We start from the raw sequence: 110,370 nt of genomic DNA on the forward strand, positions 1-110,370 counted from the left end.
TGATAATCCCAGAATGTGTAGAGTTTCGTCTGGTCGCTGGTGGCGCGCACGGCGTCCGTCAGGCCGAGATTTTCGAGCCGGCGGAAGGCTGCCCGCGTCTGCGGCAGGAAGAGCGCATCGGTTGCCCACACCTTTGGATCGAAGCAGTCGTGCGGTTCGGGAATGACATTATAGTCGCCGGCCAGGATCAGCGGCTCCTCCAGCGTCAGGCGCTGTTCGGCGTGGCGGCGCAAGCGCTCCATCCAGGCAAGCTTGTAGGGGTATTTGACCGGATCGTCCGAAGGGTTGCCGTTCGGCAGGTAGATCGAGGCAACCCGCACCACGCCTGACTTCCAAGAAAACACCGCTTCGATATAACGCGACTGTTCGTCGGTCTCGTCGCCCGGCAGGCCGCGCATCACGTCTTCCGGCTTCAGCTTGGAGAGGATCGCCACGCCATTAAAGCCCTTCTGGCCGTGCGTCTCGACATGATAACCGAGCGCTTCGATCTCCAGGCGGGGGAAACCCTCGTCCACCGACTTGATTTCCTGCAGGCAGACGATGTCTGGCGAAAAATCGGTCAGCCATTGGCACAGGTTCTCGATGCGCGCCTTGATGCCGTTGATGTTCCAGGTGGCGATTTTCATGCGTCGGTCCCTCTCGTCGGTTCCTTTTAACGCATGGACGGGCGAGGGGAAGCGGCAAAAGCCGTTCTCCTCAACCGTTGAAAGCTTCAGATGGAGAAACTGGTGCCGCAGCCGCAGCTTGCCACGGCATTCGGGTTCTTGATCTGGAACGACTGGCCGAGCAGGTTGTCGACGAAATCGATCTCGGATCCGGCCATGTAGACAAGCGATATGCTGTCGATCAGAACCTTGGCCTCGCCGCGTGCGACAATGACGTCGTCGTCTGTCTCGGCGTCGGTGAGATCGAACTTGTAGGAAAAGCCGGAACAGCCGCCGCCTTCGACGGAGACGCGCAGCGCCTTGTTGCTGGAATCGGCGCTGACGATCTGGGCGATGCGCTTTGCTGCGGCTTCGGAGAGGGTGACGGTGGTTTCGGTCATGATTTTTGCCTTCCTGCCGGGTTCAAGGCCCGGAGATTGCTGTCATCGGCTTTGCGCCGTTGTTGCTCTATAGGTATGAAGGGTTAAATCAGGCGTCAATGGGTGCTTCGCACCTCTGGCACGAAGTTGGGTGCAAAACAGGTTTAAGCATGACGATCGACACACGCAGTCTGGGATTTGGCTCCGGCGAACGCGCCATCTATGCATCCGATCCCTGGTCGTCACGCGGCCGCCTTTTTCCCGAAAGCTCCAGCCTGACCCGGTCCGAATTCCAGCGTGACCGCGACCGCATCGTGCATACGACCGCATTTCGCCGGCTGAAGCACAAGACGCAGGTGTTCATCGGCGTCGACGGCGATCATTACCGCACGCGTCTCACCCATACGATCGAGGTGGCGCAGATTGCCCGTGCCCTGGCGCGCGCGCTGAAGATCGATGAGGATCTCGCTGAAGGCGTGGCGCTCGTTCACGATTTCGGCCACACGCCGTTTGGCCATACCGGCGAAGACGCGCTGGACGAGATGCTGAAACCCTATGGCGGTTTCGATCACAATGCCCAGTCGCTGCGCATCGTTACCAAGCTGGAGCGCCGTTATGCCGAGTTCGACGGCATCAACCTCACCTGGGAAAGCCTCGAAGGCCTCGTCAAGCACAACGGGCCGCTGATGGATGCAGAGGGAACCGGGCTCAAAGGCCCCGTGCCGCAGCCGATCCTCGATTATTGCGAGCTGAACGACCTGGAGCTTGCAAGCTTTGCAAGCCTCGAGGCGCAGGTGGCCGCCATTGCCGATGATATCGCCTACAATACCCACGATATCGATGACGGCCTGCGCTCCGGTTATCTCACTTTCGAGATGCTGGAGGACGTGCCTTTCCTTGCCGACATGATGGCCGAGGTCCGGGCAAAATATCCGGTTCTGGAGCCGGCGCGTTTTGCCAACGAGATCATGCGTCGACAGATCACCCATATGGTCGAGGATGTGATTTCGGTGGCGCAGGCGCGCCTCGATGCGCTTGCCCCGGAAAATGTCGGGGATATCCGTGCGGCAGATCAGGTGGTCGCGACCTTCTCCGACGAGATGGCAAGGACGGACAAGGCGATCAAGAAGCTGTTGTTCTCGCGCATCTATCGCCATCCCGAAATCATGCGGATCCGCGCCGGTGCAGCCCAGATCGTCACCGACCTTTTCGGTGCCTACATGGCAGACCCCTCGCAGATGCAGAGCCATTATTGGGTGAGCCACATGGCAGGGCTTGGCGAGGCGGCAAAGGCGCGCCATGTGGGCGATTATCTGGCGGGGATGACCGATACCTATGCGGTGAAAGCCCACCGCCGGATGTTTGACCATACCCCCGAATTGGGCTAGGCACCCCACCAACAGAACCTCTGGACGGCTTGCGCCGTCGTTTGCGCGGATAAACACCCATGAACCTTTTCGCTGATTTCGAAGTCCGGATCAAAAACGCCCTCGAGACCCTCGACATCATCAGGGAAAAGCGCGACCTCGTCGATTTCAGCCGCCTCACCATCGAGCCGCCGCGCGACGCAAGCCATGGCGACGTGGCAACCAATGCCGCAATGGTGCTGGCAAAGCCGCTCGGCACAAATCCGCGCGCGCTGGCCGATGTCATCGCTGAAAAGCTGAAGGAAGATGCCGACGTCGTTGATGTGACGGTGGCTGGTCCCGGCTTTATCAATATCCGCCTGTCGCAGAACTACTGGCAGCGCCTGCTTGCCTCCGTCATCCGCGCCGGCACCGATTACGGCCGCTCGAGCGTGGGGGCGGGCAAGAAGGTGAACGTCGAGTTCGTTTCCGCCAACCCGACCGGCCCCATGCATGTCGGCCATTGCCGTGGTGCGGTCGTTGGCGATGCGTTGGCAAACCTCATGGAATTTGCCGGCTACGAAGTGGCCAAGGAATATTACATCAACGATGCCGGCTCGCAGATCGATGTGCTCGCCCGCTCCGTTTTCCTGCGTTACCGGGAAGCGCTGGGTGAAACCATTGGCGACATCCCGCCGGGCCTTTATCCCGGCGATTATCTGGTGCCGGTCGGCGAGGCGCTCGCCAAGGAGTTTGGCACGCGGCTGCACAATATGCCGCCGGAAGAGTGGATGCCGCTGGTCAAGGACCGCGCCATCGACGCCATGATGGTGATGATCCGTTCCGATCTCGAGGCGCTGAACGTAAAGCACGACGTGTTCTATTCGGAACGCACGCTGCATGCCGATGGCGCTGCCCGCATTCGCCAGGCGATCAACGACCTCACCTTCAAGGGCCATGTCTATCGCGGCACGCTGCCGCCGCCGAAGGGCCAGCTGCCGGAAGATTGGGAAGACCGCGAACAGACGCTGTTCCGCTCCACCGAGGTGGGCGACGATATTGACCGCCCGCTGATCAAGTCGGATGGAAGCTACACCTATTTTGCCGCCGACGTTGCCTATTTCAAGGACAAGTTCGATCGCGGTTATGACGAGATGATCTATGTGCTCGGTGCCGATCACGGCGGTTACGTCAAGCGGCTGGAAGCCGTGGCGCGTGCCGTCTCCGGCGGTTCGGCCAAGCTCACCGTCCTGCTCTGCCAGCTGGTGAAACTCTATCGCGACGGCGAGCCGGTGAAGATGTCGAAGCGTTCAGGCGATTTCGTCACGCTGCGTGAAGTGGTGGACGAGGTCGGCCGCGATCCCGTGCGCTTCATGATGCTCTACCGGAAGAACTCCGAGCCGCTGGATTTCGATTTTGCCAAGGTGACCGAACACTCCAAGGAAAATCCGGTCTTTTACGTGCAGTATGCCCATGCCCGCTGCATGTCGATTTTCCGCCAGGCGAACGAAGCATTTCCGGATCTTGACATCGAATCAGTTGATCTGTCCGCTGCCGTTTCCGGCGTGACTGATTCGGCGGAAATGCAGTTGATTGCCAAAATTGCCGAATATCCGCGCCTGATCGAGGCTGCAGCCCTGTCCCAGGAGCCGCATCGGCTTGCTTTTTACCTTTATGATCTGGCAAGTTCCTTCCATGCGCATTGGAATAAGGGCAAAGACAACCCTGACTTACGGTTTGTTAAGGATAACGACCGAAACTCCACCATCGCCAGGCTCGGGCTTGTGCGTGCCGTCGCTTCTGTCTTGAAGTCCGGGCTGTCCATTACAGGCACAGCCGCTCCGGACGAGATGCGATAGTCACGCCACCATTTCCCCATAATGCGCTGGCAGATGGTTGTGTTAGCGTAGGTGAGTGGACGAAGGTATGGCAGACAACAGCGTTGCACTTGGCCGTGGTAGCGGACCGGATCTCTTTGCCGATGACGATCCGTTGGCGGAGCTTGCGCGGATTGCCGGTTACGACGAGCGGCCCTCGCAAAGGTTCCAGCCCAATGCGAGGCAGGCGGAAATGCCTGGCTCCCAGAGCCGCCGTGAACCGGCCTTCAATCTTGAAGACGAATTGCTGCGCGAATTCGAAAGTTACGAGGCGCCCCGTCTCGACCCTTCGGATGACCTGCCGCTCGACGCGCCTGTTGCCGATGCTGCAAATCCGAATGTGCGCAGGCCGGACGCCGATCACTCTCGTCGGTCGTATTCTTTGGATGACTATCCGGAGCCGGCGCGCGTAACAGAGCCACGCGGTCGCGATCCGTTTGCCGATCTGGACGATCTTGATGCCGGGCAAGTGCCGCAGGCTTCACCCGCACCGTCGGCCGACGCGACGTTTTCGCAAGGCAGGCATAGTGAAGGTTCAAGCGACTGGAACCGCCACGTTGTTCAGCCGGACCGTGTCGTAGAGCCCGCCTTTGATCGCGCGGATCCGTCCGATCTTGACCCTGTCTTGCGCAATGCCGATCCCGTCCGCGCTGTACCGGAACCGTCCGTCGCGCAGCCGGTGATGGATGAAAATTTCGAACTGGATCTGATTTCGGAACTGGAGACATCTCTGGTGGCAGCGCCGGTGCCGGTTGCGCGCAAAACCTCGTCGCGCCCGCCGGCGAAGGCTTACGAGCCGGGTTTCCGCATGCCGCTTGCCAATTTCCACCGCGCGCCGGAACGCACGGGCGAACCGCCGATGACGGCCGCGCCCTCGGCGCCGGCCGAACCGCGTTTCGAACAGACGCCTTTGGACATGGCCGGGGAAGAACCGGGTTGGGACATGCGTGCCGCCCCGCCATCTTCCTTCGAGCAGCCTGCCTTCGAACAGCTCGCTCCGGCAGGTGCTGAGCCGCGATCCGATTTGTTCGATCCGGAATTGCTGCCATCCGATTTCGCCCGTGATGTGCCTGACGTTCAGACGTTCGAGCCGGTATCGGCGCCTTCGAACGCAGCGCCGAAGGAGCGGTTCTCGCCCCAGGAAGAGCCTGTTTACGACGTCGGTCACTACGCCGCGCGGTCTTCGCAGCCACGAGCGCCTGACGTGGCGGAACCGGCGTTTGCGCCGCATGGCCTGGATATGGCGCCGGCCGCGAAAAAGGAACCGGCACCGCTCGACCTGTTGAACGAGGACGATTTCGAGCTGTCTCTTGAGGAGCTGGAACTCGATTTTTCTGACCTTCTGGCCGATGAGCCGCGCGCACCGGCACCGTCTTCGACGGCGGCAGCTGCACCCGCGCGGCCGCCGGCTCCGGTCGAACTCCCGGCCGCCACGCGCGAGGCAATGCCGTCCGCTGCCGTTGCGCCCGCCCCGTTTGCGGCCCGTCCTCAGGCGGTCGCACCGTCGGTCAGCCCCGTCGTGCCGGCGTTCCTGGCGTCTTCCCGCTCTGCGGCGGGGATGGCGGAGCAGCCGTCGCCCGTTTCAACGCGTGCCGCAGCGGTGTCTGCGCCGGTTCCGGATGTCGCGCCGGATGCCTTCGACCCCGCACTTTTTGCCGATACCGAGGAAATGCTGGAAAGCGTTCCTGATCTCAATGTGCCGGATTTGCCGGTGCATGAGCCGGAGCAGCGCCCCGTCGTCCATTCGGATTTCGACCTGCATCTTGATCAGGAACTGGCTTCGCTGTTTGAAACGCACACCGCTCAACCGGCAGGCACGCGCGAAACGCCCAGAAGCCGGGCGACGCCGAGCGCTGCCCAGTCGATAGCCGCCGTCGCGCCAGCCCCGCAGCAGCCGCTGACGGCGAATGAATTCGATGATTTTGAACGGGCGCTGGAAGAGGATTTCCGCCGCACACTCTCGCAGCCCATCCAGCCCGGCCGTTCCGATGGCCCGGATGAGGGGGAGGAGGATCTGGAGGCCTATTACGAGGCGCCGCGCCGCACAGTTGCGCGCTGGATCGTGCCGGCTTCCGTTGCCGGTCTCGTGCTGGTGGCGGGCGTCTCCGCCTATGCCTGGTATGCCGGTGGCACATCGGGCATCAGCGGCAATGGTGCCCCGGTGGTGATTGCCGCTGATACGGATGCGGTGAAGGTTGCGCCGGAAAATCCGGGCGGCAAGACAGTGCCGAACCAGGACAAGGCGGTTTATGACCGTGTTGCCGGTGGCGCACTGAACGACCCCAAGCAGTCCTCGCTGATTTCCTCCGACGAGCAGCCGATGGACGTGGTGCAGAAGACGCTGATGCCCGACAACCTGCCGATGGAAGGCGAGGAAGACGGCGCTGAAACGGCATCGACGGAGGTGGGTGACACTCAGGATCCACGCCTGCTGCCGCAGCAGGCCGCGGCACAATCCGGCCAGCAGGCCGGTGACCAGCTTGCCGTGATGCCACGTCGGGTGAAGACCATGATCGTGCGTCCGGATGGAACGCTAGTCGAGCAGGTGTCGGACGTTCCGGCGCAGGCGTCGACGCCGGCACGTCCGGTCCGGGCCGAAACCGTTGCTGCATCACCGGCACTCGCCGAGCCCAAATCGGTGGCAGGCATCACGCCGATCTCCCAGCCGCAGGGTACGGCACCCACCGAGCTGGCAAGCGTCGATGTGGAACAGACGACCGCGCTCACCGGCACGCAGGACGCAGCAGCGTCTGAAACGACACCTGCGCCGCAGTTTGCAGCGCCTGTTCCGACGGCTCGGCCCTCGCGCCAGCCGACGAATGTCGTGGCGACCGCTGCCGATGCTGTCGCACGCCCGATCCAGGCTTCCGCGCCGGCTTCAGCACCGGCTGCCTCCTCGGGGGCCGGCGGCTACTATATCCAGGTGGCATCGCTGCCGAGTGAGGCGGAAGCGCAGAAATCCTACGCCAATATCTCCAGCAAGTTTGCAAGCGTTGTGTCCGGGCGGGCTCATGACATTGCCCGCGCAGACATTGCCGGCAAGGGCACCTATTACCGGGTGCGCATCGCTGCCGGTTCCACCAAGGATGAGGCCGCAGCGCTCTGCGAACGCTACCGCGCTGCCGGCGGCACCTGCCTGATCGCCCGATAAACATGCGCGCCAGACCTTGGCAGACGAGACACGAACGGGGCGGAAACGCCCCGTTTGACGTTGTCGCAGCCTGAAACCATTCCCCCATGCTTGCACATTATCCAGCCGAGGACCCTTCCGCATGAGCCAATCGAAAGCAATGATCCTTGGATGTTCAGGTCTTGCGCTGACGGCAGATGAGATCGCGCTCTACCGGAACGAACGCCCCTGGGGCTTCATTCTCTTTGCCCGCAACCTTGCCGAACCGCAGCAGATCATCGATCTTGTCGCTTCCATGCGCGACACGATCGGGCGGCCCGATGCGCCTGTGCTGATCGATCAGGAGGGCGGGCGCGTGCAGCGCATCCGCCCGCCGATGGTGCAAAAATATCCGGCAGCGGCCGATCTCGGCGCGCTGTTTGCCGCAGACAAGGCGGCGGGCCTTCGTGCCGCTTGGCTGATGTCGCGCCTGCACGCCTTCGATCTCATGAAGCTCGGCATCAACGTCAACTGCCTGCCGGTGCTCGACGTGCTGGTGGAGGGGGCAACGCCTGCCATTGGCAACCGTTCTTATGGCGGCGATCCCGCTGTGGTGACTGCCCTTGGCACCGCAGCCTCCGAAGGGCTGAAGGCCGGCGGCATGTTGCCCGTGATGAAGCACGTGCCGGGCCATGGCCGGGCGACGTCCGATTCGCATCATGACCTGCCTGTCGTCACTGCCTCGCGCGCTGAACTGGAGGCGCAGGATTTTGCGCCCTTCCGCGCCATGAAGGACGAGATGATGGCGATGAGCGCCCATATCGTCTTTACCGCCATCGATGCCGAACGCCCGGCGACGACCTCGCGCACGGTCATAGAGGAGGTCATTCGTGGATCGATCGGTTTTGACGGACTGCTTCTCTCCGACGACAGCTCGATGAATGCGCTGAAGGGCACGCTTGGCGAGCGGGCGGCCGATATTGTCGCTGGTGGCTGCGATATTGTCTTGCATTGCAACGGCCTGATGGACGAAATGAAACAGGTGGTGCGCGAAGTGCCGGAGCTATCCGGCAAGGCGCTGGAGCGCGCTAAGGCCGTGCAGGCGGCGTTCCAGCCGGCCGATGGTGCAAGCGAAGAGGCAATCCGCGCGGAATTTGCAGCCCTCACGGCCGTTGCCTGAGGCAGGCTGCCACAGCGAAGGGCAGGAAGGGGCAGGGCATGGGCGGAGAGACATCGCAATCTGCCACTCCCATGGACAGGCTCTGGAAGGATGACGAGACGCGCGCGCTGAGCGATCCGGCACTGGTCATTGACGTCGGTGGGTTCGAAGGTCCCCTCGATCTTCTCCTGCATCTCGCCCGCACCCAGAAGGTGGATCTGGCACGCATTTCGGTGCTGGCGCTTGCCGAACAGTATCTTTCCTTTGTCGAAAGCGCGCGCCGGGTGCGCATCGAACTTGCCGCCGATTATCTGGTGATGGCGGCCTGGCTTGCCTATCTCAAGTCCAAGCTTCTCATTCCCCAGCAGGTGCGCCAGGAAGATGGCCCGACCGGCGAGGAAATGGCGGCAACGCTTGCCTTTCGCCTGAAGCGGCTGGAGGCCATGCGCGAGGCAGCCTCGCGCCTCGTCAACCGCAATCGCCTCGGCCGTGACGTGTTTGCGCGCGGCGCGCCAGAACATATTCCAGAGCGCAACGGCGCCGCTTTCGAGGCCAATCTCTACGATCTCCTCAATGCCTATGCCAATCTGCGCCAGCGCCAGGCGGTGATGCAGGTCACCATCGAGCGGCGCAAGGTGTGGTCGCTGGTGGAAGCGCGTGAGATGCTGACCTCCATGCTCGGCGAGATCGGCGACTGGACGGTGCTGCAACGTTACCTCATGGATTACCTGCCGGCGGCTGACCGGGTGACGGCAACGGCAAGCGCCTTTGCCGCCTCGCTGGAACTGGTGCGCGAGGGCAAGCTGGAGATCCGCCAGGATGGCGCCTTTGCGCCGATCTACATGCGCCGGGGCACAGGTCGCACAACCGGCGGCCCGCCCGATGACCAGCCTGATGACCAGACCGGCGAATAGGGGATTGCGGCGTGCAGCGACCGGATGATGATGAGGTTTTGCAAGGAACGGACGGGCAATCGGCCGGGCCGCAGACAGACCTTGCCGAATCGGATGACGAAGCGATTTCTGCGGAGCCGGCCTTGTCGGCTCTGGAGCTGGAGGCAGAACGCACGGCAGAGGCGCTGATCTTTGCCTCGTCCGAACCGGTCTCGGAAGCATACCTTCTGGAGCGCCTGCCGCGCGGTATCGATCTGCGAAAACTGATGGCGAAGCTGGTGCGGCTTTATGCACCGCGCGGCGTCAACCTCATCCGCGTCGATGACCGCTGGGCCTTTCGCACGGCAGCCGATCTGTCCTTCGTCATCCGCCGTGACGATACCGAGCAGCGCAAGCTGTCGCGCGCAGCACTCGAAGTGCTCGCCATCATTGCCTATCACCAGCCGGTGACGCGGGCCGAAATCGAGGAAATCCGTGGCGTGCAGACCTCGCGGGGAACGCTGGATGTGCTGATGGAGGCGGGCTGGGTGCGCTTTCGCGGGAGACGGCGCACGCCCGGCCGTCCGGTAACGCTCGGCACGACGCCGCGTTTTCTCGACCATTTTGGCCTTGAAGAGATCCGCGACCTGCCGGGGCTTGAGGAGTTGAAGGGGGCGGGCCTTCTATCCGGTCGCATTCCCCCGGATTTCCGCATTCCGATCCCCCTCTCGGCCGATGATCTCTCCGATGAAGAAGATCCGATCACCCAGCTCGATCTGGAGGAGCTTGGCCTTTTGACGCCTTCTGGCGGGGATGAGGAATAGCTGCTATGGGCGCCGGCCGGACTATTGCATGACAGGGGCTGCAGCCGATGCGTGATGTTTCGCCCGAGGATGGCGCGAGAGGCCTCATGGCACAGTCGGCCTTGCGCCGAACCGCAGGCGTGACCTTTGCCTCCAGCCTTGCGTTTGAGAATATCCACCACAGCTACCACGGCAAGGAAACGGTTCGCGATATCTCGCTTGAAGCTCAGCCGGGTGAGGTTCTCTGCCTTCTCGGCCCCTCCGGTTCGGGCAAGACGACGCTGCTGCGGATTGCCGCCGGCATTGAGGCGCAGGCCTCCGGCCGGGTTCTGATCGATGGGCGCACGGTTGCCGGACCCGATCTGTTCGTGCCGCCGGAAAAGCGCGGCATCGGTCTGATGTTTCAGGACTATGCGCTGTTTCCGCATCTGAGCGTCCTCGACAATGTGCGATTCGGGCTGACGGCACTGCCGGCGTCGCAGGCGCGGGCCGAAGCCATGGTGGCACTGGAGCGGGTGGGCCTTGCCCATTATGCACAAAAATATCCGCATGCGCTTTCCGGCGGCGAACAGCAGCGGGTGGCCCTGGCGCGAGCACTTGCACCACGCCCCGGCGTTCTCCTGATGGACGAACCGTTCAGCGGCCTTGATTCGCGCCTGAAGGATACGATCCGCGCCGATACGCTGGATGTGCTGCGCCAGAGCCGCGCCACGGCCATCGTCGTCACCCATGATGCGGAAGAAGCCATGCGCATGGGCGACCGTATTGCACTTCTGAACCAGGGGCAGCTGGTGCAGGTCGGGCGCGCGCAGGATCTTTACCGGCGCCCGCAATCGCTGTTTGCTGCAGCGTTCTTTTCGGAAATCAACCAGATGGCGGGCAGGGTGCGCCATGGCGCAGTCGCCACGCCCCTTGGGACGCGGGAAGCAGAGGGCCTTGCCGAGGGCGCTGCGGTCGATATCGCGGTGCGGATTTCGCAGATTTCTGTTGCGGGGGAAGGCCACGGGCTTTCTGCCCGCATTCTCACCCGGCGGTTTCTCGGCGTCGTCGAGCTTCTGACACTTGCCGTCGATGGGCTCGATGTGCCGCTTCGCGCCCGCATCCGCGCCGACCAGTTGCCGGATGGTCTCGTAGACGTGAGTGTAAAGGTCGCGCCGGACGATATTTTGTTGTTTGAAAAACAAGCGTAAACGTCTTACATCGACGGCGACGCGAAATGATGGAGTGGTAGCATGGGTTCTTTTAGTGTTTGGCACTGGCTGATCGTTCTGATCATCGTGCTTATCTTCTTTGGTCGCGGCAAGATTCCTGACCTGATGGGCGATGTTGCCAAGGGCATCAAGAGCTTCAAGAAGGGCATGGCCGACGACGATACCAATGATGCGCCGCCCCCGCCGCCGGTCAGTGGCAAGACTGTCGATCACCAGCGCGAAGAAACGAAATAATCGTTCGGAGCCGCGCCACCGGCGCGGCACCGCCAGGAGCGTAGTGAATGCTGGATATCGGCTGGACAGAACTGCTTGTCATCGCGGTCGTGCTGATCGTTGTCGTCGGGCCAAAGGACTTGCCGCCCATGCTCAGGGCATTTGGCAAGATGACGTCCAACCTGCGCAAGATGGCGGGCGACTTCCGGACCCAATTCGACCAGGCGCTGCGGGAAGCGGACATGGACGATGTGCGCCAGACCATTTCTGACGCGCAGCGTTTTAATCCGGCCAATGCGCTGCGCGAGGCCATGAACCCTCTGCGGGAAATGGGCAACGAAATCCGCAGTGACCTGCAAAAGGCGACGGAAGTGCCGAAAGCCTCCGACGCTGAGGGCACGGACGTGACGTCCGTCGAGGATCTCATTCCTGCCCCCTCGATGTCCTTGCCGGAGACGCCGCCGATCGTGCCTGTCACGCCGGCGCAACCGGTAGCCAGCGCTGCGCCGGCCCCTTCCGCTGCTGCAGTCACACCGGGCCAGACCACGACGCCTTTGGCAAACGCGCCTGCAACGAGTGCGCCGGCCGCCGGCCCCGCTGCCGTTCCTGCGGCAGTGGTGAAAAAGCCGCGCGCACCCAGAAAGACGGCTGCACAGGTGGTTGAGGCGCCGATCCTCGATGCAACGAAGCCTTTGCCCGCAAAGCCACGGCGCACGGCAAAGCCGGCCGCGCAAGCCGTCGCCGCAGAGCCGGCCGCCGATCAGCCACCGGCTTCAAAGCCGGTTGCGCGGGCTCGCAAAAAACCGACAACATCCAAGGATGAAGCATGACCGGCGACATTGAAGACAAGCCCCAGCCGCTCATCGAGCATCTGGTGGAGCTGCGCACGCGGCTGATCTGGTCGCTGGCGGCGTTTTTCCTGGCATTTCTGGTCTGCTTCTTCTTTGCCAAGCAGTTGTTCAACCTGCTGGTCATTCCCTACAAATGGGCGGTGCTCTGGGCAGGCCTCGACCTTGCCAAATCCGAGTTGATCTACACGGCTCCACAGGAATTCTTCTTCACCCAGGTGAAGGTGGCCATGTTCGGCGCGCTGGTGATTGCATTCCCGATCATCGCCTCGCAGCTCTACAAGTTCGTGGCTCCGGGTCTCTACAAGAATGAGCGTGCAGCCTTCCTGCCGTTCCTGATTGCTTCGCCGGTGCTCTTCCTGATGGGGGCAGCGCTCGTCTATTTCTTCTTCACGCCGATGGTGATGTGGTTTTTCCTCGCCATGCAGCAGGCGCCGGGCGAAGGAGAAGTGGCGATCTCGCTGATGCCGAAGGTGTCGGAATACCTGTCGCTGATCATGACGCTGGTCATGTCCTTCGGGCTGGTCTTCCAGCTGCCTGTGGTCACCACGCTTCTGGCGCGGGTGGGCATTCTCTCCAGCGACTGGCTGCGCGAAAAGCGCAAGTTCGCCATCGTCATCGCCTTTGTGGTGGCCGCCGTCCTGACGCCGCCCGATCCGATGTCCCAGATCGGTCTTGCACTGCCGACAATCCTTCTCTACGAGATTTCGATCTATGCTGCACGTCTGGTCGAGCGCAAGCGCGCCGAAGAGACTGTGGCCGAGACGGGTGCGGTGTCCGGTGTCGCCAAGACAGAACCGTCCCGGTCCGACGAGGCCTGAAGATCCGTTCCGGCAGAACAGGATATCTCGGCCGGACTTTCCTTTCGGCCGGGCGCATCGCATCGGCCATAACTCTTACTTCATGACCTGGAACGACGATGCTCGATATCAAGTGGATCCGTGAAAACCCCGAAAGCTTCGACGAGGCCCTGAAGAAGCGCGGTGCCGAGCCGCAGGCTGAGGCCATCATTGCGCTGGACGAAACCCGTCGCGCGGTGATCCAGCAGCTGCAGGACATGCAGTCGCGCCGCAACGCCGCCTCCAAGGATATCGGCGCCGCCATGGCGCAGAAGAATTCCGAACTGGCCGAAAAATTGAAGGCCGAAGTCGCAAGCCTCAAGGACACGATGCCGGCGCTCGAACAGCAGGAGCGCGAGGCGATCGCAGCGCTTGATGACGTGCTGTCGCGTCTGCCCAACATTCCCTTCGATGACGTGCCCGTCGGCAAGGACGAGCATGAAAACGTGGTGGCGCGTGTGACCGGCGAAAAGCCGCTGTGGAACCATCCGGCCAAGGAGCATTTTGAGATCGGTGAAGGTCTCGGCATGATGGATTTCGACCGGGCGGCAAAACTGTCCGGCTCGCGGTTTACGGTGCTGACCGGCCAGCTTGCAAAGCTGGAGCGGGCACTCGGCCAGTTCATGATCGATCTCCACACCAGCGAACATGGTTATACGGAAGTGTCTTCGCCGCTGATGGTGCGCGACGAGGCGATGTATGGCACCGGCCAGCTGCCGAAATTCGCTGAAGACCTGTTTCGCACCACCGATGGCCGCTGGCTGATCCCGACGGCGGAGGTGACGCTGACCAACCTCGTGTCCGGGGAAATCCTCGAGCAGGAAAAGCTGCCGCTGCGCTTTACGGCGCTGACGCCGTCGTTCCGCTCGGAGGCCGGTTCTGCCGGTCGCGATACGCGCGGTATGTTGCGCCAGCACCAGTTCTGGAAATGCGAACTCGTGTCGATCACCGATGCCGAAAGTGCGGTTGCCGAACACGAGCGCATGACGGCCTGCGCCGAAGAGGTGCTGAAACGTCTTGGCCTCCATTTCCGCACCATGGCGCTTTGCACCGGCGATATGGGGTTCAGCGCCCGCAAGACCTACGATCTGGAAGTCTGGCTTCCGGGACAGAACACCTACCGCGAGATTTCGTCCTGCTCGGTCTGCGGCGATTTCCAGGGCCGGCGCATGAATGCCCGTTACCGGGTGAAGGACGACAAGGTGCCGAAATTCGTTCACACGCTGAACGGTTCGGGCACGGCTGTCGGCCGCTGCCTTATTGCCGTCATGGAAAACTATCTGAATGACGATGGGTCGGTGACGGTGCCGGACGTTCTGGTTCCCTACATGGGCGGCCTGACCCGGATCGAACGGAGCGCGTGACGCAAAAACCATGCGGATACTGCTGACCAATGACGACGGCATTCATGCCGAAGGGCTGGCGGTGCTGGAGCGCATCGCCCGCACTCTTTCCGACGATGTCTGGATCGTGGCGCCGGAAACCGACCAGAGCGGTCTTGCCCATTCGCTGACGCTGTCGGAACCGCTGCGGCTGCGAAAGATCGCCGACCGGCATTATGCCGTGCGTGGTACGCCGACCGATTGCGTCATCATGGGGATCCGCCATGTGCTGGACGTCAAGCCGGATCTCATCCTGTCGGGTGTGAATGCCGGCTCCAATATCGCCGACGACGTGACCTATTCCGGCACGATTGCGGGCGCCATCGAAGGCACGATCCAGGGCATCCGCTCGCTGTCGCTGAGCCAGGCGGTGCGCCGTGACGGCGAGATCCGCACCATTCCGTGGGAAATCGCCGAAACCCATGCGCCGGCGCTGATCGGTAAGCTTCTGCAGGCAGACCTTCCGGGCGGCACCTTTCTCAACCTCAATTTTCCAGCCTGTACACCGGATGCGGTGGAGGGCGTGGAGGTGACAAGCCAGGGCAGGACGGATTTCGCACTGGTGGTGGAAGAGCGTGAGGACGGTCGCGGCAATCCTTACTTCTGGCTGCGTTACCCGGTCCGCTCGGGACAGTTCGCACCAGGCACCGATATTCATGCGGTGAGCGCGAACAGGATTTCGGTGACCGCTCTGAAGCTCGATCTCACCGATCATGGCGCGCGCGATGCGGTTCTGCAGGCTCTGGGAGTGGATGCTTGAAATCCGCGATGATCGAGAAAGAAGGGTTTGCGGCGCTGGTTCTGCGGCTGAGGGCGCAGGGCATCACCGATCTTGATCTGTTGACGGCCATCGAGCAGACGCCGCGCAGCCAGTTCGTGCCACCGCAGTTTTCCAGTGATGCCTATTCCAGCCGCAGCATTCCCATCGACTGCGGCTCCTTCATGGAAGGGGCGGATCTTGCCGCACGGCTTCTGGCGCAGCTGCATGTGAAACCCGGCCACCGGGTGCTGGAAATCGGCACCGGCAGCGGTTTCATGGCCGCCGTTATCGGGCGCATTGCGGAGCGCGTCTTGACCGTTGAGCGTTATCGCACGCTGGTGAAGGCCGCCCAGTTGCGCATGGAAGCGCTCGGGCTTCGCAACGTCATCATCCGTCAGGCAGACGGCACGCACGGGCTGCAGGGGGAGGGCACGTTCGACCGGATCCTGGTCACCGCCGCGTTTGAAAGCATACCGCGCTTTTATGCCGAACAGCTGGTGCATGGCGGCTCGATGGTTGCGCCGCTGATGACCGATGGCGAAAATTGCATGATGGTGCGCCTCACCAAGACCGGCAGCCGGTTCGAGCGCGAAGACCTGTTTCCAGCGCCTTACCTGCCGCTCGCCTCACATATCGCGCTGCATCTCTAAGCCGCGCTGCTCCACAGCCTGCTGTGTCCGGATCGGTCAAAGCCGATTCATGGTTATCAATTTATCAAAAAAATGCAGGACGGACCCGCGCCTTAACCCGACGGTAAGACTAACGGGCTTTAATGATCGTCAAGTTAGTTGCGTCGTTTGGGTCGGGTCATGCGTTTGAACAATTCATCGAATATGAGAAAGTCAGCCGTCCGCGTCGCCGTGGCAGCGTTCCTTGCCAGCGCGGCAACGGGGTGCAGTTCCGATGCCACGCGTTTCTCAGGCTTGATGCCCGGAAGCGACGACATCACGACGGCATCCATTCCGCAGCGCCAGGGGGGCGGGGCTTACGGTCCGGCACCGACACCGCAGGATGATGTCGGTGGTTATACGGCGTCTGCTGCACCGCAGAACGGTGGTTATGCCCAGCAGCCTTCCTATCCGCAGCAGCAGCAGGCCTATCCGCAGCAGGGCGGTTATGGTTCTGCCAGCGCATCGCCGGCCCGCCGTGCGGCCGCCCCGGTTGCCATCCAGCGTGCAGAACTTGCACCGCCAAGCGACAGCGGTTCCAACCTGCCGCCGGCGCGCGAAGATCTTTCACGCCAGCAGGCCATGGTGCAGCCGGCACCTGCTGCTGCATCGCGCCGTGCCGCCAGCGAAACTGTCCAGAGTGGTTCCCAGTCCGGCTGGTCGACCGTCAATGCTCCGCGCATCGCCATGCGTCCCGGCGAGACGGCAGCCGTCCTGTCGCAGCGTTACGGCGTGCCGGAAAAGGAAATCCTGAAAGCCAATGGCGGGCAGCTGACGGCCGGCCAGATGGTCGTCATCCCCACCTATGCAGCGCGTTCGAACACGGCACGGGCTGCCTCCGGCTCCATCGATCTGCCGAACGACGGCAATGTACCGACCCCGTCCCGCGAGCCGGCTGACAAGGTTGCCGTGTTGCCGGGCGCGCAAAGCTCCCGCGACAAGATGCAGGCCGAAGCCGGCAAGCTGACCCCGCCGTCCGGTGGTGGCCAGCCGGTGCCGCCGAAGGGCTCTTATGTGGTGAAGCCCGGCGATACGCTGTCCAAGATCGCCCGCGCCACCAATACGCCGATCGATCGCCTGAAGGCGGAGAACGGCTTGACCGATGGCGGCATCCGCATCGGCCAGACTCTGAAGGTCGCCAATGGCGGTGACGCCGTGAAGACGGCATCGGCCCCGCAGGCTGCCCCGGCCAAGGTTGAACCGGTGTCCGTACCGGCTCGCGAGGCTGCCGTCGCCAAGGCCCCGGAAAAGCCGGCACAGACCCAGACCGCGAGCCTTTCCGACGTGGAAAGCAAGGCCGATGTCAGCACGCCGGCACCGTCTGCGACGGGCATCGAAAAATACCGCTGGCCGGTGAACGGCGCCGTGATTGCCGCCTACGGTTCGAACGTCGATGGCAACCGCAATGACGGGATCGACATTTCCGTCCCCGAGGGCACGCCGATCAAGGCTGCCGAAAACGGCGTCGTCATCTATGCCGGCAACGGCCTGAAGCAGCTCGGCAACACCGTTCTGGTGCGCCACGACGATGGCAAGGTGACGGTCTACGGCCACGCCGGCAACATCAACGTGACGCGCGGTCAAAAAATCCAGCGCGGCCAGACGCTTGCCACATCAGGCATGAGCGGTGATGCAAAGCGCCCGCAGGTGCATTTCGAAGTGCGCAAGGATGCAACGCCCGTCAATCCGATGACCTTCCTGGAATAGGAAGAGCCAAGGCCGAAACGCGCCAAAAGATAAAGAATTGCCCTCGCAGTTGTTTTGCGTATCGAGGGGATCGGAGAAAGCCCGGCATGTCCGGGCTTTTTTCATGCGCGTTTTTGGGGGAGCTTAAGCCCGGTGAAGCGGCTTGCGCAGGCGCCCGGCGAGATCCTGGATATATTGCCAGGCGACGCGGCCCGACCGACCGCCGCGGGTCGTCGCCCATTCCAGCGCCTCGTGATGCAGTGTTTCGCGTGGCAGACCCAGATCGAAATGGCTGGCGTAGCCATCGATCATGCCGAGATAATCCTCCTGGCTGCACTTGTGGAAGCCGAGCCACAGGCCGAAACGATCCGACAGCGACACCTTTTCCTCAACCGCTTCGGACGGGTTGATCGCCGTCGACTGCTCGTTTTCCAGCATGTGGCGGGGCAGGAGATGGCGGCGGTTGGACGTGGCGTAGAAGAGAACATTGTCCGGACGCCCCTCGATGCCGCCGTCGAGTGCCGCCTTCAGCGACTTGTAGGCGGTGTCGTCGTGATCGAAGGAGAGGTCATCGCAGAACACGATGATACGCTGGTCCGAAACCTTCAGAATGTCGAGGAGGGCGGGCAGCGAGGAAATGTCTTCGCGGTGAACTTCCACCAGTTTGAGGGCGGCGGCCGTCGAAGCCTTCACATCCGCATGCACGGCCTTGACCAGCGAGGACTTGCCCATGCCGCGCGCGCCCCACAGCAGCACGTTGTTGGCCTCATAACCTTCGGCAAAACGCAGCGTGTTTTCATGAAGGATGTCGCGCACGTGATTGACGCCGCGAATGAGGGAAAGCGCCACCCGGTTCGGGCGCGCCACAGGCTGCAGATATCGGTTGGCCGGCACCCAGACGAAACAGTCGGCGGCCGCCCAGTCGTTGACGGCGGGCGCGGGGCCGGCCAGACGGTCCAGCGCATCGGCCAGCCGGCGCACCTCGGCAATCAGTTCGGCAGTTGCGTCCACGGTCATCTTCATCTCCTTGGTGCGGCGGCACGGGCCGGAAGCGTCAGGGCAGGCGTCGTTTGCGCTTTTCCTCGGCGGTAGCATGGCGTTTTCCCCATCGAAAGGGTAAGAGGCCTGAATTCGGTACGCCCTGAGCCTTCGTTTCTGTTGCATTCGCCTTGATCGCAACTATATTCCGGCGGCTTGAGACGGGGGTACCTCCGTCATCCAATTCCGGGAGTTATCGATGTTCATTACTGAAGCATTTGCCCAGGCCGAAGGCGCAGCCCCGTCTGCATCTGCATTTGGCTCCGGCCTCGAAATGCTTTTCCTCTTCGCGCCGTTGATGGTGGTCTGGTATTTCTTCCTCATCCGTCCGCAGCGCGCACAGTTGAAGAAGCGCCAGGAAACCCTGTCGAACATCCGCCGCGGGGACCAGGTCGTTCTGGGCGGCGGCATTTCCGGCAAGGTGACCAAGGTCATCGACGATACGGAACTGGAAGTGGAAATCGCCGAGAACGTCAAGGTTCGCGTGCTGCGCACCTACGTGGCTGAAGTCCGCGTCAAGGGCGAGCCGGTCAAGACCGAGAAGGCCTGACCGTCTACCCGGGCTCGGCGTCCGCTTCAGGCGGACGCCTCTCTGACCCTGCCAGAACATCGAGATCGCAATGCTATACTTCTCCCGCTGGAAGACCCTATTCATCTGGTTCGTGATTGCCGTCAGCCTGCTGATCGCAGCCCCGAACATGTTCAGCAGCGAGCAGTTGGCAAAGCTCCCCGGCTGGTTCCCCACCAAGAAGGTGACGCTCGGTCTCGACCTTCAGGGCGGATCGCACATCATGCTCAAGATCGAGCGGAGCGATATCGTCAAGGAACGGCTGGAAACCATCGTTGGCGACGTGCGCAACGTGCTGCGCGAAGCCAATGTGCGCTATACCGGCCTCAACGGCACCGGCCAGCAGATCCAGGTCCGCGTGACGGATGTGGCGCAGCTTCAGGCGGCGCGCGATGCCTTGCAGCCGCTGCTTCAGCCCGTTTCGGCCGGCACCTTTGGCGGCAGCATCACGGAACTGTCGCTCGATGACAGCGGCGATGGCCAGCTGCGCCTGACGCTCACCGATGCCGGCATCGACTACCGTATGTCGTCTGCGGTCACGCAGTCGATTGAGGTGGTGCGCCGCCGCGTCGACGAGCTTGGCACCACCGAGCCGCTGATCCAGCGCCAGGGCAATGATCGCATCATCGTGCAGGTGCCGGGTCTTCAGGATCCGCAGCGCCTGAAGGCGCTTCTGAACCAGACCGCCAAGCTGTCCTTCCATATGGTCGATACCACGATGCCGGTGCAGGAGGCTTTGAACGGCCGCCCGCCCGTCACATCGCAGATCATGTATTCGACCGATGATCCGGCCGTGCCCTATCTGGTGGAGCGTCGTGCGCTGGTTTCGGGTGAAAACCTTGTCGATGCGCAGGCAAGCTTCAACCAGCAGACAAACGAGCCGGTCGTCACCTTCCGCTTCGATTCGCGTGGTTCGCAACGGTTTGCCCAGGCGACCCAGCAGAATGTCGGCCGTCCCTTTGCCATCGTCCTCGACGACCAGGTGATTTCGGCGCCTGTCATCCGCGAACCGATCATCGGCGGTTCCGGCCAGATTTCCGGCAATTTCTCGGTTCAGGGCGCCAATGACCTTGCCGTCCTGCTGCGCGCCGGTGCGCTTCCGGCAACACTGACCGTTGTCGAAGAACGCACGGTCGGTCCGGGCCTCGGTGCCGATTCCATCCGCGCCGGCGTCGTCGCCTCGGTGATCGGCGCGGTTGCCGTTGCCGGGTTCATGTTTGCCTTCTACGGCTTCTTCGGCCTCCTCGCCAATCTGGCACTTGCCATCAACATCGTGATGATCCTTGCGGTCCTGTCGCTGATTGGTTCGACGCTGACGCTACCGGGTATTGCCGGTATCGTGCTCACCATGGGCATGGCGGTCGATTCGAACGTGCTGATCTACGAGCGTATTCGTGAAGAGGTGAAAAGCGGCAGGTCCCTGTTGCCGGCCATCGATAGCGGCTTCAAGCGTGCCTTTTCCACCATTATCGACGCCAACCTGACGACGCTGATTGCAGCCGTGGTGCTGTTTTATCTCGGCTCCGGTCCGGTGCGCGGTTTTGCCGTCACGCTTGCCGTTGGTATCGTCACGACCGTCTTTACCGCCTTCACCTTCACCAGCTGGCTGTTTGCCGTCTGGGTGCGCCGCGCAAAGCCGAAGCAGCTGCCAAAGGGCATCCGCACCGGTGTATTCGATGGTCGCGGCCTGCCTTTCATGTCGATCCGCCGTTACACGTTCCTTGCCGCAGCGGCTCTGTCCATTGCTGCCTTGGTCAGCTTCGTCGGCGTTGGCATGAACCTCGGCATCGACTTCCGTGGTGGTTCCATCATCGAGATGAAGGCCCGCCAGGGCGATGCCAACATCGCCGATATTCGTGCCCGCCTTGATCAGTTGAACCTCGGTGAAGTGCAGGCCCAGGGCTTTGGCACGCCGCAGGATGTGCTGGTGCGTGTGCAGGCGCAGGACGGTGGCGAAAATGCCGAGCAGTCCGCGCTCGCCCGTATCCGCGGCGATCTGGAAGCCGATTACGAGTTCCGCCGCGTGGAAGTGGTCGGTCCCTCTGTGTCGAGCGACCTCACCTATACGGCGACGCTCGGCGTCGGCATCGCGCTGCTGTTCATCCTCGTCTACATCTGGTTCCGCTTTGAATGGCAGTTTGCCGTCGGCGCCATCATCGCCACGATGCACGACGTGATCCTGACGCTTGGCCTCTTCGTGCTGACGGGGATCGAGTTCAACCTCACAAGTATTGCGGCGATCCTGACCATTGTCGGTTATTCGTTGAACGATACGGTGGTGGTCTACGACCGCATGCGCGAAAACCTGCGGCGTTATAAAAAGATGCCACTGTCGGACCTCATCGACATCTCGATCAACCAGACGCTGTCGCGCACGGTTCTGACCGGCCTCACCACGATGATCGCGCTCTCTGCGCTCTATATCTTCGGCGGCGAAGTCATCCGCTCCTTCACCTTTGCGATGCTGTTTGGTGTGGCTGTCGGTACGTTCTCGTCCATCTATATCGCAGCACCGGTGCTGATTGCCTTCAAGCTTCGCACCGATACCTTCGATACGGACGAGAACCGCAAGACCAAGACGGACAAGAGCTTGCCGTCCGGCAAGCCGAGCGCCTGATCCTTGGCCCGGCCTCCTGAAATCCGCGATGCCCATTTTCCCGGGCGCGCGCCAATCGATGCCTATGGCAATGGCGGTTTCCGCTTTGCCGACATGTCGCATCGCGGATCTCTTCTCTGCCTCCCCTCGGGCGTTTATGGCTGGGATATGGAGGAAGGGGCAGCACTGACGGCAGACGCGTTTTCACGTGTGCTGCAGGAGGCTGGGGTGGAGTTTCTCCTCGTCGGCACAGGAAAAGATCTGCGCCCGCTGCCGGCACCGCTGAAGGCGGCTTTCCGGGCGCGGGGCATTTCCTCCGATTCCATGGGAACCGGAGCGGCGGTTAGAACGTACAACATCATGCTCGGTGAAATGCGGCCCGTCGCTGCGGCCCTCATCGCCGTCTGAGCGGTCTGCCTGCAAAGGCAGGCGCAATTCTAAGGCCCGGAGACCGGATGTGACGTCTGCGCCAAGCGACCATTTCGATATATGCCTGTCGACACTGCGCGAGACGGATCGGGACCGTTATCTCGCCTGCCTTCTGTCGCCTGAGGAAAAACGCGGGCCGCTTGCCGCCCTCTACGCCTTCCACGCCGAAATCGCCCGTGTGCGCGATGTCATCCAGCAGCCGCTTGCCGGCGAAATTCGCCTGCAATGGTGGCGTGATCTCCTGGCCGGTGAGGCGAAAGGCGAGGCGAGCGCCAATCCGATTGCCGCAGCCCTCATGGAAACCGTCGAGCGTTATCACCTGCCGCGGCCTGTGCTGCTGGCGATGATCGAGGCGCGTGTCTTCGACCTCTACGACGATCCGATGCCGGATAAAAATGCGCTGGAAGGGTATGCTGGCGAAACGGCCTCGGCACTGATCCAGCTTGCCGGTCTGGTCCTTGATGCGCCCTCTGCCATGGCAAGCTCTGAAATCGCCGGTCATGCCGGCGTGGCGCAGGCCATCGCCGGTCTTCTCCTGCTGATGCCGCTCCATATCAGGCGGGGCCAGGTCTATCTGCCGCAGGATATTTTATCCGCCACCGGGCTCAACCGGGATCGGTTTCTGGCGGGCGAGCCGGCTGAGAATATCGGCCATGCCATCGAGGCGTTCGCCGGCCTTGGTCTCGATCACCTTCAAAAAGCCCGCAGAGCCGGACGGATTCCGGCACCGGTGCTTGCCGCCTTCCTGCCGGTTGCGATGGCCGAGCCGGTGTTGCGGCGCGCCGTGAAGCTGAAGGCGGGCGTGCTGACAGCCGATCTGCAGCCGGCCCAGTGGCGCCGGCAACTTCGCATGGTGCGCACCCTTGTCTTGAAGAGAATCTGATCCATTCTCCTTCCTGTCACGTCCGCACAAGCCTCGCGGGCTAAGCGGGGCTGGTGACGCCTCATCGGGAGAGTAACGTGGCATTGGCAACCTGGTCGATCATCGGCCTTCTGGTCATTCTCATCGCCTATTACGCAACGCGCATGGCAAATGAGCGCGAGGAGGCGGACCGGCATGATCCGAGCATGGCGATCCTCGAATTCGGCCGCGCCTATCCGACGGAAGCCATTCGCAACCTGCATGAGACGGAAGACGGATCAGCGATCTTCGTGCGCTTGCACGATAACAAGGCGGGCATCATGCGCAACCGCCATTCCCATTACGCCTGCCATCTGATCGAGCCCGGACGCGTGCGGGTGACGCCGATGGATAATGATCGCGGTCTCACCATTCAGTTTCTCGATGCGCCGGCGCATGACGACAGTTTTGTCTTTTCGACCGCAGCAGAAGCGGCCGAGGTCTCGCTCTGGCTTCTCGGCAATTACGTGGCGCCGGAATTGCAGCAGCTGGAAAGCAGCGTCTGAGGCGGGTTGTTTAACCCGCCATCCGTAGCCGCGCCAAGGCTCAGACCGAAGCGTCTTCCTCTTCGATAGCTATAGCTTCCACGACAGGCACCGGCTTGCCGAGCCAGGCAGCGCAATCTGCAAGCGCCCGGCGCGCCATCAGCTGGCGTTTCATGATCGTCTTGTCCTTGCCGCGAAAGCGCTTCAGGCCTTCCGGTCGTACGATGGAGCCGGGGGCAAGATCGGGAAACAGGCCGAAATTGATGTTCATCGGCTGGAAGGAGCGTTTTCCGGGCTCGTCCTCGGAGACGATATGGCCACCGGTGATGTGATTGAGCAGGGCCCCCAGTGCCGTGGTGGCAGGCGGTGCGGAAATCGTTTCGCCCTTGCGCTCGGCGCTGGCAAAGCGGCCTGCCAGAAGCCCGATGGCAGCACTTTCTACATAACCCTCGCAGCCGGTAATCTGGCCGGCAAAACGCAAGCCTGGTCGACTCTTTAACGTCAGGCTCTGGTCGAGCAGTGTCGGGGAATGGATGTAGGTGTTGCGATGCAGGCCGCCGAGGCGGGCGAATTCGGCATTCTGCAGGCCGGGGATCATGCGAAAAATCTCCGCCTGCGCGCCGTATTTCAGCTTCGTCTGGAAGCCGACCATGTTGTAGAGCGTGCCGAGCGCATTGTCCTGGCGCAGCTGCACCACGGCATAGGCCTTCACCGTCGGGTTATGCGCGTTGGTGAGGCCCATCGGCTTCATGGGGCCGTGACGCAGCGTTTCGCGGCCACGCTCGGCCATGACTTCAATCGGCAGGCAGCCATCGAAATACGGCGTGCCTTCCCATTCCTTGAAACCAACCGTGTCGCCGGCAATGAGGGCGTCAACGAAGGCATCGTACTGCTCGCGGTCTAGCGGGCAGTTGATGTAGTCCTTGCCGTTGCCAACGGGGCCGACCTTGTCATAGCGCGACTGGTACCAGCAGATATCCATGTCGATCGAATCGCGGTGAACGATCGGTGCGATGGCATCGAAGAAGGCGAGCGCATCCTTGCCGGTCTGGTTCTGGATGCCTGCCGCCAGTGCCGGCGAGGTGAGCGGGCCGGTGGCAATGACCGTCAGATCCCAGTCGGCGGGCGGCAGGCCCTGCACTTCCTCGCGCACCACCGTGATCAGCGGATGGCCGGAAATCGCAGCCGTCACCGCATCGGAAAAACCGTCGCGGTCGACGGCCAGCGCGCCACCGGCCGGAACCTGGTGGCGGTCGGCGCAGGCCATGATCAGCGAGCCGGCAAGCCGCATTTCCGCATGGATGACGCCAACGGCATTGGCCGTCGCATCGTCCGAGCGGAACGAGTTGGAGCAGACGAGTTCGGCAAGGCCGTCACCCTTATGGGCATCGGTGCCGCGCACGCCGCGCATTTCGTGCAGGATGACGGGCACACCGGCTTCAGCGATCTGCCAGGCGGCTTCCGAGCCTGCAAGGCCGCCGCCGATGACGTGAATGGGGGAAAAGGAGGTCGTGTTCATGGCCGGCTCATTATCACGAGCCGGCCCGCCGTCCAACTGCAAAGGCAATGCATCGATTGCCTGAACACCACGATCAGGCAACGGGCGTGCAAAGCTCGATCAGCAACCCGTCCGGGCAGCGCAGATAGGAGACCACCTGTCCCCAGGGCTTTTCCGCGGGCGGTGAAAGTTCCTGCGCGCCGCAGGCCAGCGCCCGTGCATGAGCGGCCTCGACATCGTCAGTCACCAGCGCGATTTCCATGCCAAGCGGCTTTGGCGAGGCATGCGCCGAGACATGGCCGCCGGGAAAATTGCTGTCGCCGAGTGCATCGGCGGCAAAGGCGATGGTGGTTTCACCGCTGTGCAACTCGCCATAGGTGCCGCTGCCATGCAGGAAGCGCGTGGCAAACCCGAAGGCTTCGCTGAAAAAGGCCAGCGATTTTGCAACATCCGGGACATAGATGATCGTGTAGCCAAATCTCATGTCAGGGTCTCTTGATCGAGGGTTCTTGCAGCATCAGGTCCCGGCCGGGGGCGCCATGTCGCGTGCCAGCGCATTGTCCAGATCGTTGGCGCGGCTCCAGGCCGGGCGCGTAACGACACGGGCGGCATAGTCTGCGAAAGCCGGGCGACGGTCGATCGTGCCGAATTGCAGGCCCCAGCTGATCTGCGAGCCGAGATAGACATCGGCAGCGGTGAAGCGGTCGCCGGTTATATAGGGCGTGCGCGACAGAAGCGCTTCCAGAGTGTCCATCACCGTCTCATAGGTGTCGTAGCCCACCATGCGCCGCTTGTCGGCGGGAACTTCGATGCCGAGATTGCGATTGGTCACGGCGGCCTCGACCGGGCCGGCGGCAAAGAACATCCAGCGGTAATAGGCGCCGCGCTCTTCTGCGGTTTGAGGCACAAGCCCGGCCTGCGGAAAGGCGTCGGCGAGATAGGCGATGATCCCCGCGCATTCGGTCACTACAGTCTTGCCATGCGTCAGCGCCGGCACCTTGCCCATCGGATTGATGGCGCGGAACTGGTCCCCCTTCATCTCGGCGCCGTAGCCGACCACCTCGACGCGATAGGGCTCGCCGGTTTCCTCCAGCATCCAGCGCGCAATGCGTCCGCGTGACATCGGGTTGGTATACAGCACGAGTTCCATGGATGTTTTCCTCCGAAATGTTCTCTTTATGTTCCAGTGTAGCGCGATGATATCTGCGTGACAAGAACAGGGCTGGCAAAAAGAAACCCGGCACAAGGCCGGGTTTCAGAGTGTCTTGAAATCGAGATGGCTCAGGCGGCCATGGCGGCGCGCAGGTTTTCGTCCACCTTGTCGAGGAAGGCGGTGGTCGACAGCCAGGGCTGGTCGGGGCCGATGAGAAGGGCAAGGTCCTTCGTCATGTAGCCGGATTCAACCGTGTCGATGCAGACCTTTTCGAGCGTCGCGGCAAAGGTTGCCAGTTCCGCGTTGTCGTCCAGCTTGGCGCGATGGGCAAGGCCACGCGTCCAGGCAAAGATGGAGGCGATCGAGTTGGTCGAGGTTTCCTGGCCCTTCTGGTGCTGGCGGTAGTGGCGCGTCACAGTGCCATGCGCTGCTTCGGCTTCCACCGTGCGGCCATCGGGAGACAGGAGAACCGAGGTCATCAGGCCGAGCGAACCAAAGCCTTGAGCAACCGTATCCGACTGCACGTCGCCGTCGTAGTTCTTGCAGGCCCAGACGTAACCGCCGGACCACTTGAGCGCCGAGGCGACCATGTCGTCGATCAGGCGATGTTCGTAGACGATGCCGATTTCCTCGAACTTCGCCTTGAATTCGGCCTGGTAGACTTCTTCGAAGATATCCTTGAAGCGGCCGTCATAGGCCTTCAGGATGGTGTTCTTCGTCGACAGGTAAACCGGCCACTTGCGCATCAGGCCGTACATCATCGATGCCCGGGCAAATTCGCGGATCGATTCGTCAAGGTTGTACATGGCCATGGCAACGCCAGCGCCCGGTGCGTTGTAGACTTCCTTTTCGATGACTTCGCCATCTTCACCAACGAACTTGATCGTCAGCTTGCCCTTGCCGGGGAACTTGAAATCGGTTGCCTTGTACTGGTCGCCAAACGCGTGACGGCCGACAACGATTGGCTTCGTCCAGCCGGGAACGAGGCGCGGCACGTTCTTGCAGATGATCGGCTCGCGGAAGATGACGCCGCCCAGAATGTTGCGGATGGTGCCGTTCGGGCTCTTCCACATTTCCTTGAGGTTGAATTCCTTGACGCGCTGTTCGTCAGGGGTAATCGTGGCGCACTTGATGCCGACGCCGTGCTTCTTGATGGCGTGGGCTGCATCGACCGTCACCTGGTCGTTGGTGGCATCGCGGTTTTCCACCGAGAGGTCATAATATTCGATATCGAGATCAAGGTAGGGCAGGATCAGCTTTTCTTTGATGAACTGCCAGATGATGCGGGTCATTTCATCGCCGTCGAGATCGACGACCGGGTTGGCAACCTTGATCTTGTTCATGTATCAGCCTCTTCGATGTACGGGACTAAAGCCCCTGATAGGATGGAATGAAGTCCCGTGCGCTATAGCATTGCCGCAGCCGAACGCAAAGCCGTGGTGGAACAAATGCCATTGCCAAATCAACCCGTCCGGATAATCTCCGGGCACCTCCAGCCAGGGACATGACGCACATGCGGACCGCACCGCTCGCCCTTCTTATTCTCGCTCTTTCAAGCCCAGTCCGGGCTGCCGATGTCACCGATCCGGTGCGCAAGGTGATGGATATCACCGAGACCAACTGGAAGAGCGTTGATACCGGGTGGAAGTTCATCTTCGATGCGGATCCGCTGTCGAAACTGTTCAGCAAGCGGTTCCAGGCAGCCTACAAGGAGGCCTCAAAGCATCCGGCCTACGACACGGAAAACAATGAGCCGGGTGACCCCTTCGGCTATGACGTGGTGACCAATTCGCAGGACGGTTGTCCGCTCGAAGAGGTATCCATCGTCCCGGCTCCGGCCAAGGACGGCATGACGGAAGTCAAGGTGCGCTTCAAGCAGTGGACCTGCATCGACGAGGCGGATATCAAGAACTCGGTGAGCGAGGTCGATTTCGATGTCGTAACGGAAGGCGGAAAGCCCGTCATCGATGATATCCACCGGGTCGCCGAGAACGAGCGTGATTCGGTGCTTGCCGAAATGCAGAGCCTGGCCAAGGGGCAGCAATAGGCTTTTCCCGGCCCCTTTTGCCGCGCTGGCAAGATCATAAAAAACGCAAGGTCGCGGGGTTCGGTCACATCCCCTTCCGCAAGACATGGCACAACAGACGATATGGCATCGAGAATTTCCCTGATCGACTGGCTCTATTCGATCGATCCGGCCCTGTCGCGCGCCCGGATGGGCGGCCGAGTGACGCTCGGCATCGGGCTTTCGGTGGCAGCCCTCGTCGCCATCCATCGTTTTGCGCTTCCCTTGCCGCCGATTGCCTTCGGCCTTGCCATCATCCTCTCCATCGAAGGTGGCGTTGCGGTGCGCGACCGCACGCCCCGCGGCCAGCTGGTAACGCGGCTTCTCGGCGGGCTTGCAAGCCTTGGCAGCATTGCGCTGGCCAGTTCGCTGGAGGATCACCGCTACCTCTCGGATTTCGCCTTCCTGGCGATCGTGTTTGTGGCAAGCCTTGCCCGGGTTTATGGCCCGCGCGGTTTTGCCATCGGCATGTTCGCCTTCACCTCCTATTTCCTCAGTGCCTATCTGCGGCCGGGGCTGGACGAGCTGCCGCTGGCAGCGCTTGCGCTGCTGGTGGCTGTGCTGGTCGGCCACGGCGTGCGCACCCTGCTTTTGCCGGACAATCGCGGCCGCGACCTTTTGCAGGCGATGATTGCCATGCAGGGGCGCGTTAACGATATCCTGGTGCGGCTGGCGCTTCTGGCGCGGGCGCAGGTGACGCTCGACGAGGACCGCACCGAGCTGATGGAACTGCAGGAGCGGCTGAAGGAAGTATCCCTGATGGCCGAGGCGCTGTTGCCGCGCACCGGCGAAGGCACGCTGGACGAGGCGGACCAGAACGTCATGGACATTGCCATGGCGATTTTCGACCTGCATCTGGCAACCGAAAGTGCGGTGGTTCTGAGCGTCTATAATTCGGCCCCCTTCGGTCTTGTCCATGCGGTGCTGGAAGGCAAGGAAGAGGCGGTGGCGGAATGGGCGGGGATCGTGGATGACACGCCCGACCGGCACCTGAGCGAAACCATTTCCATCTTCGAACTGTTGCACCGGGTGCGGGTGCGTTTTGCGGCCCTCATTGCCGAAGGTTCCCGCGACCAGTTCCGGTCGCTGTCGCCGACGCGCGAAGGCCGGGTGCGCCAGCCCCGCGATTTTTCGCTGAAGAACCCGCTGGTGCGTGCCGCGCTCCAGATCACGATTGCCTCCGGCATTGCCATGGTGTTCGGCCTGATGCTGTCGCGCGAGCGCTGGTTCTGGGCGGTTCTGACGGCCTTCCTTGTTTTTACCAACACCAAATCGCGCGGCGATACGGCAGTCCGGGCGCTACAGAGATCGACGGGAACATTGGCTGGCATCGGCGTCGGGCTCGCTCTCGCCTCGCTGCTGCAGGGCGATCTCACGGGCAGCATTATCGCCGCCGGCATCGGCATCTTCCTGGCCTTTTATGCCTTGCAGGCCTCCTATGCCGTGATGACCTTTTTCCTGTCGATCGTCATCTGCGTGATCTATGGCCTGATCGGCACGCTCACCCATCAGCTTCTGCTGTTGCGCGTCGAGGAAACGCTGATCGGGGCGGTGGCCGGCACAGCCGTTGCCTTCGTGGTGTTTCCCTCGCGCACCCGCGAAACGCTGGAGCTTGCACTGGCCCGCTGGTACGACATTCTGGGCGATCTCCTGACGGCGGCTCGCAATGACGCGCCGGGCCCGGAACTGATCGAGCGCTCGCGCCGGCTGGACATCGCTTATGCCGATCTGGCCCAAGCTGCCCGCCCGCTCGGAGCCGCCTGGTCCATCGTCACAAAGCCCGGGCATGTGCGCCAGACGCTGGCGGTGTTTCTGGCCTGCACCTACTGGGCGCGCATGTTTGCCCGTGGCCAGACGCTGCCGGAATTTGCCATGCCCGAACGCGACCGCGCCGTGATCGACGAGTTGATCGCCAATCTGCCGGCGGCGCGCGAGGTGAGGGCAAAGCCGTTCTACGAGGGCTTCAAGGCGCGCCGGCAGGTTCTCGATCATTTGCCGAGCCTCAGTCGGGGCGCAAAGCAGGGGCTCGACATGATCGGCATCACGCTGTCGCGCCTGTCCAGTTGAAGGCGGGTCCGAAGGCTTAAGGCTTGCAGTTGTCGGCCCCGGGCGATATTGCGCCCGCAAGACTAGATGATCGGACAGGACGACCATGGCAGGCACCAATAGCGAACGCATTCTTCTTGCCGAAGGCCCGGCGGTCATTCTCGTCGAGCCGCAACTGGGCGAGAATATCGGCATGGTGGCGCGCGCCATGGCCAATTTCGGGCTGGCGGAACTGCGGCTCGTCAACCCGCGCGATGGCTGGCCGAGCGAAAAGGCGCAAGCCGCCGCCGCCAAGGCCGACCATGTGATCGCCGGCACCACGGTTTTTGCAACGCTGGAAGAGGCCGTCGCCGACCTTAATTTCGTGTATGCCACGACGGCGCGCAACCGTGATGGTTTCAAGCCCGTGCGCGCGCCCGTCACGGCTGCCGCAACATTGCGCGCCCGGTTTGGCGCCGGCGAAAAGACCGGCATCCTGTTCGGGCGCGAACGCTGGGGCCTGACGAACGAGGAAGTGGCACTGTCCGACGAGATCGTGACCTTCCCGGTCAATCCCGCCTTTGCCTCGCTCAACATCGCCCAGGCCGTGCTGTTGATGTCCTATGAATGGATGAAGAGCGGCATGGAGGATGTGGAAGCGACACCTTTCCAACAGGTAGACCAGAAGCCCGCCACCAAATCGCAGCTGCTCGGCATGATCGAGCAGGTGGAAGAGGCGCTCGACGCGCGCAATTATTTCCATCCGCTCACGAAAAAACCAAAAATGATCGACAATCTCCGGGCTGTGCTGTCGCGGCCGGGATTTACCGAGCCGGAGATCAGTCTTCTGCGCGGCGCGTTTACCTCGCTCGACCGGTTCACGCGGCGCTGGGCCAAGGGCAAGGGGCCGCAATCGGCTGAGGGGCCAGATGACGGGAATGACAGTGCATCCGAGTGAGGTGACGGCGCTTGAAAAGCCCGCGCGGGCAAAACCCGTGCTGGTGTTTGATTCCGGCATTGGTGGCCTGACGGTGCTGCGCGAAGCGCGCGTGCTGATGCCGGAGCGCGGTTTCATCTATGTCGCTGACGATGCGGGTTTTCCCTATGGCGGCTGGGAGGAGGGCGCGCTTCAGGCGCGAATTCTTTCCCTGTTTGCCGATCTTCTTAAAACCTATGAGCCGGAAATCTGCGTGATTGCCTGCAATACGGCCTTCACGCTTGCCGGTGCAGCGCTCAGAAATGCCTTTCCGCAGATGACATTCGTCGGCACGGTCCCGGCCATCAAGCCCGCTGCCGAGCGCACCCGCTCCGGCCTCGTTTCGGTGCTGGCGACCCCCGGCACGGTCAAGCGCGCCTATACCCGCGATCTCATCCAGTCCTTTGCCAGCCAGTGCCATGTGCGGCTGGTGGGGTCTGAAAACCTCGCACGCATGGCGGAAGCCTATATTCGCGGCGAAAACCTTGAGGATGCGGCCGTCAGGGCGGAGATCGCGCCGTGTTTCGTGGAGAAGGACGGCGCCCGCACCGATATCGTCGTGCTCGCCTGCACACATTACCCATTCATGGCTAATCTGTTTCGCCGTCTGGCGCCCTGGCCGGTGGACTGGCTGGACCCGGCCGAGGCGATTGCCCGCCAGGCCCGGCGCCTCGTGCCGGCCGTTGACGGGGCCGAGCATTCGGAGGAGGGTGATTTTGCCGTCTTCACCTCAGGCAAGCCGGATTTTTCCACCCGCCGCCTGATGCAGGGTTTTGGATTGAGGGTTTCCTGAAGCGCAAGGGGTGTTTGTTGCGTTTGCGCAACAAATGTGAGCAAATCTCTGCAATTCTCAATTGCGCTCTTGCCTGGCTTTTTGAGCCGTGGCATTTTGCCGCCATCCGCAATTTCAAACTCAGGGAGGCGACCAATGGATACCATTTCAACGTTTATGCGCCTCTCTCGCGGTGTGTCCGTAACGTTGTGCCCGCGTCTCGCGGGACTGCACCTACATTACGGCATTCAGGCCTAATAAGGCCTTTAATCCTAGCCGCTTGGCGTTTTCTCCAACCTGCGTGACGTGACCTGCCGACTTCAGGAATCCGTGTGATTCCCCGTCTGCAGCGCCCGCGTCTTTTCAAACCTCGAAAGGACCTGGCGGCCGCATGGCGCCGGGGCGGAACCTCTATGTCTACTAAACAATCACTGGTTGAACAAAGCCTGTCATCGAAAGTCGATGATCTCCTGTCGCATGTCGGCGTGTGGCGTCTCCTCGGCGCCGTTGTGCTCGTGGTCTGGAAGAGACGCGAACGGGTCAACAGCACGCGCCATCTCTCCAACCGCATGCGCCGCGATATGGGCCTTCCCGAAGAGCGGGAACGGTTGCCGCTGCCGCGCCATCCCCTGTGGATGGTCAAGTGGTAAAGGGAAAGGACACTCCGGCAGTCACCTGCCGGGGTGTCCTGCCCATCCATCCGGAGGCAGTATCGTGATCGCCCTTCGACCACTGACCCTTGCCGACATGGCCGACGCAGCCCGTGTGCATCGAACATCCTTCGATGCACAACTGCCAAAACTTTCCGGCCTTCACACGCCGGCGGAAGACCGCGCCTATTGGCGCGATCATCTGTTTGCCACCTGTCATGTCTGGGGTGCAGAGGAGGCGGGTCGCCTTGTCGGCGTCATTGCCTATCGGGCCGGCTCCGTCGAGCAGCTTTATGTGCTGCCCGAGGCGCAGGGGCGGGGCATTGGTCAGACGCTTCTCGAAAAGGCAAAGGCCGAGCATGACCTGCTCGACCTCTGGACCTTTCAGCAAAACACCCGCGCCCGCCGGTTTTATGAAAAACACGGCTTTATCGCCATCGAGCAGACCGATGGGCGCGACAACGAGGAGCGGGCGCCGGATATGCGCTACCGCTTTCAGCGCTTTTAGGATGGCGGTCTTCAGGCCGGGTTGGCGGCCACGTGATAGACCCGCAACCGGTGACCATCGGGATCTTCGGCGGTGAACGTGTGGCCGAAATCCACCGTCTCCGGCGGCTGCAGGATCGTGACACCCTTGGCGCGCCAGTCGGCATGAACCGCTTCGACTTCGGCATCGCCTTCGCAGGTAAAGACGATTTCCGAGGCTCCCGTCTGTCCGGATGTTTTCGGGGAAACGCAGTCGGCCTTCCAGAGGCCAAGCCGGAAGCCGCCCGGCAGCACGAACATGGCAAAGATCGGCGAATGCTCGACGGCCGCAAGCCCGAACAGGCGTTGATAGAATGCAGCACTTGCCGACAGATCTGCAGCATAAAGCAGGACGAAATTGGCGGGTTTCATGAGTGTCTCCTTCGTTTGACGAGGGAGGATCTATCGCGAGCTGCTGACAGAAACTGGCAGGAGTGTTTGACCTTCGTGGCAAGACCTGACTGATTTCAGGGGATGGCCTGCGACGCCCGCCACTCCTTCAGCAGCACCGGCTTGCGGCGCGGATACCTTTGTCCTGTTTCTCCAAGGCTGATGATGCGATCCGCGCGAAAATGGCGAAAGTCTCGGCGCGTTTCGCACCAGGCAATCATCACCCGCACATGATCGAAAAAGCCGAGCGCGAATGGCCAGACGATTCTTTGCGTGAGAGCGCCGGCCTGGTCCTCGTAGGTGATGGCAAGCGTGTGTTCCCGGCGGATCGCCAGCCGGATCTGGGTCAGGGCCTCCATGCCCGTGCCGGGTTGTTGCGCCGGCCCGACCAGAAGGTGGTGATCGTCCAGCCGGTCGCTGAGATCGTGCGGCAGAACGGTAGCGATCTTGGCAAGTGCGTTGTCGGCCGCCTTTCCAAGCGCGCCGCCGGTTCGTTTCGAGACCCAGCGGACCCCCAGCACCAGCGCCTCCAGTTCATCCTGCGAAAACATCAGCGGCGGCAACAGGAAGCCGGGCTTCAGCACATAGCCCATGCCCGGTTCGCCCAAAATATCGGCGCCCTGTCCGCGAAGCGTGGCGATGTCGCGGTAGAGCGTGCGGATGGAAATGCCCAGCTCTTCGGAAAGCACGTCACCGCTCACCGGATGCCGGTGCCGGCGCAGGATCTGTAAGAGATCGAGCAGCCTGTCTGTTCGCGCCATCGATCTGCCTGCCCCCTGAGTGTCTTGAAGAATGAGTGTATTGAAAAACGGTTGTCATGAAAAATCTGCTGCCATTTTACGGCAGGAGTGTGCGAGCGCCAAGGGGCGCGCACTGTGGCCGATGTCAGTGAAGGGCAGGGGCTTGCACTTTTGTTGCCGCGATGGCTTGCTGCTGTTTCATCGAGAGGGAAAAGACGATGTCGATTGAAACCTGGCTTGCCTTCGTGGCCGCATCCGCGGTGCTTCTGGCCATTCCCGGCCCGACAATCCTGCTGGTGATTTCCTACGCGCTGTCGCATGGCCGCAAGGTGGCCATGGCAACGGTTGCCGGCGTGGCGCTTGGGGATTTCACCGCCATGACCGCATCGATGCTGGGCCTGGGCGCACTTCTCGCCACCTCGTCGTTTCTTTTTACCGGGCTCAAATGGATCGGTGCGGCCTATTTGATCTATCTCGGCATCAAGCTGTGGCGGGCGCCGGTTTCGGAACGGCTGGCGGCTGCCGAGACGGAGGAGGCGGACGAAAAGCCGCTGAAGATTTTCCTGCACACCTATGTGGTGACGGCGCTCAACCCGAAAAGCATTGTGTTTTTCGTCGCCTTCCTGCCGCAGTTCCTGAAACTCGACCAGCCGCTCTTTTTCCAGATGCTGGTGTTCGAGACGACCTTTCTGGTTCTCGCCAGCCTCAATGCTGCCCTCTACGGTCTCCTCGCGTCGATGGCGCGCGACACGATCCGCAAGCCGAAAGTGCAGCGCATCGTCAACCGCACCGGCGGTTCGCTGATGATCGGGGCAGGGCTGCTGACGTTCGGCTTCAGGCGCGCGGCCTGATTGCGCACCCTTCAATTGCCTGTTGATGGGGACGTCTTTCAGCGCGCCGACTCGGTGAATATTTGCTAAAGCCCTTTTTGATGAGCGGGACGCCCCGCAGATAAGATGAGGTCGGCAGTGCAGGTAGGCATCGATATGGGAACTCTGTCCGGCGGGCAGCCGGCCAAGCTCGATATCGAGGAGCTTCTGGCGACCCGTCTTCTGGTGCAGGGCAATTCCGGTTCCGGCAAGTCACATCTGCTGCGCCGGCTGCTGGAACAGTCCGCCCCCTGGGTGCAGCAGGTGATCATCGATCCCGAAGGCGATTTCGTCACGCTCGCCGACAAGTATGGCCATGTGGTTGTCGATGGCGAGCGCACGGAGGCCGAACTGCTCGGCATCGCCACCCGCATTCGCCAGCACCGCGTGTCCTGCGTGCTGACGCTTGAAGGCCTTGATATCGAAGACCAGATGCGCGCCGCTGCCGCCTTCCTCAACGGCCTTTTCGATGCCGACCGTGAGCATTGGTATCCGGTACTGGTGGTGGTGGACGAAGCGCAGATGTTTGCGCCCTCCGTTGGCGGCGATGTCTCCGAAGACGCCCGAAAAATGTCGCTTGCGGCAATGACCAACCTGATGTGTCGCGGGCGAAAGCGCGGGCTTGCCGGTGTGATTGCCACGCAGCGTCTGGCAAAGCTTGCCAAGAACGTCGCCGCCGAAGCCTCCAACTTCCTGATGGGCCGCACCTTTCTCGATATCGACATGGCGCGCGCGGCTGACCTTTTGGGCATGGATCGCCGGCAGGCGGAAATGTTTCGCGACCTGAAGCGCGGCAATTTTGTAGCACTCGGGCCTGCTCTGTCGCGCCGGCCGCTGCCGATCGTCATCGGCGACGTGGAAACCTCGGCGCGTTCCTCTTCGCCAAAACTGATGCCGCTGCCGGATAGTGTCGCTGATGTCGAAGACCTGATCTTCACGCCCGACCCGGAAGAATTTACCCGTCCCATCGTGCGTCGTGCCGCACCCGCACCCCGCCCGACGACCGATATTCTGGCCGAACTCTCCCGCTCGACGCCGGCGGCAAGCCCGGTAGCGCCCGATCCCGGCCGTCCCGCGCAGCCGGAACTGTCTGCCGACGAGCGTGAAGAGCGGATGGCCGCGGTTTTGTCCGAGATCATCGAGGATCCGCAGGCTGCCTATCGCACGGACGCGGTGCTCTATCAGGAGTTTCTGGTGCGTGCCCGCATGCGCCGCCTGCCGGGACCGCCGATGCCGATGGGCGAGTTTCGCCGCCGCGTGGCGATTTCGCGCGCAGGCGTGGATGAAGATACCGCCCAAAGCCCAGGTTGGCAGACGGCACTTGATCTCTCGGCCCGCGTGTCTGACGATCTGCAGGGCGTGTTCCTGATGATGGCGAAGGCGGCACTGCTGGGCGAGCCTTGCCCGTCTGACATGCGCATCGCCAAAGCCTATGGCACCCACTCTGCACGGCGCGCGCGCCGGCTGCTCGGTTATTTCGAGGAGCAGGGCCTAGTCGTCGTGCATTCGGATTTTTCCGGCAAACGCATCGTCGCCTTCCCGGATCTCGACGTGCAGACGGCGCCCGGCATGGCCGATGCGACGGATGATGAGCCGGTTAAGCGGGACCGATTCGCCGCCGAATAATTTTTGGTGGAAACGGGCAGCCCGTTGGCTGCCCAGCGGTCCTCAGGCCGCCTGCTCTTCCCAGACATTGACCAGTTCCACAATCGTCTTCACCGACGTCTCCATATCCTGAACGCTCACCCATTCGAGCGGGGAATGATAGGCGTGGCCGCCGGTAAAGATGTTGGGGCAGGGCAGGCCCATGAAGGAAAGGCGCGAACCATCGGTTCCGCCACGGATGCTGTGGATTTTTGGCTCCAGCCCGACGCGGCGCGTGGCTGCGATGAGGTTGTCCATGATCTCAGGATGCTGGTCGAGCACGCGCTTCATGTTGCGATACTGCTCCTTGACCGAAAACGTGTAGGTGGAGCCGGGATAGGCGGCCATCACCTCTTCAGTAATGGCCTTTAGAAGCTCTTCCTTTTCGACGAGGCCTTCATCCTCGAAATCGCGGATGATGAAGGAAAGTTTGGCGCCTTCCATCGAGCCCGAGATGCCGACGGGGTGAATAAAGCCCTGCTTGCCCTCGGTGGTTTCCGGCGCCTGATCCTGAGGCAAGCGGGCGACGATGGCGCTCGCAATCTTGATGGCGTTTTCCATCTTTCCCTTCGCGGTGCCCGGATGCATGGCGACGCCTGAAATTGTGATGGTCGCGCCGTCGGCGGAAAATGTCTCGTTCTCGATCTCGCCGATGGTCGAGCCATCGAGCGTGTAGGCAAAGCGCGCACCGAGTTTTTCGAGGTCCACCTTGTCGGCACCGCGGCCGATCTCCTCATCTGTGGTGAAGAGGAGTTTGACCGCGCCATGTTTTATCTGCGGGTTGGCGAGAAGAAACTGCGCGGCCGTCATGATCTCGGCAATGCCGGCCTTGTCGTCGGCGCCGAGCAGCGTCGTGCCATCGGTGGTGACGATGTCATGGCCGATCTGTGCCTGAAGTTCCGGATGCTCGGAAACGCGGATCACCTGCGTGGTATCACCGACAAGGCGGATATCGCCGCCCTGGTAGTTTTTCACGATCTGCGGCTTCACGCCGGTGCCGGAAAAATCCGGTGCCGTATCCATGTGCGAGCAGAAGCAGATGACGGGTACTTGCCTGTCAGTATTGGCGGGGACGGTCGCATAGACATTGCCGTGCTCGTCCAGATGCGCGTCCTCAAGGCCAAGCAGCTTCAGTTCCTGCTCAAGGATGCGGCCGAGGTTCTTCTGCTTTTCCGTCGAAGGCTGCGTGGTTGATGTCGCGTCCGACTGGGTGTCGATGACGACATACCGCAGGAAACGATCAAGAACGGTATCGGTGGGAAGAGACATGGGCGGCATCCTGTTTTGGCATGGGAGCGAGCCCAATCTATAGACCGCATCCGCCTTGGCGTGAACGTCTTGCCGTGAACGCCGGGCAACAAAAAACCGCGCCGGGGTAACCGGCGCGGCTTGAAGAGGTCTGGGCAGTGTTAGTTGTCGGCCTTGACCTTGCCGTCCTCGATCGTGGCAGGCGTGTTGCGGGTCGCCCAGAGCGAGCCGAAGATGCCGGCGGCAAGGATGGCGATCGTGACACTCAGCGACACCAGCGGCGGGATCTTGGCAAGGCCCAGCATGTCCGCGAGGAAGATCTTCGAGCCGATGAAGATCAGGACGACCGACAGCGCATATTTCAGGTAGGCGAAGCGGTGGATAAGGGCAGCCAGCGCAAAGTAGAGGGCACGCAGGCCAAGGATCGCGAAAATGTTGGACGTGTAGACGATGAACGGGTCCGTGGTGATGGCAAAGATTGCCGGGATCGAATCAACCGCGAAGACAAGGTCGGCGAATTCGATGAGAATCAGCGCCAGCATCAGCGGAGTAAGGTAGGTCTTCAGCTTGCCGGTCTTGTCGTCCGTCTGACGCACGAAGAACTTTTCACCATGCAGGCGGTCGGTGATCGGCAGGCGCTTGCGCAGCACTTTCAGGATCGGGTTTGCCTCGACATCATAAGGCTCGCTGCTGGAAAACAGCATCTTGATGCCGGTGATGATGAGGAAGGCCGCGAAGAGATAAAGCACCCAACCATAGTTTTCGACGACGGCCGCACCGGCCGCAATCATGATGCCGCGCAGAACGATGACGCCGAGGATACCCCAGAGCAGGACACGGTGCTGGTATTCACGCGGGATAGAGAAATAACCAAAGATCATCGCGATGACGAAGATATTGTCCATCGCAAGGCTTTTCTCGATGACGAAGCCGGTCAAATATTCAAGGCCGGTCTGCTGGCCGAACTGAACCCAGACGAAGCCGCCGAAGAGGACGCCGAGCGTCATGTAGAAGCCGGAGAGCAGAAGGCTCTCCTTGATGCCGATCTCCTTGCTCTTCTTGTGAAGAACGCCAAGATCCAGTGCAAGCAGAGCAATCACGATGAAAAGGAAGGTGAGCCACATCCAGACGGCGGCCCCCTGGAAATCAACCCAGAGAAAATCCATGACATTTATCCATGCCGGATCAAGTTGATTGATGAAGCACCGACATCACGGGTCGATCCGGCAGTACACGTCAGAGGGGCCCGGTGCTGGGCAAGATCTGGGGATGGCAAAATTGTGGTTCAAGAGGACTGGAACAAATTTTTTCCGTCATTCGTTGCCATCATGCCGTCATGTGCATGGTGCCAAGCCGCAGGCATCGCCTGTCCCCACCCGCATCGGCCGCGGATGTTGACAATCTCATGACTTGCCCCTAAAGACCGCGCCAGCACTGGATAGCAATGTCCGGTGTTTCAACGACATGTCCCGTGGTTGTCTCCGGACGCTCCGTGAGAAACCTGTCAGAGGTGGCCTTGAAAGAGGCGCTTCTTAGGAGGGCGTGTTTCCTGAAGGCTGGCCCCTCAAGGTCCGGCCTGTCAAACTGTGAAAGGAAATGCGATGAGCAAGCGCGCTGCATCCAAGTACAAAATCGATCGCCGCATGGGCGAAAATATCTGGGGTCGTCCGAAGTCCCCGGTTAACCGTCGCGAATACGGCCCCGGCCAGCACGGCCAGCGCCGCAAGGGCAAGCTTTCCGACTTTGGCGTGCAGCTGCGCGCCAAGCAGAAGCTGAAGGGCTACTACGGCGATATCCGCGAGAAGCAGTTCCGCGCCACCTATGACGAAGCCAACCGCCGCAAGGGCGATACCGGCGAAAACCTGATCGGCCTGCTCGAGTCGCGTCTGGACGCCATCGTCTATCGCGCCAAGTTCGTGCCGACGGTGTTTGCTGCCCGCCAGTTCGTCAACCACGGCCACGTCACGGTCAACGGCGTTCGCGTCAACATCGGTTCGTACCGCTGCAAGGCTGGCGACGTGATCGAAGTGCGTCAGAAGTCCAAGCAGCTCGTTACGGTTCTCGAAGCCGTTTCGCTCGCTGAACGCGACGTTCCCGATTACATCGATGCCGACCACAACAAGATGGTCGCCACCTTCGTTCGTGTCCCCACGCTGTCGGACGTTCCTTACGCCGTCATCATGGAACCGAACCTGGTCGTCGAATTCTATTCGCGCTAATCATTTCGGAAAGCCGGCGCCTGTCGCCGGCTTTTCTCTTCAAAAGAGCCGTCTCGTTCTGCGAGGCGGTTTTTTTATGCCGATCCGGCGGGCAAGACATGAAAAAAGCCCCGCTGCCTCGTGGAGGCGGCGGGGCCTGATCGGGTCAGGTAGATTTCGTCAGGCGCTCTTGGCCGGTGCCGGGACGTCGGCTGGGGTTGCCGGATCGAGCGACTGGGACGTGGCAACCGGGGCCTCTTTCGGCCCTTCGCCCATGCGGTTCCAGGCGTCGAGGCCAGCGATCTTGTAGGCTTCGGCAAGCGTTGGATAGTTGAAGGTGTTTTCGACGAAATATTCGACCGTGCCTTTGAGGTTCAGCACGGCCTGGCCGATATGCACCAGTTCGGTCGCGCCTTCGCCAACGATGTGGACACCGAGAAGCCGGCGCGTCTTCAGCGAGAAGATCATTTTCAGGAGGCCTGAATCGAGGCCCATGATGTGGCCGCGCGACGTCTCGCGGAAATGGGCGATGCCGGCCTCATAGGGAATGCCGCGCTGGATCACTTCTTCTTCGGTGAGGCCGCAGGTGGAGATTTCCGGCACGGCATAGATGCCGTAGGGGAAATATTGCGGCGGCTCGTTGGCCTCCGCGCCCACCGCGTGACGGGCAGCTATGCGGCCCTGTTCCATCGAGGTGGAGGCAAGGCTTGGGAAACCCACCACGTCGCCGGCGGCATAGATATGCGGCACGGCGGTCTGGAACGTATCCGGGTCTACTTTCAGGCGACCGCGGCTGTCGGCCTCAAGCCCGCAGGCGGAAAGGTTGAGCGTGCTGGTGGCGCCGACGCGGCCGGCGGCAAACAACACCATTTCGGCCTGAAGCACGCGGCCGCTTTTCAAAGTCACGCGGCATTTGCCTTTCGGGTCCTCGCGCTCGACCTTTTCCACCGTCTGGCCAAAAATCAGCTTCATGTTGCGGTCGCGCAGCTGGTAGGCAAAGTCCTCGACGATTTCCTTGTCGATGAAATCGAGCATCGAATCGCGCGGCTCGACCACGGTGACCTGCGTATCGAGCGTGCTGAAGATGGTGGCGTATTCTATGCCGATGACGCCGGCGCCGACCACGACCAGAGAACGCGGTACGGACTTGATCTCAAGCAGTTCATCGCTGTCGATCACCGCATCGCCATCAAACGGAATGTGCGAGGGGCGATAGGGTTTTGTGCCAACGGCAAGCAGCACGGAGGCCGATGTCAGACGCAGTACTTCGCCATCGACCTTTTCCACCTCGATCGTGTGCGGATCGACAAACTGAGCGCGGCCGCGCATCTGCTGCACGCGGTTACGGGCAAACTGGTGTTCCAGCACCTCCACCTCATGGTCGAGCGTGATGAGCAGGCGGCGGCGCAGGTCTTCAGCGCTGATTTCCTGCTTGACCCGGTAAGAGCGGCCGTAAAAGCCGCGTTCGCGCCAGCCGGTGAGATTGAGCGCCGTTTCGCGCAGCGTCTTGGACGGGATCGTGCCGGTGTGGACGGAGACGCCACCCACCCGTCGGCCTTGTTCAATGACGAGAACCTTTTTTTCGAGCTTGGCGGCCTGGATCGCCGCGCGGCGTCCGGCAGGACCGCTGCCGATAACGATGAGATCGTATTGATACATGGGGTGCCTCGTCTTCAGGTGAGATGCTTATTGCAGCGCAACAAATGATTTCGGTCAAATGATAACGTCGATATCTGACCAATTTCTCTTCAGGCCGCGACGTTCCCAAAAAATATTGTGAGCAGATGCACAACATTTAAGCAAATAAAAACATGCTCAGATTTTGGCTTGACTTGTCGGTGTTTTTTGCCTGAAGATGAACCAATAGCAAATTGGTTCACACAATGGTACCGACCCAGCCCCCCCTCGACAATGCCAATTATGCGCTGGAAAAACTGCGCGCCCTGCTCGGCGACGGCGATTTCGGCGCGGATGGCAAGCTGCCAACTGAGCGCGCTTTGTCCGAGCTTCTCGGCATTGGCCGCCGTGCGGTGCGCCAGGCCCTGGAAGTGCTGGAGGCGGAAGGGGCTGTCTGGCGGCGGCAGGGTTCCGGGACCTTTGTCGGCCAGCGGCCGGAGGCTCTCGCCAGCGATGTCGGGGCAATCGTTGCCGGCACCGATTTCATGGAGATCATGGAGGTGCGCCTGCGCATCGAGCCGCAGCTGGCACAGCTTGCCGCTCTCCGCGCCAAGCCATCCGAATTGGTTCGCATGCGCGAACTGGCGCGAAAAATCACCGAGAGCGACGATGCGGATGCGCGCGAGCTGTGGGATGGCGCGCTGCACCGGCAGATCGCCCAGAGCGCCCGCAACCAGCTGTTCCTGACGATTTTCGACGTGATCAATCACGTGCGCCAGAACGAGGCCTGGCAGAACATTCGCGAACGCGCCCGCACCGATGGCGGCAACACCATCGCCTATGCCCAGCACGCCGGCATTATCGATGCGATTGCAGCCCGTGATCCGGCAGGTGCCGGCGAAGCCATGCGCCAGCATCTTTTGATGCTGCAGGAGCGGCTGATCCGCGCCACCTCGCTTGATGTCATCGAACCCGCGGCCGCCCTCGGCGAGGTGGAGGTTGCGTCCTGAAAAAGGCCCGGGCGGTTTGCCCGGTATTGGGAAAGCCGGCGGAGGCAAGCCGGCACCCATGAATGCATGAATCCAGACCCAAAAAATCAGAGGAGAATGACCATGTCCCGTTTTCTGCGCCTTACCACGGCGCTTGCCTTCACCGCGCTGACAGCGCTGCCGGCGGCCGCCGTCGAGTTGAAGATCGGCCTGCAGGATGATGCCGACGTGCTGGATCCCGCGCAGTCGCGCACCTTTGTCGGCCGCATCGTCTATACCGCAATGTGCGACAAGCTGGTGGACGTGTCGCCGGACCTGAAGATCGTGCCGCAGCTCGCAACCGAATGGGCCTGGTCGGAAGGCGGCAAGGTTCTGACCATGAAGCTGCGCGACGGCGTGAAATTCCACGACGAGACCCCGATGGATGCCGCAGCCGTCGTTGCCACCATCGAGCGCAACCTGACGCTGCCGGAATCGCGCCGCAAGAGCGAGCTTTCGTCGGTCGAAAAGGTCGAGGCATCAGGCCCGCTCGAGGTCAAGTTCACGCTGAAGAAGCCTGACGTGACGCTTCTCGCCCAGCTCTCCGACCGAGCCGGCATGATCGTCTCGCCGACGGCTGCCAAGGAACTCGGCGCCAATTTCGGCTCCAAGCCGGTCTGCGCCGGCCCGTTCAAGTTTGTCGAGCGCGTGCAGCAGGACCGCATCGTCTTGGAAAAGTTCGCCGACTACTGGAACAAGGACAATGTCTTTATCGACAAGGTCACCTACCTGCCGATCCCGGATTCGACCGTGCGCCTTGCCAACCTGCAATCGGGTGACCTCGATTTCATGGAACGCGTAGCACCCACAGATGCGGCCGCCATCAAGTCCGACAGCAAGCTGACCTATACCGACGTCGTCAACATCGGCTACATGGCGCTTTACGCCAACATTGCCAACGGCCCGCGCGCCGACAACCCGTTCGGCAAGGACAAGCGCCTGCGCCAGGCCTTTTCGCTGGCCATCGACCGCGATGCGCTGAACCAGATCGTTTATGAAGGCACAGCCGTTGGCGGCAACCAGCCGTTCCCGCCGAACAGCCCGTGGTTCAACAAGGCCATTCCGGTGCCGGCGCGTGATGTGGATAAGGCAAAGGCGCTCATCAAGGAAGCCGGTTTCGACCGCGTGCCCGTGGAGATGCAGATCCCCAACAACCCGGTTGCCCAGCAGATGATGCAGGTGGTGCAGTCGATGGTGGCGGAAGCCGGTTTCGACGTGCAGCTGAAATCCACCGAATTTGCGACGCTTCTCGATGAGCAGACCCGCGGCAATTACCAGCTGTCGCGCTCCGACTGGTCGGGCCGGGTCGATCCCGATGGCAATATCCACCAGTTCATCACCTGCAAGGGCGGTATCAACGATACCAAATATTGCAACCCGAAGGTGGACGAGCTGCTGAACGAGGCGCGCGCCTCCACCGATGAAGCCGTGCGCAAGGAAAAGTATGATGCGGCCAGCGTCATCCTCAACGACGACATGCCGATCATCTATCTCGGCCACCAGTCGTGGATCTGGGCGATGAAAAAGTCTGTCACCGGCTTCACTGCCTCGCCGGATGGCATGATCCGCCTCGTCGGCATGAAGAAGGGCTGATCGCCCTGACTTAGAAGACAAGAGGGAGGTCGAACGACCTTCCGGGCGTCGCGGAGTTCAGCCTGCGGCGCCCTCCATCCCACCCTGTCCCCGTGAAGGATGGCCTTGATGCCTGTCTATATAGGAAAACGTCTGCTCGTCGCGATCCCGACTTTGCTGATCATCTCCATCTTCGTGTTTTCGCTGCAGAAGCTTCTGCCCGGCGATCCCATCCTTGCGATGGCCGGCGAGGAGCGCGATCCCGCTGTACTGGAACTGCTGCGCGAAAAATATCGCCTGAACGACCCGATCCCCGTGCAATATATCCACTGGATCGGCGGCGTTCTGCAGGGTGATCTCGGCATTTCGCTGCGCACCAACCAGCCGGTGACGGAACTGATTGCGCAGAAACTGCCGGTCACCATCCAGCTTGCGATCATGTCGATGATCTTTGCCTTTGTGATCGGCGTGCCCATGGGCATTCTGGCGGCGGTGAAGAAGAACACGGTGCTGGATTACGTCGCGAGCCTTGTTGCGCTGTCGGGTCTGTCGGTGCCGAATTTCTGGCTCGGCATCATGCTGATCCTTCTCGTTTCGGTAAACCTCGGCTGGCTGCCGGCGTCGGGCTTCGAATCGATCTTTGTCGATCCGGTGCGCTCGCTGCAGACGATGATCATGCCGTCCTTCGTGCTGGGCACCGCACTTGCCGCAACCCTGATGCGCCATACGCGCTCGGCCATGCTCGGCGTTCTCTCGGCCGATTATATCCGCACGGCACGCGCCAAGGGCTTGTCGCCGCGTGAAGTCATTCTTAGCCACAGCTTTCGCAACGCGCTGCTGCCTGTGATCACGCTGACGGCGCTGTTGTTTGGCGAACTGCTGGCAGGGGCCGTGCTGACCGAGCAGATCTTTACCATTCCAGGTTTTGGCAAGCTGATCGTCGATGCCGTGTTCAACCGCGATTACGCGGTGGTGCAGGGCGTTGTGATGTGTACCGCCGTCGGCTTCATCCTGATGAACCTCATTGCCGATATTCTATACGTTCTCCTCAATCCGCGTCTGAGGGCAAGCCTATGACCATGATCGAACAGGCGCCGCTTTCAGGCAAACGCGAGGAAAGCCGGGCGTGGAAAAAGCTGAAATCCAGCCGCAGCGCGCTGGCCGGCCTCCTCATCATCCTGTTTTTCGTGATCCTTGCTGCTGCTGCCCCCATCCTGCCCATCCCGGATCCGGTGGCAACGAGCTGGTCGGCCATCCGCAAGGCGCCTTCTGCCGCCCATTGGCTCGGCACCGACGATCTCGGCCGCGACATTCTTTCGCGCATGATCTGGGGCGCGCAGGCCTCGCTGATGGCGGGCGTGTTTTCCGTGGCGATTGCCGTCGGCATTGGCGTACCCTTCGGTATTCTCGCTGGTTATTTCGGCGGCTGGGTGGATCTCGTTATCTCCCGCATCACCGAAGCGCTGCTCGCCATGCCCTTCCTCATCATGGCGATTGCGCTTGCCGCTTTCCTGGGCCCGAGCCTCACCAATGCGATGATCGCCATCGGCCTTTCGGCCATGCCGATCTTCGTGCGGCTGACGCGCGGTCAGGTGCTGTCGGTGAAGCAGGAGGAATATGTCGAGGGCGCCCGCTCGGTCGGCCTCGGGCATATGGATATCATGGTGCGCTACATCCTGCCGAACGTGACGGCACCGATCATCGTGCAGGCAACGCTGACCATCGCGACGGCGATCATCGCCGAAGCGAGCCTCTCCTTCCTTGGCCTTGGCCAGCAGCCGCCGGCCGCCAGCTGGGGCTCCATGCTGAACGTGGCGAAGAACTTTCTCTCCCAGGCACCGTGGATGGCCATGTGGCCGGGTGCCGCGATCTTCCTCGTGGTGATCGGCTTCAACCTTCTGGGCGATGGTCTGCGCGATGCGCTGGACCCGCGCGAACACTGAGTGCAAAGGCAAACGACATGACTGATTTTACCACTCGGCCCGAAATCCTCGGCACGTTCGGTGTCGTCACCTCCACCCACTGGATCGCCTCTGCCGTCGGCATGAGCATTCTGGAAAAGGGCGGCAACGCGTTTGATGCAGCCGTTGCCACCGGCTTCGTGCTGCAGATCGTCGAGCCGCATCTCTGTGGCCCCGGCGGTGACATGCCCGCGATCATCTATTCGAAAAAGACCGACAAGGTGGAGGTGATCTGCGCGCAGGGACCGGCACCAGCTGGCGCCACCATCGAACATTACACCTCGGAAGGTCTGAAGCTGATCCCGGGTGACGGGCTTCTCTCCACCGTCATTCCCGGCGCCTTCGATGGCTGGATGCTGATGCTGCGCGATTACGGCACGATGTCCGTGCGCGAGGTGCTGGAGCCTGCCATTTATTATGCCGAGCACGGCCATCCGGTGCTGCCGCGCGTATCCGCCACCATCAAGGGGCTGGCGGATTTCTTCGCCAAGGAATGGCCGACCTCGCATGAGACCTGGCTTCCCGGCGGTTCTGCGCCTGAGCCACTTTCGAATTTCAGGAACCCGGTTCTTGCTGAGACGTGGAAGCGCATCATTGCCGAATCGGAAGCCAGATCCGGCCGCGAAGAGCAGGTCGAGGCCGCGCGCGATGCCTTCTATCGCGGCTTCGTCGCTGAACGCATAGACACCTACCTGAAGACGGCCGAAGTGATGGATGCGAGCGGCATCCGCCACAAGGGCGTGCTGACGGCAGACGACATGGCAAACTGGAGTGCCACCATCGAGGCGCCGCAGACGTTTGATTATCACGACTGGACGGTGGCCAAGACCCCGGCCTGGGGGCAGGGGCCGGTGCTTCTGCAGTCGCTTGCCCTGTTGAAAGGCTTTGATCTCGCGGCCATGGACCCGACCGGCCCGGATTTCGTCCACCATGTGGTGGAAGCGATGAAGCTCGCCTATGCCGACCGCGAGGTCTATTACGGCGACCCTGAATTCAGCCAGATCCCGACCGACACGCTTCTCTCGGACGGTTACAACAACGAGCGCCGCAAGCTGATGGGGGCGGAGGCCTCGATGGAACTGCGCCCGGGCACGGTGCCCGGCTACGAGCACCAGCGCGATGCGACCATGGCGATGCTGGCCGAATTTTCCGGCAAGGGTGCGGTCTATGAACCCACAATGTCGCATCTCACCGAAAAGAAGGGCGATACCGTCCATATCGATGTCATCGACCGCTGGGGCAACATGGTCTCGACCACGCCGTCGGGCGGCTGGCTGCAATCCTCGCCCATCGTGCCGGGGCTCGGTTTTGCGCTGAATTCCCGCGCCCAGATGTTCTGGCTGAAGGACGGTCTGCCGACCTCGCTTGCGCCGGGAAAACGCCCGCGCACGACGCTGACGCCCTCGCTTGCCCTCCATCAGGGGCGCCCGACGCTGGCGTTTGGCACGCCAGGCGGTGACCAGCAGGATCAGTGGCAGCTGCCATTCTTCCTGCGTTATGTCCATCACGGCAAGAACCTGCAGGCCTCCATCGATGCGCCGCTGTTCCACACCACGCATTTCCCCGGCTCGTTTTATCCGCGCACGTCCGAGCCCGGCCATATCATGGTGGAAGCAGGTTTTGGCGAAGCGACGATTGCCGACCTTCGCCGTCGCGGCCATCAGGTGACGGTTGCCGACAACTGGACGGTCGGACGCCTGACGGCCGCCCGCCGGGATGCGGACGGATTGCTGCGGGCCGCAGCCACGCCGCGCCTGATGCAAGCCTATGCCGTGGGACGCTGAGCCATGACCTGGTCCATTGTCGCTCGCGATCCTGAAACCGGCCATCTCGGCATTGCGGTTGCCAGCCGCTTCTTTGCCGTCGGCTCTGCCGTTCCCTATATGCGCGGCGGCGTCGGTGCCGTCGCCACGCAAGCCTTTGTCAGCCCGCTCTATGGAACGGATGGGCTTGCCATGCTCGGGCAAGGCAAAAGCCCGCAGGAGATCATCGAGACGCTGACGGCGCGCGACGACGGCGCCCAGCAGCGCCAGTTGCACCTCATCGATGCAACCGGCCGCAATGCCGTCTTCACAGGCGCCAAATGCATCGATTGGGCCGGCCATCTCATCGAGGACAATGTGTCGGTTGCCGGCAATATGCTGGCGGGACCGCAGGTGATCGAAAAGACGCTTGCCGCCTATAAGGATCTGGCCAGCGCGCCTTTTGCCGAGCGCCTTCTGGGCGCCATGGAGGCCGGCGAAGCGGCGGGCGGCGACAAGCGCGGCAAGCAGTCTGCGGCGCTGACGATCTACCGCGATCAGGATTATGCCTGGCTCAGCCTCCGCGCCGATGACCATCCCGATCCGCTGGAAGAACTCTGGCGGCTCTATAACGTGGCGCAGGAGCGCTACATCCACGTGGCCGAGACCATGCCGACGCGGGACAATCCGCATGGCCTGATCGACCGCAGCGAAATCGACCGCAAGATCGCAAGCCTCGAGGCCGAACGCATCGCAAGCGGCCGCGACAGCGCATCCTTTGCCACGCCATGGAACCCGTCATGACCGCAGAACCGATCCTTTCCGTGCGCGATCTCACAACCGCCTTCCGTGCCGATGGCGGCTGGAAGCCGGTGGTGAGAAACGTGTCCTTCGACGTCTCTGCCGGGGAGACGCTCGCCATCGTCGGCGAATCCGGTTCCGGCAAGAGCGTGACGTCGCTGTCGATCATGCGGCTTCTGGCGGAAGGCTCAAGCCGCATCGAGGGGGAGGTGATCCTCAACGGCCGCAACCTGCTGGCGCTCTCGGAAAAGGAGATGCGGGCCGTGCGCGGTAACGAGGTCTCGATGATTTTTCAGGAGCCGATGACCTCGCTCAACCCGATCTTCACCATCGGTCGGCAGATTTCCGAGGTGCTGACGCGCCACAAGGGCATGACGAAGGCAGAGGCGCGGGCGGAAACCATCCGCATGCTGGAGCGGGTGCGTATTCCCAACGCCAACACCCGTTTCGACGAATATCCGCACCAGTTTTCCGGCGGCATGCGCCAGCGCGTGATGATCGCCATGGCGCTTGCCTCGCGCCCGAAACTTCTGATCGCCGACGAACCGACAACGGCGCTCGACGTGACAATCCAGGGCCAGATCCTCGACCTCATCAAGGAGTTGCAGGACGAAGAAGGCATGGCCGTGCTGTTCATCACCCACGACATGGGCGTGGTGGCCGAGATCGCCGACCGCACCGTGGTAATGTTCCGTGGCGACGCGGTGGAAACCGGCCCGACCTCCGAGATCTTTTATCACGGCGAGCACCCCTATACCCGCGCGCTTCTGTCGGCAGTGCCGAAACTCGGTTCGATGGAAGGCCGCACGGCACCCTTGCGGTTCCCGGTGGTCGACACGAAGACCGGGATTTCGGTAGCGCCTATCGAAAGCAAGGGAACCGTGTCCAGCCAGCAGCCGATCCTCGAGGTGAAGAACCTTGTGACGCGGTTTCCGGTGCGCTCGGGCCTGTTCAGCCGTCAGACGGGTGCGATCCATGCGGTCGAAAACGTCTCGTTTGACTTGCGCCAGGGCGAAACCCTGTCGCTGGTGGGTGAATCCGGTTGCGGCAAATCCACCACCGGCCGCTCGATCATGCGGCTGATCGAGCCGACTTCAGGCGAGATCCAGCTCGATGGTTATAACGTGCGCGGTCTCGGCTCGCTGGAACTGCAGCGGATGCGCAAGAGCATCCAGATGATCTTTCAGGACCCGTTTTCCAGCCTCAACCCGCGCATGAGCGTGGGGCAGGCGATTGCCGAACCCTTCCTGAAGCATCGCCTCGGCAATAGGGCGAAGGCGCGCGAAAAGGCGGCCTACCTGCTGGATCGCGTTGGCCTGTCCGGCGATATCATGGGGCGTTTTCCGCACGAGTTTTCCGGTGGCCAGCGCCAGCGCATTGCCATTGCCCGTGCGCTGTCGCTCGATCCGAAGGTGATCGTGGCGGATGAAAGCGTGTCTGCGCTCGATGTGTCGATCAAGGCTCAGGTGTGTAACCTGCTGCTCGACCTGCAGGAAAGCCTTGATCTCGCCTTCCTGTTCATCAGCCATGACATGGCGGTGGTGGAGCGTGTCAGCCATCGGGTCGCGGTGATGTATCTCGGCGAAATCGTCGAGATCGGCCCGCGCGCCGCCGTGTTTGAAAACCCGCAGCACCCTTATACGAAAAAGCTGATGGCGGCGGTGCCTGTGCCCGATCCCGCCCGGCGCGGCATTCGTCGGGGCATTTCCAATGACGAGCTGAAGAGCCCCGTCCGCCCGGTCGGCTTCGAGCCGCCGCAAAGACAGTACCGCGAAGTTTCCGCCGGACATCTCGTGCAGGTGGCGTGAAGTACGACGGTCAGTCTGCGATACCTGAAGGCCGCGGCGTTGCTGCGGCCTTCAGGCTGCTGACAAAGGGCTTTCAGCTTTTTTCCGTCATGCTCGGGCCTGTCCCGAGCATCTGCAAACGTCTGATGTTATTGGAACTTAGTAGATCCTCGGCACAAGGCCGAGGATGACGTCGTGGTGGGAGACAGGTTTGTCAACAAACCGAAGGCCGCGGCGATGCTGCGGCCTTCGTCGTTTTGCCCGCCTGCATGGCCGCTTGACAGGCGACAAAAACCGGCTTTAACTCATTCGTATACAAACAATAAAAATACGAGGAACAGCCGTGTCTCAGCACTTGCCCCAGGCGGATAACGCCGGGATTGCGCCCGCACGTCAATCGGTTGTCGCCGGCATTGATGTCGGCGGCACGTTCACCGATCTCGTGCTGTTTGATGCCAAAGCGGGCACGGTGCGGCTGGCAAAAGTCGCGACGACGCTCGACAACCAGGCTTTTGGCGTCATCCACGCGCTCGATGCGGCAGAGGCAGATATCGCTGGCCTCGATCTCATCGTGCATGGCACGACGACCACCACCAATGCGGTGCTGGAACGCCGTCTCTGTCGCACCGGCCTCATCACGACCAAGGGGTTTCGCGATGTGCTGGAGCTTGGCCGGCGCACGCGCCCGCAGGCCTATGGCATGAAGGGCGATTTCCGCCCGATCATCCCCCGGGACCTGCGCCTTGAAGTGCCCGAGCGCATGGATGCGCGCGGCGACGTGGTGGTGGCGCTCGATGAGGAGGCTCTTCGTGCTGCGCTGACGCGGCTGATCGAGATGGATTGCGAGGCGCTGGTCATCCATTTCCTGCACGCCTATGCCAATCCCGCCCACGAAATCCGCGCTGGCGAGATCGCGAAAGACATTTGGCCGAACGGCAATATCACGCTTGGCCATGCGCTGTTGTCCGAAAGCAGGGAGTATGAGCGGGGCGTCACCGCTGCCGTTAACGCCTCCGTCCAGCCTCTGCTGCGGCGTTATGTGGAGCGGCTGGCCGATACGCTGGCGGCGCGCGGCTATCGCCACGACGTGCTTGTCATGAACGGCAATGGCGGCATGGTCTCTGCCCGCCATGTCGCCAACGAGGCGGCAAAGACGGTGATGTCCGGTCCTGCCTCGGGCGTCATGGCGGCCGCCTACACCGGACGCCGCGCCGGCATGGGCAATCTCATCACCTATGACATGGGTGGCACCTCCACCGACGTGGCGCTGATCCGCAATGCCGAACCGACGGTCTCCAACGAGATCGAGGTGGAATATGCCATGCCGATCCATGTGCCGATGGTGGATGTGCGCACCGTCGGCGCCGGCGGCGGCTCGATTGCCCGCATCACGGCGGCGGGGCTTTTGCAGGTGGGGCCGGAAAGCGCCGGCGCAACCCCCGGCCCGATCTGCTACGGGCGCGGCGGTGAAAAACCGACGATTTCGGATGCCAACCTTTTGCTCGGGCGTCTTGATCCCGGCCGGCTCAGCACGGTGCCGGGAGGCGTCACCCTTCAGGATGTCAAAACTGTCATTGGCATAACCATCGGCCAGCCGCTCGGGCTTGATGCGATCGAAGCGGCGGCCGCCGTGATCCGCATCGCGAATGCCCGCATGTCGGATGCGGTGCGCATGGTGTCGGTGAGCCTTGGCGAGGACCCGCGCGATTTTGCGCTGTTTGCCTTCGGCGGCGCCGGGCCGCTGCATGCCTCCTCCATCGCCCGCGAGCTTGGTATTCCCAAAGTCCTGGTGCCGTCGCGGCCCGGCATCACCAATGCACTCGGCTGCGTGGTGGCCGATCTGCGGCATGATTTCGTGCAGACGGTCAACAGGCCGCTGGCGATCGCTGATCTCGATGCGGTGCATCAGATCTTTGCCCGCCAGAGCGCCGAGGGGCGAAGCCTCATCGGCAAGGAGGCCGTCAGCATCCGGAATATCCGCGAAATTCGCTCCGTCGACATGCAGTTCATCGGCCAGACGCATGTGCTCCGGGTGCCGCTCCCCGATGGAGAACCGACGCGGGAAGACCTGCAGCGCCGGTTCGAGGAGGCCTATTTTGCCCGCTTCCATGTGGAGCTTCCGCAGATCCGCGCCAATCTCGTCAACGTCAACACGTCTGTCATCGGCGAGCGCGAGGAGATCGATTTGTCCGCGCTGATCGATGCTGCCGGCCGCCGCGCGACCCTTGGGGATGCAAGAACCGGCCGCCGTAGCGTCTGGTTCGACGATTTTGTCGAAACGCCGGTCTACTGGCGCGACCACCTGCCGGCGGATGCGATGATTGCGGGACCTGCGATCATCGAGCAGATGGACACGACCATTCTCATCGAACCCGGCGATACCGCCTCTCAGGACGCTGACGGCAATATCATCATCACGGTCGGAGGCTAAAACCCATGCAGATCGATCCGATCACGCTTTCGGTTATCCAGTCCGGCCTGCAGCAGGTCTGCGACGAGATGGACCTGTCGTTTTCGCGCGCGGCCTTCTCGCCTGTTATCGCCGAGGCGAACGACCGATCCGATGGCATCTATTCCGCTGTCGATGGCGCGCTGATTGCGCAAGGCTCCACCGGGCTTCCGGTGTTTGTCGGCACGATGCAATATTCGACACGGGTGCTGATCGAGATGATTGCCGCCGGCACGGCGGCAGTGCCCCAGCCGGGCGATATCTATATCGTCAACGATCCCTATCTCGGCGGCACGCATCTGATGGATGTGCGCTTTGCCATGCCAGTCTATCGCGATGGAAAAATCTTCTGCTGGCTGTCGAATACCGGCCATTGGCCGGATACCGGCGGTGCCGTGCCCGGCGGTTTTTCGGCGTCTGCCACCTCCGTCGAGCAGGAGGGCCTGCGGTTGCCGCCGGTGCGCCTCTTCAAACAGGGTGTGCTGGACGCAGAAATCTACGCGATCATCTGCTCCAATATCCGCGTCTCCGAACAACGCATCGGCGATGTGAAGGCGCAAGCGGCCGCACTTCTCGTCGGTGAAAAACGTCTCGTGCGCATGCTCGACCGTTATGGCGATGCGGTGGTGGAGGCCGCGATCGAGGAACTGCGCCGGCGGGCAGCCGAGCAGATGCGCGCCAATATCCGGTTGATCCCCGAAGGCGTCTATCGCTCGACCGCCTATATCGACAGCGATGGGGTGGTGAACGAACCGCTCGAAATCCGTCTCTCGATCAGCGCAAAGGACGAAAAGCTCACCTTCGATTTCACCGGCTCGTCCAAACCGTGTCGCGGGCCGATGAATTCGGTGCTCGCCACGACGCTCTCCTCCGTCTACCTCGCCATGCGCCACATCTTTCCCGACGTGCCGATTTCCGCGGGCGCGTTTGAGCCGCTGGACGTGATCCGCCCGGAGGGCACGTTTCTCGATGCGCAATATCCGCGGCCTGTCTCCGGCTGTGCGGCAGAGGTCAGCCAGCGCATTGCCGAAGCGGTGTTTGCAGCACTGGTCGAGGCACTGCCGGATCGCGTCACGGCTTCGCCTGCCGGCAGTTCCGGCAATTTCGCGCTCGGCGGCTTCGATCCGGAACGGGGGCAGGGTTATGTGATGTACCAGATTTCCGGCGGCGGTTATGGCGGCAATGCCGATCATGACGGGCTGGCGAACGGCTGTTCCACCATTGGCATTTCCAAGGCACCGCCGGTGGAGATCATGGAACAGCAATACCCGGTTCTCTACCATCGTTATGCGCTGCGCGAAGGCTCCGGCGGGGCAGGGCGCCATCGCGGCGGTTTCGGGCTGGACTACGAGATCGAATTGCGGCGCGGCGATGCGACGGCAAGCTTTGTGATGGATCACGGGCGTTTCGGCCCGCCGGGGGCGCTTGGCGGCGGTGACGGCAGGGTCAACCGGGTGACGGTCACGCGCGATGGCGTGGCCATGCAGCCGGAGCATCTGTCGAAGGCGCAGGATATTCCGCTGAAACCCGGAGACCGGGTGCGGGTTGAGACGCCGGGCGGTGGTGGTTATGGCAATGCCATGGAACGGGATGCTGAGGCTGTCGCCACCGATGTCCGGTTGCAGCGATACGGGCTGGAAGATGCCGAGCGGTTGTTCGGCGTGGTGCTGACTGGGGAGGGCGCGGTGGATGGACCGGCGACCGAAGCGCGGCGCGTCAGACAGGGCGAGAAGTGAGCGCGATCATGGATTTATGAGGTGAAAGCTCGCAACGTGCCTTGGTCTCCGATGAGCTTTTGACATAGTTTTTGGCGGCTGACATACGCACGCGTTGACCACGCCCAGGGTTGATCGGAGAACCTATTATTTTCTTGTGCGCACAATGGTCTTTGCTATCGTGCGCCGCATATCGCGCCTACGCATTTTGGGATGAGGATGTCCGCAGGAGGGTGCGGACCATCCAAAGTTCCGTTTGTTGTTCTGATTGATCCATAAAAAAAGGGGAATGAGCATGCATCGGGATTCCAAGACATTTCTGGCGCTGTCGCGTCGTAACATTCTCAAAACCGCAGGCGGTGCCGCCGCCCTGCTGGCAAGCCCCGCAATCCTGCGGCCGGGCTTTGCCCAGAGCGGCACGATCAAGCTCGGCGCGCCGATCCACCGCACCGGCATCGGCGCCTCTTATGGCCGCTGGTACGAGCGCACCGCAACGGCTGCCGTCAAGGTGGTCAACGAGATGGGCGGCATCAACGGCCGGCAGGTGGAACTGATCGTCGAGGATGACGGCACCGACCCCAAGCGCGGCACCGAAGTGATCGAAAAGTTTGCCTCGCAATACAAGGTGGATGCGGTGTTCGGGCACCTGTTCTCCAACGTGGTGGCGGCCGCTGCACCGCGCGCCGGCGAGCTGAAGATGCCCTATTTCATCTGCTCGGAGGCAAGCCTTCTCGGTGCCGGAAAACTCAACCGCTACACGTTTCAGCCGGGCATTACCGACGTGCGCTCTCAGGTCACCTCCATGGCGCCGTGGATCGGCGACACGCTCGGCAAGAAGGTGACGATGATCTATCCGGATTATAATTTCGGCCATGATCACCGCGATTTCTTCACCGCCGCCATCAAGGCGCAAGGCGGTGAAGTGGTCGGCAAGATCGCCGTGCCGCCGACGGAAACCTCGTTCACCCGTTATTTCCCGCAGATCCCGCCGTCGACGGAGGTGATCTACCATGTCATGGTCGGCCCGGCCGTGCTCACCTTCGTCAAGGAGCTTGGCGATTATCTCGGCAGCCAGCGCCCGGAAATCTTTGGCTTCATCGATTCGCTTGAGGGTGTTGATTTCGCCACGCCGCAGCTCGGTTTCCTTGAAGGCTCCTATTTCTGGGAGGCCTATCCGCGTTATGCGCAGGCCAACCAGAGCGAGTTCGACAAGTTCTTCCGCGAAAAGGTCGGCGTCGATGCCAATGGCGCCAGCGTCAAGGACGGAAAGGACATTTCCACCTATTCCCACATGTTCTCCATCTGGGAAACGCTCTTCGTGATGAAGCAGGCCATGGAGCTTTCCAACTACAAGGGCGAGGCGCAGAAGAAGGATCTGGTCACGGCGATGGAATCCATCAGCACGCTTGCCGAAAGCCGCGAACACCCGCAGGGCGCAAAGCTGTTCAATGGCAAGACGCACCAGGTTTTTGGCTCGCAGAACATTTCCAAGGTCGAAGGCGGCAAGCTGAAGGTGGTGCATCGCACTTCCATCGAGGACGGCCTGTACGATACGGATGCCGATTACACCAAGATGGCTCTCTGATCCGCGCTCTGCGCTTGCACGCAAACCTCGCCGGCACATAGGCCGGCGGGGCAAGGTCAACTGCGCCCGGCGATTGCTGAAAAGCATCTCCGGGGGCTGATGCAGGAAAGGCAGCCTTCCCATGGCTCTTGGGCCTTATCTCTTTCTGGCGACCCTTGAAGGGCTGGTGCAGGCAGCGGTGCTCTGCATCACGGCGGCCGGCCTGTCGCTGGTCTTCGGCGTCATGCGGGTGGTCAATGTCGCCCACGGCGAGTTCGTCATGCTTGGCGCCGTCATCGCCTGGTTTGCCGCAAGCCTCGTCACCGGCCATCCGGCCATCGGCTTTGCCGTGGCGCTCGTCATCAGCCCTGTTATTGTCGGGGCGATTGCCTTTGCCAGCGAACGACTGATCCTCAAGCGGCTGGATTATAATCCGGAAGCCACGATCGTTGCCACCATCGGCCTTCTCTACATCCTCCAGCAGACGGTGCTGATCGTTTATGGCCCGGATGCGCGCCCCGTCGATCCGCCGTTCTATTATACGATCCGCTTTCCGTGGTTCGGTTATTCCAGCTACAAGCTGTTCGTTATCGCAGCTGCCATCGTCATCATGGGCGCCATCTGGTTTGTGCTGCAGAAGACCAAAGCCGGCCTCATCATGCGGGCGGCCCAGTTCGACCGCGAGACGGCGCAGGCGTTTGGCATTCCCGTCGACCGGGTGTCGGCCTTCGTGTTTGCCGCCGGTGCCGGGCTTGCAGCGCTGGCCGGCGTGCTCGTCGTGCCGATCCAGCAGGCGCATTACCTGATGGGGGCAGATCCGCTGCTCCTTTCCTTCATCGTCGTCATTATCGGCGGGCTCGGCAGCATGTCCGGCACGGTGGTGGCCGCGATCCTGATCGGGCTGTCCGACGGCATCCTGTCGGTGATGTTTTCGCCGACGCTTGCCAAGATGGTCTCGACGCTTCTGGTGGCGCTGGTGCTGGTATTTCGGCCGAACGGCCTGTTTGGAAAGGCGGCGCGATGACGAAATCCGCCTATCGCAACAACCTCTATCTCACCGGCGCAGTCCTTGCCCTGCTGTTCGTCCTGCAGTTCGTGCTGCCGGATTATCATGTGCTGATGGGAACGCGCATGATGGTGCTCGCCGTCTTTGCCCTCGGCTTTAATGCGCTGCTCGGTTATATCGGGTTGCTCAGCCTTGGCCATGCGATGTTCTTTGCCGCAGGGCTTTATGGCGCGGGCCTCACCGTCTATCATTTCGGCTGGAGCCTGCCGGCGGCCTTCGGCTTTGCCATCCTCGCCTCGGCGCTTCTGGCGCTCGTCATCGGGGCTGTGGTGCTGCGCACGATCCGCGTGTCCTTCATGATCGTCACGCTGATGTTTGCGCAGGTCGCCTACCTGATGGTGCTCTATTTCGCTGAATGGACCAACGGGCAGGAGGGGCTTTCGCTGCCGCTCTCGGCGCGTGCCGTGCATGTTTTCGGATGGACGCTCGATCTGTCCAGCGCCATCACCCGCTATAACCTTGCTTTCGGGCTCCTGGCGCTCTGCCTCGTGCTGCTGTTTGCCTATCTTTCCAGCGCGCGGGGACGGGTGGCAACCGCCATCCGCGACAACGAGGGCCGCACGGAAATGCTCGGCTTCAACGTTTTTGCCGGCAAGCTCGAAATGTTCGTTCTCTCGGGCGCGATGTCGGGGGCGGCGGGGGCGGCCTATGCGCTGCTGTTTGGTTATATCGGCTCCACCTTCGCCTCCTTCCAGTATTCCATCGAGGCGCTGCTGTTTACGCTGCTCGGCGGGGCGGGAACGCTGCTCGGGCCGCTCCTCGGCGTGCTTCTGATGGTCGCGATGATCGACAAGCTCAGCGAACTCACATCCGCTTACCTGCTGGTGATCGGCGTGGTGCTGATCGTCGTCATCCTCTGGTTTCCCAAGGGCATTCTCGGCACGATCCGTGAAAGGTGGGCGCCATGGCTTCTTTGACACCGCTTCTCGTGACATCGGGGCTCAAGCGCCATTTCGGTGGCGTGAAGGCCGTCGATGGCGTCGATTTCACGCTCTACGAAGGCGAGATTCGCGCCATCATCGGCCCGAACGGGGCCGGCAAGACCACTTTCGTCAGTCTTTTGTCCGGGCGCACCGAAGCCTCCGGCGGCACTATCCGCTTTGCCGGCGAAGATGTGACGCGGCTGCCGGCCTATAAACGCGTCCAGCGCGGCATCGCCTACACGTTCCAGATCACCAATATCTACCAGACGAAAAGCGTGGCGGATAATGTGCGCATGGCGGTGCAGGGGCGTATGCAGCGCGTGGGCATGCCGGCCTTTGATTTCGAGGCGGAAACTCTTTCGGCGCTTGCCGCAGTCGGGTTGTCGGACAGGGCAGAAACGATTGCCGGCGAACTCGCCTATGGTCACCAGCGGTTGCTGGAAATCGCCATGGGACTGGCGCTGCAGCCAAAACTGCTGATCCTCGACGAGCCGACTCAAGGTCTATCCGATGCGGAAATCGAAAACTTTCTGTCGCTGGTGCGCGCTATCGCCAAACGCGCCACGGTGCTGCTCATCGAACACAACATGGCAGTGGTGATGGCGCTTGCCGACAGGATTTCGGTGCTGACGCGCGGCCAATTGCTGGCTGAGGGCACGCCGTCGGAAATCCGCGACAATGCGGCCGTGCAAGAAGCCTATCTGGGGGCGTGATGCTGAAGATCGAGAATTTCGATGCCTATTACGGTCAAAGCCAGGCGCTGCGCGACTTTTCGATCACCGTTTCCCCGGGCGAGGTCTTGTGCCTTCTCGGCCGCAACGGTGCTGGCAAAACCACGGCCCTGAAAGCGATCATGGGCATCGTCGCGCCGAAGCGTGGGCGGATTTCGCTTGGCGGCAATGAGCTGACGGGCCTGCCCGCCAACCGCATCCCGATGGCGGGCCTCGGATACGTGCCGCAGGGGCGGCGCCTGTTTTCCGAACTGACGGTGCGCGAAAACCTCGAGATCGGGCTGATGACGCGCAAGAGCGGGCCGGCCGCGCTGGAGCGGGCGCTGTCCTATTTTCCAGCCCTTCGCGAACGGTTTTCCCAACGCTCCGGCACGCTCTCGGGCGGCGAGCAGACCATGCTCGCCATGGCCCGCGCGCTCTGCATCGAACCATCAGTGCTGATGCTGGACGAGCCGACGGAAGGCCTGATGCCGAGCATGATTTCAACCATTCGCGACGTGGTGATCCGCCTGCGCGACGAAGGCGTCGGCGTGCTTCTGGTGGAGCAGCGCATCGATGCGGTGCTACCGGTCGCCAGCCGCATTGCCTTCATGGACCACGGAGAAATCAAGGCGGAGATGGACATCGAGGCGGTGCGCGCCGATCCCTCGATCCTCAAGACCTATCTGGGGGTCGGCCATTGAGATCGAGGCAGGGCGGATGATGGTGGAGGCGCGAAACGTGCTGATAAAGACGGCCGCTCGCTGCCTGACCGTTCTTCTCGCCTGCCTTTTACCGGTCAGCGCTCTCGCGCATGGGGCGGAAGGCGGAATCGTGCTGCTGTTGCCGACGGGTTATTATCTCGCCGGTGCCGCCTTTGTCGTCGCGATCACCTTCCTCTTGTTTTCCGTGATGCCGGACGGCTTTACCCGCAGGCTTTACCGGGGAATAACAAGGCTTCCAGCCGTCGCTGTGCCTTCAGGTGCGTGGATCAGCCTTGCCTCCTTCCTGATCATGGCGGTGATGGTGCTGGCAGGGTTTTTCGGCAGCCGCGATCCGCTGCTCAACCCGCTGCCGGCGGTGATCTGGACGCTCTGGTGGGTGTGCCTCACCATCGCCCACGGGCTTTTCGGCGATTTCTGGCGCGTGCTGAACCCCTGGAGCGGGCCGCTCCACCTCATGCGGCGCGTGACGAAACGGCCAGCCGGCGAGAGGGCGCTTCTGCCGCTGCCGGCATGTCTCGGTTATGCCCCGGCACTCGTGCAGTTCTATGCCTTTGCCTGGTTCGAACTGGTGGATTTGAGCCCCAGCGATCCGGCACGGCTTGCGACAGCCGTTAGCCTCTACTGGTGCTTTAATTTTTTGGCCATGCTGGTGTTTGGCGAAAAGCCCTGGCGGCAGCGGGGCGAACCGTTTTCGCTGGCCTTCTTTTTCATCAGTCGGCTGGCTCCCATCGGCTTTTTCCGGACGAGAGAACGCAAACTCTGTTTGTTTCTCTGCTGGCCGGGAAAGCAGTTGTTCGACCTGCCGCCGCTTCCCTTGAGCGGCATGGCCTTCATCCTGCTGACCTTGTCGACCGTCACCTTCGACGGGTTTTCGCGCACCTTCGTCTGGCTGTCTGCCATTGGCGTCAACCCGCTGGAGTTTCCGGGTCGCAGCGCCGTCATGGTCTCGTCGAGCCTTGGCATTCTCATGGCCTTTGCTGCACTCTCGTGCCTGTTCTTCGGCAGCGTTTTTCTCGGCTGCCTTCTGTCCGGCACGCGTCCCATGATGCCGGTCGCCGGGCGGCTGATCTACAGCATCATCCCGATTTCCGTTGCCTTCCAGCTGTCGCATTACCTGACGCTGGTGTTGGTCGAAATGCAGAACCTGATGGTGGCGCTGTCGGACCCGTTCGCCCGCGGCTGGGATTTTTTGGGCACGGCTGATCATCATGTGACGACCTCCTTCCTGTTCACCTTCGAGGGCGTCCAGGCGATCTTCAACACCCAGACGGCGGCCATCGCGCTTGGCCATGTCGTGGCAGTCATTCTCGCCCACGCGCTGATGCTCGACAGCCAGCGTGAGACGGCGCGTGCCAAACGCCGGGTGTTCTGGCTGGAACTGCCGTTTGCGGCCCTGATGGTGTTTTACACAGCCTTCGGCCTCTGGCTGCTGTCGACGCCGAGGATTTGAGCGATGGCGAAAGTGGTCGAACTCACGGAGCAGGGACCGGAGGCACCACCGGAGCCGCCCGTGGGGACGGAGCAGATAGACGATGCCAAAAGATGTCCGCCGCGCCGAAAGAGGCGTAGGATGGTGCGGTCGCTCCGGTGGGTTGGTTGCTGCGGACGTGAGGAAGGGCAGGCGGTGATGAGAGGCCTCTGCATGGCGCTGGTCTTGGCATTCGGCGTATGGGGTCCGCCTGACACCGCCCGGGCCCATGGTTTTGGCGCGCCCGAAGATCAATCCGGTTTTGCCATCCCCTCCATCGATCACGTCGCCATGCAGGTGATTGCGCCATTCCGTGACCGGATCGTCATTTTGGCGCGCGGGGCAGCATCCGGGGATGCGGAACTGTCGGCGCTTCTGCTGCACAACCAGATGCAGGCCGCCAACTGTCTTTGGCTACTGGTGCCGGGAAGTCTGACGGACGAGGATAACCCGTTTAACGAATGCGCCCATGCGGATATGGCGGGGTTGAAGGCAATGGTGGAGCGGATGTCCCAGTTACCGCAGACCAAAGACGCCGCCCGAACGCTGATCTCCGATCTCGATCATGACATGGTGCTGGCGGGCACATCCTTCGTGCTCTGCGCCTTCAGCCGCGAAAATTTCAACACGGCCTCGCAGGTGCGGCCGGATTGGCTGGCGGCAATCTCCTATCTGGCAAAGCGCCACTGGCTGGGCCTGAGCTTTTTTGCTTTCTGTCTGTCCCTTGCAACGCTTGCCCTGGTGGTAGCGCGCAGCCATGCGGCAGGCGAAGGCCATAAAACATCCTGAAGCCTTCCGTTGCGTGCCGCCGGGTGAGGCGGGACCGGATCAGTGGATGGGTGCGCTGCCCCTGATGCTTGCGGCGTTCGCAGACGCTTGCGGCCATGCCGGTTTTCCCGGCGCAAAACGGGCGCGCAGATAGGCTGCGAGTTCACCCAGCTGCCGATCGCCAAAACTGTCGCGGAAGGAGGGCATGGACATCACCTCTGCGTCCGCATCCGGCCGTGCGCGAAGGCTTGCCGGCGCCTCGACGCCATCAAGCACGGCCTGCATCAGGTTATCGGGCGTTGCGCCATGCAGGGTGCTGTTGAGCGAGAGATGCGCAAGGTGGCTTTTGCCGTTATGGCAGGCGCTGCAGGCGCCTTCAAACAGCCGCGCTCCCTCGGGAAAGGCAAGAGCCGCCTGCGGTGCCGCCGCTTCCGAGACTGCGATGACATCCGCCCGAGTCACGCTCTGGGCTGCACCTGCGGACGGCTGAAGGCTTGCAAGATAGGTCGCCATCGCCTGGATATCGGCATCGGGCAGGTCCGAGAGCTGGCCCACAACCAGCGCCATCGGGCCGGCCGCGCTGCCGTGATCGGCGGAATGGCCGGTGCGCAGATAGTCGTAAAGCGCATCGACCGTCCAGCCGATGGGGCCCGGTGAGGCGCCGTTGATCGCCGGCGCCTGCCAGCCATCGGCAAACCCGCCGGCGAGATGCGCCTTGCCGGTCTCTTCGGCCCCCAGCGCATTGCGCGGGCTGTGGCAGGCGGAACAGTGGCCGAGGCCTTCAACCAGATAGGCGCCCCGGTTCCAGGCCTCGCCTTTGTCGGGCGCGTAATCGATGGTGGTGCGGTTCAGATAAAGCGTGTTCCATCCCGCCATCAGGCTGCGGTTGTTGAAGGGAAACCGCAAGCTGGATGGCTGCGAGGGTTGGGGCGCTGCCGGCGTGTTCATGAGATAGGCATAGAGATCCTGCAGGTCGCCATCGCTGACATGGGTGAACGACGTATAGGGATGCACGGGGTAGAGATGGCTGCCTTTGCGGCTGATGCCGTCGCGCATCGCCCGCACGAAGGCCGGATAGGACCAGCCGCCGATGCCGTGGCGCTCGTCCGGCGAAATGTTCGGCGCGACCACCGTGCCGAAGGGCGTATCGAACCGGCGCCCGCCGGCAAGAGCTGAACTTTCCTCATCCGCGTGACAGGTGGCACAGCCGCCGGCCGCCGCCACCAGCCGGCCGCGCTCGACGCTTGCCGCGCCAAACAGCGCCGGATCGGGCCGCCTGATCGCCTCGATGGCGGGACGCCACGGCGACATGACCGCAAGGCCACCGGCTGCAAGGCCCGCGAACCCCGTGACGCCAAGAAGACCAAAGCCGCCGAGCCGCAGCCACCGTTTGCGCTTTTTCTGCACGGCCTGCCGGTGCTCCAATGTCTGGCGTCCCTGCAGGCCAGCCAGCACGCGCTCGGGCGTCAGAGGCAGTTCGCGAAAGCGCAGGCCCGTCGCATCATAGACGGCGTTGACGATGGCCGCCGCACTCGGCACCGAGGCGGATTCGCCGGCCCCGCGCGGTTCCTCGTCCGGGCGCGGGATCATCAGCACGTCGATATCGGGCGTCTCCTCGAAGGTGAGGATGGGATAACCGCCCCATTCGAGGCTCTCGATACCCGTCTGCGTAAACCGCACCTCTTCCTTCAGCACCCGGCTGACGGACTGGATGACATTGCCGTGGATCTGGTGGCGCACGCCATCCGGATTGATCATCAGCCCGGTATCCTGGCCAACGGTGACGCGCGTGACGGAGACCTCGCCGGTGCGGCGGTTGACCGCGACATCGGCCACCCAGGCGGACCAGGCAGCGGGCGTGCCCGGAAATTTTCCATGGACATAAAGCGCATAGGCAAAGCCGCGCCCGTAGAGCAGGTCTCCCTCGCTGCCTTCTGTGCCGAAGCGGGTGCGCGGCCGCCAGCCGGCCTTTTCGGTGACAGCACGCACCAGATCCGCGCCGCGGGGGTCGGTCAGATAGCGCAGCCGGTATTCCACCGGATCGACGCCGGCAGCGGCCGCCAGTTCATCGAAAAAACTTTCATGGGCAAAGGAATTCGGCATGGCCGAGACGCCGCGAAACCAGCTGGCGCGCGCAATCGGCGGCATGTCATGCACGGCAATGCGCATATGGCTGACGGCATAGGGCGGAATGGCGGTGCGGTCGCCCATTTCCGTCACATCAGGCACGGCGGCCACCTTGCCGGTGAGGATGAGGGCCAGCGTCGGCGAGAGGTTTGAGGGATAACGCGTCTCGAAATCATAGGCGATGGGGCCGCCCTCGAGATCAAGCCCGCCGCGCACGTCGATCACCTGTCCGGCGCCCTTAGGCTCCCAGCCATGTTCCTGCTCGCGGGTCAGCTGCACACGCACCGGCCGGCCGGTGGCGCGTGACAGAAGGGCGGCATCGGCCGTCACGTCGTCGGCGCAGTTGCGGCCGTAGCAGCCGGCAGCCTCGTGCCGCTCGACCACGATGGCCTCCTCGGGCATGTCCATCAGCCAGGAGAGATCGCGGCGCATGAAATGCGGGTTCTGCGTGCCGGACCAGACGACGAGTTTTTCGGGCGTCCAGTCTGCCACGGCGCAGGAAGGGCCGATGGAGCCATGCATCTGGTAGGGCCAGACATAGGTGCGCTGCATGAGAGGCGAGGCGCCGAGAAGCGCCCGTTCCACATCGCCGTCGTTCTTCAGCAGGCGTTTCCTTCCGGGATTGTTCTTGAGCGCCGTTTCGACATCGTTGAGATCGGGACGGGCGGGCGGCACCTTCCACTGCACCTTGAGACAGCGCGCGGCCTCTGCGGCAAATTCCTCGCGGGTTGCGACCACGCCGACGAAATCGCCGATCGCCACCACGGCCACCAGCCCCTCGATGCCGGCCACTGAGGTCTCATCCACCGCAATCAGGCTGTTTCCGACACCCTCGCCATGGTCATAACCAACATAGGGCGGGCGGATGACGCGGCCGTGCAGCATGCCGGGCACACGCACATCATGCACATAGGTCCAGTCCCCTAAGGTTTTGGCGGCGATATCGTTGCGCGGCTGTGGCTTGCCGACGATGCGATATTGATCCACCGGCTTTGTCGGGGCTGTCGGATCGATCTCAATGCGGCAATGGCGGCCGCGCACTAGATCGCCATAGGAGACGGTGTTTTGGCCGTTCCCGACAAGACCGGCTTCGACGCTCAGATCCTCGACCGGTGAGCCGAGATGGTCTGCGGCGGCGGCCAGCAGGTGGCGACGGGCGCTGGCAGCGGCAAGGCGCAAGGGGTTGGCAGTGATCTGAATGGTTTCGCTGGCAATCGTCGGCCCTTGGTCCGGCGCGGCCGAGGTGGTGCCGAGCACCATGGTGACCCGCTCAAATGCGACATCCAGCTCTTCCGCGACGATCTGCGCCAATGCCGTGCGGATGCCGGTGCCGAGATCCACATGGCCGTTGAAGGCAATCACCGCACCATCACCTGTCAGGGCCAGATAGATGTCCGGCTGGTTGCCGCTGCCGGGGCGGGTGACCAGCAGGATGTCGTCTGCCTCCAGATAGGCGCTGCTGGTTTTTTCACGAAGTGTGCCGGGATCGGAAGGCGGATTCGGACCAGTCGTCATGGCGCGGACGCCTCCGCCTCTGTCCCTGCAACAGGTGCCGGATGAAAAGGAGCGGGTGGCGGTTGAAAGGTTTGAAGCCGGGCAGGGTCCCCGGTATCGGCCGTCTCCTCTGCCATCCGGTCGCGCGCCAACCGCACGGCGGCGAGGATTTCCATATGCGTGCCGCAGCGACAGAGCTGGCGGCGCAGCGCTGCCCGGATCGCCTTTTCATCAGCCTGCGGATTGCTGCGCAGAAGTCCGACGGTCGCCATGATCATGCCGTTCAGGCAATAACCGCATTGCGCTGCCTGCATCTCGCAAAAGGCCTGCTGCACCGGATGCGGCGTCCTGTCATCATCCAGCCCATCCGACGCCAGCCCTTCCAGCGTGGTGATTGACCGGCCGCGCACGGCGCCGATGCGGGTGGTGCAGGCGCGGATGGGCCGGTCGCCCAGAAGCACGGTGCAGGCGCCGCATTCGCCAAGGCCGCAGCCGAATTTGGCGCCGTTCAGCCCGCAATCATTGCGCAGCACATAAAGAAGCGGCGTCTCGGGCGAGAGCGCAAAATCCCGGCTCCTGCCGTTGATGATCAACGTCACGGACTGTGTCGTCATGCTGTCCCGGCCTCTTCGGCGGGAATGCGCGCAAAGTTCTTCCCTTGGTTCCCATTTGAGGGTCAGCCCGTCGGGCAGCCCGGTGGGAGGTGAGGAGTGCGGCGTTCCCGTTTTGGTTTTTGTCGTACGCATCCATGACTTGGATGATAGCCGGAAATCATTGGCACGCAAACGAATTTTGCGGGCCCCGCACGCGCCATGTCACGGTGTTCAGATCAAGGAAAAAAGGGGCAGGAGAGGTGCCCAGAGAGTGGGGCTTTAGCCGTTACTGGAAAGGCTCAGCAGATCTTGCGCAGGAGTTCGATGAGCATCATCCGCTCGCCGGAGGTCAGCGGCGACAGCGTTTCCTCGGTCACGGCAACGGCAGTCAACAGGTTGCGGGCAATGGCGGCCTCACCTTCGCCGGTCAGGGACAGTACCAGCCGGCGCCCGTCTTGCGGGTCCGGCGCGCTGCTGACATAACCCCGCTTCACCAGGCGGTCGACAACGCCCTTGATCGTAGCGACATCCATGGCGGTGTCGCGGCCGAGTTGGTTCTGGGAGGTCGGCTGGATCTCGCGCAGCTTGGTCAGCGCTGCCCATTGCGTCGTCGTCAGGCGGTCGCCCATTTTAGCCGAAAAGATCGCCACATGCCGCTGGTTTGCCTGCCGCAGGAAAAAGCCGATCTGCTGGTCGACCTTGTAAGTCTCCATGTCGGACGCGGATGCGTGCGAAGCGCTGTCGCTTTTCTTGGCCCCGGCCATGCAGTTACCCCGTCGAACCTGATCAAGCCCCCGGTTTATCCCGCAAGGGTGAATTGTCAACGCGCTTTGCCGGGCGCCAACCGTCGTTTCAGGGCCAGCGTCGGCGGCGTCCAGATTTCGTTTGCGACATCAGCTTTCGGCGCTAGACTTGTTTGCCTGCCAATGGAATGGCCGCGAGGCGGCCGCCGTGTGTGGGGCGGGTTGCGGCCTTTTTGCAAAGCCGGACGCTGTGAGGCCTTGCCTTGACAGGTCTGAAATTTGCGCTGATATTCATTCGTATACAAACAATATGTGCCAAAGCACGCGGGAACAGAACAAGGCAAGGCCGCGAAAGCGTCCGGCCGGGAGCGCCAGATGGTCAAGCAGCACGTGGAAAGCGCGGTGAATGGCAAGATCCGCTGCGATGCCTGTCCCGTCATGTGTTACATCGCCGATGGCCGCTCCGGCGCCTGCGACCGTTATGCCAATATCGCTGGCGAACTGATCCGCGTCGATCCGCTGACGGCGATCGAGCAGACGATGACATCGGGCGGTTCGGTCGTTGCCTTCCTGCCGGGTGAGGACAGCCAGGACTGGTCGGGCGACCTCGTCTACGCAAAAACGCCCTTCGTCACCGCCGTCGGCGCCGGCACCACCTATCCCGATTACAAGCCGGCGCCCTTCATCGTGTCGCAGAAGCAGAACGGCGTCGATATGGTGACCGTGGTCACCGAGGGCATCTTTTCCTATTGCGGCGCCAAGGTGAAGATCGATACGGACCGTTTCATCGGCCCGGAAACGGCGATGGTGCGGGTGGAGGGCGAGCCGGTTGGCCATGTCACCACCGGCGAATATGGCTCGCAGATGCTGTCGCTCGGCGGCGTGCATCACCTCACTGGCGGCTCCAAGAAGGAAGGCCGCATCACCTGCGATACGCTCATGCGGCTTTGCAACAGCCAGCGGGTGGAGATGCAGATCGATGGTGGCGCCACGCTCTGTCTGCAGGCTGGCCATGCGCCTGTTATCAACGGTGTCGAAGAAAGCCGCATGCGCGTCGGCTGCGGCTCGGCCACCATCGGCATGTTTGCGAAACAATGGCAGGATATGGTGGACGAGGTGGTGGTGGTGGATGACCACATTACCGGCGTCCTCTCCGAGCACCAGGCCGGAAAGCTTCTTCACATTGCCCCGACCGGCATCCGCATCAAGGGCCGGCGCTCGACACCGGGACGCTATTTTCAGGTGGCGGAGCCCGGTACCGGCTGGGGCGGCACCAATATTTCCGATCCGCTGTCGATCCTGGGCGATTTCGATCCGAAGGTCGCCTATCCGGGTTTGCGGCTGTTGATGGTGTCCACCACCGGCGAGCAATTCGGCTATTATATCCTCGATGAAAATCTCGTGCCGGTGGCGCAATCCATCCTGCCGTCCGCGGTGCGCGAGACGGTCGAAATCGTTGCGGAAAACTGCGAGCCGGCCATGGTTTCGGTCCTGTTCATGGGCGGGGCGGGGGGAAGCCTGCGCGCCGGTGTCACCACCAATCCGGTGCGGCTGACGCGGTCGGTCAAGGACGCGCTGACCCATGTTTCCTGTGGCGGGGCGCCGGCCACCGTCTGGCCGGGCGGCGGCATCACCGTCATGGCCGATGTCACGCAGATGCCCTCCAACAGCTTTGGTTATGTGCCGACGCCAGCGCTTGTGGCACCCATCGAGTTTACCATGCGGCTTTCCGATTACGCGGCGCTCGGCGGCCATATGGAGGCCATCGTACCGATCGAGCAGGCGCTGGAACTGGCCGAGCGGAAGATTGCACCCGTCTCTGCCGGCGCGTGGCCGACGGCGGAACGCAATTTCCGCTGGGGCCATTAGGGCAAGGGGCGACGTCATGAGCGGAGCAATCGGCGCCTATCTCGACGGATCACCCGATGGCCGGCTGCATCTGCAGCACGGCCCGATCGATCTTGTCATCGGTGTCTCCGGTGGCCCGCCCGGACGGGAAAGCGCTATGCGGGCGCAGGCCTATCAAAAGGCCGCCGTACGCTTTTCCAGCGTGCTGGAAGACCTCGTCGCCGAACTGCCGCTCCTGAAGGCGAGAGCCTATCCCGGCTGCCGGCAGCCGCAGGGGCCGGTCGCACGCCGGATGATGGCAGCCGTGCTGCCATTGTCTGAGAGGCATTTCATCACGCCGATGGCAGCCGTTGCTGGCGCCGTGGCAGACGAAGTGCTGGGGGCGATGCTTTCGGGCTTTGCGACCGGCGAACGGCCGTCGCGCCTCTATGTCAACAATGGCGGCGATATCGCGCTCAATCTGGATCGCGACGCCGAATGGCGGGTCGGCATGGCGCGCGAAGACGGGGCAGGGCTTGGCGCCTTCACCATCCGCGCCGATGATCCGGTGCGCGGCATTGCAACTTCGGGGCAGGGCGGGCGCAGCCTTTCGATGGGCATTGCCACGTCGGTCACCGTGCTTGCAAAGACCGCCGCCGCCGCCGATGCTGCCGCCACCATCATTGCCAATGCCGTCGATCTGCCCGGCCATCCCGCGATTATCCGCGCCCCCGCCAATCGCCTCGTTGAGGACAGTGATTTGGGCGAACGTCTCGTCGTCACCTGCTGCGGTGATCTGGACGAGAGCGAGATTGCCGAGGCGCTGGACCGGGGGCAAATGGTGGCCGAGCACTTGAGGGTGCAAGGCCTGATTGATCGCGCAGCACTTTTCCTGCGCAATCGCATTCGCATCGCGGGCGAGGGGCCGAGCCTGCAAATCCCAAACAATTCCGCACGCCTGGAGAGATACGCTGATGCCTGAACCGAAAATCCGCAAGTTCCTGACTGTCGTCGAGGAGGTGTTTCATGAGGGCGGGCCGGTGGCCACGGTGCCGCTGAAGCGGGCCGCCGCCATTGCCGTCATCGAAAATCCGTTTGCAGGTCGCTACCACGAAGAGATCGCCGGCTTCATGAAGGATCTCGAGCCGCTGGGCGTCGAAATGGCAAACCGGCTGGTCACGGTGCTCGGCGGCGATCCGGCGTTTATCGAAGGGTATGGCAAGGGCGCCATTGTGGGCCAAGCCGGCGAGTTGGAGCATGGTGCGCTCTGGCACGTTCCGGGCGGTTATGCCATGCGCGAGGTACTGGGCGATGCGAAAGCCATCGTGGCCTCCACCAAGAAGGTCGGCGGGCCCGGCACAAGGCTCGATGTGCCGGTCACCCATATCAATGCCTCTTATGTACGCTCTCATTTCGATGCGATGGAAGTCGGCGTGCCGGATGGACCGCGCGCCAACGAACTGGCGGTCGTGCTGGTTATGACCACAGGCGCGCGCATCCATGCCCGCGTGGGCGGGTTAAAGGCCAGCGAGATCAAGGGCGAGGACGGGCTTCGATGAAGGCCGAGATCCGCAAGCTTGCGGTCTTCGTCGAGGAACTGCACCGCGAGATGGATCGGCCGGTCACTCCGCCCACCCGAAAAGCCTCAGCCGTTGCCGTCATCCGCAATCCGTTTGCCGGACGTTACGTCGAGGATCTGGGCGACCTCATCGAGATCGGTGCCGAACTGGGCGGGCTTCTCGGGCAACGCTGCGTGGAAGCTCTTGGAATCCCGCCGCAGGCAGCGGAAAGTTATGGCAAGGCAGCGCTTGTGGGCGAGGATGGCGAGCTGGAACATGCCGCTGCCATTTTGCACCCGGCCCTTGGCAAGCCGCTGCGGGAAGCGGTGGAGAAGGGGGCAGCCCTGGTGCCATCCTCCAAGCGGCGCGGCGGGCCGGGCGCTGTCCTCGATATTCCGCTTGGCCACAAGGATGCCGCCTATGTGCGCTCGCATTTCGATGGAATGCAGGTGTGGCTGAACGACAGCCCGCGCGCCGATGAAATCATGGTTGCGGTCGCCGTCACCGATAGTGGAAGGCCGCTCGCACGCATCGGCGGCCTTCAGGCTCATGAGATCGAGGGCCGGGACGGCCTGCGCTGACCTTTTCTCGGTTTTCGGCTGATCAGATCAGCCGCAGGCCCTTCAGGCTGGCATGGCCATCCTTGCCGATGATGATGTGATCATGGACGGTGATGCCGAGCGGCTTTGCCGTATCGATAATCGTTTTCGTCATGTCGATATCGGCGCGCGACGGCGTCGGGTCGCCGGAGGGGTGGTTATGGACGAGGATCAACGCGGTGGCTGAAAGCTCCAGCGCCCGGCGCACCACTTCGCGCGGATAGACAGGCGTATGATCGACGGTGCCGCGGCCCTGCACCTCGTCGGCAATCAGCGCGTTGCGCTTGTCGAGGAAGAGAATGCGAAACTGTTCGCGCGCCTCATAGGCCATGGCGGCATGGCAATAATCGATGACGGCGGACCAGGAGGCGAGCACCTGCTTGCCGCGCAACTCGCTTTTCAAAATACGCTGGCCAACGGAGGCAATTAGCTTCAGATCGAGCGCCACGGCTTCGCCGACGCCCTTGACCTCCTGCAGGAGCGAGGTTTGCGCCCCGAACACGCCGGCCAGATTGCCGAACCGGTCGATCAGCGCCTTGGCGATCGGTTTGGTGTCGCGGCGCGGGATGAGGCGGAAGAGCAGAAGCTCGAGGATTTCGTAATCGGCGAGTGCGGTGTCGCCATGTTCGCGGTAACGGCTGCGCAGGCGCTCGCGGTGGCCATGGTAATGCGCCTGCTTGTCGTCATCCGCCTTGACCGGTTCCGCCTTTTTTATGCCGCCGGATTTCTGCGCCTGTTCGGCAAAGAAGCCGCGCTCGTCAGTAAAAAGATCGTCTGGCGCGGCATCACCGCCGTTTTCCGGCCCGCCCGCCGGGACCTGCGGCATATCAGTGTCTGTCGGCAAGGGCGGGTGTTTCATCGATCAACCGTTGAGGGGAGGAAGGCCGGGCCTGTCGAGACCACCGGGAGACAGGGTAAAGATCTCGCAGCCGGTGGCCGTGACACCCACGGCATGTTCATATTGCGCAGACAGCGACCGGTCGCGCGTCACCGCCGTCCAGCCGTCGGAGAGAACCTTTACATGCGGCTTGCCGAGATTGATCATCGGCTCGATGGTGAAGATCATGCCCTCGCGCAGTTCCGGGCCTTCATCAGCACGGCCGTAATGCAGAATGTTCGGGCTGTCGTGGAACAGGCGGCCGACGCCGTGGCCACAGAAATCGCGCACCACTGAGCAGCGCTCTGCTTCCGCATAGACCTGGATCGCTTCGCCGATGGCGCCGGTACGCACGCCGGGCCTCACCACTGAGATGCCGCGCATCAGGCATTCATAGGTCACTTCCATCAGCCGCTCGGCCGCACGCTTCACCTGGCCGACGGGATACATGCGGCTTGAATCGCCGTGCCAGCCATCCAGCACATAGGTGACGTCGATATTGACGATATCGCCGTCGCGCAGCGGCTTGTCGTCGGGCATGCCGTGGCAGACGACATGGTTGAGCGAGGTGCAGACGGAATATTTATAGCCGCGGTAATTGAGGGTGGCCGGAAGTGCGCCATTGTCCATGCCGAATTCGAACACGAACCGATCAAGCGCTGCCGTGGTCACGCCGGGCTTGACGAGGGCTGCCAGCTCATCGAGGCATCGCGCCGTCAGCTGGCAGGCCTTGCGCATGCCGGCAAAATCGGTCGCCGGATCATAAAGCCGGATTGCGCCCGTGTTCTTTTTCGGCGCCGATGCCGCCTCGATATAAGTTACCATTGAACCACTTTCGTCTCGAATACAGCGTTTTTTAAACAGCCTGTCCCCCTTCGTCCATCGCGATCACGCGATCCGGCCAAATTCCTTGCGGTTCTATGCGGCAGGTCAGTGCATAAGCCTCCACACCGCGGGCGCGTGCCCGCCGAAAGGCCAGCGCATAGGCGGGATCGAGATCTTCGCAGATCCGCAGCCGGTCGCAATCGGCGCGCTGGACGACATAGAGCATCACGGAGCGGTATCCGGCCTCCACCATATCACCCAGTTCATGCAGATGTTTCGCGCCGCGAAGGGTGACCGTATCGGGAAACTCGGCAAGGCCGGGGCTGCGGGTGAAATGTACGTTCTTCACCTCGACGTAAGCCGGCGGCCTGATGGGATCGAGCAGCAGCATGTCGATGCGTGAATTCTGTCCGTAGCGCTGCTCGCGCTTCAGGCCAGCGTAACCGGAAAGGCCGGGCACGAGGCCCGCCCGGATTGCTTCCTCGGCCAGCCGGTTCGGCAGGCCGGTATTGATGCCGACCAGCGTGCCGTCGGCCTCCACCAGTTCCAGCATATGGCGATATTTGCGCGTCTTGCTGTCGTGCTGCGAAAGCCAGATGCGCGAACCGGGCGTCGTCAGCCCGCGCATCGAGCCGGTGTTCGGGCAGGAGCCGGTCAGCGCCGTGCCGTCCTCCAGCACGGCGTCGAAGAGGAAACGTTTGTAACGGCGGACAAGCCGGGCGGGCACGAGCGGGGGATCAAATATCATCGGTTGGCGGTCAACTGCGCACCAGCACATAGGTGCCGGGCGCATCGCCGAGGGTTTTGTCGGCCGGTGGCACCCGCGCCGGAACCCGGCGTGCGTCGCGCGCCTCCATCCAGGCCTGCCAGTGCGGCCACCAGGAGCCGGGCGTTTCCTTGGCGCCCGCCACCCAATCCTCCAGCGCGCCGATGGGCTTGCCGTTCGTCCAGTACTGGTACTTGTTCCGGTCTGGCGGGTTGACGACGCCGGCGATATGGCCCGAACCACTCAGCACGAAATCCACCGGGCCGCCAAAGAAGTGGCATCCGGCAAAGACGGATTTGGCCGGTGCGATATGGTCCTCGCGCGCGGCCAGATTATAGACCGGAATGCTGACGTCCTTGAGGCTGACGGTCTTGCCGAACAGCGTCATCTCGCCCTTGCTCAACCGGTTTTCCAGATAGCAGTTGCGCAGGTAGAAAGCGTGGTTGGCGGCCGTCATGCGCGTCGAATCGGAATTCCAGTAAAGAAGGTCGAAGGCCGTCGGCTCCTGGCCCTTCAGGTAATTGCCGACCACATAGGGCCAGATCAGTTCGGAGGCGCGCAGCATGTTGAAGGCGCTCGCCATCTTGGAACCGGCGAGATAACCGGCCGCTTTCATCTGGCCCTCCAGCGCTTCCAACTGTTCCTCGTCGACAAACACCTTCAAATCGCCCGCATGGGTGAAATCTACCTGCGTGGTGAAGAAGGTCGCCGCCTGCACGCGCCGGTCGCCCCGCGCTGCGTGGACGGCAAGCGTTGCCGACAAAAGTGTGCCGCCGACGCAGTAGCCGATGACATTGATCTCCTTTTCACCCGCCGCCTTTTCCACGGCAGACAGCGCAAAATCGATGCCGTCTGCGCTGTAGTCCTCCCAGGAGAAACTGGCATGGTGTTCATCCGGGTTGACCCAGGAGATGACAAAGACCGTGTGGCCCTGGTCAACGCACCATTTGATGAAACTTTTCTGCGGGCCGAGGTCGAGGATGTAGAACTTGTTGATCCATGGCGGCACGATCAGCAGCGGGCGCTTGAACACGGTCTCGGTTGTCGGGGAATACTGGATAACTTCGCAGATCGCATTGCGCGCCACCACCTTGCCCGGTGTCAGCGCCAGGTTCTTGCCGAGCGCGAATTTATGGGTATCGGTCTGGCGAAGGCGCAACTCGCCGCGGCCGGCGGCAATGTCTTCCGCCAGCATTTTCATGCCCTGCACGAAATTGGCCCCATCGGTGGAAACGGTCTCGCGATAAACCTCCGGATTGGTGAGGGCAAAATTGGCGGGCGAAAGGGCAGCCGTCAGCTGGCGCACGTAAAAAGCTGCCTTGTGGCGGGTATGGTCATCCAAGCCTTCCGCCTTTTCCACCAGCTTTTCCGCCCATTCGGCCGTAACCAGATAGACCTGCCGCAGGAAGGCGAAAAACGGGTTCTGGCGCCAGTCCGGATCGGCAAAACGTTTGTCCTTGCGCAGGGTGTCGGGTTCTTCCGGTCCCGCCTCGCCGGACAGCCGGCTCAGCGTATTCATCCAGATGCCCATGTAGGAAGAGAGAAGCAGCGACTGCGCCTCCAGCGTTCGCTGCGGTTCCGACATCCAGTATTCGATGACCTTGGACAGGGTCTTGATCATGTCGGTCATCGGGTCGAGCGTGTCCACCCGTTCGCCACGTTCGCGCGGGGCCAGCCATTCGGTGGCCGCCTTGCCGAGGTTCTCGGCCGCCTTGGCCAGATTGACCGCAAGCTTCTGGGGATCCTTCACCACATAGGCTTCAAACGATTTCGGATCGAAACCCTTGGAACTGCCCTCCGGGCGGCTCGCCTTCTCGCGCGTATCCATGGTGTCTCTCTCCCCTTTTCCACCCTGTTATAATCGTTGTTTTGGTTTTTACATTCTGCCTGAAAACGAATACAAGTGCCAGCGATAGCGGCCTGTCCAGGCCGTATGCTGGTGCAGATTAGGGTTGCGTCAATGGTGGAACTAGCGCGAGGGCTTCGTTGGATGCCTTTGTTTCTTGGTGTGTCGGTGATGCCGCTTGCGCTTGTCGGATGCAATTCCTTCAAGCTGGATGATGGCGTTCCCAACACCCCGCCGCAGGCAACGGTGGTTGGGCCAAGGGAGGCGCCGCGCCCGGAAGCGCTCTCCAAGAAGGATACTGGAACCTATCCGACCTTTGCCGGTCCGCTGACGGCCGCCAACAAGCAGATCGATGATTCGGACGCCACCACGGCGCAGGAGCAGATGACCAAGCTTGCCGCCGCCCGCGCCAATGGTTCGGTGTCCGAGGCGGATTATCAGGCGCGCGTTGTCGAATTGCGCAAGCTTGCTGCCGATCATGCGGCCGACACGCAGAGCCAGATCAGCAAATAGCACTTGCGTTCCGGCCCTTTTGGACGCAAAGCAACCACCATCGGAGGCACCCCTTTTGCCTCTTATACTTGCCCCTTTTTACTGCTCTGGATGCCCTCACGAGGATCGCGATGGAAGAGTTTCATAAAGTCCGCAGACTGCCGCCTTACGTTTTCGAACAGGTCAACCGTTTGAAGGCCAGCGCGCGAGCGGGCGGCGCGGACATTATCGATCTCGGCATGGGCAATCCCGACCTTCCGACACCGAAGGCCATCGTCGACAAGCTGTGCGAAGTGGTGCAGGACCCGCGCACGCACCGTTACTCCTCTTCCAAGGGCATTCCCGGCCTTCGCCGCGCGCAGGCGGCCTATTATGCCCGCCGCTTCGGCGTGAAGCTGAACCCGGAAACGCAGGTGGTCGCCACCCTCGGTTCCAAGGAAGGTTTTGCCAACATGGCGCAGGCGATCACCGCGCCCGGCGATGTGATCCTCTGCCCGGACCCGACCTATCCGATCCATGCCTTCGGTTTCCTGATGGCGGGCGGCGTGATCCGCTCGATCCCGGTTGAGCCTGACGACAATTTCTTTGCGCCGCTTGAGCGGGCCGTGCGCCACTCGATCCCGAAGCCGCTGGCGCTCGTCATCAACTATCCGTCCAACCCGACGGCCAAGGTCGCAAGCCTTGATTTCTACAAGGACGTGATCGCGTTTGCGAAGAAGCACGAGATCATCGTGCTCTCGGATCTCGCCTATTCCGAAATCTATTTCGACGGCGAGCCGCCACCGTCCGTGCTGGAAGTGCCTGGTGCCATCGATGTGACTGTGGAATTCACCTCCATGTCGAAGACGTTTTCCATGCCCGGCTGGCGTATGGGCTTTGCCGTTGGCAATGAGCGGCTGATCGCGGCGCTGACGCGGGTCAAATCCTATCTCGATTACGGTGCCTTCACGCCGATCCAGGTGGCGGCAAGCCATGCGCTGAATGGCGACGGGTCTGACATTGCCGAGGTGCGTTCCATCTACAAGCGCCGCCGCGATGTGATGGTCGAAAGCTTTGGCAAGGCCGGCTTCGAGGTTCCGCCGCCGGCGGCCACCATGTTTGCCTGGGCGAAAATTCCGGAAAAGTTCCGCCATCTCGGTTCGCTCGAATTTTCCAAGCTGCTGGTCGAAAAGGCCGATGTGGCCGTGGCACCGGGCGTCGGCTTCGGCGAACAGGGCGACGAATATGTGCGTCTCGCGCTGGTGGAGAACGAACACCGCATCCGCCAGGCCGCCCGCAACATCAAGAAATTCATGTCGACGGCCGACGAGACCATGCACAACGTCATTTCGCTCAACGCCCACCGTTGAGACCCACTTTATAAAGGGCGGCCGTTTGCGCCGCCCGTTTAACGACTTTTCAGGAACATGATCATGGCAGACGCCCTCAAAATCGGTATTGCGGGTCTGGGCACCGTTGGGGCATCGCTCGCAAAAATCCTTGTCATGCGGGCAAACGAACTGGCTGTCACCTGCGGGCGTCCAATTGCGATTGCAGCCGTCAGCGCGCGTGACAAGACCCGGGACCGCGGCCTCGATCTCTCGGGCGCTCAGTGGTTCGATACGCCGGAAGAGATGGCGGAAAAGGCTGATATCGATGTGTTCGTCGAACTCATCGGTGGTGCTGAAGGGGCCGCTGACCGTTCGGTTCGCGCAGCCCTTGCGCGCGGCCTGCATGTGGTCACAGCCAACAAGGCGCTTCTCGCGCGCTCCGGCGTTGAACTTGCCAAGGCCGCCGAAGAAAAGGGCGTGCTCCTCAACTACGAAGCGGCGGTGGCCGGCGGCATCCCCGTCATCAAGGCACTGCGCGAATCGTTGACCGGCAATACCGTCAGCCGCGTCTACGGCATCATGAACGGCACCTGCAATTACATCCTCACACGGATGGAAAAGGAGGGGCTGACTTTCGAGGCCTGCCTGAAGGAAGCCCAGCGCCTTGGTTATGCCGAAGCCGATCCGACCTTCGACATCGAGGGTAATGATACCGCCCACAAGCTGGCGATCCTGACGACACTTGCCTTCGGTACCGAGATCGCCGCCGACGAGATTTATTTGGAAGGCATTTCCAATATCTCGATCGAGGACATTCATGCGGCCGCCGACCTCGGGTACCGCATCAAGCTTCTCGGCGTTGCCCAGCGCACCGAGAGCGGCATCGAACAGCGGGTTCACCCGACCATGGTGCCGCATGACAGCGTGATTGCGCAGGTGGATGGCGTAACGAATGCCGTTGCCATCGAATCCGATATTCTGGGCGAGTTGCTGATGGTAGGCCCCGGCGCCGGCGGCAATGCGACGGCCTCTGCCGTTCTCGGCGATATCGCCGATATTGCAAAAAGCCAGCCGGGCACGCAGCGTGTGCCTGTTCTCGGCACGCCGGCAGCAGCGCTTGCGCCCTACCGCAAGGCGCAAATCCAGAGCCACGAAGGCGGGTACTTCATTCGCCTCACCGTATCTGACCGCACCGGCGTGTTTGCCAATGTCGCGACACAGATGGCCGAAAACGGCATTTCGCTGGAATCGATCGTGCAGCGCGCCAATGGCGGCTCGGCAGACGGCGCAAAGACCATCATTCTCGTCACCCACGCGACGACGGAAGTGTCGGTCCGCAAGGCCGTCGCCGGCATCAAGGCGGAAAGTTATCTGGCCAGCGAACCGCAGGTCATTCGCATCGAGCGACCGAAGGCTTTCTGACATCTTTCAAATTGCGAGCTTTTCAAAGGCGCATCCCGCAAGGGAGGCGCCTTTTTTATGCGAATCGCCCATGGCCGGGCCATGACTGGCGCACAGGCATCATTAGGGATACACTGCGTCGATACTTCATAAGCGAAGGGAGGCGCCTGTGATGTCTATGTTGTCTTTCAAACAGCCTGTCGTGCCGGATCCGGCGACGATTCTGCGTCGGACCAAACCTTTGCCCCGGCCGCCGGAAGAAGGTCTCGACGGCGAGGATCTGACGAGTGAGGAAGCCGATCACAACTGGGCTGTTGCCGTGGCGCTTGCGTCATGGCCTATCTGCCTGGGTGCATCGGCGGTCTGGGCCGTGCTCTGAGCAAGGGTTGAGACGGTCATGCCGGCGGGCGGCGATAAATTTGTGCGCTAACTGATACCGGTCTTTGCATTTATGCAGTAGAAGCGGGCCATGTATCTGCGACCGCCAGCCGAATTGTCATGACAGAACCTGTCGATCCCGTGTCCCGGGCGTTTCTTGGCGTGGAACGTTCCGCAAGTGGCCAGCGCTGGGTATCGCGGCTGGATCAGGCCGGGCAGAACCGTGCTCTGGCGATGGCGCAGGTTCACGGTATTCCAGACCTGATTTCGCGCGTTCTGGCGGGCAGGGGCGTTGGCGTGGACGAAGCGCCGGCCTTTCTCGATCCCACCATCCGCAGCCTGATGCCCGAACCGTTTACACTGAAGGACTGCGACAAGGCGGCAGCCCGTCTGGCAGACGCCGTCGCGCGGCGCGAAAAAGTGGCGATCTTCGGCGATTACGATGTGGATGGGGCAGCGTCTTCGGCACTGATGGCGCGGTTCTTCCACCATTTCGGCGTCGAGGCCGAGATCTACATTCCCGACCGGATTTTCGAAGGTTATGGCCCGAACGCCAATGCCATCCGCCAGCTGATCGCAGGCGGGGCAAACCTGATCGTCACCGTCGATTGCGGCTCCACCAGCCATGAGGCGCTGTCGGCGGCCGTCGAGGATAAATGCGATGTGGTGGTGATCGACCATCACCAGATGGGGCCGCAACTGCCGCCGTGCCTTGCGCTGGTCAACCCCAACCGCAACGATGATCTGTCGGGGCAGGGGCATCTCTGCGCCGCAGGCGTGGTGTTCATCGTTCTGGTGGCCACGGCGCGGCTTTTGCGCGAGCGCGGTGATTTCAGGGCAAAGACGCTCGATCTTCTGGCCTGGCTCGATATCGTGGCACTGGCGACTGTCTGCGATGTGGTGCCATTGAAGGGGCTGAACCGCGCCTATGTGGTGAAGGGCCTGCTGGCGGCCCGCCATATGGGCAATGCGGGGCTTGCTGCCCTGTTTCGCAAGGCGGGACTTGGCGGGCCGGTGACGCCTTATCATCTCGGCTTCCTCGTTGGTCCGCGCATCAATGCCGGCGGGCGTATAGGCGATGCCGCGCTCGGCAGTCGTCTGCTGACCATGGATGAACCGGCCGAGGCCGATGATATCGCCGCAAAGCTCGATGAGTTGAATCGCGAACGGCAGGTGATGGAAGCGGCCATGCTGGCCGAGGCCGAAGCGGAAGTGATTGCCGAATATGGCACCGGCGAAAACGCCGCCGTGCTGGTGACGGCGCGGGAAAACTGGCACCCCGGCATTGTCGGGCTTCTGGCGGCCCGGCTGAAGGAAAAGTTCAAGCGCCCGGCCTTTGCCATCGCGCTTGATTCGTCCGGCCGTGGCACCGGCTCCGGCCGGTCCATTCCCGGCTTCGACATGGGAAAGATGGTGCGCGCCGCTGTCGACCAGGGACTGCTGGTGAAGGGCGGCGGCCACGCGATGGCTGCGGGCCTCACGGTGGAGCGCTCGAAGCTCGGCAGCCTGCGGGCCTATTTTGAACAGGTGGCCGGTGCCGTGATTCCCGACCTCGTGGCCAACCACATGCTGAAGATCGACGGCGCACTTGCGGCATCCGGGGCAACACTTCAGCTGATCGACCAGATGGAGCAGGCGGGCCCTTATGGATCCGGCCACAGCCAGCCGGTGTTTGCCATGCCAGCCCATAGAATCATTGATGCGAGACTGATCGGCACGGCCCATGTGAAGGCGACGCTGCAGGCCATGGATGGCACGCGGCTGGACGCCATCGCCTTTCGCGCCGCCGAAACGCCGCTTGGCCAATTGCTGTTATCGTCGAGGGGAAGCCAACTGCATGTGGCGGGATGTCTTGGTGCCGATCACTGGCAGGGCAGCCGCCGAGTGCAGCTGCGCATTCTCGATGCCGCCAAGGCCATGTGATTGGGGAAGGCGGCAAGACAGCTGCCACCGCGAAACCCTGCGGTGTGAAGCGTCATGTTATCTGAAAATGAAGAGAGAAGTGGCACGCCCTAGGGGAGTCGAACCCCTCTTCCCAGAATGAAAATCTGGTGTCCTAACCGATAGACGAAGGGCGCGTGCGCTTCGTGGTGGCGCCCTTATATGGGGGCGCCGGCTGTCATGCAAGCGTCAAAATCACAATTTCCGCATTGTTTTTTCAACGGAACGAGCGATTTTTCAACAGGCGCCAAACGACGGCAACCAGGCTGAATATCGCAGCCAAACCAACGGGTTATGAAGGGGATTTTAAAAAGAAGTGGCACGCCCTAGGGGAGTCGAACCCCTCTTCCCAGAATGAAAATCTGGTGTCCTAACCGATAGACGAAGGGCGCGTGCGCTTCGTGGTGGCGCCCTTATAGACGCAGATTTTTTCCGTGCAAGCGAAAAATGACAACAGACGGACGCTTTTTATCCGCGCCGGCTCGGATAACGGAACATCTGCGCAATGCTCTCGCGGACCGCGAAGAGCAGGCCGTCACAAATCATCAGAACTGTAGTGAAATTACCCGAAGTGGCACGCCCTAGGGGAGTCGAACCCCTCTTCCCAGAATGAAAATCTGGTGTCCTAACCGATAGACGAAGGGCGCGTGCGCTTCGTGGTGGCGTCCTTATAGGGGGCAGTTTTCGTGCGTGCAAGCGGCATTTTGCTGAATCCCGCAAAAATATCGGTTGGCGTAGTAAGAGCTGTGGATGGTCGAAAGGCTGTTTCTTATCAAATGGTTAAAGGAGGGGCGCGGCTTCGGGCGCGGTGTGAACGGGCGCTACCATAAACCATCCTTGGCACTTGTGCCGGTGGCGCGGGCTGCCGGCTGGGCGACCGGTTGGGCTGCCGGCTGGCGCGCGGTGACGGGGGCTGGCGGAGCGATCTCTGCGCTGGTGCGAGCGCTGAACACGCTTCCCATCATCGGGTTGATTCGGCCGGGGGGAGCGTAGGCCGCAGCGCCGCTTGCAGCGTTTGCCGCATCCACGCGCGCCGTTGCAAGCGCAAAGATGCTGTTATTGCCGGCCTGAACCGTCGTTGGCTGGTTGATGACCTCGCCAAGGTTCTGCTGTTCCGGGGCAAGCTGGGCCATCTGCATCATGGGGTCGCCCGCCGGCGCCGCCGGCTCACCGGCAAGCGGCGAGGGTGGCCGATAGGCGCGGCTTTTCGGTTTGGTCGCCGGCGATCCGGCCACTGCCACCATCGGATCGACATAATCGCCGGGTGCCGGCGCCTTGCTGCGTTCGGCCTGCGCCATGGCCTCTGTGGCCGTCTTCGGCTGCTGGCTTGCGGCAACAGGCTTTGCCTTTGCGGTGAGGCCGACACACCCGCCGAGCGACAGCGTGGCTGCGCCAAGGAGCGCGGCAAGGGCGATGCGGCGCAAAGGATCCGCGGCAGATGTCAAAGTGAGGTTCGCCATTCGCGCATTCCAGCTTCTGTTGTTCCCATATGAACTTCAGAATGGCGCATGAACCCTGCGTCAGGCTTGGCATCCGGCTCGGTGGCGGACGCCGGTCTCTATAGAAGCGGAGGCAGAAGGCTGGCGCAACGTTTGCGCCAGCCTTGCAAGGCAGGGGTTACCAGCTGCCGGTGTTCGGCATCGAGACCCAGGGTTCGGCAGGTTCAAGCGCCGGGCCCTTCTGCAGAAGCTCGATGGAAATGCCGTCGGGCGAGCGGATGAAGGCCATGTTGCCGTCGCGCGGCGGGCGGTTGATGACGACACCCATGTCCATCACGCGCTGGCAGGTCTCATAGATATTGTCGACTTCATAGGCGAGGTGGCCAAAATTGCGGCCGCCTGCATAATCCTCGGTATCCCAGTTATAGGTGAGTTCCAGCAGCGGCGCCTTGTTCTTCTCGCCGCTTTCGACATCCTCAGAGGCTGCAAGGAAGATCAGCGTGAAGCGGCCCTTGTCGTTTTCGATGCGGCGCACCTCGGTCAAACCGAAGATCCGGGTGTAAAAATCGAGCGAGGCATCAAGGTCCTTGATGCGGACCATGGTGTGCAGATAACGCATGAAAAATTCCTCCTGAACGGTTGGCCGACGGGATCTGCGGCGGCATGCGGGATATGCCGCACTGGTCAGCCTCAGACAAGGAGTCTTCACTACAAAGAAAATCGAAACATGCGGACAGGGTCTTGCGCTGGACGAACGGCGCAATGTTAACATATCCTCTCAGAATCAGTTAACCGTGCGACCGTGACGCGTAACCCAGGGGCTGACAGAATGGCGGACAGAATGTCATCGAAGGGCGTAGCGATTTTTGAAGAACTCGCCGGCGAGCCGGTAGAGCTTATCGAAATCACTGGCGTCGTGAAATGGTTCGACGTGGCAAAGGGCTTCGGCTTCATCGTGCCCGATAACGGCATGCAGGATGTGCTGTTGCATGTGACCTGCCTGAGGCGGGATGGATACCAGACGATCCTGGAGGGAACGCGCATCGTGGCGCTGATCCAGCGCCGGGATCGCGGTTACCAGACGTTTCGGATCCTCTCCATGGATCAGTCGACGGCGGTTCACCCGTCGCAGCTGCCGCCGGTGCGCACGCATGTGCAGGTGACGGCGACGAGCGGTCTGGAACGGGCTCTGGTCAAATGGTTCAACCGTACCAAGGGCTTTGGTTTCCTGACGCGCGGCGAGGGCACCGAGGATATCTTTATCCACATGGAAACGCTCCGCCGTTACGGCCTGACGGAACTGCGCCCCGGCCAGGTGGTGCTGGTGCGCTTCGGGCCTGGTGACAAGGGGCTGATGGCGGCCGAAATCCATCCGGATGGGCCAGCCGTTGCATCCAGGGCGCATTGATGCGGGCCGTTTTGACCACCTTTGCTGCGAGCGCCATGATGGCGCTTGTGGCATTTTCGGCTGTTGCATCGGCGCAGATGCGGTTTGACAAGCAGCCGCTGACGATTGTCACGTCCTCTGGTGAGCGTCATGAATTCTCGGCGGAGCTGGCGCTTGATCCGGATCAGCGGGAGCAGGGGCTGATGTATCGCAAACAGATGGCGGCCAATGAGGGCATGCTGTTTGATTTTGGCGAGGCACGTGCCATTTCGATGTGGATGCGCAACACGCTCATCCCGCTCGACATGGTGTTCATCGATGCCGCAGGCACCATCACCCATATCCATGAGCAGGCCGTGCCGCTGTCGGAGGCGATCATTTCGTCGCAAGGGCCGGTCAAATATGTGCTGGAACTGAACGGCGGTGAGGCTGAGAAGCGCAAAATCCACAAGGGCGACAAGGTGTTGAGCAAGCAGATTGGCAATCTTCCGTAACCGTCTGCAAGTTATCCTCATCTCCTTCCGATTTAGCTGTTGCGGCTGACGGGGGAACCGTGTATCCCGCAAACATCGTTGAACGGAGTGTAGCGCAGCCTGGTAGCGCATCTGGTTTGGGACCAGAGGGTCGGGAGTTCGAATCTCTCCACTCCGACCAACGGCATCGTAGACGTGCCGCTTCAAACCTGCTGCCGCGGGTTTTTCGTTTCCGCAAAAGGTAACGAGCCGCTGCAACACAACCGAAGCCTTCAGCGTTTACGGACGTAAGAAAGAGGCGCGAAAGGGAGCGTTGAGACGATGACGGCCAAGATTTTCCGTCCTGCCAAGACCGCGATGCAATCCGGCAAGGCAAAGACCCATCTCTGGGTTCTCGAGTTCGACCAGGAAGAACCCCGCCGCATCGATCCGGTCCTCGGCTACACCTCCTCATCCGATATGAACCAGCAGGTTCGCCTGACGTTCGAAACGCTGGAGCAGGCGCAGTCCTACGCCGAGCGCAACGGTATCGATTACCGCGTCATTCCGCCGAAGGAAGCCACGCGCCAGGTCGTCTCCTACACCGACAATTTCCGCTTCAACCGCATCCAGCCCTGGACTCACTGAGCCAGGGCTTTCGGCCTGCTGGCCGCGGTTTCCTTTTCAGGCCCCTTAGCTCAACTGGATAGAGCAACTGCCTTCTAAGCAGTAGGTCGCAGGTTCGAGTCCTGCAGGGGTCGCCAACACACTACCTAAAACGTTGATTTTGTTTAAGGTGGGACTAAGCAGGGTTTAAGGTGCGACCTACACTCTGTTCGACAGACGTTCTGAAGCGCCTCGCGCCAGCTTCTTTTTGTCAGCTTCGCGCGTGTAGATCTCGGCCATAGCCAGGCGCGACCATCCAAACATTGCCATCAGTTCGTGCGCCGTTGCGCCTTCGTCGGCGGCGATCGTGGCGCCCGCCTTGCGCAGGCCATGCGCCCTGCAGCAGTCTGGCAGGCCGGCTGCCTTGCACTGTTTGGCAAACCAGTTGCCGAACGATGCGGCTGATGCAAATGGCTGCCCCTTTTCAGTCGTCAAGAACGCTAGATCGCCTGTGCTTGTGGCGTCGATGGATGCTTGCAAGGCGTGGAACACGGGCAAATAAACCCACTGGCCCGTTTTTTGTGTGCGCAGGGATATCATCCCATCTCGCAGATGCTGCCGACCAACCGTGACGGCATCTGACCGGCGCAGGCCGAGAAACAGCAGGATATCGATGGCCAGCCGGGCTTTTGTGCCGGTCGCATGGTGGCTGCGGTATTGCTCCACCTGCGCGACCGTCCAGGTGTGGAAACCATCCGTCTTTACGCTGGTTTTCGAGACGCCGATGCAGGGATCGACCTCGACGTGTTCCGCCTCCTGCGCCCACTTGAAAAGATGGCGCATGGTTTTGAGGAAATTGTTTGCGGCGTTGGGTGTCGCGGCGCGCTTATCCATGCCCTTTTTGATTCGGGCGCGTGTGATATAGGCAAATGGTCCATCGGCGTTTCGCGGGTCTGCCAACACCTGCTTCAGGATATTATCCCGAGCCCGCCGTGTGGCTGGCGCCAGTGCTGCAAAGGCTGCGCTGCGCTTGTATTGATCAACCAGCCATTTCAGCGAGCCGCTTTTTGCCTTCGGCTTTTCGAGGGCATGAGAGGAACCTGTCAGTGCCTTTTCATAAGCGTCTTCAAATTCCGGCGTGCCATAGATATCAGGGAGGCGAACGCGCCGGCCGTTTCGCTTGAAATACCAGACATAGCGCCCGTGGCGAGACTTCTCACGGGAGAGAAATGGTTTACGCGGCATTTGCCCATCACAGATCGAAATCATGATACTTCTCGACCGGCTTTGGCTTGTCAATCGCGGGCATTTCCGGAGAGACGCCGACGCGCACGCCGTCTCGCTCAATCCATACGGTGACGCCCTCCGCCTTTGCCAGATTGGCAAAGCGCTTCAGGTCTGCTGCCTTGACCAAAGCTGGCGATGTCATTGGCCCGGTTCCTCCATCGGTTCGGCGCGTTCCAATTGACGGAATTTCCTGCGCATCTGCTGGTTATCCTGCATGAGGCGTTCGCCCATGGCACAAACGCAGTATGCGCCCGGATCGGCATCTGGAGTGCCTCCGTCAAAGCAGATTTCGCATGGGGTATATCCACGTCTACGCTGCTCTGCCTTGATGGCGTCACACTTCTTGCCGGCAAAATAAATCCTCTCATCGCCCATCGGCGCACTGTCGACGAGGTTATCGTGGCAGTTCATTGTTTCCTGAAAAAGAACGGCAAGATCGATATCGGAAAGCGTTTGGAGTTCGCTCATTTCAACACGTCCTCCCTGAAGGCGGGAGGTGCCGGCATCGGTTGCCAAAGTTCTGGAGCATGGTGATTGCTGTCGCTGATAGACGCGGAGACAACGTCGGAGTTGGAAGTTCCAGCCCACCACCAATCTCCCCCTGCCGGGGAACTTGGGTCGAAGTATGCCTCGCCTACAAAATATCCGTCGCGTCCCTTGGTGGGGACGGCAATGATGACGGCAGTTTTGTCGAGCGGCACGCAATCCATCGACAACCACCCATCCGCCCTCGGTTGAGGCGCGGGGGGTCGGCCGGCCCATTGATCCAGCCGGTCTAAGCGCTCACGCATCTCGTCGGTGAAGCGAGCCACGGTTCCCGTGTTCACCTCCTTGTGCAAGTCGTCGAACGTTGTCAGCGTATCGCCCGCCCATGCAGCGGCGTTCTTCGCGATATACGAGCACTGCATCGAGAACTGAGCTTCTGTGAGCTTAGCCATTGTCCTTGCCCTCCGTGGTGGCGAGGGCTTCGCGGAGGGCATCGAACGCTTTTTGCTTCTTTTCGTCGTATTCCTTCCACGACCAGTCAGAAGCAAACCGCTCCGCGCCGGGCGCTTCCTTGCCGTCTTCCGTGTCCCAGCAGTCCTTTTCGGGCTCGCCGTTCACCGCGCTGACGTAGGCTGTCGCAATACGGCGAAGTTGATCGTGTTGGCTCTCAATAAGGTCAATGCTCTCCCAAGCGGCGAATGGATCTTCCGGCTCGCCAATGTCGCTGGCAATCTTGATCATTTCGCAGGCCAGCGCCGTGACCTGTTCATGCGTCGTGTTGCCGGTGCCTTTGCAGATGCCGCAGAGCATCGACGGGTAGCCAACGGGGCACTCTTCGTCCTGCTCAATCAGCGTGCAGGGGCAAGGCACCGTCGCCGCCACATTCGGTTGGGGTGACTGCCATCCTTCTAGATCGCTCATCCCATATCTCCTGACGCTGGCATTTCCTTCGTCTTGATCTCTTCGCGGAGTTGCGGAAGCCGTTCACTGGCAGGCTCGCCGCTCGCGATATCTCGAATGGCGAGGTCGAGTTCATACAGGGCGTATGAGCAAGCATCACTGTATCCAGCCTCATAAGCGCGGCTCTTCGGCGGCGGCGTCAAGGCAACCTCGATTGCGTCAAAGACTGCCTGAAGATCATGGATGTTGGTGAGGCCAGCGCGCTTGAAAACCTTCATCATCGTGTTGTCGCCGATGAGGTATTTCTCGGGCTCACCTGTCACATGTGTTGAGGGCGTAGGGGCAGATACCCCATTCCAAATTGAATAGGCCTGCATCCAGCCGTCCGGCCATTTTGCGGCGTCGTTCAATTCGAACCCCGCCTTGAAGGCTGCAGCAGTATCTGGCGCCCGCACCATGCTTTCCCGCATGATGACGGCATAGATCTCCTCAATCACTGAGGCATCTTCGATCGCGCCGCCGAACACTTCGTCAACGATCTTGCCCATCAGTTCGCGGCTGATGCCGTCCGGTTTTGCGGGCGAAGAGAGTGCCGGGGCGCCGGCCTTTTCCGACCCATTGTCCGGCTTTGCTTCGCCCGTTTCCGAGCCGTGGCGCAGTTCGCGGAGCGCGAGCACTGGTCTTTCCTGCTCGGGATACTGATCCCGCAGGCCGATCAGGTAGGGGCGCAGCACCTGCTTCCATGCGTGCTGCATGCTGTCGGATTTCAAATTCGAAGCGCAGCCCTCGTAGAAATTACCAGCTTCGCGGGCCACGCTTTCCGGCAGATCGGCCAGCACGGCGGCCTGCGCGCGAAAGTCCAGGTGGAAGGGCAGCGTGCCGCGGCTGTCTTCGCTTTTTGTCGTCATCACCATTCTCCTTCGTCGTCGCCCGGTCAGGCGCGCATGGGCATCAGCACTGCGAGGTTGAGGGGATTGTCGCCGGTGGCGCGCAGGATGGCGGGGCTGCCGGCGTCGGCGGCGGAAAGCGTCAGCCTGTCCGTGCCGATCTGCGACAGCGCGTCCAGCACGTAGCGGCTGTTGAAGCCTGTGGAGAGGGTGAGCTCGCCATCATAGGTCAAGGCCTCCTCGGCATTGCCGGCGTCCGGATTGGCCACCGTGAGGGTGAGCGTGCCATCTTCGAAGGTGAACTTCATGGCGCGGCTCTTGTCGGCCGACACGGTGCCAACGCGGTCCACGGCGGCGCGCAGGCTTGCCGCGTCGATGGTTGCCGGTTCCGGCAGGTCTCGCGGCACCACGCGCTGATAATCCGGAAAGGTGCCGTCGATGAGTTTTGAGGAGAGACGGGTGCTGCCAAGATCGAAAGAGATCCGCGCATCGGATACGGTGATGCCGATCTCGCCTTCCTTCGGCAGGATTTTTGCGAGCACGCCGACGGTTTTTCTGGGGATGATGACGGGTGGCATATCCGCCGGCGCGCCATCCTGAAGCATCACCACGCGCTTGGCCAGCCGGTGGCCATCGGTTGCCACCAGCATCACGCCTTCTTCCACCGGGTGGCAGAAGATGCCGTTCAGATAATAGCGCGTCTCTTCCGTGGAGATGGCGAAGGATACGGCGGCCAGCGCTTCGGCAAAGGCCTTGGCCGGCGCCTGGAACCGGCAGGGGCCATCGAGCGGCTTTTGCAGCGGGAAGTCACCTTCAGGCAGAAGCTGCAGCGCGAACTTGGAGCGTCCGGCCTTCAGCCGCATGTGGTTCATGGCGGCATCGACCGGTTCAAACCGGCAGTCGGCGCCATCCGGCAGTTTGCGCACGATATCGTGCAGCAGATGCGCCTGCACGGTGAAGGGGCGGAAATCCATATCGAGCGTGGCGGCAAACGTGATTTCAACCTCCACATCCATATCCGTCATGGTGAGCGCCAGGCGCGCGGGATCTTCTGCGCGGGCCAGCAGCACGTTCGACAGGATGGGAATGGTGTTGCGCCGCTCGACGACGGCGCCGACCAGCGAGAGGGCAGAGAGAAGCGTGACGCGGGATGCGGTGAGCATGGCGATCTTGCCTTTTCGATCAGGAAATTTCGGGGGATTGTGGGGCGGCTGCCGGCAGTTCGGAAAGCGTCAGGCCATCGGGGCCGACGCGGAACAGGATCTTGCCGCTCCAGAAGAAACTTTCGACGGTGACTTCCTGCGGCTCATCGCCCGCCACCATGTATGTCTCTGCATACATGCCCGCGAATTCCTCGAGCGTTTCAGCAAAGATCATGCTGTCATCGTCCCAGAAGTGGTTTGCTGTGACCGGCACATTCACCGGGGGCAAGGTCATTTCGTGGTCGAAGAGATCGATGGTGGACGGGCAGCGGGGCGGGTGACACACAAGGCCATCAGGGCCGATCATGACGATGATTTCGCCGTGATCCTCCATCCACTGGAAGCCGATGGTTTCTCCCGGGCCATGCAGGGCAATGAAGGCGCGTTCGCTTTCATCGATCAGCCCCAAAGGCTCCGGCCGTAACTCATCGAACCATGCCTGCGCAGAATGCAGGCCTGTTGGCAGGCACTCATCATTCAGCAGCGCTTCCGGATACCAGAGGCGGGGGCGGGTGGGCAGTTGCAGGGTATCAGTCATGGCGGCTCTTCCGGTGGAAAGGATGGCCGGGAGGCAGGCGCTGCCTTCCGGCCGGTCGGGTGTCAGGCCTTCATTTCCGGCGTGCCGACAAAGCCCGGCAGTTCGGTTGCGCCCGTCACGCGCGAGAAGGCGCGCTCCACTTCTTCCGTGATCCACTTTTCCGGCTTGTAGAGCTGGTAGAACCAGGTGATGGCGCCCGCTTTCACGCGGTAGCGCAGGCGCACCGGAATGCGCACGGCCTCGCCCATGAAAAAGGGCGGGATGCGGATGATGAAGAGGCTCGGCACATTGATGCGCTCGCCTTTGGCATCCTTGTGTTCTTCCTCGAAGGTCAACTGGCCTTCGCCGCTCTGCAGCGTCACGGCATTTGCCACGCGGGTTTCTGCAAACACCTGCAGGCCGCGCGAGAGGGTGATGACATCGGCCGGTGTTGCCACCCGTCCGCCCAGCGTCTGCTGCCAGTGGCGCGCCTCGGCTTCATCCGGCGTCGTGAGGTCCGGGATATGGTCTTCGATGAACTCGGCAAACTGCTGCTGGTTCATGGCTTCAGCATTGGCGCCCGTCCAGGCTTCCCATTCCTTCGACAGCGGGAAGGGGTAGTGGATGCGGTGCTTGCCGTTGTTGGGGCAGCCGAATTGCTCGATCACGCCCGGCTGGCCATCCGGCGTCACGTTGCGCGCGTGATAATCGACGATGGTGGTGAAGCTCGGCTTTTCCCAGTTGAAATCGGCAAAGATCACGCTTTCCGGCGTCTGGTGGCGCTGGGTAAGGTCGATGAAGCTTTCCAGCGTCTGCACCGTGGCCGTGCCGGATTTCAGGGTGGGGACGATGCGCCACTTTTCGAATTCGTCGCGCACCGACTGGATGGTGCCGGTCTTGCGATTGAGCAGAACGGGGATGCCGGCCGGCAGGCCGTGCAAGGTTTCCTTCAGGTCGATCACGGTGATGGCCGAGCCGGCATCATCGGCCAGACGGCGAAGCGCCTCGATGTCGAGGCTGGTGGAAATGAGTTTATGGTCTTCCATGGTCAAAGGTCTCCGGTTGAGAGGGGGAAGCGGTTACTGGCGACGGTGATCGATCTCGCGCGGGCCGGGGAACATGTCGCGCTGCTGCGGATGTTCGGTGGACAGCTGGCCGTCTTCAGTGAGGAAATAGACGCTGGTCTTGCGCGGGAGCTTTGGCAGCTTCGGTGGCGGGATCTCGGCATCGATATCGACCATGCCGTTTTTGACCGCGAACTTCAGCTTGAGCGAGACCTCGCCCTTGAACGTGGTCTTGGGCTGATCGGTGGAGAGGTCCTGAAGCTTCTTCAGCACCATTTGAACCGTCTCGGTCATTTCGGAATTCAGATCGCCGCTCTCGAGCATGCCGAGCAGGGATTGTGTATCGCGGATGATGTTCTGCATGGGTCTCACTGTCCTTTCTGGGTGGGGTAGGCATCGTGCAGCACGCCATCCAGCAGACGCCCGGCGGCTTTCTTCCCGATGTTCTTCACGGCATGATGGGTGGAGGGTGCCGGCAGCACGCGCGAGAACGACCACGGCTTGTGGTCCATCTCGTGCATGTATCCCTGCCGGCTGATGGCGAAGGTGGAGCATTCAGCTTCGGAGCGCGTCATGTAGGCCGCGTCAGTTTCGTCCGGCATCCTCTCCAGCTTCCAGGGGCAGGGTGCCCAATCGCCCCATTGCTTGAACAGGAAGGGGATGCTGGCCGCTGCGCACTGATCGCGCAGGCTGCGTGCCCAATCGGGGTGCATGGGCCGGGCGCCAGAGCCGCTTTCGCCGCCGCAGACAACCCAATCGATGCCTTTGGCGGCTGTGATATCGATGAAGCCCAGCATCGGCTCGGCCGAGATCCATCGGACGGCGGCCGGAGTGTCCGCGAGAACCGCCAAGCGCTCGTCTGCGCGCGGCTGATCTTCGACAGACACGCCGAGCCAAACATGCGGCCAGAACGCCATGTGCCGCGTATCTGAAATGGGAATATCGCCAAGCCTGGGTCGCTTGTGACGCAATGGGTCTGCCGCACGAAGGATGCGCTGATAGGTGGCGTTGCTCGTCAGATAATCCCGCATCCGCTGCGGCCGCTTCGTGAGCACCTGAAACGTATGCTGGGGGCAAAGCGCCATCACGGCAAAGATCCGGTCGATCACCTCATGCGGCACGCCCTCATGAAAAAGATCGGATGTGGAGTTGACGAAGATGCGGCGTGGCTTCTTCCAGCCGAGCGGGGCCATCAAGACCTTGTCGGAGGCGATGCCGATCTTTCCCGTCCAGACCGGGCCGGCTTTCGAAGGCTGCACCGTGCCGTGGTAATGCGGTGTTGCCGGGTTGGCGGCAAGGCGCGGGGCAACGCGGCGCATGGCGTAACAGTTGGTGCAGCCGGGAGAGACGAGGCTGCAGCCGGCAATGGGGTTCCAGGTGGCATCTGTCCACTCGATTGAGGATGTCTCAGACATCAGCGCGCCACCCGCACAAGCTTGACCTTGGTGATGACGGTCTCGCGCGTCTGCGCTTCAGGGCGTGCATCCTTGCGGGCGGCGTCGGCGGTTTCAGCGGGAATATCGATCGTCGTGCCATCGCCGAAATGGACGCGGAACAGGGGGATGGCCATGGTTTCAGCCCTTCCTTGACGTGGTGGAGGTTGCCGCATGGGCGGCGTGGAGCGCGCGGGCGCGGATGAGGACTTCCTGCCCGCGCAGGCGGGTGAAGAGTTTCAAAAACTCTTCCTCGGCCTTCATGGCCCCCCATGGCTTCAGCGGGTTCTTGCGGGTGCCGAAATCCGGCGTGCGGGCCTTGCGGTGCTTTTCGGTGACATGGATGTTGGCGGCAGCCCGCGGGCCAAACAGGCTGCGGCTTTCTGCCAGCAGCATGCGTTCATCCATGGCCAGCGCGGCCGATTTCTGCCGGTTCATCCAGGCGCCGGGCGGGGGCAGGTTGGCGGCAGCATAGATAGCCTCGTCCCACTCAAGGCGGATATCGGCCATGATGCGGGTGAGGGCGAGGGCTGCCTTTTCGCCGGCGCGGGCATGCAGCATTCCCCGCAAGAGCGCCATGAACGGGCGGCAGTGATCGCCAATAAAATGTTCATGCGCATCGTGGAGGAGAAAGAGCGCGGCTGTCAGTTCGTCCTCGCCCTCGTTCAACAGGGCCTCGGTTCCCAGCACGCAATGTTGCGCCACGGAATAACCGACGCCATCCGGCACGCCATTAAAGCGGGCGATGCGCGACAGCGTGCCGGCGATGGCGCAGAAATCCACCTCCTCCACCTGCGGCAAGGCCAGATCCATCAGCGAGCCATCCGGCCGGAACGCCTCGACGACTTCGGTGAAAAGCGCCGGTCTCATTGCATGCCTCCGATGGATGTGGTGACGCTGCGCTGGCCGGCCAGTTCGCTGGAGGGGACGCTCCAGACGACAAAAATGATGGCGGCGATGAGGATCGTGCCGAGAATGTAATTGCGGGTGTTGTTCATCGGGCGGGCTCCGATGAGGCAGGGGTGCGGCTAAGCCTGACCGATGCGGCGCGCGTGAAGGCGCCGAATGTCAGTTCGCAAAAGCAATCGGATACATCGAGCCAAAGGCTGTACTTGGCCTTTGCGCCACTCTCAGCGACGACAGTCTGCGTCTGGCCACCGTAGGTCACATCGTAAAGGCGGTGCTTGTCGCCGATCTCTTTCAAGTGGCCGCTGAGTGCCTTTCGGCCCTCATCTGTGACGTGGTAAAACGCCATGCCCTCTGGAGTGCCCTTGCCGTTTCGGACCCAGTTCGGTGAAGCCTCAAACTCCAGCGCAGTCTTGCTGCCGGCGTCGGTCGCAAAGTAGTTGCGATAGCTTTCCACAGTGGGGTCGACAGGCCTTCCGAGCGCATGATCAATGCGGTCCATGGCCTTGTCCTTCAGGGATCGGTTGACCTGCTTAGACATGGTCCGATCCCTCCGGCGTTGCGGAGGCTTCTGCCTTCGCCTGCTCTGTCAGGACGGCGATCTTTGTCAGGTTCTGGGTAATGTGCAGCCTAATGATCGGCTCGCAAATAGACCACGGCACGTTAAACAGCCTATTGCTGTTGTCGCCGGAGGGGACGCCCAGTTGAAGGCCGGGCTGCTGACGCCCAAATACATCGCGAATATCGGGTGTTTCGCGCCGGTTCAGAGACTCTGTGATGATCTTCAGAAGATCTTCGGCCACTTCGACTTCGCGATAGGCACAAGCGATATCCATCGCCGTCTGTTTTGAGATGTTACCCATGACGTTCACTCCTCCCGGCCCGACAGGGCGGCGTTGAGCAGGCGCAACTCGCGCGACAGCGTGCCATCGCTTCCGGTATCGACGGGATGGCCGCTGCGCAGGGCGTTGCGGGTGTTGGTGAGGCGGCGGCGAAGATCGTTGAGCAGGGCGAGATCGGCGCGCACCTGACCTTCCAGTTCGGCCATGTGCCGGCCGTTGACGCTGAAGAATTTGAGATAGGCGAAGGCAAGCGACACGGCGCCCGCAACCCACCAGCCGGACCACGCAATCAGCATGCGCGACGTGGCGCAGCCATCTGTGGCGATGGTGGCCACGGCCTCGCCTGTCGTTTCGCCGGTGGCAATCCACACGCCAATGGCAATTGAGCCGGCCAGAATGGCGCCTGCCGTCATCAGCCCGCGGCGGGGCTTTGTGTCTTTTGCCTGCGATTTTACGCCGGGATCATCGGGGATGAAGGGTTTCATCGGTTTACACCCTCGCATCTGCGGCAAGGCGTGCCTCGATCTGCACCAGGCGTGAACCTGCGAGATAAAGGGACAGCGGGGCCAGAATGGAGAGGGTGACGATGGCACAAAGGCCGATGGCCACGGCATTAAACTGCCAGAGCGGCGCGGCGCGCCGTTTTGCCGATGGCAGAGCCGGAACGCGAGCCCCGAAAGGGGTTGTTGAATGATGCATGGGATTGACCTCCATCCGTTTGAGGTGCCGCAGCGCATGGGCTGCGGCAGGGGCAAGCGGATGGCGTCAGATGCCGTGGCGATGACGGAACTGGAGGTATTTCAGGTAAAGCAAGTCCAGAAGATCGCGGCCGACAGCAGCAAGGCCGATGGCGGCGCGGTGCGTGAAATCGGCAGGTGGGCAGGAAAGCCATTCAATGCGGGAGCGGGGTGTGGTCTGCATGGGAGTGTCCTTCCGTTTCAGGGCGCAAACCTGCCGCCGCGCGCAATGGGCTAACGCGGGGGTGCGGCGGCAGGGATTGCTTTGAGACCGGGTGAACTTTCACGAGGCGCCCGGTATGCCGTGAGTTATATGCGGGACATGTCCCGTAGTCAACGCTAAAAAGGGATATGTCCCTTATTTTGGGAGATGCTGACTTTTTGCTCGGCTGGTGAGGATCTTGCTGATTGTGATGCGCGCTCGTTAAGCTTGCAGCCTGAACGGGTAGTGGGGCTTTGGGGAGCGCGTTATGTGGTTGTTATTCGGGCTGGTGATCGTCGTGGCTTTCTGGCTGCTGGCGCAAATAGGAAAAAAACCCAAAGCATCGCCCGAGCCCGAGGAGTCCCCCCGTTTGCCAGCGGCGAGAGATGTCTCGCCGATCAGCCCGCCATCTGAACGGGTGTCTTTTCCGGCTGAGGTTCCGCACCGACCAGTTTCTGCCGTTGATAACAAACCAAAGCGGATAAAGCCGGCCTATGCGATCGATCAAAGTCGCCCGGTCACGGATCGCACGTTTGATATCTCGTATATCGACGCGGACCATGTTCCAAGCGCGCGGCGCATCGAGGTGAACGGCTTCTCCGACTTTGAGCACAAGACATATGTCGAGGCCTGGTGCCACCTTCGGCGCGATCAGCGCAGTTTCCGAGCGGACCGGATAGAGGAAATGGTTTCGGCGTCGAGCGGAGAGATCATTGAGCACCCGCGTGATTATGTGCGCACCATGCGCGAGGTTCTTTATGAGCCCGGCAAGGACTATGCATCAATCATGGCCAAGGCTCGTCCCGGCCTGATGGCGCTCATCTGGATTGCCCGTAGCGACAACGATCTGAGCGAGGCGGAAATCGAACTGATGTTGTCCTTCGTCGAGGAACGTGACAGCCTGAAGCGTAAGCGGAAAGACGCGGCGGACTGGAACCGGACCGTGATGCGGCGCGCCATTGATAATGCGCGACCGACGCTTGTGATGGCCACCGGCGCGTTGGCAGGCATGGACCCGGCGGGAACGGAAAAGCGGTTGATCGGGCGCTATGCTGCGCAGATTGCAGCAGTGGAAGAGAGTGCTGCCAAGCGTGCGCGCAAACTCGGGCTGCTAGATCTCGATGTTTGAGATGATGCGCACCGCGCGGCCGATCACGCTCGTATCCTTGTCGACGGGCAAAGGCTCGTAATCGAGATTGAAAGACGATGGCTCCAGACGATCCGGGTTTTTCATGAAGCGCTTGAACGTCGCGCCCTGAGCATTTCGGAAGACAAAATATTTGCGCGGGATAAGCTCCCTGTCGTGCGCGTTGACAATGATAACCGACCCCTCGGGCGCGATGCGGTTCATGCTGTCGCCAATGATGCGCAGGCCGAAATATCGGCCGCGCGGAAGATCGGCAATGTCGAGATGGTCTGAAGGTTCCATTTCATCGGAACCAGGTGCATCCGCAAAGCGGCCAGCAGCGACCCACGAGATAACAGGGACGCGCCTGATATTATCGGCGCTTGCGTTATCGTTGTCGCCTTCTCCGAACGCCAGCCAGCCGGCGCGAACGCCGAGCACGTCTGCCACTTTGGCAAGGCTGTCGAGGCGCGGGAGGGGAGCCTTCTCGCGTTTCCAGTCGCGGATGAGGTCTGGCCCGGCGCCCGCCTCCAGGGAGACGCGGCGCATGGACATCTTCAGCTGCTTGGCGCGCTGTTCTACCCGCTTGATGATGGCTTCTGCATTGTAGGACATGCGGGAAATATCCCTCATTGTGCGTTTTATGATGAGAGGGACATTTCCCGTTGACACTACGGGACATGTCCCGCATATTGCGCGTCATGACACAGATCGATCAACTCATCGCCGTTACGAGCGTCTTCTGCGCCAGCGCGGACATCGCGGAGGCTACGCTGTCTTCAAAGATGTTTTCGGATGGGAAGCGGATTGCTGCCTTGCGGCGCGGGTCCGATATTGGGGTTCGCCGCTTCGCAGAAGCCATGCGCTGGCTTTCCGAACATTGGCCTGTTGATGCTGTCTGGCCCGAACATGTGCCGAGGCCCGCCATCAACGCGTCTGGTATTGTCGAGGCTGCCGAATGATGCGCGCCTCCCGTTGTTTCCCCGTGCGGCCGTTTCCCTGCCGCGCCCCTTGCCAGCCGGCGCGATCCATCCGCCCGGCTGGCTCTTTCTCCCCGTCGCGTCCGGCTGCCTCCCGGCCGCGCGCAGGTTCCGGCAGCCTTCTCCTCCTCCCGGGCTGCCGGAACCGGTTTTCTTCATCGCATCTGCCGGCTTCGTTGCTGCGGCATCGTTCGCTTTCAGTTCCAAGATTTTGTGCATCGGATCCTCCATCGGGGTGATGCACCTGACGTAGCGTGAACCACGCGCGTCTTCACGGAAACAATTTGTTGTCACTTTTTCCTTGACCAGCTTTCAGGGGTCTCTCCATGCGCGCTTTTTCCAACAAAACGGCCAGTGCCCTCAAGGCCGCGACGATTTCCAGCTTCGAGGCGGTGGGTGGTGTTTCCCGCGCATCCGATCTTCTCGGCATCGGCGCGGGCACGCTTTCGAAATACGCCTCGACCTCCGATGAATGGAGCCGGAATTTCATCCGCGTGGATCTGGCCGTGGCGCTCGATGCCGCCGCCGGCCACCCGTTCATCACCTCGACGATGGGTGATCTGCTCGAAACCCGGCGCCCGCAGTCTTTCGGCGAACTGACGGCGGCTGCCGTTCTGAAACTCAATGGTATTCTGGATGACGTGGTGCGCGAGGTGGCGCTTGCCATCGATGACGGCCATGTGGATGCCGCCGAACGACAGGCGGTGAGGGCGCGCATCGTGCCGGCCATGCAGGCGCTGGCGCAGCTGGATGCGATCATTGCCGGGGTGCTGGCATGACAATTACCGGAACCTATGGCGAAGAGCGGTTCGTGGCCATCTGCAGGCTGTTGCCTGACGACCCAGACCAGGCGGTGCATCTGGCCATTTCCGTGGCAGCCGCCGCCTGCATTTCCGCCGGTGTGAAGGATGACAAGGCGCTTTCCGCTTTCGACCACGCCATCGGTTTTCTGCGCCGTTCCGGTGTTCGGAAGGTGGTGCAGTGATGGACGGAGATCTGGATTTCGTCACCGCAAACCATGAGGAGCGCCGTTGGACGGACAGCCTTCTGCCCGGCGCCATGGCCCGCGGCGAAAAAGAGCGCAGCCGCTGCAGTGTGTGCAAATCGCAGCTGACCATGGCGGAAATCATCGAAAGCCACTGCATCACCTGCGCGGAAGTTGAGCGGAAGGTGAAGCCATGAACGCGCACGCCTCCTATGTCGATTTCCTGAAAGCCAAGGTGCAGATGGCGGCCGAGGGCGGGTTCGAGGTTTCGCTTGACGAGATCAATCCGATCCTTCTGCCGCATCAGAAGGCCATGGTGGTATGGGCCTGCCGGGGCGGCCGGCGCGCGGTGTTTGCCAAGTTCGGTCTGGGCAAATCCGTCATCCAGATCGAGATCCTGCGCCTGGTTCTCTCCCGCTTTGGCGGGCGCGGGTTGCTGGTGACGCCGCTTGGCGTGCGTCAGGAGTTTCGCCGCGATGCCCATATGCTGGCAACCGGAGACCATCCCCGCATTACCGATGCGCAGCGGGCCGAGCTTCAGGCATGGCAGGCCGGCCAGCCGGACAGGGTGCCGAGTTTTACCTTCATCCGGTCGATCGAGGAATGTGGCGCCACCGGGCTCTACATGACCAATTACGAGACGGTGCGGGATGGCAAACTGGATCCTCGCCTGTTCCAGGCGGCAAGCCTCGACGAGGCATCCTGCCTGCGCGGTTTTGGCGGATCAAAAACGTTTCGCGAGTTCATGCGGTTGTTCGACGGCGTGCGCTTCAAGTTTGTGGCAACGGCCACGCCGAGCCCGAACCAGTTTATCGAGCTTCTGGCCTATTCGGCGTTTCTCGAAGTCATGGATATCGGACAGGCCAAAACTCGCTTCTTCAAGCGCAATTCGGAAAAAGCCGACACGCTGACCATCCACCCGCACAAGCAACGCGAGTTCTGGTTGTGGGTGGCCAGCTGGGCGCTGTTTGTTCAAAAGCCCTCCGATCTTGGCTTTTCCGACGAGGGTTATGACCTGCCGCCCATGGTCGTGCATTGGCACGAGTTGCCGGCCGACCATGCGGGCGCTGGCACGGAAAAGAACGGGCAGGGGAGGTTGCTGCGCAACGCATCCGCCTCGCTGTCTGACGCCGCCCGCGAAAAGCGCGACAGCCTGCCCGCCCGCATCGAAAAGCTGATGGCGTTGCGGGCCGAGAACCCTAGAGCGCACCGGTTGATCTGGCACGATCTGGAGGCCGAGCGCGCGGCGCTGGAAGCGGCCATTCCCGGCCTTGCCACCGTTTACGGCACACAAGGCCTCGACGAGCGGGAAGAGATCATCTGCAGCTTTTCCGATGGCCGCATTCAGGAGCTTGCGGGCAAGCCTTCCATGCTCGGGTCCGGCCCGAACTTTCAATACCACTGCTGGTGGGAAATCTTCCTCGGCATTGGCTTCAAGTTCAACGACTTCATCCAGGGCGTCCACCGCATCTACCGCTTCATGCAGGATCACGAAGTGCGTCTCGACCTCATCTACACCGAGGCCGAGCGGCCGGTGCGCGACAACCTGCAGGACAAGTGGAACCGCCACGAGGAGCAGATGGAGATCATGACCGGCATCATCAAGGAATACGGCCTCTCGGCCGCTGCCATGGCCGCCACGCTGACGCGATCGCTCGGCGTGGAGCGGATCGAAGTTTCGGGCGATGGGTTTCGCGTGGTCAACAATGACTGCGTGCTGGAAACGCAGGCCATGGCGGAAAACAGTGTCGACCTGATCGTCACCTCCATCCCGTTTTCGACGCAGTACGAATACAGCCCGAACTATGCGGATTTCGGGCACACGGATGATAACGGCCATTTCTGGAAACAGATGGACTTTCTCATCCCGCAGTTGTTGCGGGTGCTGTCTCCCGGTCGCATTGCCGCCATCCATGTGAAGGATCGCATCGTGCCGGGCGGGCTGACGGGCCTTGGTTTCCAGACCGTCTATCCGTTTTCCGACGATTGCATCCGTGCCTTTCAGGCGCATGGCTTTGCCTTTCTCTCGCGAAAGACGATCACGACAGATGTGGTGCGCGAGAACAACCAGACCTATCGGCTCGGCTGGTCCGAGCAGTGCAAGGATGGCAGCCGCATGGGCAATGGCATGCCGGAATATCTGCTCATCTTCCGCAAGCCGCCGACCGATGCCAGCAATGGTTATGCCGACCTTCCGGTGAAGAAGGACAAGCGCATGTGGGACGGTGCGGCGGGCGGCTGGTCGAACGACCACGGCTACAGCCGGGCGCGCTGGCAGCTGGATGCGCATGGCTACATGCCTTCTTCCGGGGACCGGCAGCTGACGCCGGCCGATCTTGCCGGGCTGGAGCATCACCAGATCTACAAGCTGTGGAAACGCTACAGCCTCGAGGCGGTCTATGATTTCGAGCATCATGTGAAGATTGCCGAGCATCTGGAGGAGAAGGGCGCGCTGCCTTCGACCTTCATGCTTCTGCCGCCGCATTCCGCCCATGACGACGTGTGGACGGATGTTGCCCGCATGCTTTCGATGAACACGCTGCAGGCACAGGCAGGCCGGGAAATGCACCTTTGCCCGCTGCAGTTCGACATCGTCGACCGCTGCATCCAGCAATATACGGAAAAGGGCGAGACGGTGTTTGACCCCTTTGGCGGGTTGATGACCGTGCCCTACCGCGCCATTCGCCACGGCCGGCGCGGCGAGGCTTGCGAGTTGAACCCGGCCTATTTTCTCGATGGCTGCAAATATGTGGAAGCGGCGGCACGCGAGATGGCGATGCCAAGCCTGTTTGACCTGATGGGAGCGGCCGAATGACCGCCCCCGCTCCCTTCTTCCTGGTGACCGACAATGCGCGCGAGGCGGCGTTGACGCTGTTTGCGCGCGAGCCGGCGCTGTTGCCGGGCTTCGTGACGCTGGTGTGTGATGCCGCCGCCATTGAGGCCATTCCGACAGGGGCGCGCGCCATTGCCTATTGGAGCCATGCCCGCGGGCTTCTGGCCGATCTCTGGCGCGAGCAGCGATTGCGCCTGCAGCTTCCCGAGGGCTGGCAGATCTTTGACGAAATCACCGCCTGGCGCGAGGCGATCTGGCGAGATGGCGCGGCAGACTTGCCCGCCGCTGCGCCACAGGCCGCGCCCATGGCCGCGCCGGCCTATTCTCCCGTTCCCGCATCCAGACAGACGAGGTGGCATTGATGCCCGAGTTTCATTTTTTTGGCGCTGTTACCATCGAGCCCAAGGATTTTGCCGCCATGACGCCTGTCTTGCAGACGGAGGCGGTGCTGCTGATGGCAGAACGTCGCGAGCCGGTGCGCCGGATGCGTGATGCGGCGGGGCTTCCCGTGGCGCTGTTGATCCGAATCGGATCGGCCAGACCGATGTTGCGCCTGAAGGAATTCGACCAGACAGACCGGCGCGCGGGCCAGCCTTATACGCCTGAAGAATGCGCGGCCCGGAAGAAGGCGTTCTCTGGATCGAACCCGGCCAAGGTGCTGGCCTTCGTGCGGTCCTGCGGTGGCACGATCCGCATGCCGCTGGTGCGGGTGGACGAGGGGGCCGGCATTGGCGCCGGCTCTTCCACCCACGCGCTGCGGGCCCTGGTTGCGCGCGGGCTGATCATCCAGACCGAGGAGGCCTGCGGCTCCACATCCAGCCGGTGGGACCTGACGCCTGATGGTGTGCGCGAAGCCGACGAACTGCTTGCGAAGGCGGAAAACGCCGATGAGTAGCCAAGCCTCCATTCTTCTCATCGCGGCCGAGACCGTGGCGGATGGCAAAAATGTTGTGTCGACGCTGGGTTTTGGCGATGCGCAGGCGCTGGGTCATATCCGCATTGTGACGGAGCCGCACGGGCTTCGCGGCTGGCGCGCGGGAACGCCGGTTCTCTTTCCCTGCAGCCTATCCCCGGCCGCGCGTGGCCATGCGCATCTTTCCAACGAAATGCTGGATGCGCTCGATGCCTATGCCCGCGCGGGCCTTCTCTGCCCGGTGAACCGGGACGAAGCCACAACCTTCATCAAAGGAGTGATGCGATGATCGGTCTCGACAGGGCAGACCCGCGCCGGGCCGGATCCTCGGCTATGAGCGGCAAGATGGATGAGAAGAAGGCGCTGGCCGCCATCATCCTGTGGAATTCTGGCCATTTCGACACGCTGGACATCGGCAATGTGCTGGATGTCGGCGAGGACGCCGTGTGCCGGACGCTGCATGCAGCAAGGTCTGTTGTGCGGGAGGGTGCGCGATGAATATGCATGCGCCATCGCTTTTCGCGGGCACCATTCTGGCGGGCCTTGCGCTTGCAGCGCCCGCTGGCCGGCCGCTGATCATCGACAGCTTTGCAGGCGGCGGCGGGGCTTCCACCGGCATCGAGCAGGCGCTTGGCCGCTCGCCGGATTATGCCATCAACCACAACGAATGGGCGCTGCTCCTGCATGAGGTGAACCATCCGGACACGATCCACCTTTCGGAAAATGTCTACAGGATCGACCCGCTCGACCACCTCCGCGGCAAGCATATCGGGCTCGCCTGGTTCTCTCCCGATTGCAAACATTTTTCCAAGGCCAAGGGCGGCAAGCCGGTGGAGCGCAACATTCGCGACCTCTGCTGGATCATTCCCGGCTGGATAGAGCGCATCCAGAAGAGCGGCGGCAAGGTGGATGTCGTCATCATGGAGAACGTGGAAGAGTTCAAGGATTACGGGCCGCTGATCGAGACTCCGCGCGGTCTGATGCCGGATCCGGACAAGAAGGGCGAAACCTACCGGAAATGGTGCAAGACCATTCGCAAGCTTGGCGGGCGCATGGAAAGCCGGGAACTGCGTGGACGGAATTTCGGCGCGCCGACAATCCGCAAGCGGCTGTTCATCATCATCCGTTTCGACGGGCAGAAGATCGTCTGGCCGAAGGAAACCCATGGCGCACCTGACGACAGGGATGTGATTGCCGGGCGCAAGCAGGCATGGCCCATCGTGGCCGATTACCTGGACTGGAGCATTGCCTGCCCGTCGATCTTCGATACGGCGGACGAGATCTGGCAGAAGCACCAGCTGCGGTCTGTGCGCCCGCTGGCCGACAACAGCCATGCGCGGATTGCGCGCGGGTTTGACCGGTATGTGTTGCAGGCCAAGCGGCCGTTTCTTGTGCAGATCGGCTATGGCGAGCGGGAAGGGCAGGCGCCTCGGTGCATGAGTGTCGACAAGCCTATCGGGACCATTGTCGCAGGTGCGGTCAAGCATGCGCTTGTGGGGCCGCATGTGATGACGATGCGCAACGCGCAAAAGCCCTATGTGAGCGTTGACGAGCAAGCGCATACGGTGACGGCTGGTGGTGCGCACCAGATGCTGGTTGCGCCCTCAATCCAGAGGTTCAACGGCGGTGCCACCGGATCTGCGATGGATGAGCAGGCCCCGGCCATCACGGCAAACAGCTTTATCGAGCGGCAGGGCGGCGCAAACCGGCCTATCGATGGGCAGGCGCAGACGATCACGGCCAGCGACAAGGACCAGAACGCGGTTTTTTGCGGTTTCATGGCGCAGGCGAACAATGACAGCCGGCGCATCGGCGGCGTGAACCCCGGCAGGCCACTCGACGAGGCGGCCTCGACCATTACGCAATCCGGCAGCCAGCAGCAGCTTGTTTCCGCCTATGTGGCCCGCCAGTTCGGCACCTCGACCGGGCATGGCGTGGATGAGCCTTCGGCCACCATCATGGCGGACGGGCAGGGCAAGAGCCAGCTGGTGATGCCCTATCTGCAATCCTATTACGGGCAGGGGGATGGAGGGCGCGAGGACGAGTCCTGCCGCACCGTGACGACGCGGGACCGGTTTGGGCATGTTGCCGCAACCGTCAGCGTGCCGCCCTTCACCGAAGCGCAGGCGGGCCGTGCGCGGCAGGTGGCGGACTTCCTGCGCGCCCATGGCGTTTGGGATGAACGCGAGTTCGTGACGCTTGATGTGGACGGCGTGACCTTCGTGGTGGTCGATATCGGCATGCGGATGCTGACGCCGCGCGAACTGTTCAACCTTCAGGGTTTCCCGCCCGACTACAAGATCGATGGTTATTTCGACACGACGCGCATTGGCCACGATGGCAGGCCTCTGTGGGTGCCGTTTTCAAAATCCGTCCAGGTCAGCTGCGTTGGCAACAGCGTGTGCCCGCCGGTGGCGAAAGCACTGGTGGCGGCCAATTGTGGGCAGCTTGCGGTACAGGAAGAGAAGGTGGCGGCATGAGCACCATTCTCGACGAATTCATCATCCGCGCCAAGGCAATCGATTTTGCCCGGGCCTGCGATATTCTGAAGATCCCGCAGCCGCCGCAGCGCAAGACCGAATATCAGGGGCCTTGCCCGCAGCCGGGATGCGGCGGGAGCGACCGGTTTTCGGTGAACCGGGGCAAGGCCGTGTGGAACTGCCGCGGCTGCGGACATGGTGGGCGGGACGGATTGAGCCTTGCCGCCCATGTGCTGCTGTTTGACCTGCGGGAGCGTTCCGGCTTCCTGGGGGCCTGTTCGGCGCTTCTGTGTGAAGAAATCCCCAAGGAGGGCGAGCGGGAGACGGATGAGGAAAAGGCGGACCGCGAGGCGCGGATTGCGCAGGCGCTGGCTGATCTCGATCGACAGAACGGTGAAAAACAAGAGGAGCGCAATGCGCACCGCGAACGCGAGATTTTGCGCGCACGCGGGCTGTGGCTGGAAGCGGCGGATTGCCTTTCGGGCACCAACGTTGCGGTGTTCGGCCGCGGCGTGATCCGTGATTACCTGAAGGCGCGCACCGGCTTTCTGGTGCCGGAAACGCTGTTCGAGAACGCCCGCTTCCGGCCCTCTGCCGGTTATTACAAGGGTGAGGACCGCGCCGGCCGGCCGCTTTCCATCTTTTCCGGCCCGGCAATGATCCTGCCGATCGTGAACCCGGAAGGGCGCATCATCGGCTGCCACCAGACGTGGATCGATCTCGACTGCCCACAGGGCAAATATCGGCCGATCCTTTATGGCCTGACGAAGAAGGGTGCCGAGGCCGGTTATTCCGTGGTGACGGATCATCGGCGGCATGCGCCGTCTGCCGATCTGATCGCGGCCGGGTTCTATGAGCGGCTGCCATCCAAGAAGATGCGCGGCGTGAAGAAGGGCGGGCTTGTGCCGCTGATCGGCCAGCCGGAGCTTTTGCGCTGGGTGGGCGGCGAGGGCATCGAGAACGTGGTGGCCTTTGCCGGCGCTGAAGGGTTTCGGGCCGATACGTTCTATTTCACCTCTGGCGATCTCGGCAATCTGGCCGGCCCGGCCGAGCTATCCTCCAGCTTTGCGCATCCCGATCTCACCTACACCGACACGCTCGGCCGCGTGCGCAAGGTGAAGGTGGCCGGCCCCGTGCCGAAGGCAGGACAGGGGCCGGAGGATGCCATGCAGGTGGCCGAAAATGTGGCGGAGCTGCTGCTGCTGGCCGATGGCGACAGCGAGCCGGTGTTTACAGCCTCTGCCATGGCGCGCGCCAAGGCGCGGCTGGCGCGGTCGGGGCTTGAACCTCTGGTGGTGTGGCCGCCGGCGGGCATGGATTTTTCAGGGGCACTGAGTGCCGCGCTGAGCAAGGGAGGCGTGTGATGTTTGATTCTACTTTCTTCATGTTCATGGCGCCGTTTCTAGCCGGGGCCGCCGTGTTTTGCGGCTGGACGTTGGTTGGGTTCGGCGCGCTGTACCCTCTGATCGTCGTCATCGCGGTTGTCCCCGCCTATGTGGTTTTTTCTTTTATTCTTGAAAAATACTGGATGCCGCGCCCATGACAGAGACACCCAAAGGCGGCGTGCCGGAGGCGGTGGCGCAGCTGTTGAAAGAGGCCCATGCGCAGCGCGCGGTTTATGCCGGAAACCCGGACCCTCTGCCCCTGGGCGAGCCGGAAGAGGCAGAAGCGGACCTTGAACTTTCGCCGGATGAAATCCTCGAGGAATGCGCGGCCCTGCCGGAAACCGACATTGGCAATGGCGAGCGGCTGCGCGTGCGCTACGGCCGGTTTCTGCGCCATGTGACGCATGTGGGCTGGCATGGTTACGACGGCCAGCGCTGGATGGAGGATACATCCGGTTCCGTGGTGCGCCGTTTTGCGCACCGCACGGCGGAATTCATCGATGATGAGGCGATCCTGCTCGATTGCTCCGATGAGGAAAAGGCGAAGATCGTGGCCGGGCGCCAGGCGCGCGAGGACATGAAGGCGCTGGGCAAGAAGGCCAAGGACTGGACGGCCGAGCAGCTGGAGACATTTGAAAAGCTGCAGGTGCTGATCGACGCCATGGACGGGGTGGAAAAGGACCGATCCGGGCGGATATCATCCCGCCACAGCCACGCCAAGAGCGCCTGCGGCTCCTCCAAGATCGACAACATGCTGCGCGAGGCGGTGCCTTATTGCTCCGTTGAGGTGAAACAGCTGAACACGGATCTTTATGCGCTGAACACGCAAAGCGGCACGCTGCGTTTCTTTTGTTCGGAAGCGCAGGGCGGAAAGACTGGCACATGGACTGTGCGGCTGGACCGGCATGAGCCGCGCGACCTGATTTCCAAGATGGCCGAGGTGATGGTGCTGAAGGATGCATCTTGCGTGGTGTTCGACCAGTTCCTGAAGCGGGTGATGCCGGATGTGGAATACCGCCGGTTTCTGCAGCGATACATGGGTTATTGCCTTCTGGGTCTGACGGGCGAGCAGTGCCTGCTGTTCTTTTACGGGGCAGGGCGAAACGGCAAATCCACCTTCGTGGATCTGATGGTGGATATTCTGGGCGACTATGCCGCTTCCATGTCCATCGACAGCTTTGCCGGGGAAAAGCGCCGTTCGGGCGCGGAGGCAACGCCAGACCTTGCCCGGCTGCCCGGCGTGCGCCTTGTGGCGGCGAGTGAGCCGGAAATGGGGGTTCACCTGAAGGACGCGCTGATCAAGGCGCTGACGGGCGGCGAACCGCTGGCGGTGCGCCACCTGAACAAGGATTTCTTCGAGATGATCCCGCATTTCAAGATTATCCTCTCGGGCAACCACAAGCCGATCATCAAGGATGACAGCGACGGCATCTGGCGGCGCGTTCACCTGGTGCCGTGGGAAATCCAGATCCCTGAAGACGAGGTGGACCGTGATCTGCCGCGCAAACTGCGGGCCGAGCGCCATGGCGTGTTCGCCTGGATGGTGAAGGGCGCGCTGGATTATCTGCAGAACGGTCTTGGCGTGCCGGAGGGCGTGCGGGCTGCCACCGCGGAATATCGCGAGGAAAGCGACCCCATCGGCGCGTTCCTGCGCAATGCCTGCCATGTGACCGGGAATGACAGCGACCAGGAGACGCCGGAGGATCTGTTCAACGGGTTTGTGCGCTTTGCGAAACGCGAAGGCCTTTCCGAATTCAGGCAGGCGACTTTCTCCAAGCGCCTGCCAGACCAGACCCGCAAGACATGGAAGGGGCCGGATGGGCTTATGCACATGTTCTGGCGCATCCGCTCCAATGGAACATTCTATCGCGGCATCCGTGTGCGCGACGAATTCCGCACTGGTGGCGATGATGGCCATTATGCGCCGCCGCGCGAGGACTGGCCCGATGATCGCTGACATTTTCACCCGAACCCCTCGCTGGACAGGACGGGCGTCGTCATCCTATGCTGGCCTTTCGCACCATTCCAAGGGTGTGGGGCCGGCGAATTGGACAGGAAGGACAGGAAACTGTCCGCGCCGGACAGCAACGGACAGCAGAGACGTTGAAAATCTGAAAGCCACATCAATGGCTTGTACAGCTTGGACAGATTGGACAGCAAATCTCCGACCTTTTGCATGTGCGCGTGTGCGCGCACGATCTTCCATGCCTTTCTGGCCATGGTTTGAATTTGCATCTGCCTCATGTGCAAAAGGTTGAGTATTTGCTGTCCAACCTGTCCAAGCATTGTTTTTATTAGATAATTCCTGTCCATTTTTCTGTTTTTGCTGTCCGTTTCAATGTTTCTATCTGTCCAATCTGTCCAACACCTCTTTCTGAAGGAAAGAAGATGATGAAAAAAAAGATGAATGCTGAATTCAAAAAGATCATGGGCATTGAAGAGCTTCTGCAATGGGCTTTCTGTCAGGAGCTTTGCAAGGTGGGGGCGGCGGGTGACCGGCTGACGACGGTGGCCGGTTCCAACTGGAGCGTGACACAGGATATGGCAACGCTCGGCACGCTGATCGACAAGAGCCCGAACGCCTTTGGCGTCATCCCCGGCTTTATTGAGGATGGCGATCCGCATCCGGATGCGCTGCTAGTGGGGGCTGCCGTACGCGGGCTGGCGCAGGTTCGTTTCGAGATCCCGAAAGAGTGGGCGCCGTTTCCGGAGTTTGACGATCCGCACGGGCTGATCGCGCGCGAAGTGGAACGGGTTGTCTCGGAAGTCGTGATCAAGGGCGACCGGCTCAACGGCCGGCACCTGGTGGCGCTGGTGACGGGCGCGGCCATTCTGGGGCGTGGGCCGGACTGGGAATGCGAGCAACCGACGTTTCGCATGGTGAGTGCTGCCGGAAAGCCGCTCTGGTTTGTGAAGAAGACGCAGAAGGACGGGTTTGGCCGGGTCTATGAATTCGAGGTGGATGGTTATGACCGTAAGCGTTCGCGTCCGTTGAGCGGGGCTTATCGGAAGTATGAGATTTCCACGATGATGCGCGGCGCGATCCTCTCCCGCCTCGACTGGCAGCTGTGGCGGCATGCGCTGGAATGCCTGGGCAACGACCTTGCGGGCCGGTTGAGTGCGCACGATGTCGCGGCCTTTTATCCCGACCGTCGCCCGTGGGTGAGGGCGGCAAAAATGCGCGCCGAAAGCCAAGTCATTGAAAAGGCGTCCTGATATTTTTCGCGATACCCCTTCCGACGCGGCAGATGTTTGACATAACTTGGACCCTAGATAATTCTTATGAAAAGCCCGCTGGCGGAAACGCTCGGCGGGCTTCGTGTTTCCGGCTTTCGCCGGCAGATGCGGGAGGCGGCCATGAACTCCGCCGCTGTAATGGCGGCTCGAAGGGAATGCATCCGTGACGATCGAGACGATCTTCGACGCTTCGGACTTTGAGCAGCTGGGGCGGGCCATTTCCCGGCTGCCCGGTGATATCAAGACCAAGGCCATGGCGCGGGCCATGACACGGTTGCGCCAGCGCGCGCGCACCGAAGTCGTCAATCGCAATGCCGAACACACGCAGATGCCGAAAGGCCGCATCCGCAAATTGACCACGGCACGGTTCAATGCCGGTGGTCACACGCAGGAAGTCACGGTGAAGTCCGGCTGGATCGGGCTTTATGCGCTTGGCGCGAGACAGACCAGAACCGGCGTAACGGTTCGCGGGCGCGGCAAATACGACCACGCCTTTCTCGCCACGATGAAGAGCGGCCATCGCGGCGTCTTCATCCGGGACTATCCGGGCGAGAAGGGGAAGAAGGCCAAGATCAGGGAACTCTACGGCGCCAACCCTGCTCACGCGATCACGAACAACCCGGATGTATATCTGGAGGTTCTGGCGGACCTGATCGAGAAAGAGTTGGCGCCGCGTTTCCTTCACGAACTCGACCGCATCCTCCCGCGGTGAGGGTCGACAGGGTCCTTCGAACGCTGTTGCAAACCCGCAACACCCCGGCGACCCCCACCCCCCGGTCAAGGGACCGTACCAGCCTCGACCCCCGCACGGGCCGGGACGACCCCGAGATCTCGCCAGTCTGA

General features: G+C 61.9%; 114 protein-coding genes and 5 tRNA genes (1 of these 119 cut by a window edge). 74 read left to right on the forward strand and 45 right to left on the reverse strand.

All coding sequences use genetic code 11. The annotated features are described in order from the left end of the window. Together xth and erpA are read right to left on the reverse strand one after the other, a co-directional pair. A protein-coding gene (gene xth, locus AC4CWH_RS04560) for an exodeoxyribonuclease III (RefSeq protein WP_491320575.1) crosses the window boundary here: on the reverse strand, positions 1 to 626 show its 5' portion. 166 nt of this gene lie to the left of the window's left edge; the window shows 626 of its 792 coding nt (coding positions 1-626); the start codon lies at positions 624 to 626; its stop codon lies off the left edge, out of view. Positions 627 to 712: 86 nt separating this feature from the next. Then, on the reverse strand, positions 713 to 1,045 hold the full coding sequence (erpA, locus tag AC4CWH_RS04565) for an iron-sulfur cluster insertion protein ErpA (RefSeq protein ID WP_491320576.1): 333 nt from the start codon (positions 1,043 to 1,045) through the stop codon (positions 713 to 715). Positions 1,046 to 1,194: 149 nt separating this feature from the next. Here erpA and AC4CWH_RS04570 point away from each other — a divergent pair, with 149 nt between their 5' ends. The 14 genes from AC4CWH_RS04570 to AC4CWH_RS04635 all read left to right on the forward strand — a co-directional run bounded on the left by AC4CWH_RS04570 (position 1,195) and on the right by AC4CWH_RS04635 (position 17,818). Continuing rightward, positions 1,195 to 2,412, forward strand: coding sequence for a deoxyguanosinetriphosphate triphosphohydrolase (locus AC4CWH_RS04570; protein WP_491320577.1), 1,218 nt, complete (start codon positions 1,195 to 1,197; stop codon positions 2,410 to 2,412). Between the two features lie 59 nt (positions 2,413 to 2,471). Then, the gene (gene argS / locus AC4CWH_RS04575; protein WP_491320578.1) at positions 2,472 to 4,229 is read left to right on the forward strand and encodes an arginine--tRNA ligase; all 1,758 of its coding nucleotides are present in this window, start codon (positions 2,472 to 2,474) and stop codon (positions 4,227 to 4,229) included. 67 nt (positions 4,230 to 4,296) lie between these two features. After that, positions 4,297 to 7,398 carry an SPOR domain-containing protein gene (locus tag AC4CWH_RS04580; protein WP_491320579.1) on the forward strand — a complete coding sequence of 1,034 codons (3,102 nt, stop codon included), beginning with the start codon at positions 4,297 to 4,299 and terminating at the stop codon, positions 7,396 to 7,398. A gap of 121 nt (positions 7,399 to 7,519) precedes the next feature. Further along, positions 7,520 to 8,536: a beta-N-acetylhexosaminidase gene (gene nagZ / locus AC4CWH_RS04585; RefSeq protein WP_491320580.1), complete on the forward strand. Its 1,017-nt coding sequence runs from the start codon at positions 7,520 to 7,522 to the stop codon at positions 8,534 to 8,536. Positions 8,537 to 8,574: 38 nt separating this feature from the next. Next, on the forward strand, positions 8,575 to 9,429 hold the full coding sequence (locus AC4CWH_RS04590; RefSeq protein ID WP_491320581.1) for a segregation and condensation protein A: 855 nt from the start codon (positions 8,575 to 8,577) through the stop codon (positions 9,427 to 9,429). A gap of 104 nt (positions 9,430 to 9,533) precedes the next feature. Then, positions 9,534 to 10,211: an SMC-Scp complex subunit ScpB gene (gene scpB / locus AC4CWH_RS04595; RefSeq protein ID WP_491321353.1), complete on the forward strand. Its 678-nt coding sequence runs from the start codon at positions 9,534 to 9,536 to the stop codon at positions 10,209 to 10,211. Between the two features lie 47 nt (positions 10,212 to 10,258). After that, a complete protein-coding gene (locus tag AC4CWH_RS04600) occupies positions 10,259 to 11,380 on the forward strand; it encodes an ABC transporter ATP-binding protein (protein ID WP_491320582.1) in 1,122 nt (373 codons plus the stop codon). Positions 11,381 to 11,422: 42 nt separating this feature from the next. After that, positions 11,423 to 11,635 carry a twin-arginine translocase TatA/TatE family subunit gene (locus AC4CWH_RS04605; RefSeq protein ID WP_491284475.1) on the forward strand — a complete coding sequence of 71 codons (213 nt, stop codon included), beginning with the start codon at positions 11,423 to 11,425 and terminating at the stop codon, positions 11,633 to 11,635. A 47-nt stretch (positions 11,636 to 11,682) separates the two neighbouring features. After that, entirely contained in the window at positions 11,683 to 12,444 is a 762-nt protein-coding gene (gene tatB, locus AC4CWH_RS04610) for a Sec-independent protein translocase protein TatB (RefSeq protein ID WP_491320583.1), read from the forward strand. Beyond that, the gene (gene tatC / locus AC4CWH_RS04615) at positions 12,441 to 13,283 is read left to right on the forward strand and encodes a twin-arginine translocase subunit TatC (RefSeq protein ID WP_491284479.1); all 843 of its coding nucleotides are present in this window, start codon (positions 12,441 to 12,443) and stop codon (positions 13,281 to 13,283) included. Before tatB ends, tatC begins: the two co-directional genes overlap by 4 nt. Before the next feature lie 98 nt (positions 13,284 to 13,381). Further along, positions 13,382 to 14,665, forward strand: a complete 1,284-nt coding sequence (serS, locus tag AC4CWH_RS04620) for a serine--tRNA ligase (RefSeq protein WP_491320584.1) — start codon at positions 13,382 to 13,384, stop codon at positions 14,663 to 14,665. Between the two features lie 10 nt (positions 14,666 to 14,675). Then, positions 14,676 to 15,443: a 5'/3'-nucleotidase SurE gene (gene surE, locus AC4CWH_RS04625; RefSeq protein ID WP_491320585.1), complete on the forward strand. Its 768-nt coding sequence runs from the start codon at positions 14,676 to 14,678 to the stop codon at positions 15,441 to 15,443. 8 nt (positions 15,444 to 15,451) lie between these two features. Beyond that, complete coding sequence (locus AC4CWH_RS04630; RefSeq protein WP_491284485.1) at positions 15,452 to 16,093, forward strand: protein-L-isoaspartate(D-aspartate) O-methyltransferase; 642 nt, start codon at positions 15,452 to 15,454, stop codon at positions 16,091 to 16,093. Positions 16,094 to 16,276: 183 nt separating this feature from the next. Further along, a complete protein-coding gene (locus tag AC4CWH_RS04635) occupies positions 16,277 to 17,818 on the forward strand; it encodes a peptidoglycan DD-metalloendopeptidase family protein (RefSeq protein WP_491320586.1) in 1,542 nt (513 codons plus the stop codon). 123 nt (positions 17,819 to 17,941) lie between these two features. Here the strand turns inward: AC4CWH_RS04635 and AC4CWH_RS04640 are convergent, their stop codons facing one another. Further along, positions 17,942 to 18,814, reverse strand: coding sequence for an ATP-binding protein (locus AC4CWH_RS04640; protein WP_491320587.1), 873 nt, complete (start codon positions 18,812 to 18,814; stop codon positions 17,942 to 17,944). A gap of 220 nt (positions 18,815 to 19,034) precedes the next feature. Here AC4CWH_RS04640 and yajC point away from each other — a divergent pair, with 220 nt between their 5' ends. From yajC to AC4CWH_RS04665, 5 genes are all read left to right on the forward strand, one after another. After that, on the forward strand, positions 19,035 to 19,385 hold the full coding sequence (gene yajC / locus AC4CWH_RS04645; RefSeq protein ID WP_491284490.1) for a preprotein translocase subunit YajC: 351 nt from the start codon (positions 19,035 to 19,037) through the stop codon (positions 19,383 to 19,385). Positions 19,386 to 19,455: 70 nt separating this feature from the next. Then, positions 19,456 to 22,020 carry a protein translocase subunit SecDF gene (secDF, locus tag AC4CWH_RS04650; protein ID WP_491284492.1) on the forward strand — a complete coding sequence of 855 codons (2,565 nt, stop codon included), beginning with the start codon at positions 19,456 to 19,458 and terminating at the stop codon, positions 22,018 to 22,020. A 3-nt stretch (positions 22,021 to 22,023) separates the two neighbouring features. Beyond that, positions 22,024 to 22,407, forward strand: coding sequence for an Mth938-like domain-containing protein (locus AC4CWH_RS04655; protein ID WP_491284494.1), 384 nt, complete (start codon positions 22,024 to 22,026; stop codon positions 22,405 to 22,407). A gap of 49 nt (positions 22,408 to 22,456) precedes the next feature. Further along, complete coding sequence (locus tag AC4CWH_RS04660) at positions 22,457 to 23,311, forward strand: phytoene/squalene synthase family protein (protein WP_491320588.1); 855 nt, start codon at positions 22,457 to 22,459, stop codon at positions 23,309 to 23,311. Positions 23,312 to 23,388: 77 nt separating this feature from the next. Further along, positions 23,389 to 23,835 (forward strand): hypothetical protein, encoded by a 447-nt coding sequence (locus tag AC4CWH_RS04665; RefSeq protein WP_491320589.1) that lies wholly within the window; start codon positions 23,389 to 23,391, stop codon positions 23,833 to 23,835. 40 nt (positions 23,836 to 23,875) lie between these two features. On the opposite strand, the gene trmFO is transcribed toward AC4CWH_RS04665, so the two are convergent. The 4 genes from trmFO to AC4CWH_RS04685 form a co-directional block, all read right to left on the reverse strand. Beyond that, complete coding sequence (gene trmFO / locus AC4CWH_RS04670; protein ID WP_491320590.1) at positions 23,876 to 25,333, reverse strand: methylenetetrahydrofolate--tRNA-(uracil(54)-C(5))-methyltransferase (FADH(2)-oxidizing) TrmFO; 1,458 nt, start codon at positions 25,331 to 25,333, stop codon at positions 23,876 to 23,878. 73 nt (positions 25,334 to 25,406) lie between these two features. Then, the gene (locus tag AC4CWH_RS04675; RefSeq protein WP_491320591.1) at positions 25,407 to 25,796 is read right to left on the reverse strand and encodes a VOC family protein; all 390 of its coding nucleotides are present in this window, start codon (positions 25,794 to 25,796) and stop codon (positions 25,407 to 25,409) included. 33 nt (positions 25,797 to 25,829) lie between these two features. After that, positions 25,830 to 26,462, reverse strand: a complete 633-nt coding sequence (locus tag AC4CWH_RS04680; protein WP_491320592.1) for a glutathione S-transferase family protein — start codon at positions 26,460 to 26,462, stop codon at positions 25,830 to 25,832. Between the two features lie 131 nt (positions 26,463 to 26,593). After that, positions 26,594 to 27,808, reverse strand: a complete 1,215-nt coding sequence (locus tag AC4CWH_RS04685) for an NADP-dependent isocitrate dehydrogenase (RefSeq protein WP_491320593.1) — start codon at positions 27,806 to 27,808, stop codon at positions 26,594 to 26,596. Between the two features lie 170 nt (positions 27,809 to 27,978). Between AC4CWH_RS04685 and AC4CWH_RS04690 the strand changes: the two genes are divergently transcribed. The 6 genes from AC4CWH_RS04690 (at position 27,979) to AC4CWH_RS04715 (ending at position 33,461) form a co-directional block, all read left to right on the forward strand. After that, complete coding sequence (locus AC4CWH_RS04690) at positions 27,979 to 28,512, forward strand: hypothetical protein (protein ID WP_491320594.1); 534 nt, start codon at positions 27,979 to 27,981, stop codon at positions 28,510 to 28,512. Positions 28,513 to 28,614: 102 nt separating this feature from the next. After that, entirely contained in the window at positions 28,615 to 30,597 is a 1,983-nt protein-coding gene (locus AC4CWH_RS04695; RefSeq protein ID WP_491320595.1) for an FUSC family protein, read from the forward strand. A gap of 85 nt (positions 30,598 to 30,682) precedes the next feature. After that, entirely contained in the window at positions 30,683 to 31,513 is an 831-nt protein-coding gene (locus AC4CWH_RS04700) for an RNA methyltransferase (RefSeq protein ID WP_491320596.1), read from the forward strand. Next, entirely contained in the window at positions 31,494 to 32,324 is an 831-nt protein-coding gene (murI, locus tag AC4CWH_RS04705) for a glutamate racemase (RefSeq protein WP_491321354.1), read from the forward strand. The genes AC4CWH_RS04700 and murI overlap by 20 nt, the downstream gene beginning before the upstream one ends. A gap of 392 nt (positions 32,325 to 32,716) precedes the next feature. Then, a complete protein-coding gene (locus AC4CWH_RS04710; protein ID WP_491320597.1) occupies positions 32,717 to 32,953 on the forward strand; it encodes a DUF1127 domain-containing protein in 237 nt (78 codons plus the stop codon). A 64-nt stretch (positions 32,954 to 33,017) separates the two neighbouring features. Next, a complete protein-coding gene (locus tag AC4CWH_RS04715) occupies positions 33,018 to 33,461 on the forward strand; it encodes a GNAT family N-acetyltransferase (RefSeq protein ID WP_491320598.1) in 444 nt (147 codons plus the stop codon). Between the two features lie 11 nt (positions 33,462 to 33,472). On the opposite strand, the gene AC4CWH_RS04720 is transcribed toward AC4CWH_RS04715, so the two are convergent. Then, entirely contained in the window at positions 33,473 to 33,850 is a 378-nt protein-coding gene (locus tag AC4CWH_RS04720; protein WP_491320599.1) for a VOC family protein, read from the reverse strand. Positions 33,851 to 33,945: 95 nt separating this feature from the next. Further along, a complete protein-coding gene (locus AC4CWH_RS04725) occupies positions 33,946 to 34,629 on the reverse strand; it encodes a helix-turn-helix transcriptional regulator (RefSeq protein ID WP_491320600.1) in 684 nt (227 codons plus the stop codon). Positions 34,630 to 34,826: 197 nt separating this feature from the next. On the opposite strand from AC4CWH_RS04725, the gene AC4CWH_RS04730 reads away from it, so the two are divergent. Then, complete coding sequence (locus AC4CWH_RS04730) at positions 34,827 to 35,459, forward strand: LysE family translocator (RefSeq protein ID WP_491320601.1); 633 nt, start codon at positions 34,827 to 34,829, stop codon at positions 35,457 to 35,459. 117 nt (positions 35,460 to 35,576) lie between these two features. Further along, positions 35,577 to 37,103 carry a helicase HerA domain-containing protein gene (locus tag AC4CWH_RS04735; protein WP_491320602.1) on the forward strand — a complete coding sequence of 509 codons (1,527 nt, stop codon included), beginning with the start codon at positions 35,577 to 35,579 and terminating at the stop codon, positions 37,101 to 37,103. Between the two features lie 42 nt (positions 37,104 to 37,145). Here AC4CWH_RS04735 and pepT read toward each other — a convergent pair whose 3' ends face one another. Both pepT and AC4CWH_RS04745 read right to left on the reverse strand, forming a co-directional pair. After that, a complete protein-coding gene (pepT, locus tag AC4CWH_RS04740) occupies positions 37,146 to 38,390 on the reverse strand; it encodes a peptidase T (RefSeq protein ID WP_491320603.1) in 1,245 nt (414 codons plus the stop codon). 140 nt (positions 38,391 to 38,530) lie between these two features. Continuing rightward, entirely contained in the window at positions 38,531 to 39,535 is a 1,005-nt protein-coding gene (locus AC4CWH_RS04745; protein WP_491320604.1) for a TerC family protein, read from the reverse strand. 435 nt (positions 39,536 to 39,970) lie between these two features. Between AC4CWH_RS04745 and rpsD the strand changes: the two genes are divergently transcribed. Continuing rightward, complete coding sequence (gene rpsD / locus AC4CWH_RS04750; protein ID WP_491284531.1) at positions 39,971 to 40,588, forward strand: 30S ribosomal protein S4; 618 nt, start codon at positions 39,971 to 39,973, stop codon at positions 40,586 to 40,588. A 159-nt stretch (positions 40,589 to 40,747) separates the two neighbouring features. Here the strand turns inward: rpsD and sthA are convergent, their stop codons facing one another. Further along, on the reverse strand, positions 40,748 to 42,226 hold the full coding sequence (gene sthA, locus AC4CWH_RS04755; protein ID WP_491320605.1) for a Si-specific NAD(P)(+) transhydrogenase: 1,479 nt from the start codon (positions 42,224 to 42,226) through the stop codon (positions 40,748 to 40,750). 224 nt (positions 42,227 to 42,450) lie between these two features. Here sthA and AC4CWH_RS04760 point away from each other — a divergent pair, with 224 nt between their 5' ends. The 16 genes from AC4CWH_RS04760 (at position 42,451) to AC4CWH_RS04835 (ending at position 62,484) form a co-directional block, all read left to right on the forward strand. Further along, positions 42,451 to 43,194, forward strand: a complete 744-nt coding sequence (locus AC4CWH_RS04760; RefSeq protein WP_491320606.1) for a FadR/GntR family transcriptional regulator — start codon at positions 42,451 to 42,453, stop codon at positions 43,192 to 43,194. 102 nt (positions 43,195 to 43,296) lie between these two features. After that, a complete protein-coding gene (locus tag AC4CWH_RS04765) occupies positions 43,297 to 44,805 on the forward strand; it encodes an ABC transporter substrate-binding protein (protein WP_491320607.1) in 1,509 nt (502 codons plus the stop codon). A 108-nt stretch (positions 44,806 to 44,913) separates the two neighbouring features. Next, positions 44,914 to 45,861 (forward strand): ABC transporter permease, encoded by a 948-nt coding sequence (locus AC4CWH_RS04770; protein ID WP_491320608.1) that lies wholly within the window; start codon positions 44,914 to 44,916, stop codon positions 45,859 to 45,861. After that, complete coding sequence (locus AC4CWH_RS04775) at positions 45,858 to 46,727, forward strand: ABC transporter permease (RefSeq protein WP_491320609.1); 870 nt, start codon at positions 45,858 to 45,860, stop codon at positions 46,725 to 46,727. Before AC4CWH_RS04770 ends, AC4CWH_RS04775 begins: the two co-directional genes overlap by 4 nt. Before the next feature lie 17 nt (positions 46,728 to 46,744). After that, the gene (locus AC4CWH_RS04780; RefSeq protein WP_491320610.1) at positions 46,745 to 48,529 is read left to right on the forward strand and encodes a gamma-glutamyltransferase family protein; all 1,785 of its coding nucleotides are present in this window, start codon (positions 46,745 to 46,747) and stop codon (positions 48,527 to 48,529) included. Positions 48,530 to 48,532: 3 nt separating this feature from the next. Then, on the forward strand, positions 48,533 to 49,291 hold the full coding sequence (locus AC4CWH_RS04785; protein WP_491320611.1) for a DUF1028 domain-containing protein: 759 nt from the start codon (positions 48,533 to 48,535) through the stop codon (positions 49,289 to 49,291). Next, the gene (locus AC4CWH_RS04790) at positions 49,288 to 51,096 is read left to right on the forward strand and encodes an ABC transporter ATP-binding protein (RefSeq protein ID WP_491320612.1); all 1,809 of its coding nucleotides are present in this window, start codon (positions 49,288 to 49,290) and stop codon (positions 51,094 to 51,096) included. Before AC4CWH_RS04785 ends, AC4CWH_RS04790 begins: the two co-directional genes overlap by 4 nt. Before the next feature lie 322 nt (positions 51,097 to 51,418). Beyond that, positions 51,419 to 53,506, forward strand: coding sequence for a hydantoinase/oxoprolinase family protein (locus AC4CWH_RS04795; protein WP_491320613.1), 2,088 nt, complete (start codon positions 51,419 to 51,421; stop codon positions 53,504 to 53,506). Between the two features lie 5 nt (positions 53,507 to 53,511). Next, the gene (locus AC4CWH_RS04800) at positions 53,512 to 55,260 is read left to right on the forward strand and encodes a hydantoinase B/oxoprolinase family protein (RefSeq protein ID WP_491320614.1); all 1,749 of its coding nucleotides are present in this window, start codon (positions 53,512 to 53,514) and stop codon (positions 55,258 to 55,260) included. A 274-nt stretch (positions 55,261 to 55,534) separates the two neighbouring features. Continuing rightward, the gene (locus AC4CWH_RS04805; protein WP_491284554.1) at positions 55,535 to 56,824 is read left to right on the forward strand and encodes an ABC transporter substrate-binding protein; all 1,290 of its coding nucleotides are present in this window, start codon (positions 55,535 to 55,537) and stop codon (positions 56,822 to 56,824) included. A 121-nt stretch (positions 56,825 to 56,945) separates the two neighbouring features. Beyond that, complete coding sequence (locus tag AC4CWH_RS04810) at positions 56,946 to 57,827, forward strand: branched-chain amino acid ABC transporter permease (protein WP_491320615.1); 882 nt, start codon at positions 56,946 to 56,948, stop codon at positions 57,825 to 57,827. Continuing rightward, positions 57,824 to 58,786, forward strand: coding sequence for a branched-chain amino acid ABC transporter permease (locus tag AC4CWH_RS04815; protein WP_491320616.1), 963 nt, complete (start codon positions 57,824 to 57,826; stop codon positions 58,784 to 58,786). Before AC4CWH_RS04810 ends, AC4CWH_RS04815 begins: the two co-directional genes overlap by 4 nt. Further along, positions 58,783 to 59,505, forward strand: a complete 723-nt coding sequence (locus tag AC4CWH_RS04820) for an ABC transporter ATP-binding protein (protein ID WP_491321355.1) — start codon at positions 58,783 to 58,785, stop codon at positions 59,503 to 59,505. The genes AC4CWH_RS04815 and AC4CWH_RS04820 overlap by 4 nt, the downstream gene beginning before the upstream one ends. Further along, entirely contained in the window at positions 59,505 to 60,206 is a 702-nt protein-coding gene (locus AC4CWH_RS04825) for an ABC transporter ATP-binding protein (protein ID WP_491320617.1), read from the forward strand. The genes AC4CWH_RS04820 and AC4CWH_RS04825 overlap by 1 nt, the downstream gene beginning before the upstream one ends. Positions 60,207 to 60,243: 37 nt before the next feature. Continuing rightward, complete coding sequence (locus tag AC4CWH_RS04830) at positions 60,244 to 61,677, forward strand: hypothetical protein (RefSeq protein WP_491320618.1); 1,434 nt, start codon at positions 60,244 to 60,246, stop codon at positions 61,675 to 61,677. Positions 61,678 to 61,869: 192 nt separating this feature from the next. Then, positions 61,870 to 62,484 carry a hypothetical protein gene (locus tag AC4CWH_RS04835; protein ID WP_491320619.1) on the forward strand — a complete coding sequence of 205 codons (615 nt, stop codon included), beginning with the start codon at positions 61,870 to 61,872 and terminating at the stop codon, positions 62,482 to 62,484. Positions 62,485 to 62,523: 39 nt separating this feature from the next. Here the strand turns inward: AC4CWH_RS04835 and AC4CWH_RS04840 are convergent, their stop codons facing one another. The 3 genes from AC4CWH_RS04840 to AC4CWH_RS04850 form a co-directional block, all read right to left on the reverse strand. Next, positions 62,524 to 66,105, reverse strand: coding sequence for a molybdopterin cofactor-binding domain-containing protein (locus AC4CWH_RS04840; protein ID WP_491320620.1), 3,582 nt, complete (start codon positions 66,103 to 66,105; stop codon positions 62,524 to 62,526). Then, the gene (locus AC4CWH_RS04845) at positions 66,102 to 66,698 is read right to left on the reverse strand and encodes a (2Fe-2S)-binding protein (protein ID WP_491320621.1); all 597 of its coding nucleotides are present in this window, start codon (positions 66,696 to 66,698) and stop codon (positions 66,102 to 66,104) included. The genes AC4CWH_RS04840 and AC4CWH_RS04845 overlap by 4 nt, the downstream gene beginning before the upstream one ends. A 278-nt stretch (positions 66,699 to 66,976) precedes the next feature. Next, positions 66,977 to 67,390, reverse strand: coding sequence for a MarR family winged helix-turn-helix transcriptional regulator (locus tag AC4CWH_RS04850; protein ID WP_491321356.1), 414 nt, complete (start codon positions 67,388 to 67,390; stop codon positions 66,977 to 66,979). 405 nt (positions 67,391 to 67,795) lie between these two features. Between AC4CWH_RS04850 and AC4CWH_RS04855 the strand changes: the two genes are divergently transcribed. Genes AC4CWH_RS04855 through AC4CWH_RS04870 form a run of 4 tightly spaced genes read left to right on the forward strand, consistent with a single transcriptional unit; the run spans position 67,796 to position 71,387 of the window. Further along, positions 67,796 to 69,289 (forward strand): 6-hydroxynicotinate reductase, encoded by a 1,494-nt coding sequence (locus AC4CWH_RS04855; RefSeq protein ID WP_491320622.1) that lies wholly within the window; start codon positions 67,796 to 67,798, stop codon positions 69,287 to 69,289. 16 nt (positions 69,290 to 69,305) lie between these two features. Further along, positions 69,306 to 70,229: a UPF0280 family protein gene (locus AC4CWH_RS04860; RefSeq protein ID WP_491320623.1), complete on the forward strand. Its 924-nt coding sequence runs from the start codon at positions 69,306 to 69,308 to the stop codon at positions 70,227 to 70,229. After that, on the forward strand, positions 70,222 to 70,806 hold the full coding sequence (locus AC4CWH_RS04865; RefSeq protein WP_491320624.1) for an amino acid synthesis family protein: 585 nt from the start codon (positions 70,222 to 70,224) through the stop codon (positions 70,804 to 70,806). The genes AC4CWH_RS04860 and AC4CWH_RS04865 overlap by 8 nt, the downstream gene beginning before the upstream one ends. Then, a complete protein-coding gene (locus AC4CWH_RS04870; protein WP_491320625.1) occupies positions 70,803 to 71,387 on the forward strand; it encodes an amino acid synthesis family protein in 585 nt (194 codons plus the stop codon). The genes AC4CWH_RS04865 and AC4CWH_RS04870 overlap by 4 nt, the downstream gene beginning before the upstream one ends. A gap of 22 nt (positions 71,388 to 71,409) precedes the next feature. On the opposite strand, the gene radC is transcribed toward AC4CWH_RS04870, so the two are convergent. Genes radC through AC4CWH_RS04890 form a run of 4 tightly spaced genes read right to left on the reverse strand, consistent with a single transcriptional unit; the run spans position 71,410 to position 75,701 of the window. Next, positions 71,410 to 72,231, reverse strand: a complete 822-nt coding sequence (gene radC, locus AC4CWH_RS04875) for a RadC family protein (protein ID WP_491320626.1) — start codon at positions 72,229 to 72,231, stop codon at positions 71,410 to 71,412. A 36-nt stretch (positions 72,232 to 72,267) separates the two neighbouring features. Continuing rightward, complete coding sequence (gene map / locus AC4CWH_RS04880) at positions 72,268 to 73,107, reverse strand: type I methionyl aminopeptidase (protein ID WP_491320627.1); 840 nt, start codon at positions 73,105 to 73,107, stop codon at positions 72,268 to 72,270. A 31-nt stretch (positions 73,108 to 73,138) separates the two neighbouring features. Next, entirely contained in the window at positions 73,139 to 73,855 is a 717-nt protein-coding gene (gene sfsA, locus AC4CWH_RS04885; protein ID WP_491320628.1) for a DNA/RNA nuclease SfsA, read from the reverse strand. 10 nt (positions 73,856 to 73,865) lie between these two features. Further along, positions 73,866 to 75,701: a PHA/PHB synthase family protein gene (locus tag AC4CWH_RS04890; protein WP_491320629.1), complete on the reverse strand. Its 1,836-nt coding sequence runs from the start codon at positions 75,699 to 75,701 to the stop codon at positions 73,866 to 73,868. A 162-nt stretch (positions 75,702 to 75,863) separates the two neighbouring features. Between AC4CWH_RS04890 and AC4CWH_RS04895 the strand changes: the two genes are divergently transcribed. The 5 genes from AC4CWH_RS04895 (at position 75,864) to recJ (ending at position 81,223) form a co-directional block, all read left to right on the forward strand. Beyond that, the gene (locus AC4CWH_RS04895; RefSeq protein WP_491320630.1) at positions 75,864 to 76,232 is read left to right on the forward strand and encodes a hypothetical protein; all 369 of its coding nucleotides are present in this window, start codon (positions 75,864 to 75,866) and stop codon (positions 76,230 to 76,232) included. Positions 76,233 to 76,342: 110 nt separating this feature from the next. Continuing rightward, a complete protein-coding gene (locus AC4CWH_RS04900; protein ID WP_491320631.1) occupies positions 76,343 to 77,560 on the forward strand; it encodes an LL-diaminopimelate aminotransferase in 1,218 nt (405 codons plus the stop codon). 63 nt (positions 77,561 to 77,623) lie between these two features. After that, a complete protein-coding gene (locus tag AC4CWH_RS04905) occupies positions 77,624 to 78,943 on the forward strand; it encodes a homoserine dehydrogenase (protein ID WP_491320632.1) in 1,320 nt (439 codons plus the stop codon). Between the two features lie 151 nt (positions 78,944 to 79,094). Then, entirely contained in the window at positions 79,095 to 79,301 is a 207-nt protein-coding gene (locus tag AC4CWH_RS04910) for a hypothetical protein (RefSeq protein ID WP_491320633.1), read from the forward strand. A 119-nt stretch (positions 79,302 to 79,420) separates the two neighbouring features. Beyond that, the gene (gene recJ, locus AC4CWH_RS04915; RefSeq protein ID WP_491320634.1) at positions 79,421 to 81,223 is read left to right on the forward strand and encodes a single-stranded-DNA-specific exonuclease RecJ; all 1,803 of its coding nucleotides are present in this window, start codon (positions 79,421 to 79,423) and stop codon (positions 81,221 to 81,223) included. Between the two features lie 80 nt (positions 81,224 to 81,303). Here recJ and AC4CWH_RS04920 read toward each other — a convergent pair. The 5 genes from AC4CWH_RS04920 to gloA form a co-directional block, all read right to left on the reverse strand. Then, positions 81,304 to 81,378, reverse strand: a tRNA-Glu gene (locus AC4CWH_RS04920). A 180-nt stretch (positions 81,379 to 81,558) separates the two neighbouring features. Continuing rightward, positions 81,559 to 81,633 (reverse strand) — tRNA-Glu (locus AC4CWH_RS04925). A 180-nt stretch (positions 81,634 to 81,813) separates the two neighbouring features. Further along, positions 81,814 to 81,888 (reverse strand) — tRNA-Glu (locus AC4CWH_RS04930). A 174-nt stretch (positions 81,889 to 82,062) separates the two neighbouring features. After that, on the reverse strand, positions 82,063 to 82,701 hold the full coding sequence (locus AC4CWH_RS04935; protein WP_491320635.1) for a hypothetical protein: 639 nt from the start codon (positions 82,699 to 82,701) through the stop codon (positions 82,063 to 82,065). A 157-nt stretch (positions 82,702 to 82,858) separates the two neighbouring features. Beyond that, on the reverse strand, positions 82,859 to 83,299 hold the full coding sequence (gene gloA / locus AC4CWH_RS04940) for a lactoylglutathione lyase (RefSeq protein ID WP_491320636.1): 441 nt from the start codon (positions 83,297 to 83,299) through the stop codon (positions 82,859 to 82,861). Positions 83,300 to 83,509: 210 nt separating this feature from the next. Between gloA and AC4CWH_RS04945 the strand changes: the two genes are divergently transcribed. From AC4CWH_RS04945 to AC4CWH_RS04965, 5 genes are all read left to right on the forward strand, one after another. Beyond that, a complete protein-coding gene (locus AC4CWH_RS04945) occupies positions 83,510 to 84,088 on the forward strand; it encodes a cold-shock protein (RefSeq protein WP_491284594.1) in 579 nt (192 codons plus the stop codon). Continuing rightward, complete coding sequence (locus tag AC4CWH_RS04950) at positions 84,088 to 84,561, forward strand: DUF192 domain-containing protein (RefSeq protein ID WP_491320637.1); 474 nt, start codon at positions 84,088 to 84,090, stop codon at positions 84,559 to 84,561. The genes AC4CWH_RS04945 and AC4CWH_RS04950 overlap by 1 nt, the downstream gene beginning before the upstream one ends. An 83-nt stretch (positions 84,562 to 84,644) precedes the next feature. Beyond that, a tRNA-Pro gene (locus tag AC4CWH_RS04955) sits at positions 84,645 to 84,721 on the forward strand. Positions 84,722 to 84,861: 140 nt separating this feature from the next. Continuing rightward, positions 84,862 to 85,167, forward strand: coding sequence for an ETC complex I subunit (locus tag AC4CWH_RS04960; RefSeq protein WP_491320638.1), 306 nt, complete (start codon positions 84,862 to 84,864; stop codon positions 85,165 to 85,167). Positions 85,168 to 85,206: 39 nt separating this feature from the next. Next, a tRNA-Arg gene (locus AC4CWH_RS04965) sits at positions 85,207 to 85,283 on the forward strand. A 61-nt stretch (positions 85,284 to 85,344) separates the two neighbouring features. Here AC4CWH_RS04965 and AC4CWH_RS04970 read toward each other — a convergent pair. The 19 genes from AC4CWH_RS04970 to AC4CWH_RS05060 all read right to left on the reverse strand — a co-directional run bounded on the left by AC4CWH_RS04970 (position 85,345) and on the right by AC4CWH_RS05060 (position 95,570). Further along, on the reverse strand, positions 85,345 to 86,394 hold the full coding sequence (locus AC4CWH_RS04970; protein ID WP_491320639.1) for a site-specific integrase: 1,050 nt from the start codon (positions 86,392 to 86,394) through the stop codon (positions 85,345 to 85,347). Further along, entirely contained in the window at positions 86,378 to 86,554 is a 177-nt protein-coding gene (locus AC4CWH_RS04975; protein WP_491320640.1) for a hypothetical protein, read from the reverse strand. Before AC4CWH_RS04975 ends, AC4CWH_RS04970 begins: the two co-directional genes overlap by 17 nt. Further along, complete coding sequence (locus tag AC4CWH_RS04980; protein WP_491320641.1) at positions 86,551 to 86,880, reverse strand: hypothetical protein; 330 nt, start codon at positions 86,878 to 86,880, stop codon at positions 86,551 to 86,553. The genes AC4CWH_RS04975 and AC4CWH_RS04980 overlap by 4 nt, the downstream gene beginning before the upstream one ends. Beyond that, positions 86,877 to 87,350 (reverse strand): hypothetical protein, encoded by a 474-nt coding sequence (locus AC4CWH_RS04985; protein ID WP_491320642.1) that lies wholly within the window; start codon positions 87,348 to 87,350, stop codon positions 86,877 to 86,879. Before AC4CWH_RS04985 ends, AC4CWH_RS04980 begins: the two co-directional genes overlap by 4 nt. Continuing rightward, positions 87,343 to 87,819, reverse strand: coding sequence for a hypothetical protein (locus AC4CWH_RS04990; protein ID WP_491320643.1), 477 nt, complete (start codon positions 87,817 to 87,819; stop codon positions 87,343 to 87,345). The genes AC4CWH_RS04985 and AC4CWH_RS04990 overlap by 8 nt, the downstream gene beginning before the upstream one ends. Then, the gene (locus AC4CWH_RS04995; RefSeq protein ID WP_491320644.1) at positions 87,816 to 88,706 is read right to left on the reverse strand and encodes a hypothetical protein; all 891 of its coding nucleotides are present in this window, start codon (positions 88,704 to 88,706) and stop codon (positions 87,816 to 87,818) included. Before AC4CWH_RS04995 ends, AC4CWH_RS04990 begins: the two co-directional genes overlap by 4 nt. A gap of 26 nt (positions 88,707 to 88,732) precedes the next feature. Next, on the reverse strand, positions 88,733 to 89,848 hold the full coding sequence (gene dnaN / locus AC4CWH_RS05000) for a DNA polymerase III subunit beta (RefSeq protein ID WP_491320645.1): 1,116 nt from the start codon (positions 89,846 to 89,848) through the stop codon (positions 88,733 to 88,735). Between the two features lie 19 nt (positions 89,849 to 89,867). Then, a complete protein-coding gene (locus AC4CWH_RS05005) occupies positions 89,868 to 90,425 on the reverse strand; it encodes a hypothetical protein (protein ID WP_491320646.1) in 558 nt (185 codons plus the stop codon). A 62-nt stretch (positions 90,426 to 90,487) separates the two neighbouring features. Next, positions 90,488 to 91,450, reverse strand: a complete 963-nt coding sequence (locus tag AC4CWH_RS05010; RefSeq protein WP_491320647.1) for a DUF2303 family protein — start codon at positions 91,448 to 91,450, stop codon at positions 90,488 to 90,490. A 33-nt stretch (positions 91,451 to 91,483) separates the two neighbouring features. Continuing rightward, entirely contained in the window at positions 91,484 to 91,831 is a 348-nt protein-coding gene (locus AC4CWH_RS05015; protein WP_491320648.1) for a YfdP family phage-associated protein, read from the reverse strand. A gap of 5 nt (positions 91,832 to 91,836) precedes the next feature. Next, the gene (locus AC4CWH_RS05020; RefSeq protein ID WP_491320649.1) at positions 91,837 to 92,883 is read right to left on the reverse strand and encodes a DUF5131 family protein; all 1,047 of its coding nucleotides are present in this window, start codon (positions 92,881 to 92,883) and stop codon (positions 91,837 to 91,839) included. After that, complete coding sequence (locus tag AC4CWH_RS05025) at positions 92,883 to 93,038, reverse strand: hypothetical protein (RefSeq protein ID WP_491320650.1); 156 nt, start codon at positions 93,036 to 93,038, stop codon at positions 92,883 to 92,885. The genes AC4CWH_RS05020 and AC4CWH_RS05025 overlap by 1 nt, the downstream gene beginning before the upstream one ends. A 4-nt stretch (positions 93,039 to 93,042) precedes the next feature. Then, the gene (locus AC4CWH_RS05030; RefSeq protein WP_491320651.1) at positions 93,043 to 93,771 is read right to left on the reverse strand and encodes a hypothetical protein; all 729 of its coding nucleotides are present in this window, start codon (positions 93,769 to 93,771) and stop codon (positions 93,043 to 93,045) included. Next, positions 93,768 to 93,899, reverse strand: coding sequence for a hypothetical protein (locus tag AC4CWH_RS05035; protein WP_491320652.1), 132 nt, complete (start codon positions 93,897 to 93,899; stop codon positions 93,768 to 93,770). Before AC4CWH_RS05035 ends, AC4CWH_RS05030 begins: the two co-directional genes overlap by 4 nt. Further along, the gene (locus AC4CWH_RS05040) at positions 93,896 to 94,309 is read right to left on the reverse strand and encodes a hypothetical protein (RefSeq protein ID WP_491320653.1); all 414 of its coding nucleotides are present in this window, start codon (positions 94,307 to 94,309) and stop codon (positions 93,896 to 93,898) included. The genes AC4CWH_RS05035 and AC4CWH_RS05040 overlap by 4 nt, the downstream gene beginning before the upstream one ends. A gap of 31 nt (positions 94,310 to 94,340) precedes the next feature. Then, the gene (locus tag AC4CWH_RS05045) at positions 94,341 to 94,670 is read right to left on the reverse strand and encodes a hypothetical protein (RefSeq protein ID WP_491320654.1); all 330 of its coding nucleotides are present in this window, start codon (positions 94,668 to 94,670) and stop codon (positions 94,341 to 94,343) included. 5 nt (positions 94,671 to 94,675) lie between these two features. Further along, entirely contained in the window at positions 94,676 to 95,134 is a 459-nt protein-coding gene (locus AC4CWH_RS05050; protein ID WP_491320655.1) for a hypothetical protein, read from the reverse strand. A gap of 4 nt (positions 95,135 to 95,138) precedes the next feature. After that, entirely contained in the window at positions 95,139 to 95,348 is a 210-nt protein-coding gene (locus AC4CWH_RS05055; protein WP_491320656.1) for a hypothetical protein, read from the reverse strand. Positions 95,349 to 95,414: 66 nt separating this feature from the next. Continuing rightward, a complete protein-coding gene (locus tag AC4CWH_RS05060) occupies positions 95,415 to 95,570 on the reverse strand; it encodes a hypothetical protein (protein ID WP_491320657.1) in 156 nt (51 codons plus the stop codon). Positions 95,571 to 95,856: 286 nt separating this feature from the next. Here AC4CWH_RS05060 and AC4CWH_RS05065 point away from each other — a divergent pair, with 286 nt between their 5' ends. Next, the gene (locus AC4CWH_RS05065; RefSeq protein ID WP_491320658.1) at positions 95,857 to 96,717 is read left to right on the forward strand and encodes a WYL domain-containing protein; all 861 of its coding nucleotides are present in this window, start codon (positions 95,857 to 95,859) and stop codon (positions 96,715 to 96,717) included. Here AC4CWH_RS05065 and AC4CWH_RS05070 read toward each other — a convergent pair. Next, positions 96,700 to 97,329: a LexA family protein gene (locus AC4CWH_RS05070; protein ID WP_491320659.1), complete on the reverse strand. Its 630-nt coding sequence runs from the start codon at positions 97,327 to 97,329 to the stop codon at positions 96,700 to 96,702. The genes AC4CWH_RS05065 and AC4CWH_RS05070 overlap by 18 nt on opposite strands. Positions 97,330 to 97,415: 86 nt before the next feature. Here AC4CWH_RS05070 and AC4CWH_RS05075 point away from each other — a divergent pair, with 86 nt between their 5' ends. From AC4CWH_RS05075 to AC4CWH_RS05135, 13 genes are all read left to right on the forward strand, one after another. Beyond that, on the forward strand, positions 97,416 to 97,676 hold the full coding sequence (locus tag AC4CWH_RS05075; protein ID WP_491320660.1) for a hypothetical protein: 261 nt from the start codon (positions 97,416 to 97,418) through the stop codon (positions 97,674 to 97,676). A gap of 344 nt (positions 97,677 to 98,020) precedes the next feature. Next, positions 98,021 to 98,473 carry a hypothetical protein gene (locus tag AC4CWH_RS05080; RefSeq protein WP_491320661.1) on the forward strand — a complete coding sequence of 151 codons (453 nt, stop codon included), beginning with the start codon at positions 98,021 to 98,023 and terminating at the stop codon, positions 98,471 to 98,473. Further along, the gene (locus AC4CWH_RS05085; protein ID WP_491320662.1) at positions 98,470 to 98,679 is read left to right on the forward strand and encodes a hypothetical protein; all 210 of its coding nucleotides are present in this window, start codon (positions 98,470 to 98,472) and stop codon (positions 98,677 to 98,679) included. Before AC4CWH_RS05080 ends, AC4CWH_RS05085 begins: the two co-directional genes overlap by 4 nt. Beyond that, complete coding sequence (locus AC4CWH_RS05090) at positions 98,679 to 98,876, forward strand: hypothetical protein (RefSeq protein ID WP_491320663.1); 198 nt, start codon at positions 98,679 to 98,681, stop codon at positions 98,874 to 98,876. Before AC4CWH_RS05085 ends, AC4CWH_RS05090 begins: the two co-directional genes overlap by 1 nt. Next, positions 98,873 to 101,494 (forward strand): DNA methyltransferase, encoded by a 2,622-nt coding sequence (locus tag AC4CWH_RS05095; protein ID WP_491320664.1) that lies wholly within the window; start codon positions 98,873 to 98,875, stop codon positions 101,492 to 101,494. Before AC4CWH_RS05090 ends, AC4CWH_RS05095 begins: the two co-directional genes overlap by 4 nt. Next, the gene (locus tag AC4CWH_RS05100; protein WP_491320665.1) at positions 101,491 to 101,874 is read left to right on the forward strand and encodes a hypothetical protein; all 384 of its coding nucleotides are present in this window, start codon (positions 101,491 to 101,493) and stop codon (positions 101,872 to 101,874) included. Before AC4CWH_RS05095 ends, AC4CWH_RS05100 begins: the two co-directional genes overlap by 4 nt. Further along, a complete protein-coding gene (locus AC4CWH_RS05105) occupies positions 101,874 to 102,407 on the forward strand; it encodes a hypothetical protein (RefSeq protein ID WP_491320666.1) in 534 nt (177 codons plus the stop codon). The genes AC4CWH_RS05100 and AC4CWH_RS05105 overlap by 1 nt, the downstream gene beginning before the upstream one ends. Continuing rightward, entirely contained in the window at positions 102,400 to 102,714 is a 315-nt protein-coding gene (locus AC4CWH_RS05110) for a hypothetical protein (protein ID WP_491320667.1), read from the forward strand. Before AC4CWH_RS05105 ends, AC4CWH_RS05110 begins: the two co-directional genes overlap by 8 nt. Further along, a complete protein-coding gene (locus AC4CWH_RS05115) occupies positions 102,711 to 102,923 on the forward strand; it encodes a hypothetical protein (RefSeq protein WP_491320668.1) in 213 nt (70 codons plus the stop codon). The genes AC4CWH_RS05110 and AC4CWH_RS05115 overlap by 4 nt, the downstream gene beginning before the upstream one ends. A 2-nt stretch (positions 102,924 to 102,925) precedes the next feature. Further along, the gene (locus AC4CWH_RS05120) at positions 102,926 to 104,905 is read left to right on the forward strand and encodes a DNA cytosine methyltransferase (protein ID WP_491321357.1); all 1,980 of its coding nucleotides are present in this window, start codon (positions 102,926 to 102,928) and stop codon (positions 104,903 to 104,905) included. Beyond that, positions 104,902 to 106,269, forward strand: coding sequence for a DUF7146 domain-containing protein (locus AC4CWH_RS05125; RefSeq protein ID WP_491320669.1), 1,368 nt, complete (start codon positions 104,902 to 104,904; stop codon positions 106,267 to 106,269). The genes AC4CWH_RS05120 and AC4CWH_RS05125 overlap by 4 nt, the downstream gene beginning before the upstream one ends. Further along, positions 106,269 to 106,448 (forward strand): hypothetical protein, encoded by a 180-nt coding sequence (locus AC4CWH_RS05130; RefSeq protein WP_491320670.1) that lies wholly within the window; start codon positions 106,269 to 106,271, stop codon positions 106,446 to 106,448. The genes AC4CWH_RS05125 and AC4CWH_RS05130 overlap by 1 nt, the downstream gene beginning before the upstream one ends. Then, positions 106,445 to 108,247: a DNA primase family protein gene (locus tag AC4CWH_RS05135; RefSeq protein WP_491320671.1), complete on the forward strand. Its 1,803-nt coding sequence runs from the start codon at positions 106,445 to 106,447 to the stop codon at positions 108,245 to 108,247. Before AC4CWH_RS05130 ends, AC4CWH_RS05135 begins: the two co-directional genes overlap by 4 nt. Before the next feature lie 5 nt (positions 108,248 to 108,252). Here the strand turns inward: AC4CWH_RS05135 and AC4CWH_RS05140 are convergent, their stop codons facing one another. Beyond that, a complete protein-coding gene (locus AC4CWH_RS05140; RefSeq protein ID WP_491320672.1) occupies positions 108,253 to 108,603 on the reverse strand; it encodes a hypothetical protein in 351 nt (116 codons plus the stop codon). A gap of 75 nt (positions 108,604 to 108,678) precedes the next feature. Between AC4CWH_RS05140 and AC4CWH_RS05145 the strand changes: the two genes are divergently transcribed. Continuing rightward, entirely contained in the window at positions 108,679 to 109,506 is an 828-nt protein-coding gene (locus tag AC4CWH_RS05145) for a hypothetical protein (RefSeq protein ID WP_491320673.1), read from the forward strand. 184 nt (positions 109,507 to 109,690) lie between these two features. Beyond that, positions 109,691 to 110,239: a hypothetical protein gene (locus AC4CWH_RS05150; RefSeq protein ID WP_491320674.1), complete on the forward strand. Its 549-nt coding sequence runs from the start codon at positions 109,691 to 109,693 to the stop codon at positions 110,237 to 110,239. Positions 110,240 to 110,370: the final 131 nt, after the last annotated feature.

The sequence above is a fragment of the Neorhizobium sp. PAMB6716 genome (genome assembly GCF_058242805.1).

Coding starts and splice junctions, on each gene's coding strand:
- erpA (WP_491320576.1), bottom strand. CDS start 1,045: ATGACCGAAACCACCGTCACCCTCTCCGAAGCCGCAGCAAAGCGCATC.
- AC4CWH_RS04570 (WP_491320577.1), top strand. CDS start 1,195: ATGACGATCGACACACGCAGTCTGGGATTTGGCTCCGGCGAACGCGCC.
- argS (WP_491320578.1), top strand. CDS start 2,472: ATGAACCTTTTCGCTGATTTCGAAGTCCGGATCAAAAACGCCCTCGAG.
- AC4CWH_RS04580 (WP_491320579.1), top strand. CDS start 4,297: ATGGCAGACAACAGCGTTGCACTTGGCCGTGGTAGCGGACCGGATCTC.
- nagZ (WP_491320580.1), top strand. CDS start 7,520: ATGAGCCAATCGAAAGCAATGATCCTTGGATGTTCAGGTCTTGCGCTG.
- AC4CWH_RS04590 (WP_491320581.1), top strand. CDS start 8,575: ATGGGCGGAGAGACATCGCAATCTGCCACTCCCATGGACAGGCTCTGG.
- AC4CWH_RS04600 (WP_491320582.1), top strand. CDS start 10,259: ATGCGTGATGTTTCGCCCGAGGATGGCGCGAGAGGCCTCATGGCACAG.
- AC4CWH_RS04605 (WP_491284475.1), top strand. CDS start 11,423: ATGGGTTCTTTTAGTGTTTGGCACTGGCTGATCGTTCTGATCATCGTG.
- tatB (WP_491320583.1), top strand. CDS start 11,683: ATGCTGGATATCGGCTGGACAGAACTGCTTGTCATCGCGGTCGTGCTG.
- tatC (WP_491284479.1), top strand. CDS start 12,441: ATGACCGGCGACATTGAAGACAAGCCCCAGCCGCTCATCGAGCATCTG.
- serS (WP_491320584.1), top strand. CDS start 13,382: ATGCTCGATATCAAGTGGATCCGTGAAAACCCCGAAAGCTTCGACGAG.
- surE (WP_491320585.1), top strand. CDS start 14,676: ATGCGGATACTGCTGACCAATGACGACGGCATTCATGCCGAAGGGCTG.
- AC4CWH_RS04630 (WP_491284485.1), top strand. CDS start 15,452: ATGATCGAGAAAGAAGGGTTTGCGGCGCTGGTTCTGCGGCTGAGGGCG.
- AC4CWH_RS04635 (WP_491320586.1), top strand. CDS start 16,277: ATGAGAAAGTCAGCCGTCCGCGTCGCCGTGGCAGCGTTCCTTGCCAGC.
- AC4CWH_RS04640 (WP_491320587.1), bottom strand. CDS start 18,814: ATGACCGTGGACGCAACTGCCGAACTGATTGCCGAGGTGCGCCGGCTG.
- yajC (WP_491284490.1), top strand. CDS start 19,035: ATGTTCATTACTGAAGCATTTGCCCAGGCCGAAGGCGCAGCCCCGTCT.
- secDF (WP_491284492.1), top strand. CDS start 19,456: ATGCTATACTTCTCCCGCTGGAAGACCCTATTCATCTGGTTCGTGATT.
- trmFO (WP_491320590.1), bottom strand. CDS start 25,333: ATGAACACGACCTCCTTTTCCCCCATTCACGTCATCGGCGGCGGCCTT.
- AC4CWH_RS04675 (WP_491320591.1), bottom strand. CDS start 25,796: ATGAGATTTGGCTACACGATCATCTATGTCCCGGATGTTGCAAAATCG.
- AC4CWH_RS04680 (WP_491320592.1), bottom strand. CDS start 26,462: ATGGAACTCGTGCTGTATACCAACCCGATGTCACGCGGACGCATTGCG.
- AC4CWH_RS04685 (WP_491320593.1), bottom strand. CDS start 27,808: ATGAACAAGATCAAGGTTGCCAACCCGGTCGTCGATCTCGACGGCGAT.
- AC4CWH_RS04690 (WP_491320594.1), top strand. CDS start 27,979: ATGCGGACCGCACCGCTCGCCCTTCTTATTCTCGCTCTTTCAAGCCCA.
- AC4CWH_RS04695 (WP_491320595.1), top strand. CDS start 28,615: ATGGCATCGAGAATTTCCCTGATCGACTGGCTCTATTCGATCGATCCG.
- AC4CWH_RS04700 (WP_491320596.1), top strand. CDS start 30,683: ATGGCAGGCACCAATAGCGAACGCATTCTTCTTGCCGAAGGCCCGGCG.
- murI (WP_491321354.1), top strand. CDS start 31,494: ATGACAGTGCATCCGAGTGAGGTGACGGCGCTTGAAAAGCCCGCGCGG.
- AC4CWH_RS04710 (WP_491320597.1), top strand. CDS start 32,717: ATGTCTACTAAACAATCACTGGTTGAACAAAGCCTGTCATCGAAAGTC.
- AC4CWH_RS04720 (WP_491320599.1), bottom strand. CDS start 33,850: ATGAAACCCGCCAATTTCGTCCTGCTTTATGCTGCAGATCTGTCGGCA.
- AC4CWH_RS04725 (WP_491320600.1), bottom strand. CDS start 34,629: ATGGCGCGAACAGACAGGCTGCTCGATCTCTTACAGATCCTGCGCCGG.
- AC4CWH_RS04730 (WP_491320601.1), top strand. CDS start 34,827: ATGTCGATTGAAACCTGGCTTGCCTTCGTGGCCGCATCCGCGGTGCTT.
- pepT (WP_491320603.1), bottom strand. CDS start 38,390: ATGTCTCTTCCCACCGATACCGTTCTTGATCGTTTCCTGCGGTATGTC.
- AC4CWH_RS04745 (WP_491320604.1), bottom strand. CDS start 39,535: ATGGATTTTCTCTGGGTTGATTTCCAGGGGGCCGCCGTCTGGATGTGG.
- rpsD (WP_491284531.1), top strand. CDS start 39,971: ATGAGCAAGCGCGCTGCATCCAAGTACAAAATCGATCGCCGCATGGGC.
- sthA (WP_491320605.1), bottom strand. CDS start 42,226: ATGTATCAATACGATCTCATCGTTATCGGCAGCGGTCCTGCCGGACGC.
- AC4CWH_RS04760 (WP_491320606.1), top strand. CDS start 42,451: ATGGTACCGACCCAGCCCCCCCTCGACAATGCCAATTATGCGCTGGAA.
- AC4CWH_RS04765 (WP_491320607.1), top strand. CDS start 43,297: ATGTCCCGTTTTCTGCGCCTTACCACGGCGCTTGCCTTCACCGCGCTG.
- AC4CWH_RS04770 (WP_491320608.1), top strand. CDS start 44,914: ATGCCTGTCTATATAGGAAAACGTCTGCTCGTCGCGATCCCGACTTTG.
- AC4CWH_RS04775 (WP_491320609.1), top strand. CDS start 45,858: ATGACCATGATCGAACAGGCGCCGCTTTCAGGCAAACGCGAGGAAAGC.
- AC4CWH_RS04780 (WP_491320610.1), top strand. CDS start 46,745: ATGACTGATTTTACCACTCGGCCCGAAATCCTCGGCACGTTCGGTGTC.
- AC4CWH_RS04785 (WP_491320611.1), top strand. CDS start 48,533: ATGACCTGGTCCATTGTCGCTCGCGATCCTGAAACCGGCCATCTCGGC.
- AC4CWH_RS04790 (WP_491320612.1), top strand. CDS start 49,288: ATGACCGCAGAACCGATCCTTTCCGTGCGCGATCTCACAACCGCCTTC.
- AC4CWH_RS04800 (WP_491320614.1), top strand. CDS start 53,512: ATGCAGATCGATCCGATCACGCTTTCGGTTATCCAGTCCGGCCTGCAG.
- AC4CWH_RS04805 (WP_491284554.1), top strand. CDS start 55,535: ATGCATCGGGATTCCAAGACATTTCTGGCGCTGTCGCGTCGTAACATT.
- AC4CWH_RS04810 (WP_491320615.1), top strand. CDS start 56,946: ATGGCTCTTGGGCCTTATCTCTTTCTGGCGACCCTTGAAGGGCTGGTG.
- AC4CWH_RS04815 (WP_491320616.1), top strand. CDS start 57,824: ATGACGAAATCCGCCTATCGCAACAACCTCTATCTCACCGGCGCAGTC.
- AC4CWH_RS04825 (WP_491320617.1), top strand. CDS start 59,505: ATGCTGAAGATCGAGAATTTCGATGCCTATTACGGTCAAAGCCAGGCG.
- AC4CWH_RS04835 (WP_491320619.1), top strand. CDS start 61,870: ATGGCGCTGGTCTTGGCATTCGGCGTATGGGGTCCGCCTGACACCGCC.
- AC4CWH_RS04840 (WP_491320620.1), bottom strand. CDS start 66,105: ATGACGACTGGTCCGAATCCGCCTTCCGATCCCGGCACACTTCGTGAA.
- AC4CWH_RS04845 (WP_491320621.1), bottom strand. CDS start 66,698: ATGACGACACAGTCCGTGACGTTGATCATCAACGGCAGGAGCCGGGAT.
- AC4CWH_RS04850 (WP_491321356.1), bottom strand. CDS start 67,390: ATGGAGACTTACAAGGTCGACCAGCAGATCGGCTTTTTCCTGCGGCAG.
- AC4CWH_RS04855 (WP_491320622.1), top strand. CDS start 67,796: ATGGTCAAGCAGCACGTGGAAAGCGCGGTGAATGGCAAGATCCGCTGC.
- AC4CWH_RS04860 (WP_491320623.1), top strand. CDS start 69,306: ATGAGCGGAGCAATCGGCGCCTATCTCGACGGATCACCCGATGGCCGG.
- AC4CWH_RS04865 (WP_491320624.1), top strand. CDS start 70,222: ATGCCTGAACCGAAAATCCGCAAGTTCCTGACTGTCGTCGAGGAGGTG.
- AC4CWH_RS04870 (WP_491320625.1), top strand. CDS start 70,803: ATGAAGGCCGAGATCCGCAAGCTTGCGGTCTTCGTCGAGGAACTGCAC.
- radC (WP_491320626.1), bottom strand. CDS start 72,231: ATGCCGCAGGTCCCGGCGGGCGGGCCGGAAAACGGCGGTGATGCCGCG.
- map (WP_491320627.1), bottom strand. CDS start 73,107: ATGGTAACTTATATCGAGGCGGCATCGGCGCCGAAAAAGAACACGGGC.
- sfsA (WP_491320628.1), bottom strand. CDS start 73,855: ATGATATTTGATCCCCCGCTCGTGCCCGCCCGGCTTGTCCGCCGTTAC.
- AC4CWH_RS04890 (WP_491320629.1), bottom strand. CDS start 75,701: ATGGATACGCGCGAGAAGGCGAGCCGCCCGGAGGGCAGTTCCAAGGGT.
- AC4CWH_RS04895 (WP_491320630.1), top strand. CDS start 75,864: ATGCCTTTGTTTCTTGGTGTGTCGGTGATGCCGCTTGCGCTTGTCGGA.
- AC4CWH_RS04900 (WP_491320631.1), top strand. CDS start 76,343: ATGGAAGAGTTTCATAAAGTCCGCAGACTGCCGCCTTACGTTTTCGAA.
- AC4CWH_RS04905 (WP_491320632.1), top strand. CDS start 77,624: ATGGCAGACGCCCTCAAAATCGGTATTGCGGGTCTGGGCACCGTTGGG.
- AC4CWH_RS04910 (WP_491320633.1), top strand. CDS start 79,095: ATGTCTATGTTGTCTTTCAAACAGCCTGTCGTGCCGGATCCGGCGACG.
- recJ (WP_491320634.1), top strand. CDS start 79,421: ATGACAGAACCTGTCGATCCCGTGTCCCGGGCGTTTCTTGGCGTGGAA.
- AC4CWH_RS04935 (WP_491320635.1), bottom strand. CDS start 82,701: ATGGCGAACCTCACTTTGACATCTGCCGCGGATCCTTTGCGCCGCATC.
- gloA (WP_491320636.1), bottom strand. CDS start 83,299: ATGCGTTATCTGCACACCATGGTCCGCATCAAGGACCTTGATGCCTCG.
- AC4CWH_RS04945 (WP_491284594.1), top strand. CDS start 83,510: ATGGCGGACAGAATGTCATCGAAGGGCGTAGCGATTTTTGAAGAACTC.
- AC4CWH_RS04950 (WP_491320637.1), top strand. CDS start 84,088: ATGCGGGCCGTTTTGACCACCTTTGCTGCGAGCGCCATGATGGCGCTT.
- AC4CWH_RS04960 (WP_491320638.1), top strand. CDS start 84,862: ATGACGGCCAAGATTTTCCGTCCTGCCAAGACCGCGATGCAATCCGGC.
- AC4CWH_RS04970 (WP_491320639.1), bottom strand. CDS start 86,394: ATGATTTCGATCTGTGATGGGCAAATGCCGCGTAAACCATTTCTCTCC.
- AC4CWH_RS04975 (WP_491320640.1), bottom strand. CDS start 86,554: ATGACATCGCCAGCTTTGGTCAAGGCAGCAGACCTGAAGCGCTTTGCC.
- AC4CWH_RS04980 (WP_491320641.1), bottom strand. CDS start 86,880: ATGAGCGAACTCCAAACGCTTTCCGATATCGATCTTGCCGTTCTTTTT.
- AC4CWH_RS04985 (WP_491320642.1), bottom strand. CDS start 87,350: ATGGCTAAGCTCACAGAAGCTCAGTTCTCGATGCAGTGCTCGTATATC.
- AC4CWH_RS04990 (WP_491320643.1), bottom strand. CDS start 87,819: ATGAGCGATCTAGAAGGATGGCAGTCACCCCAACCGAATGTGGCGGCG.
- AC4CWH_RS04995 (WP_491320644.1), bottom strand. CDS start 88,706: ATGACGACAAAAAGCGAAGACAGCCGCGGCACGCTGCCCTTCCACCTG.
- dnaN (WP_491320645.1), bottom strand. CDS start 89,848: ATGCTCACCGCATCCCGCGTCACGCTTCTCTCTGCCCTCTCGCTGGTC.
- AC4CWH_RS05005 (WP_491320646.1), bottom strand. CDS start 90,425: ATGACTGATACCCTGCAACTGCCCACCCGCCCCCGCCTCTGGTATCCG.
- AC4CWH_RS05010 (WP_491320647.1), bottom strand. CDS start 91,450: ATGGAAGACCATAAACTCATTTCCACCAGCCTCGACATCGAGGCGCTT.
- AC4CWH_RS05015 (WP_491320648.1), bottom strand. CDS start 91,831: ATGCAGAACATCATCCGCGATACACAATCCCTGCTCGGCATGCTCGAG.
- AC4CWH_RS05020 (WP_491320649.1), bottom strand. CDS start 92,883: ATGTCTGAGACATCCTCAATCGAGTGGACAGATGCCACCTGGAACCCC.
- AC4CWH_RS05025 (WP_491320650.1), bottom strand. CDS start 93,038: ATGGCCATCCCCCTGTTCCGCGTCCATTTCGGCGATGGCACGACGATC.
- AC4CWH_RS05030 (WP_491320651.1), bottom strand. CDS start 93,771: ATGAGACCGGCGCTTTTCACCGAAGTCGTCGAGGCGTTCCGGCCGGAT.
- AC4CWH_RS05035 (WP_491320652.1), bottom strand. CDS start 93,899: ATGAACAACACCCGCAATTACATTCTCGGCACGATCCTCATCGCCGCC.
- AC4CWH_RS05040 (WP_491320653.1), bottom strand. CDS start 94,309: ATGGACCGCATTGATCATGCGCTCGGAAGGCCTGTCGACCCCACTGTG.
- AC4CWH_RS05045 (WP_491320654.1), bottom strand. CDS start 94,670: ATGGGTAACATCTCAAAACAGACGGCGATGGATATCGCTTGTGCCTAT.
- AC4CWH_RS05050 (WP_491320655.1), bottom strand. CDS start 95,134: ATGAAACCCTTCATCCCCGATGATCCCGGCGTAAAATCGCAGGCAAAA.
- AC4CWH_RS05055 (WP_491320656.1), bottom strand. CDS start 95,348: ATGCATCATTCAACAACCCCTTTCGGGGCTCGCGTTCCGGCTCTGCCA.
- AC4CWH_RS05060 (WP_491320657.1), bottom strand. CDS start 95,570: ATGCAGACCACACCCCGCTCCCGCATTGAATGGCTTTCCTGCCCACCT.
- AC4CWH_RS05065 (WP_491320658.1), top strand. CDS start 95,857: ATGTGGTTGTTATTCGGGCTGGTGATCGTCGTGGCTTTCTGGCTGCTG.
- AC4CWH_RS05070 (WP_491320659.1), bottom strand. CDS start 97,329: ATGTCCTACAATGCAGAAGCCATCATCAAGCGGGTAGAACAGCGCGCC.
- AC4CWH_RS05075 (WP_491320660.1), top strand. CDS start 97,416: ATGACACAGATCGATCAACTCATCGCCGTTACGAGCGTCTTCTGCGCC.
- AC4CWH_RS05080 (WP_491320661.1), top strand. CDS start 98,021: ATGCGCGCTTTTTCCAACAAAACGGCCAGTGCCCTCAAGGCCGCGACG.
- AC4CWH_RS05085 (WP_491320662.1), top strand. CDS start 98,470: ATGACAATTACCGGAACCTATGGCGAAGAGCGGTTCGTGGCCATCTGC.
- AC4CWH_RS05090 (WP_491320663.1), top strand. CDS start 98,679: ATGGACGGAGATCTGGATTTCGTCACCGCAAACCATGAGGAGCGCCGT.
- AC4CWH_RS05095 (WP_491320664.1), top strand. CDS start 98,873: ATGAACGCGCACGCCTCCTATGTCGATTTCCTGAAAGCCAAGGTGCAG.
- AC4CWH_RS05100 (WP_491320665.1), top strand. CDS start 101,491: ATGACCGCCCCCGCTCCCTTCTTCCTGGTGACCGACAATGCGCGCGAG.
- AC4CWH_RS05105 (WP_491320666.1), top strand. CDS start 101,874: ATGCCCGAGTTTCATTTTTTTGGCGCTGTTACCATCGAGCCCAAGGAT.
- AC4CWH_RS05110 (WP_491320667.1), top strand. CDS start 102,400: ATGAGTAGCCAAGCCTCCATTCTTCTCATCGCGGCCGAGACCGTGGCG.
- AC4CWH_RS05115 (WP_491320668.1), top strand. CDS start 102,711: ATGATCGGTCTCGACAGGGCAGACCCGCGCCGGGCCGGATCCTCGGCT.
- AC4CWH_RS05120 (WP_491321357.1), top strand. CDS start 102,926: ATGCATGCGCCATCGCTTTTCGCGGGCACCATTCTGGCGGGCCTTGCG.
- AC4CWH_RS05125 (WP_491320669.1), top strand. CDS start 104,902: ATGAGCACCATTCTCGACGAATTCATCATCCGCGCCAAGGCAATCGAT.
- AC4CWH_RS05130 (WP_491320670.1), top strand. CDS start 106,269: ATGTTTGATTCTACTTTCTTCATGTTCATGGCGCCGTTTCTAGCCGGG.
- AC4CWH_RS05135 (WP_491320671.1), top strand. CDS start 106,445: ATGACAGAGACACCCAAAGGCGGCGTGCCGGAGGCGGTGGCGCAGCTG.
- AC4CWH_RS05140 (WP_491320672.1), bottom strand. CDS start 108,603: ATGGACAGGAATTATCTAATAAAAACAATGCTTGGACAGGTTGGACAG.
- AC4CWH_RS05145 (WP_491320673.1), top strand. CDS start 108,679: ATGATGAAAAAAAAGATGAATGCTGAATTCAAAAAGATCATGGGCATT.